This is a genomic window from Edaphovirga cremea, from assembly GCF_003332275.1.
In the GTDB taxonomy this organism is placed as follows: Bacteria; Pseudomonadota; Gammaproteobacteria; order Enterobacterales; family Enterobacteriaceae; genus Edaphovirga; species Edaphovirga cremea.
Genome location: NZ_QOVA01000002.1, coordinates 115343 through 230685, shown reverse-complemented (window position 1 = coordinate 230685; position 115343 = coordinate 115343). Strand labels below are relative to the sequence as shown.

Sequence of the window (115343 nt, the reverse complement as noted above, 5' to 3'; positions counted from 1 at the left end):
AAGAGCGTTATCTGCGCGACCAGATCCGTAAAACCGATCCGGAAAAAGCTGAGAAAGCGCGCCCATTCCGTTTGGCTATCATCCAGTTAGGGACTTACGACGGTACAATTTATAACGCACGTCAGGTTGTCGATAAAATCGGCCACCTGTGCGATTACATTCTGTTTGATTCAGCGTGGGTGGGCTATGAACAGTTTATCCCGATGATGAAAGATTGCTCGCCACTGCTGTTGGAACTGACGGAAAACGATCCCGGAATTATCGTGACCCAGTCCGTGCATAAACAGCAGGCCGGTTTTTCACAAACGTCACAAATCCATAAAAAAGACAAACATATCAAAGGACAATCACGGTATTGCAATCATAAGCGCTTTAACAATGCCTTCATGTTGCACGCCTCGACCAGCCCTTTTTACCCGCTGTTCGCTGCCCTTGATGTGAACGCAAAAATGCACGAAGGCAACAGTGGTCGACGCCTGTGGTTGGAATGCGTCAAGACAGGGATTGAAGCACGTAAAATGTTGCTGAATACCTGCGAAATGATCCGGCCCTTTGTTCCCGCAATGATTGATGGCAAACCCTGGGAAAGCTTCAAGACGCAGGATATGGCCAATGATCTGCGTTTCTTCAACTTTATTCCCGATGATAAATGGCATGGTTTCGAAGGATATGCGCAATCACAATATTTCATTGACCCCTGTAAATTACTACTGACGACGCCGGGGATTGATACCCAAAGCGGCGGATATACCGAGTTCGGTATTCCGGCAACAATATTGGCCAATTACTTACGTGAGAACGGTATTGTCCCAGAAAAATGCGACCTCAATTCTATTTTATTCCTGCTGACGCCAGCGGAAGATATCGCAAAAATGCAGCATCTGGTGGCATTAATCACGCGCTTTGAAAAACATATTTTACAAGATTCATTGTTAAGTGAGGTATTGCCAACGGTGTATAAAAATAATGAATCCCGTTATCGCGGTTATACCATCAGGAAATTATGTCAGGAAATGCACGATCTTTATGTCAGCTATGATGTGAAGCAACTGCAAAAAGATATGTTCCGCGAACGTTATTTCCCACAGGCGGTGATGAATCCACAAGATGCCAATGCTGCCCTTGTCCGTGGAGAAGTTGAATTAGTCTCCCTGAGTAAAGCAGAGGGCCGTATCGCGGCGGAAGGTGCCCTGCCTTATCCTCCTGGCGTATTGTGCGTGGTGCCCGGCGAGCGCTGGGGCGGTGCAGCGCAACGTTATTTCCTGGCTCTGGAAGAGGGTATTAATCTCTTGCCTGGTTTCTCTCCGGAATTACAGGGTGTTTATATCCAACACGATCCGGATGGCTGGAAACGTGCGTACGGTTACGTTATTTCGAATTGATTAATACGTCCTTTCTCACTCAAGGCTACGGATATATTCCGTAGCCGAAAAATAATGATAAAAGAGAGATTCAACATGAGTAAATCAAATAATAAGATGGGAGTCGTCCAACTGACCATCTTGACTGCCGTCAATATGATGGGTTCCGGGATAATTATGCTCCCCACCAAACTGGCTGAAGTGGGAACCATCTCCGTTGTTTCATGGTTGGTCACTGCCTTGGGGTCGATGTCGCTGGCCTATGCTTTCGCCAAATGCGGTATGTTCAGCCGCAAATCCGGCGGAATGGGCGGTTATGCTGAGTACGCGTTCGGAAAATCCGGCAACTTCATGGCCAACTATACCTATGGTGTTTCATTGTTGATCGCCAATATTGCCATTGCCATTTCTGCCGTGGGATATGGAACGGAGCTATTCGGGGCAACAATTTCGCCCGTCGGTATCTGTCTGGCGACGATTGGCGTGCTGTGGCTGGCTACCGCGGCAAACTTTGGTGGTGCGCGCATCACCGGGCAGATCAGTAGCATTACCGTATGGGGCGTGATTATTCCGGTGGTGGGTATTTCACTGTTTGGCTGGTTCTGGTTCAGTGGCGATGCGTATGTTGCCGCGTGGAACCCTCACCATGTCCCGGTGTTTGAGGCTGTAGGTTCTTCCATTTCCATGACGTTATGGGCATTCCTGGGTTTGGAATCTGCCTGTGCCAACACCGATGTGGTGGACAATCCAGAACGTAACGTCCCGATCGCCGTGCTTTGCGGGACGCTGGGAGCAGCGGTGGTTTACATTGTTTCCACCAATGTGATTGCCGGTATCGTGCCGAATATGGATCTGGCGAATTCGACTGCGCCTTTTAGTCTGGCTTTCTCACATATGTTTTCGCCCGGTGTAGGTAAAATTATCATGGCCTTGATGATCATGTCCTGCGTCGGTTCCCTGCTCGGCTGGCAGTTCACCATTGCCCAGGTCTTTAAATCCTCTGCGGATGCGGGCTTCTTCCCTAAAATATTTTCGAAGGTTTCCAAAGCCGGTGCGCCAATAAAAGGCATGCTGACCATCGTTATTCTGCAAACGGCGATGTCTTTCATGACCATCAGCCCTTCGCTGAATAAACAATTCAATGTGCTAGTGAATCTGGCCGTCGTGACCAATATCATTCCATATATTCTTTCGATGGCGGCATTGATAGTGATGCAGAAAACGGCCAACGTCCCCGCCGGAAAAGCGCGAACCGCCAATATCATCGCAGGTATCGGTGCACTGTACAGTTTCTATGCATTATACAGCTCAGGCGACGAAGCAATGATGTGGGGCGCGATCGCCACGTTCCTCGGCTGGTCGCTTTACGGACTGGTTTCCCCTCGCTTCGAGTTCGTCAATAAACCGCGATAAATACAGATAATTATTTGACTCAGACTGCGCCGTTCTGGCGCAGTTGATCGGATTCGAGTACATGGACACCCGGCGCAGGAGCGGCGAAGGCTGCGCGTAACATCGCCTGCGCGACCATTTTTCCTTCTATTCCTTTCAGCTTGCCCGGCAAGAGTTTGAACAGCGGCGCGCTTATCTCTTCCAGCAGTCGACGTGATGAACGATGCCCCGTCAGCATAGAAGGACGGGCAATGGTTAGTTGCGGCCAATTCTGCTGGTGCAACGCCTGCTCCATCTCCCCTTTGACTTTGTTGTAGAAAAACAGGGAGTGCGCATCTGCACCTACGGCACTGACCACCAGCATATGCTGTGCACCAAGACGTCGCCCAGCAATGCCACTTTCCACCACCAATTGGTAATCTACATGCCGGAACGCCTCTTTGCTGCCGGCTTGCTTACGGGTGGTTCCCAGACAACAAAAGACGATATCGACCGGGCTCTCGAGTGCGGCCAGTTGCGCAGAGAGATTTTCCTGATGCGGATTATCGAGTTTATGCATGGCAGCGAGAGGACGCCGCGTCGGGGCGATGATCGAGGTGACGCGTTCATCACCCTGCAAAAGTTGTAACAGTTCGCCGCCAACCAGTCCACTGGCACCCACTAATAAGACCTTGGTCATAGAATCTCCCTTTATGTTGTTTCAAGTATAGGCCGCTGGCACCTCAGTTTTCCCTTTGCCAGAGTAACTTTTTACCGAACCCCAGTTTATTGTCGGTCATTTTGATTTCCTGGAGTGCCAATTGCCATACGGGGGCGGGTATCGCCTTCGCGACGGGAAACAGTGCGCAATATACTGACCTCGCCACTCTCTCTGCTTCCCCGGCCAATACCTGCGCCTGTGCGCTATATTGAATGCCCTGAATCAGGGCGACCGTTTTAGGCTGATTGGCAATGGTTCCCACGACAAACGGATTAGAGGCCATCAGTGCCCCGTGCCGCGTTTTATGTTCCGTCATGATGTACAGCGACATCGCCGGCTCATTGAAAACGTAGAAGCAGTTTGCCGACCACATGTCGCCATTCGCCATGGCGCATAGCGCCAGCACGTGGTGTTTTTTCAAAAAATGGCAGATGGAGACAAGGTGTTCGGGATTATTCATTGGGGCTCCAGACTCATCATCACGTCATGATTCAGATTCAATCCTTGAAGGACATCATAGTTCATCGAACTCTGGCAAATTTCGCCCGCTTCACCCGCAAAGGAATTGCATATGAAATCTGAAAAGTTCATTCTGCTACTTTATCCCTGTAATGCACTGATTGTACCCTAACCGACTAATATGACTGAATTACCCAAAAGCCCTGAGTGGCATTTATATATTTTGCAGACTGCGGCAGGAATGCTGTATACCGGAATCACCACGGACGTCACACGCCGACTGGATCAGCATCAATCAGGAAAAGGCGCCAAGGCGCTGCGGGGAAAAGGCGATCTTGCTCTGGTCTACCATTGCCTTGCGGGTAACCGTTCATCTGCACTGAAGATGGAATACCGCATCAAGCAATTGACGCATAAACAAAAAGAGAGGCTGATTCTAAACCAGCCCCTCTCTATTGAAAGCTTTCTCAGCGAAAATTAAAACCGGTCAAAAGGTGCTGGAAACTCAACGAGGCCAGAAACCCCATTCAGCGCATCCTCTGCCAAAGGATAAACCTGAAAAGCGCTTTCGGTATCTGACCAGCGGCAATGAAGGTTATGCTCCGCCGCCGCTTTGAAGCCAAAACGGCCGTAGTAAGCTGGATCGCCCAGCACCACAACGGCCGCATAGCCAAATTCATTCAGGGAATCGAGCCCTTCATAAACCAGCTTTTCGGCCAACCCCTGGCGGCGCAGACTTTCATCGACGGCCAGCGGAGCCAAGGCGACCCACTGCCGATCTTCACCCCCAAGTTCAACCGGGCAGAATGCGGCATAACCGACAACCCCACCTTCGTCGTCAGTCGCAACCACACCTAATGTGAGCAGCCCGTCTTCACGCAACTGTTGCACCAGATCGGCTTCATCACCGGTCTTGAATGAACGGCGCAGCAGGCTATCTATTCCCGCCGCATCTACGGGTATTTCGACGCGGATTAACATGATTCGACAACACGGGAGGCGGGTACCGTGTCCTCTTTCAATCCAGCCTCAACAAAATCCGCCAATTGCAGCAGGCCATTTCGCAGCAGCGCAGGCATGGATTCAAGTTCAATCGCATCCATCAGATTCTTCACGTAAAGTCCCAATTCGGTATCACCTTCAATGCGCAGGCGACGCTGGAAAAATAATGTATCCGGATCTTCTTTACGTGCAGCGATCAGGATCAGATCGTTGGCTTCGGCACTGAAACTGACGTCTGCTTCACCGTGCTCACTCACCACCAATTTGTCTTCTTCCACCGTCATGAACCATTGCAGGCCCAGATCGCGGACGTCAATTTTCAGCCAGCGCCCTTCCAGGAAATCAAGTTCCCCTTCTGCCAACGCCTGACGCAGTTGCCAGCTCAGAACCTGTTGCAATACCTGACGCTGCAGAGCAAACGGTGTGAACTTTAACGGTACGCGCAGCAGCGACGGCCCCTGACGCACGATGCGTGCTCGTAGTTTTTCCAACACTGGCATTTACTCCTCTCAGTAAAGAATGTCGCTATTTTGCCACAGCGGTAAAAAGGTTCAGCGGCCTATATCAATAAATTCTGCATCAGAATTGAACGGAATGTAACGAAAAATACGAAAACAACCTTTATCAATACGTTAGAAACTGCCTCAAATCAAAATATGTCGCCGCGAGGTTAACTAAAATTGCAGTCCGTTAAAATTTATCCGTTGTTGATAACAAATATCGGCAATGGATGGAATTACTTATTTTTGCAACGCGTCAGGGCAACTGCCCCACGTTGCCAAGCCAGGAAATCGCTATGGAGTTATTGTGTCCCGCAGGCAATCTGCCTGCGTTGAAGGCTGCCATCGACAACGGCGCAGATGCTGTTTACATCGGCCTGAAAGATGATACCAATGCGCGACACTTTGCCGGGCTAAACTTTACCGAGAAAAAACTTCAAGAGGCGGCCAACTACGTTCACCGCCACCGCCGCAAGCTGCATATCGCCATTAACACCTTTGCCCATCCCGATGGTTTCGAACGTTGGGAACGTGCCGTGGATATGGCGGCGCAACTGGGTGCCGATGCGCTGATCCTGGCCGATCTGGCGATGCTTGATTACGCAGCCCGCCGCTATCCCCATGTAGAACGGCATGTTTCTGTCCAGGCATCCGCGACAAATGAAGAAGCGATCTCTTTCTATCAACGTAATTTTGATGTCGCCCGCGTGGTTCTGCCGCGCGTGCTCTCCATGCATCAGGTAAAACAGTTGTCGCGCTCCAGCAGCGTACCGCTGGAAGTTTTTGCTTTCGGCAGTCTGTGCATTATGGCCGAAGGCCGCTGCTATCTCTCTTCGTATCTGACCGGTGAATCACCGAACACCGTGGGAGCCTGCTCGCCTGCGCGTTTTGTCCGCTGGCAGCAAACACCAAAAGGGATGGAATCGCGCCTGAATGAAGTGCTGATTGACCGTTACGACGAAGGTGAAAACGCCGGATATCCCACACTGTGCAAGGGGCGCTATCTGGTCGATGGCACCCGCTACCATGCGCTTGAAGAACCCACCAGCCTGAACACGTTGGAACTGTTGCCGGAACTGTTCGCCGCCAATATCGCTTCGGTCAAAATTGAGGGGCGTCAACGCAGTCCGGCTTATGTCAGCCAGGTCGCCCGCGTATGGCGTCAGGCAATAGATCGCTACAAGGCAAATCCAGAGGCTTTCAAGGCCGACGCCGCATGGATGGAAACACTCGGATCCATGTCGGAAGGGACGCAAACCACCCTCGGTGCGTATCACCGTAAATGGCAGTAATTGCAGGAATGAATATGAAATATTCTTTAGGTGCCATTCTTTACTATTGGCCGAAAGCAGAGACGGAAGCGTTCTACCAGAGCGCAGTCAACAGTAGTGCAGATATTATCTATCTGGGTGAGACGGTCTGTACCAAACGCCGTGAAATGAAGGTCAACGATTGGCTGGATGTCGCGCGGGAAGTGGCAAAGTCGGGCAAGCAAGTGGTTATTTCCACGCTTGCGCTGTTGCAGGCGCCCTCTGAACTCAATGAGTTGAAGCGCTACGTTGAGAATGGGGAGTTCTTGCTGGAGGCCAACGATCTGGGTGCCGTAAACATGGCAGCAGATCGCAAACTCCCTTTTGTAGCCGGACATGCCCTGAACTGCTATAACGCCTATACGCTGAAGATTTTGCAGCAACAGGGCATGGTGCGTTGGTGTATGCCGGTTGAGCTTTCACGTGACTGGCTGGAAAAGCTACTGAACCAATGCGACGAACTTGGTTTTCGCGACCAATTTGAGGTTGAGGTTCTGAGCTATGGTCATTTGCCCCTCGCCTATTCTGCCCGATGCTTTACCGCCCGCTCGGAAAACCGTGGTAAGGACGAGTGCGAAACCTGCTGTATTAATTACCCGCAGGGCAGAAAAGTCCTGTCGCAGGAAAATCAGCAGGTTTTTGTTCTCAATGGAATTCAGACGCAAAGTGGTTACTGCTATAACCTGGGCAATGAGTTAAAAACGATGGCCGATCTGGTGGATATTGTGCGGCTTTCACCCGAGAGCCTGGATACCCTGTCAGTGCTGGAGCAATTCCGCGCCAATGAGCAAGGCAACACACCGTTGAAACTGGTTGATCGTACGGATTGTAATGGTTACTGGCGGCGCGTTTCAGGGTTGGAACTGCTGCGATAATCCCTTACGACAGGCCGGGCCACCGGTCTGTCTCTTCCGATAACCTGCTTTCCTCCTCTATTGAGCACTTCCATCATCCCCCATCCCCGTTTATTCGCGTCTTTGCGCGTTTATCGGGTAGAAGTCAAACGCTATTTTTTTTCATACCCTGCCGCATATCCAGTTTTTTATGCTTATTAGAAGGAAATATTTATACAAATACAGATTATTCCGCCAACATTAACATCAGGTTAACTCTGTTTAGTGATCCCACTCGCAGAAATATCGTTTTTTCTCTTATCAAACAATATTCAGAAAATTGAAGTGAGTCACACAATTCTATTCTCGCGATATAAATATATTATTGATACTTATCCTAAATTAAAAATACCCATATAAATCAGTTAGATATTTTATTCAATTAAGTCGAAAATGTTACAAAAACCACTAATAATATTAATTATAGAAAATTACACTAGTAAATAATTCTTTATGGAGAAAAATATTCTACATATCCAAATAATCACTGCGTTATTGAGCATTAATTTCTCTTGGGCTGAGCGTATTATTTACATGCATTAACCACACCAGGGATTTTTACTAAAAAGAAATCACGCAAATTATAAAATTATTCGAAAAACAACTTACCTGTTCTGCTACAAAATAAAAAGGTTCATATATGGAACAATTACACGAATCGTTAACAACAAAAAATGCCGTACCCAGCAAAGCGGCCCAACGCGCAGGAATGAGTGAAGCGCAGTGGCGAGAGGCCATTAAGTTTGACAGCAATGATACCGGCTGGGTTATTATGAGTATTGGTATGGCGATTGGCGCCGGAATCGTATTTCTTCCGGTGCAAGTGGGTTTAATGGGGTTATGGGTATTCCTCCTTTCGTCCATAATTGGCTATCCCGCCATGTATTTATTCCAGAAGCTATTCATTAATACATTGGCTGAATCACCGGAATGCCAAGATTATCCCAGCGTTATTTCCGGCTATTTAGGCAAAAACTGGGGAATACTACTCGGCGTACTCTATTTTATTATGCTGGTGATTTGGATGTTCGTTTACTCAACCGCCATCACCAACGACAGCGCTTCTTATTTGCATACTTTTGGCGTTACCGACTCTCTTTTGTCTGAGAATCCCTTCTATGGCCTGGCGCTAATCTGCGTTCTGGTGGCTATCTCATCACAAGGTGAAAAGCTGCTCTTCAAGATCTCGGGAATGATGGTCATCACCAAACTGCTGGTTGTCGCGGCATTAGGTGTCTCCATGGTAGGAATGTGGCATCTGTATAATGTTGGCCTGTTACCTCCTTTCGCTATGCTACTGAAAAATGCCATTATTACGCTGCCATTTACATTGACATCCATTCTCTTCATTCAAACGTTGAGTCCCATGGTGATCTCTTACCGCGCCAGGGAGAAATCGCGTGAAGTAGCCCGTTATAAGGCACTGCGCGCCATGAATATCGCTTTTACCATCCTGTTTTGTACTGTTTTCTTTTACGCGGTCTCTTTCACCCTGGCGATGGGTCATGATGAAGCGGTGAAAGCCCACGATCAGAATATTTCTGCGTTGGCGATTGCAGCACAATTCTTCCCCGGTGGTTGGGCGACGGTAGTCAGCGTCATATTGAATATCTTTGCGGTGATGACGGCGTTCTTTGGTGTGTACCTGGGTTTCAGGGAAGCCTGTCAGGGGATCGTCATGAATGTTTTACAGCGCTATCTTCCGGCCAATCGTATTAATGAAAAATGGGTGCAAAAAGGAATTATGGTTTTTGCCATTCTTCTCGCCTGGAGCGCCATTATTCTTAATGCACCCGTATTGAGTTTCACCTCAATTTGCAGCCCGATCTTTGGTCTGATTGGTTGTCTGATTCCTGCTTATTTAGTTTATAAAGTACCAGCGCTGCACCAATATAAAGGATTGGCCCTGAAAATCATTATTATTACCGGCCTGTTATTGTGTGTCTCGCCATTCCTGGCTTTTATGTAATCTCTATTTACATCTGGGTTATACAGAGTATCACGCTATTCCCTGAATAACCCAGATGCTTAATAAGGCAATATTATGAAGCAAGATGTATTAACTCCACGCTGGAATCAATTTATTCGCGCGGTTAAATGTGAAGTTGTTCCTGCATTGGGTTGCACCGAGCCGATTTCACTGGCTCTTGCGTGCGCCGTTGCCACCTCTTATCTGGGCGGTCAACCCGAAGAAATACATGCACGGGTTTCACCGAATTTAATGAAAAATGGTATGGGTGTGACCGTTCCAGGGACAGGTATGGTCGGTTTACCGATTGCTGCCGCTGCCGGGGCATTGGGTGGCGATCCGACCGCGGGGCTGGAAGTACTGAAAGGCCTGAGTGCGACGCAGGTCAAAGACAGCAAGAAAATGCTCGATGAAGGTCGGGTGCATCTCGGTGTGATTGATTCCGAATACATTCTTTATGCCGAAGCCAAACTGATTCGGGGAAGCGAATGGGTTCAGGTTTGTATTGCCGAGTGCCACACGCAGATCGTTCGGATCGTGAAAAATGGTGAGGTAATTCTTGATAATCCCCCTCTGCAACATCGAAGCGAACCGAATGTCTTCGAGGAGGTCACCACCCGGCATATTTACCGGTTCGCTACGGAAGTCCCTTATCAGGAAATCGCCTTCATATTGCACGCAGCAAAATTGAATAGCGCATTATCACAGGAAGGACAACGTGGCCGTTATGGGTTGCACATCGGTGCGACGCTGCAACGTCAAGTCGACAAAGGATTATTGGGTGCCGACTTACTGACAAAAATCATGATACAGACCACGTCAGCGTCGGATGCCCGAATGGGTGGGGCAACACTGCCAGCCATGAGCAACTCGGGGTCGGGTAATCAGGGGATCACCGCCACTCTCCCGGTTGTTGTGGTTGCTGATTATTTGTCATGCGATCAAGAGACGCTGGCACGTGCGTTGATGCTGTCACATCTGATGGCAATCTTCATTCACTCCAAATTGCCTACGCTCTCGGCACTCTGCGCAGCCACCACCGCCGCGATGGGAGCCGCTGCGGGTATGGCGTGGTTATTCAAAAAGGATTATCAGACCGTCAGCATGGCTATCAGCAGTATGGTTGGCGATATCAGTGGAATGATTTGCGACGGTGCATCAAACAGCTGCGCAATGAAAGTCTCCACCAGCGTTTCATCTGCGTACAAGGCCGTGCTCATGGCAATGGAACAGAGCCACGTTACCGGGAATGAAGGTATCGTGGCGCATGATGCTGATGATTCAATTGATAATCTGTGTTCGCTGGCGTGTCGAGGCTTGAAACGTGTTGATGAACAGATCTTGCAGATCATGCTCGATAAACACGCAGCACAATAATCCTATGAGACAAGGTGTCATGACTGGCGCCTTATGCTTTGCGTTTTGACCGTAACATTCGCCGAATCCGCCCAGTATCCCGCAGTAACCCAACGCCCATTCCCAGCAGGGTATATATCAGACCCAGAATCAGCATATTGACGATATCACTGCCCACCTCATTGAACGGCAGCCCCATCTGATTCACCCCGGCAATGGCTTTGGTCGCCCACGTTGAAGGAAGCATTGAAGAAACCGCCCTCACCCAGCCTGGCATCGCCTGGAGCGGCCAGATCGTGCCTGAAATGTAAAACACCGGCATGGTAATGAAAGAGAGCGTCAGGTAGATCATTTCCACGCTGCGCAGGCATTCCGTCAGCAACTTACCCAGGCCGAGAACCGCAATCAAAAAAGGGAAAGTCAGTAACAGAATTTCCGGAATCGTTGCTGTTTGCCGGTAGCCTAATACCCAAGGCCATAAAACGAACAGCACAATCGACAAAAATAACCAGATCGGAATCAATGCCGAGAGTCCGCCAAGGTAGACCGGCAGTGACGGCTTACCCTGTGGCGAACTTTTCAACGCAATACTTACACGCACGCAGGCGATAAGCAGGGAGTGTTGCAACAGCATCACCAGTAATCCGGGGAATATGATCGCGGCAAAGCTGATGCCGGGATTAAACAGATCCAGCGTTTGACCCAAAATCGGCGTAAGCAACACCTGTGCCTGACGCTCGGTAAATCCACTGCGCAGTAATAAGTCAGTATTATATTGGGTTAACAGCTGTTGATAGGCGGCGACCACATCCTGCTGGATCTGCCCATTGGCCAGGCGGTTGGTCGCATCGCCATACACCGGGATCACAATATCCTGACCAGAGAGAATTTTTTTCTCCAGATCTACCGGCATGATGATTACCGCAAATAATTTCCGCCAGGCCAGATCGCGCTCTGCATCGTGAAGATTGTCGTAACTTTTCATCGCGATTTTTGCCGTAGAATCCAGCTCACGAATCAATAAACGGCTGGCGCTACTGTGGTCCTGATCGATTACCGCCACGGGCAAATCCCAGACTGAGCGGTGTACGTAAACCGTACTCATAACGCAGAGTGATACCAGCAGCATCAGCCACATAGGCCTCTCCAACATGCCGATCAGCACCCGGCTGAAAGTTTGCCAGTAACTTTTAAATGCCTGAGTCCAGGTCACTGGCCGAACTCCTGCTTCTGTAAGCGTTTGAGGAGTCGGTTACGCACCAGGAAAGCCGTAACAACCGGATAGATCAACAGGATCGCACAAACACTCAAAATGGCGCTGACCGGGACCTGACGCAAGAAGATGTCGAACATGGCATAGAGTGCATGAGTCAGCGGTTCGATATTCGAAATGATTTGCGCGGGAAGTGGCATCGATAATTCAGGAACCGCCATTCCAGAAAATGTTAAGGCGATACTGACGAATATCCCCATCAGGGTGTAGGCCGTAATGGTCGTGCTGGTAAAGGTAAAGAGCAGTAGCCCCATGCTTTGTGCCGCAATCACATAGAAAAAACCCACCGCCAACATGAACAACGGATTGCCACTGACTCTTGCGTCAAAAAACCATACCAGTAATGCGATCTCAACCATCAGCAGCGTGGTGTAGCAAAGCGTATAGGGGGCGAGTTTACCCAATAGCGCCAGGCTGAAAGGTTTGTCCGTCAATAATGATTTGCTGCGGGCCAATACATAAATCATGCAGGTCACGACAAACAGTTGGATGAGATGAATGGTTGCGGCAAATTGCTGATAGTAGATATAGCTACCGCTGGCGTTAAACAGGCTACCGTAGGAGAGTTCGACGCTGGCCAGGGAGGGCAAGGTTTTGCCAATTTCCGTCGCCACAATACTGCGATAGCTGGCATTGATTTCCGTCATCAAGCCGGAAAAGTCTTGCGTGGCATACAGTCCCGCGCCATAGAACAATGCATTGTAATAGAGGACGACGCTGGGCTGGCGCCCTGCCAACGCATTGGCTTCAAAATTGGGCGGGATATACAGCAGTGCATAATCTTCCACGCTGCGAAGACGGTGTAGTGCTTCGTCCAAACCGCCGTCATACGCCACAACCTGCGCATGAGAACCTGCATCGAATTTACGGATCAACGTGCGCGATAACGTACTGTGATCGTTATCTACGACCGAAACCGGCAGGTTCAGCAACGTCCCTTCCGAAAAATTACTGCTGATTAAAATAAATAACAGTAGCGGGAAGCACCACCCTAACCAGTGAATGACGGGGGAACGGAAGGCGAACTTGATTTCACGCTCGAATGCCCGGCTGAAACAACGCCAGCCAGTTTTTACTCTTTCCATTGCCATAACGTGCTCATCCCCTGGCGTAATCCCTCGGTCGGTTGCAGTGGATAAAGCCTGACTTCAAATGTTTTTAAATCAAAATCCCCTGTGGCACGGGTTGCGCGTTTGGTCGCATAATCCCCCAGCGGCGCAATATAACGGATCTCGGCATCAACCATTCGGTTACCCAAAGCAGGGATCCGCAGAGAAATTTTGTCTCCCTTACGCACGCCAGCAAGAATATCTTCCCTCAGATTGAAAACAAAGTAGGCATCCGGTTGGCGAACCAGCGTCAACAGCGGGCTAGAGGCACTTTCCAACTCCCCCACTTCAGCAGGTATTGGCCCAACCTCACCCGCAACGGGGGCGCGAACCTGCAGATCGTCAGTCTGTGCTTTAATCTCCAACAGATCTTCTTCAGCCTGACGCAACTGCGCGGCATAAGTATCACGCTGTTCAATACGATCACCATTCACGCCTTCATCCAGATTGGCCTTGGCGGCCAGAACCTGTTGGTAGGCGGTATCACGCGCACGTCTTGAATCATCAAGCGCCGAAGTGGAGATATACCCTTTCTTCGCGACAGGAACGTTACGATTATACTCATCCTGCGCATTGCGGTATTCCGCCTGCGCCTGTGCCAATGTGGCTTTCAGGTTGCGAATACTCTCTTCACGGGTACCGTTGATCGACAAATCATACTGCGCTTTGGCTTGATCGCGTGCAGCCTCGGCCGCACGAAGTTGCGCGATAAGTTCAGGGCTTTCCAGCGTCATCAGCAGTTGCCCTGCCTGAACATCGTCCCCCCGCTCAACGTGACGTTCAATGACACGCCCCTTCGCTTTTGAGGCGACGATCACTTGAGGGGCATCCACTTCACCCTGAAGCAGTAAATCCTGATTATTGGCGCGGAACAATATCGCCATAGAGATAATGACAACGACTAACAGTAGGGTAAATAAGGTCTTTTTCTTCATCGTTGCATTCCCTGTAGCGATGCGCGACCCCTCAGGCAATGGCGGTGATTTGTCTTCACGGCCAGTCTGATTCGGTAATTATCCATCCAAATCTCGCTTCTTTTGTTGCCAAACATATTTGTTACATTATATCTGCGAACGAAGTATCACTTTTGGCATTGAGCAACATATTGATGGGGATTATGAAAAAACAGATCTTATGGATTAGGATTAAAGCATACTTTAAATCCCTACAGTTAAATGGAGTATTAAATAGGCAACAAATGGGTAATACTCCTGTTTATCATTAGCTGGCGAAGCGCTTTGCGTTCAGCGAAACAACACGTGAGTAAACGCTATGACATCACATCAAACTGTTCCCCTTTCCGTTCTTGATCTGGCTCCTGTCCCGCAAGGTGCCAGCCCGAAAGAGGCATTTGCATCGTCACTCGATCTGGCGCAGCACGCTGAGAAATGGGGTTATCAACGTTATTGGCTGGCCGAACACCACAACATGACGGGAATCGCCAGCGCGGCGACATCGGTATTGATTGGGTATATTGCTGGCGGCACCAAGACCATTCGTCTCGGTTCTGGTGGCGTTATGTTGCCCAATCACTCTCCGCTGGTGATCGCTGAGCAGTTTGGTACGTTGGCTACGCTCTATCCTGATCGCATTGATCTTGGCCTTGGCCGCGCACCGGGTACCGATCAGCGCACCATGATTGCGCTGCGCCGCCATCTCTCCAGCGAAGTCGATAACTTCCCGCAGGATGTGCAGGAGTTGCAACACTATTTCGCCGATGTTCAGCCGGGCCAGCCGGTACAAGCCGTTCCAGGACAGGGCCTGCATGTGCCGATCTGGCTGCTTGGCTCCAGCCTGTACAGTGCGCAACTTTCTGCATCTCTTGGCCTGCCATTCGCGTTCGCCTCACATTTCGCTCCTGACATGCTATTCCAGGCATTGGCGGTGTATCGCAACAATTTCAGACCGTCTGAGCAATGGCAAAAGCCGTATGCCATGGTTTGCGTCAATGCCGTTGCTGCCGACAGCGATAGTGATGCGCGTTTTCTATTTTCTTCTATCCAGCAGCAATTCATTAATCTGCGGCGTGGTAAACCGGGTCCGCTGCCTGCACCGATAGAAAACATCGATAGCATCTGCTCTCCTGCTGACCAATTTGGTGTCGATCAGGCGCTGCGTATGTCTGTCGTCGGGGATAAAGAGAAAGTTCGCCGAGGATTGCTGGCGCTGTTGCGGGAAACGCAAGCGGATGAGTTGATGATTAACGGTCAGATATTTGATCATCAGGCGCGTTTGCATTCGTTCGAAATTGTCTCCCAGCTTCAGGGCGACTTGATTAAAGAACAGCGAATTGACTAAACGCTGAGTCAAAATCCAGACGAAAAAAAACCAGCCCGTCACAGGCTGGTTTTTTATTGCATCAACGCAGAGGTTGATTAGGCGTCGTTGAAACGACGTGGTGCACGCTGACCATCGCGGTTAGCGGGCGCACTGCGACGTTCACCGGTGCCAGTGTTGCCGCCTTCACGACGCTCACCACTGAAAGAACGACCACGGCCACCCTGAGGGCGATCGCCGCCAGCGAATGAACGGCCACGACCTGCGCCTGCTGGTGCTGCGCCAGCCGGAGCGCCACCTTCACGACGTTCACGACGTTCGCGCGGTTGTGCATCACCCAGCAGTTGCATATTCAACGGTTTGTTCAGGATACGTGTACGGGTGAAATGAGACAGCATATCGCCCGGCATGCCTTTCGGCAGTTCAATGGTTGAATGGGTAGCAAACAGCTTGATGTTACCAATGTAACGGCTGCTGATATCCCCTTCATTCGCGATAGCGCCCACAATGTGACGTACTTCTACGCCATCATCACGGCCCACTTCGATGCGATACAGTTCCATCTCGCCAACGTCACGGCGTTCACGGCGTGGAGCCGAACGATCGCCTTCACGGGCTTCAGGACGACTGTCGCGACGACGATCGCTGCCACGGTCAGCACCACGATCGTCACGATCGCTGAATTCACGACGCGGACGCGGTTTGTAGACCGGATCCGGTGGCAGAATCAATGGGCGCTCACCCTGTGCCATTTTCAGCAGAGCGGCAGCCAGCGTCTCGATGTCCAGTTCTTCTTCTGGCTGCAACTTGGCCAGCAGAGCACGGTACATATCCAGATCGCTGCTTTCCAGTTGCTGCTGGACTTTAGCGGCAAATTTAGCCAGACGACGTTGACCCAGCAGTTCTGCGTTTGGCAGTTCTACTTCAGGAATGGTCAGTTTCATCGTACGTTCGATGTTACGCAGCAGGCGACGCTCGCGGTTTTCTACAAACAGCAGCGCACGGCCAGCACGTCCTGCACGGCCAGTACGACCAATACGGTGAACGTAGGATTCTGAATCCATAGGGATATCGTAGTTAACAACCAGGCTGATACGCTCAACATCCAGACCACGTGCAGCCACGTCGGTGGCGATCAGAATGTCCAAACGACCATCTTTCAGGCGTTCCAGAGTCTGCTCACGCAGTGCCTGATTCATGTCACCGTTCAGTGCCGCACTGTTGTAACCGCTACGCTCAAGGGCTTCAGCCACTTCCAGCGTTGCATTTTTAGTACGAACAAAAATGATTGCCGCATCAAAATCTTCAGATTCCAGGAAACGAACCAGCGCTTCGTTTTTACGCATGCCGCCAACAGTCCAGTAGCTCTGGCTGATGTCTGGGCGAGTCGTTACGCTGGACTGAATACGCACTTCCTGCGGATCTTTCATGAAACGACGGGTAATACGACGAATCGCTTCTGGCATGGTTGCAGAGAACAGCGCGGTCTGATGTTGCGCCGGGATCTGAGCCATGATGGTTTCAACATCTTCGATAAAGCCCATGCGCAGCATTTCGTCAGCTTCATCCAGAACCAGACCGCTCAGGTTAGAGAGATCCAGCGTACCGCGTTTCAGGTGGTCCAACAGACGACCTGGGGTACCCACAACAACTTGTGGGCCCTGGCGCAAAGCGCGCAATTGCACGTCATAACGCTGGCCGCCATAAAGGGCTACCACGTTGACGCCTTGCATGTGCTTGGAAAAGTCCGTACATGCTTCAGCAACCTGAACAGCCAACTCACGGGTAGGTGCCAGCACCAGTACCTGAGGGGCTTTCAAATCGGATTTAATATTGTGCAACAGCGGTAATGCGAACGCTGCTGTCTTACCACTGCCGGTTTGCGCCATGCCCAGGACATCGCGACCGCTCAGTAAAAGTGGAATACATTCCGCCTGGATCGGAGACGGTTTTTCGTAGCCCAGATCGGTCAGGGCGTTAATAATAGGAGCAGACAGCCCCAAGTCAGCAAAAGAGGTTTCAAACTCAGTCATGTACACGTGCCTCATTAAATATGGCGGCCAGTCTACATAACTCGTCGAGAAAATTTTCAGTCATTTTCATTGAAAAGTGTGAACCGGCTCAAATTAGATTATAAAACGAACAAAAAAGCCCTCACCCGCCAAGGTGATTAACTATGGTAAAAACCATTGTAATTCAGGCTGATAGTTGTCCGTCAGCTATTGCTGGTCCGATTCTGATAGGTCGTCTTGCTCTTGGCCTAAAAGCGCCAATTCCAACAATGCATAGCGGTGCTCAACAAAGTTATGTACGTTGTTAGCTACCGTCAGTTTGAACAGAGCAGAAGCACTGTTCTTGTCCCCCAGACTCAGGTAGTGTTTACCCAAATAGAAGTCAGTTTCACTGAGATGCTCAGCGAGCGAAGTGTTATCCGTTGCATCCGCCTTGAGGCGTTCCATCAGCGTTTTTTCGCTGATATTGCCCAGGTAGAATTCGACAATATTCCATCCCCATTGCCCTCTGTCCGATTTTTCATAACGCTGTTCAAGCATTACTGCAGCTTTCTTGGGATCAATTTCTCGTTCCACCAGATAAAGCCATAACGAACGGAAGGGATCATTTGGGTCGTCTTGATAAAACGCCTGCAGATCATCCTGCGCTAACGGGTATCGACCACCGTAATACAGTGCGATTCCTCGATTCAAACGCGCGTAGTTGTAAGTTGGATCAAGCTCTAATACAGAATCAAACGCTTCATAGGCAGCATCGAAATTGCCTGCCTGCGTTAAGTAAATGCCCAGGTAGTTGAAAACTTCCGGCATATCAGGACGAATCGCCAACGCTTGTGAGAAATCATTTCGCGCCAGTGCCCGTAGCCCTAAGCTATCATACAGCACTCCGCGCTCATATAATAGCTGCGCTCGCTCATCATCTGTCAGTGCACGGCTCGCAAGGATTTGTTCCATGCGTGCCAGAATCACTTCCTGCTGCAGTGTTGGCTGCAACGGGATCGCCAGAACTTCGTCTTTACGCCAATCATGGTTGCTGCATCCTGCCAGCAATAGTGCTGTCGCAACATAACACCAGCGCAAGAAAGGCTTCATTTCCCACTCCCGAAGACAAACGTTGGATGAATATCCTGTCATCCGCTTGCTTAAAACAAGAGCGTCCTGCTCTCGCGATAAGAACAGTTCCCCGCCTGAAAGACAGGGAACTGTAAAACTTCTTGTTACAGAAATTATTCTGCTGAAGGTGCTGCTGTCTCGCCCTGGCCCGGCGTGGTCGCTTCTTTGATGCTCAAGCGAACGCGACCCTGACGATCGACTTCCAGGACTTTGACCGGTACTTCCTGACCCATCTGCAGGTAATCGGTCACTTTCTCAACGCGCTTGTCAGCGATTTGGGAAATGTGTACCAGACCCTCTTTACCGCCACCGATGGCAACGAACGCGCCAAAGTCTACGATACGGGTCACTTTACCTTGATATATACGGCCTACTTCGATTTCAGCAGTGATCTCTTCGATGCGACGGATAGCATATTTCGCTTTCTCTCCGTCGGTCGCAGCGATCTTAACAGTGCCATCATCTTCAATTTCAATTGTAGTACCGGTTTCTTCAGTCAGTGCACGGATAACAGAACCACCTTTACCGATCACGTCCTTGATTTTATCAACGCTGATCTTGATGGTGTGAATACGCGGAGCAAACTGAGAAATATCACCACGTGGGGTGCTGATAGCCTGTTCCATCACGCCCAGAATGTGCAGACGCGCACCCTTGGCCTGGTTCAGGGCAACCTGCATGATTTCGCGGGTGATACCTTCAATTTTAATGTCCATCTGCAGCGCGGTAATGCCTTCACGGCTACCGGCCACTTTAAAGTCCATGTCACCCAGATGATCTTCGTCACCCAGAATATCAGACAGAACGATAAAGCTTTCGCCTTCCTTGACCAGACCCATCGCGATACCCGCAACAGCGGCTTTAATAGGCACACCTGCATCCATCAGGGCCAGGGAAGCGCCACAAACAGAAGCCATAGAAGATGAACCGTTGGATTCAGTAATTTCTGAAACTACACGCACAGTGTACGGGAAGTCTTCTGGTTTAGGCATAACAGCCAGCACACCACGTTTCGCCAGACGACCATGACCAATTTCACGGCGTTTAGGCGAACCCACCATCCCGGTCTCACCAACGGAGTATGGAGGGAAGTTGTAGTGGAACAGGAAACCGTCGGTTTTCTCGCCCATCAGTTCGTCAAGATTCTGCGCGTCACGGGCAGTACCCAGAGTAGCGGTAACCAGCGCCTGAGTTTCACCACGGGTGAACAGTGCAGAGCCGTGAGTACGTGGCAGAACGCCAGTACGAACGTCCAGACCACGGATCATGTCTTTTTCACGGCCATCGATACGCGGCTCGCCACGCAGAACGCGGCTGCGAACGACGTTCTTCTCGATGCTGCCCAGCAGATCGGAGATTTCGCCAGCATCCAGTGTTTCTGCTTCTTTCAGTAAAGCTTCAGTAACTTCAGACTTGATGACGTTAACCTGAGCATAACGCTCCATTTTGTCAGTGATACGGTAAGCATCACCCAGGCGAGCTTCTGCAAGCGCAGCAACGCGGGCATTCAGTTCTGCGTTAACGGCTTCAGGTTGCCAATCCCATTTTGGTTTGCCTGCTTCGGCAACCAGGGAATTGATGTTATCAATAACAATCTGTTGTTGTTCGTGACCGAATACCACGGCGCCCAGCATTTGGTCTTCGCTCAGCAGTTGTGCTTCGGACTCAACCATCAATACTGCACCCTTAGTACCGGCAACAACCAGATCCAGACGGCTTTCTTTCAGCTCATCTGCGGTAGGGTTCAGAACATATTGATCGTTGATGTAACCAACGCGCGCAGAACCAATCGGTCCACTGAATGGAATACCGGACAGGCTCAGTGCAGCAGACGCACCAATCATCGCCACGATGTCTGGGTTCACCTGTGGGTTCAGAGAAACCACGGTGGCGATAACCTGAACTTCATTCAGGAAACCGTCTGGGAACAGAGGACGGATCGGACGGTCGATCAAACGGGAAGTCAGGGTTTCGCCTTCGCTCGGGCGGCCTTCACGACGGAAGAAACTTCCTGGAATACGGCCGGCAGCGTAAGTACGCTCCTGATAGTTTACGGTCAGAGGAAAGAAGCTCTGGCCCGGTTTGGCTTTTTTAGCGCCTACAACAGTAACGAATACAGCGGTGTCGTCCATGCTTACCATAACAGCAGCAGTTGCCTGACGCGCCATCATGCCGGTTTCCAGCGTGACAGTATGTTGGCCGTATTGGAATTTACGAATAGTCGGATTTAGCAAAGTTATATCCCTTTATTGGAGGCGCGCGATCGTTCTGACGATCTGGCACACCAGTTACTTACCAATCTTCACATTACATCCTCGCGACTAATGACAACCCTTACCCCGTTCCACGCCGGTGGTAAAGTCTCTCATTAGCCGCGCGAACCTCTGCAACAGAAGATCAACGTTACAAACAACAATACATTAACCTGATTTATTGTTGCTTCCTAGAATAAAGGGGCCAATTTGGCCCCTTTACACTGAAACTCGCAGACTTAGCGACGCAGACCCAGACGTTCGATCAGGCTGGTGTAACGCGCAACGTCTTTACCTTTCAGGTAGTCCAGCAGCTTACGACGCTGAGAAACCATACGCAGCAGACCACGACGGCTGTGGTGATCTTTTTTGTGTTCTGCGAAGTGACCTTGCAGGTGGTTGATCTGAGCAGTCAGCAGGGCAACCTGAACTTCAGTGGAACCACTGTCGTTGGTACCGCGACCGTAATCAGCAACGATTTGAGCCTTAGCTTCAACACTTAGAGACATTGTAATACTCCAAAAATTATAGATAAATTAACAGGCGCCGATCTCTAATTCAGCAGCCCAATGCATAAGCTGCGCCATTCTACTCTCAGCGCAGTGGGATCGCAAGACGGGCGTCAGGGGATCAGACCGGGTCTTCAACCACCAAACGCTTCGGTGCTACCCGTCCATCGTCATCAATTTCGCCAACGCCGATGAACTTATGTTCTTCACCTTCCGTGATGCGAACCCGACCTGAAGCCGGTGCACCTGCGGCCTGAACCGGTTGACCTTGCTTGACATAACCCGCCACGGCAGGCAGCAAATTCACCTCAGGAAAATCTTGTACCGCGCTATCCATCGGCAGCAATAAAGGATCAAGCAATGAACCCGGTACGATCTCCTCACTTTGCGCCTGCTCAAGCAACGCATTAAGTTGCTCAAGTGTTACCATCCGCTCGTAAGGATACGTCGCAACCTGCAAACGACGCAGGAAAGTCACGTGGGCGCCGCATCCCAACTTTTCACCCAGATCATCAATGATGGTCCGGATGTAGGTGCCTTTGGAACAATGAATTTCCAACTCCAACTCATGCCCTTCCCAGCGTATGAATTGCAGTTCGTAAACAGTTATCGGACGCGCTTCACGCTCAACCTCGATGCCCTGACGCGCGTATTCGTACAATGGTCTTCCCTGATGCTTCAGGGCCGAATACATCGACGGGATCTGCATCGTTTCACCGCGAAAACTCTCCAGGACGCTATCAAGTTGCTCCTGACTGAACGTGATATCGCGTTCTGAAATCAGTTGGCCATCTGCATCGGAGGTATCCGTGCGCTGACCAAGACGGGCAATGACGCGATAGCGTTTATCTGAATCGAGCAGAAACTGGGAAAACTTGGTCGCTTCACCCAGGCAAACAGGCAGCATACCGGTCGCCAATGGATCAAGTGCACCGGTATGTCCCGCTCGGTTCGCGTTGAAAATACGCTTCACTTTCTGCAAAACGTCGTTGGAGGACTGGCCCTGCGGTTTATCGAGTAACAAAATGCCGTGGACATCACGGCCGCGACGGCGTGGGCGGCTCATCAGGACTCCTTGTCATCACCTGCCGCAGAGCGACGTTCTGTATCGTTTTTCACGACATTGGTCACCAGATTCGACATGCGCATCCCTTCTACCAACGAGTTATCGTAGGCAAAGGTCAGTTCAGGAACAACTCGCAGGCGCATGGCTTTGCCAATCAACGTACGGATAAAACCCGATGCATCTTGCAGTGCCTTGATGCCGTTGGTGACACGAGCTGGATCGTGGTTTTCAACCAACACATCCAGAAAAGTGACATATACCTTGGCATAAGCCAGATCGCGGGATACTTCTACGCCGGATACGGTCGCCATGCCAACGCGCGGATCTTTCACTTCGCGCTGCAGAATGATTGCGATCTCTTTTTGCATCTCTTGCGAGACACGCTGAGTACGGCTGAATTCTTTTGCCATAATGGACTCTCCAGACAAATAAGGGGGCGCAAGGCCCCCAAATGGATGTAAGCGAGTACGCTAACGTTAATCGATGGTACGTTTAATTTCGATGATTTCGAATACTTCGATAACATCACCAACGCGCACATCGTTGTAGTTTTTAACGCCGATACCACATTCCATACCGTTACGCACTTCGTTGACGTCATCTTTAAAGCGGCGCAGGGACTCAAGCTCGCCTTCATAGATCACGATATTATCACGCAGAACACGGATTGGATTGTTACGCTTAATCATACCTTCAGTAACCATACAGCCTGCAATAGCGCCAAACTTCGGTGACTTGAATACGTCACGAACTTCAGCCAGACCAATGATTTGCTGTTTGTATTCTGGCGCAAGCATACCGCTCATGGCCTGTTTAACTTCGTCGATCAGATTATAGATGACGGAGTAGTAACGCAGGTCAAGGTTTTCAGATTCAACAACGCGACGGGCTGACGCATCAGCACGAACGTTAAAGCCGAGGATGATTGCGCTGGACGCTGCTGCCAGCGTTGCATCGGTTTCAGTAATACCACCGACACCCATACCAACAATCTTCACTTTCACTTCGTCAGTCGACAAATTCTGCAACGCGTCGGAAATGGCTTCACATGAACCTTGAACGTCAGACTTCAGAACGATATTCAATTCTGAAACTTCACCTTCGGTCATGTTGGCAAAAATGTTTTCCAGTTTCGACTTCTGCTGACGAGCCAGTTTCACTTCGCGGAATTTACCTTGACGGTAAAGCGCAACTTCACGGGCTTTTTTCTCGTCACGTACAACAGTAACTTCATCACCAGCAGCCGGCACGCTTGACAGACCCAGGACTTCGACCGGAATTGACGGACCAGCAGACGTAATATCACGCCCCATTTCGTCACGCATCGCACGCACGCGGCCATATTCGAAGCCACACAGGATGATGTCGCCCTTGTTCAGGGTTCCTTCCTGCACAAGAACAGTAGCCACTGGGCCACGGCCTTTATCCAGGAACGACTCAATCACTACGCCACTTGCCATACCACTGCGAACCGCTTTCAGTTCAAGAACTTCAGCTTGCAGGAGGATAGCATCCAGCAGTTCATCAATGCCCGTACCCACTTTCGCGGAGACGTGAACAAACTGGGATTCACCGCCCCACGCTTCTGGCATAACACCATACTGTGACAGTTCGGTTCTGACCCGATCCGGATCGGCATCTGGCTTATCAACCTTGTTGACGGCAACCACGATAGGAACGCCAGCGGCTTTCGCATGCTGGATGGCTTCCACGGTTTGCGGCATGACGCCGTCGTCAGCAGAAACAACCAGAACCACGATATCCGTTGCCTGAGCACCACGTGCACGCATTGAGGTAAATGCGGCGTGTCCTGGGGTATCCAGGAAGGTGATCATGCCATTTTCGGTTTCGACGTGGTAAGCACCGATATGCTGGGTAATACCACCCGCTTCGCCTGCCGCCACTTTCGTGGAACGGATGTAGTCAAGCAGGGACGTTTTACCGTGGTCAACGTGACCCATGATGGTCACAACCGGAGCACGAGGCTCAGCAGCAGCGGACGTACCGGTATCACGATCGCTCATCAGCGCTTCTTCCAGTTCGTTTTCACGACGCAGGATAACTTTGTGACCCATTTCTTCAGCAACCAGTTGCGCAGTTTCCTGATCGATAACCTGGTTGATGGTGGCCATAGCGCCCAGTTTCATCATGGTTTTGATGACCTGAGAGCCTTTAACTGCCATTTTGTTCGCCAGTTCAGCAACAGTAACCGTTTCACCAATCACGACGTCACGGTTTACCGCAGCAACAGGCTTGTTGAAGCTCTGCTGCAAGGTGCTTGGCTTACGCTTGCCTTTACCATTGCGACCAACAGCACGTGCTTCTTCGCGATCGGCTTTGGATTCAGACAGTTTATTGCCTTTCTTCTGCTTGGTCGCTTTGCCACCACGAGTACGGCTACGACGATCGCCTTCAACCTTGGCATCGTTTTCGTCTTCTGCCTGGCGGGCATGTTGAGAGGTGGTCACGTGATAGTCGGCAGATTCTGTTTCTTCGGTTACTGGAGGGGTTTCAACCCAGACGCCGGTTTCGGCCATCTTGCGGGCTTCTTCAGCAACACGTTTGGCATTCTCTTCGACTTTACGCTGCGCTTCTTCTTCCGCTTTACGTTTAAGTTCTGCGGCTTCAGCTTCACGGCGTGCTTTTTCTGCCTGAGCTGGCTTAATTACTTCATCAGTATGTTGGTTGGTCACTTTTTCTTTTTCCGCTGCGTCACGCTTAGCTTTTTCAGCGGCTTCGCGTTTGGCTTGCTCGTCGGCTGTGCGCTTAGCTTTCTCTTCAGCATCGCGTTTCGCTTGCTCTTCTACTATGCGCTGTGCCTGCTCTTCCGCTTCACGCCGTGCTTGCTCTTCCGCTTCGGCCTGGGCTTGTTCCGCCTCTGACGTATCGCGTTTTACATAAGTGCGTTTCTTGCGAACCTCGATTTGCACCGATTTACTTTTACCGCCGGTGCTCGGAATATTCAATGTACTACGCGTTTTGCGTTGCAATGTAAGTTTGTTTGGCGCACCACCGTTTTCACGGTTCAAGTGTGCCAGCAGTGTCTCTTTTTCCTGCTGGGTAACAGAATCGGCTTCCGACTTGTTGATCCCTGCATCAGCAAATTGCTGTACCAGGCGATCAACCGGAGTCTGAATCTCTGCTGCCAGCGATTTTACGGTTACATCTGTCATGCTGTTCCTTCCTGCTACAGTTTATTACGCATTGTCGCCAAACCAACAGATATTACGTGCGGCCATAATCAGCTCGCCGGCTTGTTCGTCATTCAGCCCTTCAATATCTGCCAGGTCGTCGACACCCTGCTCGGCAAGCTCTTCCAGCGTACAAACCCCTCGCGCAGCCAGTTTAAATGCCATGCTACGTTCAAGACCAGCCAAATTCAGCAGATCGTCCGCGGGTTTGTTATCACCAAGACTTTCTTCTTGCGCAAGGGCCAGCGTGGTCAATGCAGCTTTAGCGCGCTCACGCAGCGCTTCTACCGTATCTTCGTCAAGACCATCGATTTGCAGAAGTTCTTTCATTGGCACGTAGGCCAACTCTTCAAGCGTGGAGAAACCTTCTTCTACCAAGACCGTTGCAAAGTCTTCATCGATATCAAGATATTTGGTGAAGATCTCAATTGCGGCGTATGCCTCGGCCTGATGCTTGGCCTGCAGGTCGTCCGCGGTCATTACGTTCAGTTCCCATTTGTCATCACCGCGATGCTGTTTTAACAGTTGGGACGCCAAACGCACGTTTTGGCCATTACGGCCGATTGCCTGTGCCAGGTTGCTGGCTTCAACGGCAATATCCATGGTGCATTTATCTTCATCAACAACAATAGAAGCGACTTCTGCCGGTGCCATCGCGTTGATAACGAACTGCGCTGGATTGTCATCCCACAGGATGATATCGATACGCTCACCGCCAAGTTCGCTGGACACATTCTGGACCCGGGAGCCACGCATACCTACGCATGCACCTACCGGATCGATTCGCTTGTCGTTTGTTTTCACGGCGATTTTAGCACGGGAACTCGGATCGCGTGCAGCAGCTTTGATTTCAATAAGCTCTTCACCGATTTCTGGTACTTCAATGCGGAACAGTTCGATCAGCATTGCTGCGGATGAACGGCTCACAAACAGTTGGGCACCACGCGCTTCAGGGCGTACATCATACAAAACGCCACGGATACGGTCACCAGGACGATGATTCTCGCGCGGCAGCATGTCTTCACGCAAAATAACGGCTTCAGCATTGTTGCCAAGATCCAGGGCGATACTGTCACGGTTAACTTTCTTCACTACGCCAGTAACAATTTTACCCAATTGCTGGCGGAATTGTTCGACCACCATCGCACGCTCAGCTTCACGTACTTTCTGTACGATAACCTGTTTGGCGGTTTGCGTGGTGATTCGGTCAAACACCACAGAATCGATGGTATCTTCGATATATCCGCCTAATTCGATAGTCGGATCTTCGTATTGAGCAGCCTCAAGCGTGATTTCACGGGTCGGTTGTGTGACTTCGTTGACAGCAACCCAACGGCGGAAGGTCTCGAAGTCGCCGCTTTTGCGGTCAATGCTTACGCGGACTTCGATTTCCTGCTCATATTTCTTTTTTGTTGCTGTTGATAATGCAGTTTCCAGCGCTTCGAAAATCTTCTCGCGCGGGAGGGACTTCTCATTTGAAACTGCTTCCACAACAGCCAGAATCTCTTTATTCATCCTAGTTGCCTCATCCTAACTTTAAAAGTGGGGTACCAGATTCGCTTTCTGGATGTTGCTCAGCGCGAACACTTCATCTTTCCCATCCACAGTAACCGTGATCATCTCGCCATCGACAGACTTGATTACACCCTGCCATTTACGACGGTTCTGCACGGCCATGCGCAAAACCACGCCGACTTCTTCACCGAGAAAGCGCGTGTAGTGCTCTGCGGTGAACATTGGACGATCAAGGCCCGGAGAGGAGACTTCCAGGTTGTAAGCCACTGTTATAGGGTCTTCTACGTCCAGTACAGCACTTACCTGGTGGCTAACATCAGCACAATCATCAACATTGATGCCGTTTTCACTATCGATATAGATGCGTAACGTCGATTGGCGCGCGCGGATGAACTCGATACCTACCAATTCATAACCCAACGCCTCAACCGGTGCTGAGATCATCTCTGTTAACTTTTGTTCTAATGTGGACAAGTCCACCCCCAAGACATAAAAAAAGGGCCTAATAGCCCAGTGATTTTGTTGCCAAATAACAAAAAACCCCGATAAATCGGGGCTTTATGCAACTGGACCCTATTTGCCGCCAGGCGGCATCGGTGCAACTTTCTGACAAGAATTTTTTTCAAATCGCTATCGAAAAGCACTGTACGTCTGTCTAACAGTATATTTGAAAAAAAACACTATAGGAAAGTTGGTTGCGGGGGCCGGATTTGAACCGACGACCTTCGGGTTATGAGCCCGACGAGCTACCAGGCTGCTCCACCCCGCGTCCGAAAACGCTGCGAATACTACGCCGATAACTGCCTGAAAGCAAGTTATCTAAAGGATTGATACTGAGGACGGGATATGATTTTGGCGATCAACTTTTTGAAAGAAAAGAGTTAACTCGTTACAGGCATATTCATACCAACATAAGCATCCGGCCTCAAATTTTCTGACAGGCTAGCGGCATTTTTACAACTACGGCCTCTCAGTAGAAGCGGCAGATTATTCCATAAGTTTACATCCGCAGCAACCCCGATTATTCATCTTCAGGAACACCTTTCCTCGTGCCCCTGGAAACATAAAGAAGAGAACGGGCGGTATGCTCATTTTCGCCGAAAGTTTGCCAAAAATTTCTTCTGTCTTCAGTAATCGAAGTTGCCGCATTTCAGATAACAGCGTCATCTGACATTCATGCCTTTATAATCATCAGGCATATCATCGATCAAGTAACAAATTTAAAATTAAACTATGTACATGGCATTTTACGATGGATAACAGAAATTAAAAAACCTGCGCACAGAACATTTTCATGATTGGTTTCTATATTCAAGTCATTGTAATTAAAGCAAAAAAAAACATTACCTAATCTAGAAAAATTAAACAGATTAAGCATTTAAACACAAATACTCTTAATAAAAATTCTTGCGAAAATAAAGTGCTGTAAAGAATAGTTGGCATTCTGAAGAACGCTTCACATTTAAATTCTTCAACTTATATAATAACCACATTAAAGTATCGGATATCGTTGTGTTTAACACAGTGTGATGTGATAGGTGGGTATCTGCTCCCATCGCTATTTTACTTGGTGATGACGCGTTCATCATTATCGATGTGACTGAGTCATTATCACTTTTGACGAAATAGGTCGCATCAACGCGGACCTCCACCAACAAGAAGTCCATGACAAAATCAGGACGAAAAAAAAGACGCCTAATGACGTCTTTTCTTAATATGGTACCGAGGACGGGACTTGAACCCGTAAGCCCAATCGGGCACTACCACCTCAAGGTAGCGTGTCTACCAATTCCACCACCTCGGCACTGATTCCTGAATGACCGTTCTACTTACGTAGCAACCATCATTTTCAAACTGTGTTCTTAAAACCCTGTTCTTAAAACTTATGGCTTAACGCGGGATATCACTGCTCGGCGTAACAGGTGCTGCCGGAGTGGTAGTCTGCTCAGCATTTACTGGCTGACCCAGATTTTCCCATTCGCTGCCTTTCTGACCCTGATTGCTACTTAAATTCCCCAGGACCAAACTGATGACGAAAAACAGCGTCGCCAAAACAGCCGTCATGCGGGTCATAAAGTTACCGGAACCACTCGAACCGAACAGGGTTGCAGAAGCACCTGCTCCGAATGAGGCTCCCATATCAGCACCTTTACCTTGTTGCAGCATGATCAAAGCCACAAGGCCGATTGCCACGATCAGGAAAATTATCAGAAGAGCTTCGTACATAGTTGTACCTGTATCCTTGCGGTTTCACCGCGTGCTAATCGCTTCTCACCAATTTAGCGGGTAGTTAAATGACCCACTGAAGCGGGTGTGAATACTAACCAAACGTAGGGTCTCGCGCAAGGGCAATTTCACGTTGAAAGTCCGTTTGCGGAAAAAAACGCCAGAAGCGCGATGAAAACCCCACTTCTGCCACAATGCCACTACCTGGCAGCTACATTAAGCCTAAATTTCAAGCACTCTCGCGCAAATCGAGAAATCACGCGAGAGCGTTTGTCTTTACCGTTACCCAGCCGCTTTTACCGCATCAGCGATACGGTTCGCCAACAATTCGACCAACTCCGCATCTTCCCCTTCAACCATCACTCGGATTAACGGTTCGGTACCGGATTTGCGCAGTAATACTCGTCCACGTCCCGCCAATTGTTTTTCCACGTCTGCTGTAACATTACGCACATCCTCACTCTCGAGAGGATCATTGAGACCCGCGAAACGCACGTTGACCAAAATTTGTGGTAACAATTTCATGCCGCTGCAAAGGTCATGCAAGGTCATATGGTTTCTTACCATCGCAGTAAGCACTTGCAAGCCTGCAACAATACCATCACCCGTCGTGGTTTTATCCAGCAGAATCACATGACCGGAGTTTTCTGCACCAATGCGCCAGCCTTTTTCCTGCATTTTCTCAAGCACATAGCGGTCGCCAACTTTCGCGCGAGCAAAAGGTATCCCAAGTTGCTTAAGTGCCAGTTCAAGACCCATATTGCTCATCAGCGTGCCAACCGCACCACCGCGCAATTGTCCCTGACGTAACCCTTCGCGGGCAACAATATAGAGAATCTGGTCACCATCAACTTTGTTGCCTTCGTGATCCACCATCATTACGCGATCGCCATCGCCATCAAAAGCGAGCCCTACATCGGCTTTCTCTTCAAGAACACGTTTCTGGAGAAGACGCACATCGGTTGCACCGCACTGCTCGTTAATGTTCATGCCGTCCGGTTCACAACCGATAGCAATCACTTTGGCGCCCAATTCACGCAATACGCTTGGGGCGATGTGATACGTCGCCCCATTTGCGCAGTCGACCACTATTTTCAGTCCATTCAGGCTCAATTCACTTGGGAAAGTGCCTTTACAGAATTCAATGTAACGACCCGCAGCATCCACAATTCGGCTGGCCTTGCCTAACTCCGCCGACTCCACACACGTCAGCGGTTTTTCCATTTCAGCTTCTATCGCCTCTTCCACTTCATCAGGAAGTTTTGCACCATCGATAGAAAAGAACTTAATGCCATTGTCATAAAATGGGTTGTGAGATGCAGAAATGACGATCCCGGCTTCAGCGCGGAACGTACGGGTCAGATAAGCAACAGCCGGCGTTGGCATCGGCCCGGTAAAGGACGCAGACAGCCCGGCAGCAGCCAAACCGGCTTCGAGAGCGGACTCCAGCATATATCCTGAAATACGGGTATCTTTACCAATAATGATCTTACGTGAACCGTGACGGGCCAAAACTTTACCGGCAGCCCAACCGAGTTTCAATACAAAATCCGGCGTAATCGGGCTTTCGCCGACGCGACCACGAATGCCATCTGTACCAAAGTATTTACGGTTGCTCATATCTTATTTCGATCCCTTCGCTGAAAGTGTTGCTTCGACAATGCGCATGGCATCGACGGTTTCTTTAACATCATGCACTCTGATTATCTGAGCACCTTGCATTGCAGCAATCACGGCACACGCCACGCTACCTGCCATACGTTGTTCTGGGGGAACATTCAGGAGCTGACCCACCATCGATTTGCGCGACATGCCGACCAACAGCGGCAAACCAAAATGATGCAGATCGCCGAGATGCGCCAGAAGCTGGTAATTATGCGCTAAATTCTTACCGAAACCGAAGCCCGGGTCGAGCAGCAATTTACTTCTGTCGATGCCTGCATTCACACAACGTACAATATGTTGTTCAAAGAAATGGTTAACATCGGCCAATAAGTCATCATAATGCGGAGCCTGCTGCATAGTACGCGGTTGCCCCTGCATATGCATCAGACATACGGGTAAACCTGACGCAACTGCGGCCTCTATCGCACCCGGCTCCTGCAACGAGCGAATATCGTTAATCAGGTCCGCTCCCGCGCGCGCAGATTCTGTAATAACGGCAGCTTTTGAGGTATCGACCGATATCCAGACATCAAAACGCCTGACCAGCGCTTCCACTACAGGAACAACGCGGTCCAATTCCTCCTGATCGCTGACCTCGGCCGCGCCAGGGCGCGTTGATTCACCACCGATATCGATAATCGTGGCACCAGCATTAATCATCGCCTGAGCATGCTCCAAGGCCCGATTCAGGCTATTGTGGCGCCCCCCATCAGAAAATGAATCCGGCGTAACGTTCAGGATACCCATCACCTGTGGGTGGGTCAGATCAAGAATTCGATCTCTGGCGCTTAACTGCATCTCTTTTTACCCTCAAAGCAAATTCACCCAGTCGCCCTATTAAAAGACGTTGGGTCAATACCATAAAAAAACCCCAGGCATAAGCCCGGGGTTTATTGTTATTCAGCAGACCATTAAGCAACCTGAGGCTTACTTGTCGCCCAACTGTTCCGACATCGTATTGCCTGGATTAGGCGTACGTGGTTCATCAACAGGCGTTGGCGCTGTAGGTGTGCCGCTATTGTTGGAATTATCGCTTTTCGTTACGTCATCCCAGCCAGCTGGTGGTCGCACATCTTTACGGTTCATCAGATCGTCAATCTGTGGTGCGTCGATGGTTTCATATTTCATCAGTGCATCCTTCATGGAATGCAGGATATCCATATTTTCCATCAGCAGCTTACGGGCACGGATATAGTTCCGCTCAATCAGGGATTTAACTTCCTGATCGATGATACGTGCCGTTTCGTCAGACATGTGTTTGGCTTTCGCCACTGAACGACCAAGGAAGACTTCACCCTCTTCTTCCGCATACAACAGCGGCCCCAGCTTCTCAGAGAAGCCCCATTGGGTCACCATGTTACGCGCAATGGACGTTGCCACTTTGATGTCATTCGACGCGCCAGTAGACACTTTTTCCACACCGTAAATGATCTCTTCAGCCAGACGGCCACCGTACAGCGTCGAGATTTGACTCTCAAGCTTCTGGCGACTTGCACTGATCGCATCACCCACCGGCAGGAAGAACGTCACACCCAATGCACGGCCACGCGGAATAATCGTGACTTTATGTACCGGATCGTGCTCAGGAACCAGGCGGCCGATAATGGCATGGCCTGCTTCATGATACGCAGTGGACTCTTTTTGCGCTTCCGTCATGACCATGGAGCGGCGCTCAGCACCCATCATGATCTTGTCTTTGGCTTTCTCGAATTCCATCATCGATACAACACGTTTACTGCCACGAGCGGCAAACAGCGCAGCTTCGTTGACCAGGTTCGCCAGATCGGCACCGGAGAAACCTGGGGTACCACGGGCAATCACAGATGGTTCAACATCCGGTGCCAGTGGAACACGGCGCATATGCACTTTCAGAATCTGTTCACGTCCACGCACATCTGGCAGACCCACAATGACCTGACGGTCAAAACGGCCCGGACGCAGTAACGCAGGGTCAAGCACGTCAGGGCGGTTGGTTGCCGCAATGACGATGATTCCTTCGTTGCCTTCGAAACCGTCCATCTCAACCAGCAATTGGTTCAGGGTTTGTTCGCGTTCGTCATGACCGCCACCCAGACCCGCGCCACGCTGACGACCTACGGCATCGATTTCATCGATGAAGATGATACAAGGTGCGGCCTTCTTCGCTTGTTCGAACATGTCACGGACACGGGAAGCACCCACACCCACAAACATTTCAACAAAGTCAGAACCCGAAATAGTAAAGAACGGTACTTTGGCTTCACCCGCAATGGCTTTCGCCAGCAAGGTTTTACCTGTACCCGGAGGCCCAACCATCAGAACGCCTTTAGGAATTTTACCGCCCAGTTTCTGGAAACGGCTTGGTTCGCGCAGGTAATCAACCAGCTCGCTCACCTCTTCCTTCGCTTCGTCGCAACCAGCAACGTCCGCGAACGTCGTTTTAATCTGGTCTTCAGTCAGCATTCGGGCTTTGCTTTTGCCAAAGGACATCGCGCCCTTGCCACCGCCGCCCTGCATTTGCCGCATAAAGAAGATCCAGACCCCAATCAACAACAGCATTGGGAACCAGGAAATAAAGATAGAAGCCAGCAAACTCGGTTCTTCCGGCGGTTCACCGACAACTTTCACATTCTTCGTCAACAACGTATCCAGCAACCTGGGATCGCTGACGGGGATATAAGTCGTGTATCGGTTACTATCTTTCTTGGTAACGTTGATCTCACGTCCGTTGATACGTGCTTCACGAATCTGATCTTGGGTCAATTCGGACATGAAAGTAGAATAATCTACTTTACGGCCATTCGACTCGCTGGGCCCGAAGCTCTGGAATACTGACATCAAAACTACTGCGATGACTAACCAGAGAATCAGGTTTTTCGCCATGTCACTCAAGGGATTAACCTCATATTACAACTGTGTTAACAAACAGCGTTAGGGTACTACAGTTTGCGCCCTGTCGCTACGATGTACACTTCCCGTGAACGTGCACGGGAAGCGTCTGGCTTACGAATCTTGACTTTCGTAAACAGGGAGCGAATTTCCCGCAGGTATTCATCAAAACCTTCCCCCTGGAACACCTTCACCAGGAAACTTCCGCCTGGCGCTAATACATCACGACACATATCCAGCGCTAATTCAACCAGATACATCGATTTAGGAATATCGACCGCCGGAGTACCACTCATATTTGGGGCCATATCAGACATGACCACCTGGACTTTATTATCTCCTACCCTCTCCAGCAGGGCTTTCAGAACCATTGGATCACGAAAATCGCCCTGAAGGAAATCGACACCGACTATAGGATCCATAGGTAAAAGATCGCAGGCGATAATGCGGCCATTGCCCCCGATCTGAGTAACAACATACTGAGACCAGCCGCCGGGTGCTGCTCCCAAATCAACGACGGTCATACCCGGTTTGAATAATTTGTCGCCCTGTTGTATTTCATCTAGTTTAAACCAGGCGCGCGAGCGCAGCCCTTTTTTCTGCGCTTCAAGTACATATTTATCGCTAAAGTGTTCTTGTAGCCAGCGACTGGAGCTAGCCGAACGCTTTTTATTAGCCATCTATTTTTCCAACTATCCTGATTTAAAGTCTGTGTAACAGGCTCTTAGAGTCATGGCATCAATTGCTTAGCTCGCGTTGGCCACTTCTCGGCACATGCCGATTTGGTGATACACATGAGATGGCGGTAGAATGACCCGTTTTCAATCCCAACCTAAGCAAAAAAGACAATGAATCTTAATAACAAACAAAAACAGCACCTGAAAGGCCTGGCGCATCCATTAAAACCGGTTGTCATGCTGGGCAATAACGGGCTCACCGAAGGGGTGCTGGCCGAGATCGAGCAGGCGCTGGAACATCACGAACTGATCAAAGTGAAGATCGCCGCTGAAGAGCGCGAAACAAAAACGCTGATCGCTGATGCTATCGTGCGTGAAACCGGCGCGTGCAATGTGCAAATCATCGGTAGTGTGCTGGTTCTTTACCGCCCTGCCAAAGAGCGGAAGATCAGTTTACCGCGTTAATCCTTTCCAGCTTAGCGAAAAGGTGCCACGTGCACTGCTCTGATAAAAGGCCGCATGCGGCCTTTTTCTTTTCTTTACAAAAGTAGCGGTATTACGGATGGAATGGCAAACCCTAGAGGTAGTCTACATCAAGAATTTCAAACTCGACATCGCCACCTGGGGTGCGGATCACGACAACGTCGTCCTTTTCCTTACCAATCAGCCCACGCGCGATAGGTGAATTCACCGAAATAAGGTTCTGTTTAAAATCAGCCTCATCATCGCCAACGATACGGTAAGTCTGTTCATCATCGGTATCGAGATTCTGTACTTTCACCGTTGCACCAAAAATCACCCGGCCATTATTTGGCATTTTTGTGATGTCGATCACCTGGCAATTTGACAGCTTGGCTTCGATTTCCTGAATACGGCCTTCACAAAAACCCTGCTGCTCACGCGCGGCATGATACTCGGCATTCTCTTTCAAATCACCATGTTCACGTGCGTCCGCTATATCGGAAATAATTTTTGGGCGGCGAACAGTCTTAAGAAAATCAAGCTCTTCACGCAGTTTTTCAGCACCACGCAATGTCATCGGAATCTGTTTCATAATATAACTACCTCTAAATCTTTCCTGTTCAAAAATCCGTCGTCCTGACGTATTAGGATGTCAATGCGAACGGCTGCTCGAACCGCTCGCCTCTAAGTGATAAATAAAAGAAACCTGACCCGGAGCATATGCCCCAGCCAAGTTCGGTTTTGCATTTTGATGTGCATTTTAACGTAGAGTTCATTGAGGGTCATCGTTTACTTTGTCCCTCTTTGCACCGTAGTATGACAGCACGTTATCCAGCTGTTGCCCCGAGATTATGCGTTTTTCACGAATTGTCAGTGGATTAGCCTGTGCATTTGTCTTTACTGCCAATGCTGCTCAGGTTGAAGATTATACTCAGTACCTGCCAGATGGAACGAATCTGGCACTGTTGGTACAAAAGGTGGGAGCCAGCTCACCGACTATCGATTATCACGGTCAACAGATGGCGCTGCCAGCCAGTACCCAGAAGGTATTGACTGCCCTTGCTGCATTGTTGCAGTTAGGACCTGATTTTCGCTTTAACACCACGCTGGAAAGCCATGCTCCGATTGCAGATGGCGTATTACGCGGCAGCCTGACTGCCCGGTTTGGCGGTGATCCCACCCTCAGACGCCAGAGTTTGCGCAATATGGTGGCGGTGCTGAAAAAACAGGGCGTACGAGAAATCACTGGCGATGTGATCATTGATACCTCGGTTTTTGCCAGCCATGACAAAGCACCGGGCTGGCCGTGGAACGACATTACCCAATGTTTCAGTGCGCCACCGGCTGCCGCCATTGTGGATCGCAATTGCTTCTCCGTGTCACTCTATAGCGCCCCGAAACCGGGCGATATGGCGTTTATCCGCGTGGCATCGTATTACCCGGTGCACATGTTCAGCCAGGTCCGCACGCTGGCCAAGGGGTCGCCGGATGCCCAATATTGTGAGCTTGACGTCGTACCCGGCGAACTCAATCGTTTCACGCTGACGGGTTGTCTGACTCAGCGCGGCGATCCTCTCCCGCTGGCCTTCGCCATTCAGGACGGTGCGAGTTATGCTGGTGCGATCCTGAAAGATGAGCTTATCCAGGCAGGCATTCAGATCGACGGCAACCTTAAACGTCAAACGACGCCGTCTCCTGCGGGCACCATTCTGGCGCAGACTCAGTCAGCTCCGCTGCATGAACTGCTCAAAATCATGCTGAAAAAATCGGACAATATGATCGCCGATACCGTATTCCGCACCATTGGTCACCAACGTTTTGGCGTTCCCGGCACATGGCGCGCGGGAGCAGATGCTGTGCGGCAGGTTCTGAAGCAGAAGGCCGGAGTCGATCTCGGCAACAGCATTGTGGTGGATGGTTCGGGCCTGTCGCGGCACAACTTGCTGGCACCTGCTACGATGATGCAAGCGCTACAATATATTGCCCAGCACGATCAGGAACTCAATTTTATCACCATGTTACCACTCTCTGGTTACGATGGTACGCTGCGCTATCGCGGTGGCCTGCATGAAGCGGGTGTGGATGGCAAAGTGTCGGCAAAAACCGGAGCCTTGCAAGGCGTATACAATCTGGCGGGCTTTATCACCACGGCCAGTGGGCAACGCATGGCGTTCGTACAATTCCTGTCGGGTTATGCTGTTCCGCCAGAAGATCAACGTACGCGCAGAGCCCCTCTGGTGCGATTTGAAAGCCGGCTGTACAAGGACATCTATCAGAATAACTGACACCTATGAAAATACTGATTGTTGAAGATGATGAACTACTCCAGCAAGGGCTGACAATGGCGTTGGTTGGGGAAGGTTATGCCTGTGACTGTGCATCAACGGCTGCGCAGGCGAGCAGTTACATCATTAGCAGTCAGTACAGCATGGTGATTCTGGATCTCGGTCTGCCGGACCGGGATGGCACATCTTTGTTGCGTCAATGGCGGCGGGAGAGTATTTCGCTGCCCGTGCTGATCCTCACCGCCCGTGACGCCATGGAAGATCGTGTCGATGGATTGGATGCCGGGGCAGATGATTATCTCATCAAGCCTTTTGCCCTGGCCGAATTGCTTGCCCGCGTACGCGCGTTGATTCGGCGTTTTCAGGGGCACAGTGACAACTTACTCATCCTCGATGACTTGCAACTTAACCTCTCTTCGCAGCAGGTCACCATGCAGGGGAAAGAGTTGGAAATCACGCCTAAAGAGTTTGCGATTCTTTCCCGTCTGATAATGCGTGCCGGACAAACGGTAAACCGCGAACTGTTACAACAGGATCTCTACACCTGGCAAGACGATCTTGGTTCAAATACCCTGGAAGTTCATGTACATAACTTGCGTCGCAAGCTGGGCAAAGAGCGAATCCGCACGGTACGGGGTATCGGTTATCGCCTGGAAAAAGAATCATGATCAGTATGCGTCGCCGATTATTGCTAATGCTGGCGCTGATTTTGTTGGTAACGCAACTGATCAGCGTTTTCTGGTTGTGGCATGAGAGTCGGGAGCAAATCAGCCTTCTGGTAGATGATACGTTGTCAGCCAAAGTCCGTAACGAGCATGTTGAAACGGAAATAGCAGAAGCCGTGGCTTCTCTGCTGGCCCCGTCGCTCATCATGATGTCAGTGACCCTGCTGCTCTCCTTTTGGGCAATCAGTTGGATTATCCGCCCGCTGAACCAACTGCAACGACGTCTTGAAACACGTTCTGCCGACAACCTGACGCCGATACCCGTAAATAACGACACGCAGGAAGTCGCCGCTGTGACAACCGCGTTGAATCAACTGCTGGCGCGGCTTGGCAACACCATTCAACAGGAACGGCACTTTACCGCCGATGCGGCACATGAACTGCGCACGCCACTGGCCGGGATTCGGCTGCATCTCGAACTTCTGGAAAAAAAAGGTATTACCGAAAGTCGTTCCCTCATCGCTCGTCTCGATCAACTGATGCACACTGTTGAGCAACTGCTGATGTTATCCCGCGCCGGGCAAAACTTTGCCAGCGGCCAATATCAACAGGTTGATTGGATTACAAACGTGATTGAACCGCTAAAGGAAGAACTGACTGAAATGGCCAATCAGCGGCAGCAGCACCTGAATTGGCAGTTGCCCCTGCATGCGCAGGTACAGGGTGACGCCGTTCTGTTGCGCTTGTTACTCAGAAATCTGGTCGAAAACGCCTATCGTTACAGCCCGGAAAACAGCAGTATTACGATTACGCTCTCACAAGAACGTGACGGGGTGCTACTGACTGTTTTAGACGAAGGCCCGGGTATTGAAGAGAAAATGGCGGGAGAGCTCACCCAGGCGTTTAAACGAATGGATCAACGCTATGGCGGAAGTGGGCTTGGTTTGAATATCGTTATCCGCATCACCCAACTTCATCAGGGCGAGTTGACGTTACAGAATCGCACAGACCGATCTGGCCTTTGCGCGCAATGCTGGTTACCCCGTGTTGCAATGAATGTCACAGGCAACAAAAAAGGGGCTGCTTAAAAGCAACCCCTCTGACTGACTAACACGCCCCGAACCTAAACAGGAAATCAGTGCTGGTAAATGACTTCGACGCCTTCGTCGTCATCTTCATCCCAGTCATCATCCCAATCGTCATCGGCTTCCGCTTCCACTTCAGCCAACTGTTCGCGGTGATAATCGTCCCACATGAATTCCACTTTCTCTGGCGTACTTTCGGCAATCGCCATCGCACGCGGCTGAGTATTGAGGAAATTCATGACGTCCCAGCACAGCGCATTCACACCATCGCGGTTCATCGCGGAGATTTGATAATACTTGTCTTCCCAACCCAGCGCCTCAACGATGGCTTTCGCACGCTCCGCGGCTTCTTCCTCACCGATCAGGTCAACCTTGTTGAACACTAACCAACGCGGTTTCTGCGCCAGATTTTCGCTGTATTTTTGTAATTCATTCACAATAATACGCGCGTTTTCAGTCGGATCCGATTCATCAATAGGTGCCAGGTCGATGAGATGCAGCAGCACGCGGCAACGCTCAAGGTGCTTGAGGAAACGAATCCCCAGACCTGCGCCATCGGAAGCACCTTCAATCAGCCCTGGAATGTCCGCGATCACGAAACTCTGCTCGTTATCCATGCGCACAACACCGAGACTAGGAATCAGCGTAGTGAATGGATAATCCGCCACTTTTGGTTTTGCGGCTGAAACAGAACGGATGAAGGTCGATTTACCGGCATTCGGTAAGCCCAGCATCCCGACGTCGGCCAGCAGCAGCAGTTCCAGATCGATCTCACGTTTCTCACCTTCGGTCCCCATCGTTTTCTGACGCGGCGTACGGTTAACGGAAGATTTGAAACGGGTATTGCCCAGACCGTGGAAACCGCCCTTGGCAACCATCAAACGTTGTTGGGGACGGGTCATGTCACCGAGAATTTCACCGGTACCCTGATCAAGCACACGGGTGCCGACAGGAACTTTAATGGTGATATCTTTACCGCGCTTACCGGTGCAATCGCGGCTATGACCGTTCTCGCCCCGCTCAGCACGGAAAGACTTCTCAAAACGGTAGTCGATCAGGGTATTGAGGTTTTCATCGGCCAGCAAATACACATCACCACCGTCGCCACCGTCGCCGCCATCCGGGCCACCGTGAGGAATATATTTTTCGCGGCGGAAGCTCACACATCCATTACCGCCATCACCTGCCACAACTAAAATTGTGGCTTCATCTACAAACTTCATTTGTTGTCTCCGTAAATCATTCACCAGGCTGCTTTAGCTGAGCAACCAAGCTTTTATCTGCCCGGCGTGGCCACCATCGGTGACCTATCGCGGAAAACATCGCACCAGAAACCACGACAAATGCGCCGATATAACCCACAACATTAAGTGCAGGAACGGCGAAAATGTCAGGCCAGGCCAATGCCAGCAAATTCGAGAATAGCAGTGTAAAAAGCGGGGTAAGTGTCACTAAAGCACTCACCTGCGCTGCTTGCCAGCGCGCCATGGCTTCAGCCAGCGCACCGTATCCAATCAGCGTATTGGCACCACAAAACAGTAAACAGGCTAATTGCCAGCTACTTAGCTGAAAAATCATGGCTGGTTTTGCAAGGGGCAATAACGCTATTGCACATAAAGCGTACAGTAATAATAGTATCTGCTGCGATGCGAGCCGGCGCAACAGCACCTTTTGGGCCACACCATACGAAACCCATACCGTCGCCGCACACACACCCAGCAACACGCCCAGCGTGTAATCCGTCAGCCGGGTGAAAATTTCGATCAGGCTGGTATTAAAAAACAGTAACAAGCCGCAGACCAACATGCAGGCACCAATCACCTGGGTGATTCGCATCCGTTCTTTCAGGATAAATACGCTTGCCACCATCATCCCTACGGGAGAAAGCTGACCTATAACCTGGGAAGTGGTCGGGCTGAGATACTGCAATGAAGAGCTGAAAAAAATGAAATTTCCCAGCAGGCCACAGGTGGCAATCACCAATAACACCAGCCAGCGTCGATGGCGAAAAATTTTTATCGGTGGCAACTGACGGCGCGAAGCCAGCACTATTCCCAATCCGATTGCAGCAATACTGAAGCGATACCACACAACGGTGTATGGCTCCATAACCTCTAAGACTTGTTTCATGGCAATGGGTAGTGATCCCCAGCAGACCGCGGTGGTCATTGCCAGAAAAATACCTGCACCAGCTTGCTGCTTGGTATGCATTTTCAACTCAGAGGGCTTTACTACCTAAAATGTAAAAAGCCCCGCAACGGGTTGCGGGGCTGACATCTGTTGGTAAGACTCGAAAACTTATTCAGCAACGATGCTGATATATTTACGGTTATTCGGGCCTTTAACTTCAAACTTGACTTTACCGTCAGCTTTAGCAAACAGAGTGTGATCTTTGCCGCAACCTACGTTGATGCCAGCGTGGAACTTGGTACCACGTTGACGAACAATGATGCTGCCTGCGAGTACGGTTTCGCCGCCAAAGCGTTTTACGCCAAGACGTTTAGCTTCGGAGTCGCGACCGTTACGAGTCGAGCCACCAGCCTTTTTATGTGCCATTTAATCTGCTCCCCTTAACTTAAGCGCTGATGCCGGTAATTTTCACGTCAGTGAACCACTGACGATGGCCTTGCTGCTTACGGTGGTGTTTACGACGACGAAATTTAACAATCTTGATTTTTTCGCCACGACCATGAGCAACAACTTCAGCTATGATTTTTCCGCCATCGACTAAAGGAAGGCCGATATTGATTTCTTCACCGTTGGCAATCATCAGAACTTGGTCAAACTCAATCGTTTCACCAGTTGCGATGTCCAGCTTTTCCAAGCGAACGGTCTGACCTTCGCTTACTCGGTGTTGTTTACCACCACTTTGGAAAACCGCGTACATATAAAACTCCGCTTTCCGCGCACTCAACTCTATAGTACAGAGCGCGCTATAAATATTCACAATAGGGCGCGAATTCTACGCAATAAAGAGTCAGATGACAAGAGCAGAATAAAGCCAAAAGAAGAAAAAAAGCACAGTTCATTACGCGGCGTTTATCTCTCGCATTTTTCAAGTACAATCAGAGTCACCGTTACCGCGATGAATCGATTTGACCAGCGTTCTCATCCCGGTGGAGAGAAACACAGCTGAAAAAAAACAATGAACCTAGAACAGATCACCGACTTAACCGCACAAGACATGGCGGCCGTGAACGCTACAATTCTCGACCAGTTGAACTCCGATGTCACACTCATCAATCAGCTGGGCTATTACATAATCAGCGGTGGGGGGAAACGCATCCGCCCAATGATCGCTGTGCTTGCTGCGCGTGCCTTGCAATATCAGGGCAACAAGCATGTCACCGTGGCGGCGCTGATCGAGTTTATCCACACCGCGACGCTGTTGCATGACGACGTGGTTGACGAATCTGACATGCGCAGGGGCAAGGCGACGGCCAATGCGGCCTTTGGCAACGCCGCCAGTGTTCTGGTGGGGGATTTCATTTATACCCGGGCATTTCAGATGATGACCAGCCTGGAATCACTGCGCGTGCTGGCATTGATGTCTGAAGCCGTGAATGTGATCGCGGAAGGTGAAGTCCTGCAGCTCATGAACTGTAACGATCCCGATATTACCGAAGAGAGTTACATGCGAGTTATTTATAGCAAAACGGCGCGTTTATTCGAGGCCGCAGCGCAATCATCGGCGATCCTTGCGGGTGCATCCCCCGCGCATGAGCAGGCACTGCAGGATTACGGTCGGTATCTCGGCACCGCTTTCCAGTTAATTGATGATTTGCTGGATTACGACGCAGATGGCGACACGTTAGGTAAAAATACGGGGGACGATCTCAACGAGGGGAAACCAACTATGCCGCTGCTGCACGCAATGAAACATGGCAACGCGCAGCAGTCAGCAATGATCCGTGAAGCGATCGAACAAGGTAATGGTCGCCATTTGCTGGAACCCGTGCTTGAAACCATGCATCAGGCTGGCTCACTGGCCTATACCCGCCTGCGTGCAGAGCAAGAAGCCGATAAAGCTATCGCTGCTCTGCAGGTACTGCCAGCTACACCTTACCGGACTGCACTGGAAGGTCTGGCGCATCTGGCTGTAAAACGAGATTTCTGAGGTGTCTTTTACCAGTCAGTCCACAGTCAAGGGCTGACTGGCCTCCAACTCCCTGGTGTCATGCCGGGCGAACAATCTATGCATCATTCCGGCAACCCCCTCACGCATGATAATGGCGATCACTTTTTGGCGCTCGTCGTCTGTCAATTGGTTATAGCTTTCGATCCAAACTGAAAAAGGATCTTGCCGTTTAATCACGTACTCAGCCGATCGTTCCTGGATCGAAAGAGAGCTTAGTACCGCGGGTGGCAGGCTCTGAATATGATACTCAACCGCTCTTCCCTGCACACCACTACGTTTACGCTTCGCCCATGATTCACGACGAGCCATGCCATTTATTCCTTGAGGCGTGGTGGGTAAACCTCCAACACCGGCCAATTCCTTGGCTGCAAACCACTCTTGTTTCATAGCCATTCTTCTCTGCATTAATGTTTCAGACACAAAAAGGGAATGTTTCTAAAATCCTTGTGAATGGGTTTCGATCATTACATAAACAGAGCTCACCGAAATCCATCAGCTACGCATTAATAATAAACGTAACGACTACACGTCAGTTATACCACTAACGCGCAATACCCTCACTCTAAAAGTGGAGTTATAAAGAGAACCAAATACAAGTTGCAATAAGAATACAAAGACCTATATTGATTTTTTTCTGGAATTTTTAAGAAAGAACATCATTCATCAACCAAATCATATGTTAACAACACGAATTAAACTCAGAATTAATCACTGCTTTATATTGTTATATCCATCAAAATTACACGCCACTCAACGCCAAAGCACAAAATCATTAAAATTATAGAAATAAATTTGAAAATTTTTAGGAAATTTGATGCTATATATTTTCTTTAAAATGATCTCACTTGGCATGATCATGGAACGCACCAGTGAATCGACTGGCAGGCGGGTCGAAGTATATAAAAGGAGTAGGGGTATGCTTACGAAGAAACAGGATTGGCATCCTGCAGATATTATTGCTGCACTACGAAAAAAAGGAACCACCCTGGCGGCGGTCTCACGAGCCGCAGGATTAAGCTCATCAACGCTGGCCAATGCATTATCTCGTCCCTGGCCCCGGGGAGAGTGGCTCATTGCAGATGCGCTTAAACTTCACCCATCAGAACTCTGGCCAAGCCGGTATTACGATGCTGAAACACAAGAATTGAAAGATCGAAAAGGCCTGATCCGTCGAACAAAAGACTGACACAGGTACCATAAAAAACCGCCGGACATGTTGTCGGCGGTTTTGTTATTACGGGTAATTTTACTGCGCGCTTTCAGCAACGAAAGGATCAGTTGTTGACGAATTTCTCGCCCAGATCGATATCTTTGTGCAGTACATCAAGCATGCCATCAAGCGCCTGCTGCTCATAAGCACTGAGCTTACCGATATCACGACGTTCTTCTACGCCGTTCTTACCGAGCAACAGTGGCTGAGCGAAGAAACGGGCATACTTGCCATCACCTTCTACATAGGCACATTCAACGACATTGCTTTCGCCCTGCAGTGCACGTACCAGTGACAAGCCAAAGCGTGCCGCCGCCTGTCCCATAGAAAGGGTCGCCGATCCGCCGCCAGCTTTGGCCTCAACAACTTCGGTGCCTGCATTCTGGATACGCTTGGTCAGGTCAGCAACTTCACTGTCGGTAAAGCTGATACCTGGAACCTGAGACAACAGAGGCAGAATAGTGACGCCAGAATGTCCACCAATCACCGGAACTTCGATATCCTGCGGTTGTTTGCCTTTCAGTTCAGCAACGAAGGTATTTGAACGAATGGTATCCAGCGTTGTAACGCCAAACAGTTTGTTTTTGTCGTAAACACCGGCTTTTTTTAACACTTCTGCGGCAATCGCCACCGTGGTGTTAACCGGATTGGTGATGATACCGATCAGGGCATTCGGTGCGGTAGTGGCGATTTGCTGCACCAGATTACGCACAATACCCGCGTTGACATTGAACAAATCAGAACGATCCATTCCTGGTTTACGGGCGACGCCCGCAGAAATCAGCACAACGTCGGCGCCAACCAAAGCAGGCTTGGCATCTTCACCACTGAAACCTTTGATTTTTACTGCCGTAGGGATATGGCTTAAATCAACTGCGACCCCTGGGGTAACTGGGGCAATATCATACAGAGAGAGTTCTGAACCTGAAGGCAACTGGGTCTTAAGCAGAAGGGCAAGAGCCTGACCGATACCACCAGCCGCACCGAGGACTGCAACTTTCATCCTATTCTCCTTTTTATATTAAACGTATAAAGTGCCGTGAATTCATCCGGTTAGAGACCTTAGATTATTACGCTTTTAAAAACAATCCGTTAACAGTGAGATTGAGATACCACGCATTAATTAAGGCTGCTTGTCGCGTTAATTTTAGATTAATTCGCTTACGCATTAGGGGTATAGCGCACAGTAATCAAAAAAAGTGCGACATGATCCATGACAGGTTAACCGGCGGTTACATTACACCCGTTCGTAACATCAGAACAACATCATTTTAATAACAATTTATTTACGCAAAACCAGAGTGTCAATCTGCCAGGATTGGCATATTCATTGCACTGAATTGGCATAGTCATTGCAATTGAGATTTGCTAAACTACTCACTCACTCCTTGTACAAGTAGTGATGACCTAAACTCCCCGCCTCAATATATTGCATAAAAATTCAATTATATGCATAATCAACACATCGACACACTCAATTCCACGGTGCAAAATGCGTAACCCCGCGAAACAAGAAGATCTGATCAAAGCGTTCAAAGCGTTATTGAAAGAAGAAAAATTCAGTTCTCAAGGTGAAATAGTTTTAGCGCTGCAAGAAGACGGGTTCGAAAATATTAACCAGTCTAAGGTCTCACGCATGCTGACCAAGTTTGGTGCCGTGAGAACCCGCAATGCCAAGATGGAGATGGTTTACTGCCTGCCCGCAGAACTTGGTGTGCCAACCACCACCAGCCCCTTGAAGAATCTGGTGCTCGATGTTGACTACAATGAAGCAGTTGTAGTTATCAGGACCAGCCCCGGCGCTGCGCAGTTGATCGCCCGCCTGTTGGACTCACTCGGTAAATCGGAAGGGATCCTGGGAACCATTGCCGGGGACGACACAATATTTACTACCCCAGCCAACGGTTTTTCTGTCAAACAGCTTTATGAAGCCATTCTAGGATTGTTCGAACAAGAGCTTTGATTCTTCACGACAGCAGAAAAAAGAGAGACGGGTACTTTTGCTTTCCTTCTGACGTTTCTTTTTTTTCTGTTTAATCTTCCCCGATTATCTTCTCCATTTTCTTAAAACCTATCCCAGCCGGACATCTTTATCTGTTTCTTACTCTTATTCCATCAAATGCCGTTGCTTAGTAGGTCAGACAACCTCCCATTTCCTCGGATTTTTCTCACATAAAACCGGATAATCCTCTGAGTCCTACCTATTTCTAGTGATAGCGTCTATGACTGACCGCACTTTTAGTTAAAGTCACTTAGTCATTTGAAATAACACACAATTAGTAGGCAATGCTTAAGTTTTGAGCTTTTTTTATTCCATTTTGATATAAAAACAGTACCTAGCACCCTTAAAGTCACGAAAAAAACTATTAGCAAACTATTAATATTTCTAGATACTAGATGTATACTCATTTTCGTGATGAATATCACAGTTTGTAAAAACACATAATAAAACGAATCGAGGTTATCAATGAACATGAAAACTACCATCGCAACACTGAGCGTTCTGTCTGTTCTTTCATTTGGTGCTTCAGCAGCAAATTTGGTGAATAACGATCAAGCAGCAGACATGCAATCTCAAGGTACTATCAGCGTTAGCGGCATTGCCGGTGCACCTTCCGATATCCGCCAGGCACTGTCAGACAAGGCAGACAGCAAGGGCGCATCCGCTTACCGTGTCATCGAAGCCTATGAAAATGGTAACTGGCACGCAACGGCTGAAATTTATAAATAAGCACCACATGGGTATGCCTATACCAGGGAAGCCCAATAGCGTTAAAACGCTAATACTCAGCAATCTGCCATAACGTATAACGTCAAATATCCAGATTGTTGAGTCATTTACCTGCGCAGGAAAAGATCGTGAAAAGCTGAGTTTCAATCGTCGCTCTAGGGATACTTTCTTTAATCTCCTTCAATACATTAGCTACTGAGTCAAGTAAGGCGCTAGCACCCACTTTCGCATTCTTGTCTACCGACACACAGGCCACTGGCCGCCAGACGATGGGTACTATCAGTATCATCGGTATCAACGGTTCTCCGTCTGATGTCTCTGAGGCACTGGCATCCAGGACTGAAAAGCAAGATGCGGGTCACTTTCGTTTTATTGAAGCACATGTGAGTAATAACTGGCACGCCACTGCCGAGCTGTACCGTTAGAAAACCTCGTCGTTAATCCGACGATCCCTTTGCTCCCGATTTTCGGGGGCTTTTTTTTATCCGGTGTGCCGTAAAACCTCGGCAAGGAGGATGTCAACTCAACGAAAGGGGAATTACTGAACTTTTGCCGCCAGTTGAGCGAACACATGTTCAACCGCGGCCGCACCCGGATCTTTTATTCCCCGCAAAGTATCGCTGCTGAGATACGATGAGCGACCGGCATTGGCCTTTTGCATTTTTGCCGTAGCTTCAGCCCCTTTCTGTGCCGCAACTGCCACGCTCTTCAGATCGCCTTTTTGGGCCAGCGCGTTCAAAGCCGGTTCCAGGGCATCAATCATCGTGCGATCGCCCTCTTCTGCTCCGCCATAATGCTTCATCTGCTGTAAACCAAACAGAAGCGCCTCGGCCAAAGAGTCGCCCTCACTGCTTTTCTGTCCCGCAGCGGTGAAAAATATCGACATCAAAACACCACTGGATCCGCCCATCACGACAGCCAGCCGATCGCCTACCAGCGCGAACAGCTCGGAAAGGGAATTCAACGGTAATTTTCCTGCTTTATTCAGATCAGAAATCATCTTTGCACCAGAAGAAAAAGTCGAGCCGGTGTCACCATCGCCCACTTTGGCATCCAGTTTATCCAGCTCACTTTTGAGAGCGATCAGCGTTTGGGTAATGATTTCAACAATGCTCCCCACCTGCTTATTGGATGAAGGTTTAGCCATAACCTGCCCGCTGATTTTTTTCATCTTATGCCGTGCGACTTCCTCCAGTTTTACCAGGGGCTGCCATCCGGAGACCTCAACGTCTGCGAGTAATGCCTGTTCAATCTCCTCATTCAGCATGATTGCCGAAAGCGAAAAACCTTTCATATCCAATGCGCTGACCAAGGCCGCTGGGCCGATCAAATAGGTAATCCGGCTCTTCAGGGGCGAGTGCGACAGCTCTCGGGTCAGCAAGCTCATCTCCAGCGGGGAAACGCCGCCCAGATTATTCACCAACACCGCCAGTTTCGCGTTACCTTTGAGTTGCCTGTCCAGAGATTGCGTCATGATACCGATGATTTCTTTGCTGTTTTGCGTCTTCAGCACAGAGACACCCGGCTCACCGTGGATACCCAATCCCAGTTCAACATGACCTGATTCAATACGTGCAGGCTCATCCCCATCACCAGGCAGCGTGCACCCACCCATCGCCACACCTATGCTGGCGGTCGCGTCTATCGCGGCTTGGGCGATCGCCTTCACATCATCCAGCGATTTACCTTGTTCTGCGGCATATCCGGCAATTTTATGGATCAACACCGTGCCAGCAATACCGCGCGGCTGCTTATTATCAGGAAGCGAGATATCATCAGACACCATCACCACATCGACCTTGTAACCCATTTTTTTGGCTTTCTCTGCTGCCAAACCAAAATTCAGGCGGTCACCGGTATAATTTTTCACGATCAGCAGGCAACCCGCATCGCCGGTCACGGCAACAATCGCGTTAAGCACGGCATCTACACTCGGTGAGGCAAACACTTCGCCACACACCGCTGCCGTCAGCATACCTTTACCCACAAACCCTACGTGAGCTGGCTCGTGGCCAGAGCCGCCTCCAGAAATCAATGCGACGTTCTTTTTTTCCCAGTCGCTGCGCAAGACCACGCGAATCGCCGGATCAACATCGAGTTTTGCCAGATTGCGGAAGGGTGACGTTAAAATGACGCCTTCAATGGCGTCATTAACCAGATTTTCCCGTTCGTTCATAAAAAATTTAGACATAGTAATCAGTACCTTTTTGCTATGGGGAAAACAGTAACAGTAAGGAAAGCATAAAGCGCATCTCTAGCGTTTAAAACCAAAAGCCGCAACGAATGCGGCTTTTGGTTTGCTCAACAACGTTGGGGATCAGACCACCAGGCTCTCCGAGATCCGTTGCATGTGGATCGCATTGATCAACTGCTCAAGATCCGGGGTTTTCAGCATACTGTAGTGATCGGCATCCAATTCAACCACCGTCGGCGGAAGTGAAGAGAAACCACTGCTGTTTTCGATAAAGGAGTAATCATCGCCCTTCGCTTTGATGATGGTCACCGGCGTACTGAGTTGGCGCTGCTTCAGCTCATTGAAGGTGTAGCTGAATTCAAAAGTCTGCGCAACAATCTGCGAAATACGTTTTACCAGTTCCGCATCCAGCGTTTCATTTTTGCCGACAATGAAGTTAACAAAACTGGTTTCATCGTTCGCCACGCGTAAGCATTCATCGAGCGCCGGATCGGTGATACTGCCCATAAATACGGAGAAAAGAATGGTCAGATAGGCGTGATTATTAAAAGTGGCCACTTTATTGAGCGTAACAACTTTCGCATCCCGCACCTTGGGTGAACCTGGGGCGATGAGAAACAGGTTTTCAACTTTATTCCCCGCCTGCTCCAACTGCCACGCCGCTTCAAAGGCAACTCGCGCGCCGAAGGAGTAGCCCCAGAGCGTATAAGGCCCTTCCGGTTGTTGTTGTTTAATCAGCTTGATATCCGCCGCCGCCATCTCACTGATGGTGGCATAGGGTATTTCATTCGGATTGATCCCCTGCGCCTGAACGCCAAAGAAAGGCTGATCCATCTGCAAGCTGTTAGCCAGCAAACGCAGGTTCATGCAATAGCCGCCCAGACCGGGCCAGCAATAGACCGGCTTGCCTACTCCTTTTGTCTGTAGCGGAACCAGACGTGAAACCTGTTCAGGCCGATCACCGTTCAGTTTCGCGGCCAGTTTCTCGACCGTGGGTGATTCAAATAAAACCTGCAACGGCAACTCACATTGCAAAGACTGGTTAATCTCATTGATCAGGCTGACCGCAATCAGCGAGTTTCCCCCGGCCTCAAAGAAATTATCGTCCACTGATACCGCCGTTTGTTTCAGTTTTTTCTGCCAGATGGCGAGAATGCGGCTTTCCAGCGCATTACGTGGAGCCACGATTTCTTTGCGTTTCAACTCAACGTTAACGCTGCCCAGCGCTTTGAAATCGATTTTCCCGTTCACCGTCAATGGCATCTCGTTAAGGATAATGACTTTGTTAGGCATCATATAGTTAGGCATAAACGTGGCCAGATCATCCCGAATCATTTCGGTTGGCCCTTTCATGTGAACAGAATCTTCCTTCATCCCTTCACTGTATTTCTGTTCATCACTGATTCTGCCACCAACAAAAAAGTAGGAGGAACAGGTCTCATCGCCGAGAATCTGTTTGATATATTTGGCGGAAGGCAAGTCGTGACCGGTTTCGGAACTGTAACCCGACGACATCAAACCGATGTTCAGGTTGTTCATTTGCAAGCGCTGTAGTTTGCGCCCCAGATGAATGTAACCCTGCCAACCAGGGGTGCGGTTAACCAGACAGATACCGAAAGCGGACCGATCGTAGACAGACTGATTGATGGCAATAACCTGTTTTTTGGTAATCACTTCATCAGCCACTTTCACTAGCGTCCCGTGCTGATAGTGATACAGCCCAGCGGCCAGATCGACAATTTTTCCTGCGGTCGTCTGCACATAAATCGCCAATTCCTCATCGTCTGGCGGAGTATGTCCGGCATGGATCTCACAGGATCCCAGAAAGTAATCATCGTCCGTCAGTCCCAGCGGCAAATGCTCCTCAGCAACGGCGTTCCGTATCCCGATCCCCAGACCATAGTCTGGAGAAATCTTCTCCAGAAGCCCGATGATGTGGCCGGTTTCAATTTGCAGCACTTCCTGAATATTGTTTTTATAGATCGGTTCTATCGCGCTCTTTTTACCCACAAAGTGGAAGACCAGACGACTTGTTTCGGTGTCCTGCTTCGTCCTGATCAGCATTAACTGGTGGGTGACCGGATTGTAGTAATAATAACCGGCAGGCAAGCCGACGATGTTATCCAGTTCAATATAGATTTGCGTTGCGTAAAGCGCACCTGGTGAGGCATAGGCATATTTAGGTAACAGCCGCTGCTTACTGGAAAACTGCCCCAGGTAGCGCAGGAATTGCCCCAACTCTGTAAGTGTCAGCGTTGACAAATCGCGCGGTGCTGTCGGACTGAACTGTTCATCAAGAAGCGCCAGAATATCCGCCCGCGTTATCGCCTCACCTTCAAAGAAACGGTAAGTCTTGCGGCTGAACACATCACGCACCTGCTGGCTGTCGGGTTCTTTCCCCAGTAAATCAAGGGTCAATGGCATCGCATTGGCGTCAAATTCCCGGCATCCCTTATTTGCCAGTTGCATCAGCACCTGCGCTTTGCTCGATTTGGACTGATGATGGGTGCCATGATTCCCCTGATCCATCAGTGCCGCTTCTTTCGCATTCAGCTCGATAAAGGAGATCAAATTCTGATAGCCGGTATAAGGATCATTTTTCAGGATGACCGCCGCGTTTTTCACCCAGACATGGGTTTCAATGGCCGATTTGATTTCGTCCAGTTCAATGCGATAACCACGCAACTTCACCTGATTATCTCCCCGCCCGGCATACTGCACCGTACCGTCCTCATTCCACCACGCCATATCGCCCGTTTTATACAGGCGCTGATTTAGGGAAGGTGCAGAAAAAGGATCGGCAATGAAGCGTTCAGCGGTCAATTCCGGACGATCCAAATATCCGCGCGCCAGTCCTTCGCCGCCAATATACAGTTCACCAATCTGTCCAGGTGCCACGGGCGTGAGACAGTTATCGAGAATGTAGTAACGGGTATTGTGGATTGGCGTACCGATTGACACCGTATCAGGTCCCGTTGGCACACTGGCTGGATCAATGCGTAAAGCAGAACTGTTGATCGTGCACTCTGTGGGACCATAAAGGTTGATAATGTCGCAATGCGGTAAAGTCTTCAGGCATTCGAGCGCCAGATGCTTCTGTAAGGCCTCACCACCGCTGAAAATTTGTGTCAACGTTTGGCACTGCTGCATTCTGTCGGTGTCCAGCAGCGCCTGCAGTAATGTCGGAACACACTGCAAAATGGTCACGTTGTAGTCGATGAGCATATCAACCAGCTTACCGGGATTTTTATACACCCCCGGCTCGCCCATAATCACCGTGCAGCCACAGGCAGGAGACAGAATTTCCCACTGCGCCGCATCAAAACTCATTGGCGTTTTCTGTAAAATAACGCTGTCTGCGCCAAGGTGAAATTCACTTTCAAGCCAGTGCATCTGATTGACCACACTGTGATGCTCAATCATTACCCCTTTCGGTTTTCCGGTACTGCCTGAGGTATAAATGACATAAGCCAAATGCCCTGACCGTAAACGATCGTTTGGCACCTGATAATCGACACTGGATTGCTGCCTAATGAATGCAGCGACATCTTGCGGCGTGATGATCCGGGTATCTTCCGAAACCAGTGCCGCCAACCTGCTGCGCATCGTCTCCTGAGTAAAAATGATGCGGGTTTTACTGTCGTCCAGCATGTATTTGATTCGGTCTTCCGGATATTCCGGTGACAGCGGCAGATACGCCCCTCCGGAAAGAAGCACACCCCACGCGCCGACCATCAGCTCCAGCGACGGGTTGAGGAATATCCCGACGATGCAATCTGCGCTTACACCTGAAAATTGCAGGTAGCGCGCCAGATCGGTACTCTGCTCATACAGTTGTTGATAGCTTAATTGTTGATCGCCGAAAATCACCGCGTTGTGATCGGGTTGCAGGGCAACATGCCGCATCAGCATCTGGGGAATCGTGTTGTCAGCCTGCCCCGGACGTTGCGTTCTGTTGAAGTCTTGCGTCACACGCTGCAAATCGCTGGCACTGATTAAGGTAACGCCCCGCAATTTCTTTCCTTTATTTTCTATAAAAACTTCCATAACTTGCAGCAAAACAGCGTATAGCGTATCAATATCCGGCTCGGAAAATTTGTTTCTGTTGAACTGAAAAGTCAGGCAATAACCTTCATGGTGTGATGACACGACCGCCCTCAGCGCATGGATAACATTGCTCTCCTGAGCAGTAGCCCCATTATCAATCTGTCGACAAATTTCCAGATCAAAAATATCATTGATATTACGTTGCTGCGTTAATTTGAGCGGTGAAATAAGGCCATCATGATTATTCACCAATATTTCTTTTATTTTATTTTTGGTGAACATTGAAATGAAATCGGCAATAACAAAATCTCGGTTTAGCTTAATACTTAAAGGAACAACCCCTTCATTTCCCTGCACTAACCATTGCCAATCAATATTATTTGAATGATAACCAATGATAAGTTCTTCGTTTTGAGTCACACGCGATAAAGAAAGACTAAGCGTTGCCAAAAAATAAAGAGTGACGTCCTCATCGTTTTTAAAATGAGATAAGTCACTCCTTACTATAAACGTACGCTCTCCCACAGAGTTATTGTCCACTGCGTTCATTTCACACCTCGTCATAAAAATCCACTATTTTGATGTTGTTGCATGCGTTGAAAGGCCGATATAAATCGGCTGATCATTTTAGTGACTGACACACCTGCAAGACATAATTGTTCGCAGGTGCGTGATTATGCTCTTAAGGGCATTTTAAGGTGTATTCACAGCAGTAACAGGCGCTTTTAATAATATCGAATGAGCGGTATTCACCACCTCATCAAAACTATCAACAATCCAACCGGGTTCAGCCGTTTGCAATTTCTCACGATCATGAATACCCCAGGTAACGCCAATAGCATGTATCCCTGCCTGCTTAGCCATCAATAAGTCATGGGTGGTATCACCGACCACCACCGAGTTTGCAGGCGAATTCCCCAGACGGGACATCACGAGCAATCCCATTTCTGGGTGCGGTTTCGGCTGACTGACCATGTCCGCACCCACCACCAAATCGAAAAATGGCCAGAGGTTTGCAGCGTCCAGCAGTGCCTGCGCACTGGTGAATACTTTGCTTGTCGCCACAGCCAGGCTGTATCCCTGACCTTTCAGCGCCTTCAGGCCATCAACGACACCAGGGAACACCAGCGCCCTTGCCTGCGGCAGGACAATTTCTCTGAACGCAGCCTGGTATTGCCTGACAGCCAGACCAACCTGCACATCATCAACCGGAATCCCAAGAAGCTGACTGAACGCTTTTTCCAACGGCAAACCAATGGTGGCGCGGATTGCCTGAGCATCCGTGAAAGGGATACCCATTGAATCCAGCCCGGCGATAAAGGCTTTCACAATACCGCTGGGTGTATCAACCAGCGTGCCATCAAGGTCAAAAATAACGAGTGGTTTCATCGTCGCATTCACCTTATGCTTTGTCAGCAGACCGTTGTCTATTGAGGTAAGTGGCATGGGCTTTTGCCAGTTTACCGGCCAATTCTGCCGTACTGATCACCACAGACATATTGGCTTTGACGGTACGACCTTCGGTCGCAAGACCTACGGCTTTCATCATATAAGGCGTAGCGCCCGGACCGCGGATACCGTCTTTCTCTGCCTGTAACGCAGCTTGTTTGATGACAATTTCAACCTGCTCACGATCGATGGCGTCTTCTGCGCGGATCGGGCTGGTGATCAACACCGAACTGCTATTGCCCAGCTTCCAGTGCATCTCAATAGCTTTGGCAATCATCTCCTCATCATCCAGGCGATGTGGGCTGCGATGACCGCTGGAAATGCAATAGAAGGCTGGGAAATCATCCGATTTATGCGCAATGATCGGCACACCTTGCGTTTCGAGGTATTCGAGCGTCAGACCTAAATCGAGAATACTTTTCGCTCCGGCACAAACAACGGCAACTTTCGAACGGGTGAATTGAATCAGATCAGCAGAGATATCCATTGAAGTTTCAGCCCCACGGTGAACACCGCCAATTCCCGCCGAGGCAAAGAAGGGAATACCGGCTATTTCTGCTGCCACCAATGAAGACGCAACTGTGGTTGCCCCCATTCCCCCTTGCGCAAGAATAATAGGAATATCGCGGCTGCTAACCTTTGGAATACCGGGTGTAGAAGCAAAACGATCTATATCAGCTTCGGTCATACCGATTATAAACTTACCGTTTTCAATGCCAATGGTTGCGGGAATAGAACCACCAGCCCGGACTGCATTTTCAATTTTAATCGCGGTGGCGACGTTATCTGGATAAGGCAGGCCATGTGCAATAACCGTGGATTCAAGGGCCACAACAGGTTTGCCGGTTTTCAATGCATCCAATACTTCGTCACTGAATTTTAATAAATCATGCTGATATTGATATTGCGACATTAATGTAGCCTCTTGTAAATTTCAAATAAAAGATAGAGTGCATTACTTGGTAAGTTATTTCACAACGCGAAATTAATAACCGGGTTGCTTATGCAATAAATGTTTGCGGTTGATTATTTCTGGAATATAAACTTGCTCATTCCAGGCGTCTTTCTCAATAGGTTCCAAAGCAATGGAAATGGCACTTTCGTTACACTGAACGACCTCCATAACTGCTTTCGTTAGAGCCGCTACCAAGGCAGCATTCTGCTCCTCAGAAAGTGAGGGGAAATGTTTAAGATTAATATGTGGCACGTTCACGTCATCCTTAGAAAATACGTCGCTCATCCAATCACGTTATCGTGATAAAAACAGGTTACTGCCTCAGAGATAGCGGGTAACCAGACCCGTTGCAGTCTGGTTATCCGTTAATAAATCAGAGAGAGTTGTGTAATGGACTCTTGCTTCTGTGCATGAATCTGATTTTCTCCTGCGCACCCAATATTGCACTGAAAATCAGTACAGCACCGACCACTTGCGCCGCCGAAAGTCCCTGCGACAAGAATACAAACCCGAGCAGCAGGGCCACGATTGGGCTGATAAAACCGAGTAATGACATGGCAACAGGCGAGTTGGCCTCCACACCCGCAAACCAGGCAAAATAGGCCAAAAGCGATCCGGGTATTGCCAGATAAAAGTAGCCAGCCAAATTAATCATCGAGATGCTGTGCGGGAATGACTCAAAGATAATTTGTATCGGCAAAATAATAATCCCACCACAGAACAACTGCCATCCAGTGAAAGTAATCAGTTTCATGTCGGAGGGTCGCCCCCATTTCTTGGTCAATACCAGTCCAGACGCCATACTGGTTGTTGCCAGCAACGCTGCAATAACCCCTAGTGTATCCAATGGCTTATCTGGTAAGGAAATAAGTAGCACGACCCCAATTCCCCCCACCACAGCAGCGATCAATTGTTTACGGGTGACAGAACGGGTCAATAGGAAGAAAGAGAGCAGAATTACGATCAGCGGTTGAAATGATCCTACCAACGCAACCAACCCACCGGGTAACCGATAAGCTGCAACAAAAAGCAGGACAAAAAACAGACCGATGTTCAGCGATCCCAAAACAAATAATCGCAGTAGCCAACTTATGCTCGGTAACTTTTGTCCACTGATCAGAATCAGTCCTGCCGGTAATGCTCGAACCACTGCAGCCAATAAAGGGCGATCTGGGGGTAAAAACTCGGTCGTTACAAAATACGTCGTCCCCCATATGCAAGGTGCCAAAAAAGCAAAGTTGTTCAATTTCATTGAAGGGTAGCCTTATTTAAAATTTGTTTCTGCTATTAAGTACACTGATGACTTTATTCCCAGAATTCATGCATGGTCTCGTCTACGCCGACGGTTTACACATCACACGTCACGCAGCAATTCCCACGGCTATTCCTTTCGGCTCAGTGCGCAAATTTTCATCCCAGGGTTTTCAGAAATAGCGCTTTATTTCGGCCACATGGCGTCAGTGAGCACTGAGAAATCCTTGTCAATCAATCAGTCCATTGCAGAGACACTCACAATTTTTATTGTTTAAAAACATAGTGATAGTTTTTTAGTGCGTGTAATTGGGCGCATTGCATGGCATATATATACGATGCCGAATATTACCAAATCGAAACATACGACTAAAGATATTACATGTCAACAACATTCATTTACGAACATTGCGTACTGTAGTATTTCAAGAGTGCACATTTTTTTGTTGAAATTTTCTCAATAAATCGCTTTAATATTAGCCATTTCTGATAAGAATTAGGGTAATCAACGAGATGCCAGAAGTTTTTGGAGTATCAAAAATCGTTCAACAATGGCGCGAACAGCGGCCCGATCTGGATGTGGAACCTATGTTAGTGATTGGAAGTCTTTCCCGAGCAAGCCTGTTGATTGATCGTGAATTGGACAAGGTGTTCTCAAAGCATAATCTGAGTGCGCGTGAGTTTGACATCATGGCGACGCTGAGAAGAAGCGGTGAACCTTTTGCACTGAATCCTTCACAAATCGTCGGTGCACTGATGATCAACAACAGCACCTTGACCAGCCGTTTGGATCGCCTGGAAAAAGCAGGATGGATCCGTCGGGTGCCGATCGAGGGAGATCGCCGTTCGGTGCATATTCAACTCACGCCAGCGGGTCTTGAATTGATCAATAGAGTGGTGGAAGAACATCTGGATAACGAGAGATCGATCCTCAGTGAATTCACCGAAGATGAAAAGACCGTATTACGAAAGTTGCTGGGTCGATTTGAACTGCGCCTGAACACCGCGAAGTAAATGTCTGGGCAAGAACGCATCTTCCCTTCTGTTCCGCCTGATCGGTAGAAGGTGCGAAGGAGTCGTAGCAGATGCGCTCTTGTCCCTGTCCCCCTGACAATATGAGTGAGAGTATATTTGTCTTCTGGGACGACAAACAAAAATGATATTCCTATTAAAATTCATGGGAAAACACCCCTTCTCATTTATGGCCTAACTCGATCCCGGACTGTGTTCACATATCATTTTTGAAAACTGGATATGGTTATAGAGACCCATTTTTTTCACAATATTCCGCTTGTGACCATAGACAGTTTTAGCACTGATTTTGCAGATATCAGAGATCTCAATGGCAGAGTACTCCTTCGCCGTCAGTGACAATACTTGCCACTCCTTTTTTGACAGGCGCCCTCCAATGCGCAAAGGCTTATCACCCAGTTTTGAATGAATTTGATATTTAGAATAAATGATCAGAACATTCTTAAAGATAAGAAGTTACATCACATAGCTTAACATAAATTGACTTAAGAGCTTTCTTGTAGAATGTAAAAATGACAATTGTTGAAATTTGACGCTAATTGCTTAATCCTCTCTATTACCTTGTAATTTCATGTGCTTTTTATTTCACTTACTTTCGCTCATTTTTCACCACTAGGAATTTTCCCAATTAAATATCCAACATAATCTTAGTTGACTGATTTTTGCTAATATTTTCACTTCCGAATCAACCTGATGGACTTAACGAGAAAATTTGAACAAAAATAGTTCACCGCATGGAATCTTTCACAAAAAACAGCCAAATATATAGAATAGCAGGGAGTAATCAAACACTTGTTTTTTTAAGAAATTACTGAGGATAAAATCCAATAATTCCTTATATTTCATGCCTGAATCAAGCCAAGGCATCACCAAGAATCATGCAGTATTTTACCAGGCCAGTACTCTCCTCCCATTCCCTCCTCACTTATACCTCTGGTGAGAAACAGCGATTATTGGTATAAAATTTAAACTTTTATGCATGCATGATCGTAAACAACACTTTCTTTTCACGTCCACTTCAAAAGGACCTTTATGAGCAAACCATTTCGTCGCACCTTGTTGGCCATCACTCTGGCCAGTGCCAGCGCCCTAACCTTTTTTGCACCGCAGGTTAGCGCTGCTAGTGTGCCTGCGCAGCAACAAACGCAGGTTCCCGGCTACTACCGCATGATGTTGGGAAACATGGAGGTCACGGCGCTTTACGACGGCAGTGTAAGCCTGGGTACCGAGCTTTTCCATGGCATCAACGAACCAGATATGCAAAAACTGCTGGCGCGTATGTTTGTCGACAGTACCTCTGGCATTCAAACCGCAGTAAATGCTTTTTTGGTGAATACTGGCACACATCTGATACTGGTCGACGCTGGAACAGCGCAATGCTTTGGCCCAGGGCTGGGAGCGATTCAAAGCAATCTCCGCGCCGCAGGTTATCAGCCTGAACAGGTCGACACGGTATTGCTGACTCACTTACACCCAGATCATGCATGCGGTATCACCGATCAGGGCAAAGCGGCATACCCTAACGCGACCGTGTACGTTTCCAAAGCGGAAGGGGATTTCTGGCTGAATAAAGAGATAGCGCTCAAGGCACCGAAAGATAGCCAACCCATGTTCAAAATGTCGCAGGAGTCCGTTGCCCCCTATGAATCGCAAGGACGGCTGAAGCTTTATGCCCCCGGCGACGCATTGCTGCCCGGCGTAGAAGTGGTATCGACACCGGGCCATACACCAGGGCACACCGCCTATCTGTTCAGTTCTGAAGGTCAAAACCTGCTACTGTGGGGCGACATTGTTCACAGCCACTCTCTCCAGTTTGCGAAACCAGAAGTGTCGCTGGACTTCGATACAGACAGCAAACAGGCCATTGCCACACGCCTGAAAGTTTTTGCTGACGCAGCGCAAAAACAACTTTGGATAGGTGGTGCACATTTGCCATTCCCCGGCTTGGGGCATGTCCGTGCTGAGACCTCAGGGTATGCGTGGGTACCGGTTGAGTTCGCGCCAGTGGCCGCTAAAAAACCATAGCGACGCCAAACGCAAAAGAGTGAAGTCAAGCTAAATACGGGCGAGAAAGAGCAATCCTTACAAAAACTGATTATCAATAAAGCCAATAACATGGAGAACGCTATGGAAAGTAATATCGTCGGCTGGTTTGAGATTTATGTTCGGGATATTGCCAGAGCAAAGAAGTTCTATGAAACGGTCTTTTGCACCACGCTGGAAAAAGTAGAGAACATTGATTTCGATTATTGGATGTTTCCGTGGAAGGAAGGCCGCGAAGGCTCTGGCGGTGCGTTGGTGCAAATGGATGGTGTCTGGCCTGGTCCCGGCGGCACCTTAAATTATTTCATGTGTAACGACTGTGCTGTGGAAGAAGCGCGCGTCGCGATCCATGGTGGTGAAGTCATTCGCACCAAATTCTCTCTCGGCCCCAATGGCTTCGCTGCAATTGTGAAAGATACCGAAGGTAATGTCATCGGCCTCCATTCAATGAAATAGATCATCCTACCTGCGCATGTGCTTTGTTGCATGCGCTCTCCAACCCCCTTCTCTGCCGCCACCTCTTGCCCCGAGCCAACTCGCTCTGTGCGTTTCTGCGCCATTTTTATCCGGATAATATTGACTTAAGTATTTTTATCCGGGTATTATTGCTGTACACGTTTTGAACGAGAACTCACCATGGAAAATAGCATGGATTTTAAGACCCACACCTGCTTCAAAGGTCATAGGCACATTGCATCGGGTTCATTGCCTGAGATTGCCCTGGCCGTAAAACAGGCGCGGGAAAGTGGCACTGACGATCCTGTTGTGATCTTCGACAACAGTACCGGGCGAACCATTGACATTGACACGCGCGGAACCGACAAAGAGATGCAGGATCGATTGGCTGTCTTGTTAGGATCGGATAAATCGTCAGGATCCGAAGAGGATCTCCCTGCCGCGACCGATAAACCGCAAGGACGGGGGCGACCAAAACTTGGCGTCACACCACGGGAAGTGACACTTCTGCCCCGTCATTGGGAATGGCTGGCAACGCAACCGGGAGGCGCGTCAGTGACGTTGCGGAAATTGGTGGAAGAAGCACGTCGGGCTGGCGGCGAAAAAGAGAAAATGCGCAAAGCTCAAGAGCGGGCGTACTGTTTCATGTCGGCAATAGCTGGCGACCTGCCGGGCTATGAAGAGGCGATCCGCGCTCTGTTTGCCAACGATCGGGAGGCGTTAAACCAGTATATCACTGCGTGGCCGATCGACGTTCGCGAGCATACGATCCTCCTGGCCTTCGGCCATGAATCACCGATTGCGGACTGACGTTGTTTCCCTCTAGGTATAAATGAAAACGCCATCAATAACGGTAATTGATGGCGTTTTTACTAAAGCGTATCTATCAGTCAGACAACTCTTTGGCGGAAGAGATAAGGCGTCCAACAATACCGTAGTCCAGCGCTTCATTCGCACTGAGCCAATAATTTCGATCGGTATCTTTTTTCACTTTATCCAGCGGTTGTCCCGTCGCGTCACTGATCATCTGATTAACGCGATCCAGCATACGGATGATCTCACGCGCCTCGATTTCAATATCCGACGCCTGACCGCGAACGCCGCCGATCGGTTGATGGATCATGAATCGCGTATTCGGCAGGGCAAAACGGTTATGCTTTTCAGCCGCCAGAAAGATAGTAATCCCGGCGCTCGCTACCCAGCCGGTACCAATAATCTGCACTTCCGGTTTAATGAAGCGGATCATGTCGTGGATAGTATCGGCCGCTTCGACGTGCCCACCCTGACTGTTGATGAACAATTTGATAGGCGCATCGCTCATCTGCTGCAGGATAAGCAGTTGCGACACCACTTTCTCCGTCAGCGCCTGATCGATTTCACCAGAAATAATAATCGACCGCGCTTCCAGCAATTTACTCACCGCAAGGGAGGGAACTTCCGGCTTTTCATCGTCTTTCTTGTCTGCCTGTAACCACATCGTCATGCTCTCCGTTTCAACACTTCAGACTTCATTCCAGAAAAGAGGTTTATTTTCAGTTAGCTAATCTACTCCCAATGTACTTACCATGGGAAGATGAAAGCCCACATGTCTGTTTTGAAAGTAGCACTCAAGTTGAGGGGCCGCAAATTGTGGGGGCTGAACTCGACGAATCGCAGGGAATCACTACGCCTTACTCAAAAAAATGTGCTGACGATGGTAAGCGAGTTGCTGCGCGTCTGGTGGGTAACTGATCGGTAGGCGCAGTTTCCGGCCCTCGTATTGGGTGAAATTTACGTCGCTTATCGAACTCTTTAACTTCTTGATCTGTGGTGAGAGCACCAATTCAAGATGTTCATTGAAGGTGATTAATCCGCGATCAAAGGCTTTATCGTGGAGACTGGAAAGACAGAGTCCATTGCTCGGGTTAAGTCGATGTTCAGCGGCATGACTCCAAGGTCGAATATGACTGGCAATAAGCAACGCGGGTTCTTCTAACTCAGTCAGGCAGCAGCGATACTCATACGCGCCGAGCACGTTCTTACGAAATAACTGTTGGTCGACCCGTGCCTTGACGATAGTGGTTCTTTCTCTTCCGCTATAATCTGGAGCAGTGATGTCCTGCAATGCGGTGACGGGCTTTTCCAACTGTTCCATCGCCAATTGGCATTGCCGATCAAACTCCTCGGTATTCTGATTCATCTCCGCCCACAGTGCACGATCGGCGTTTGATACACTTTTAAGTCCACGCCGACCTGACTCGGTAATGAAAGGATCGAGACTGGCGAAGTTAACCAGCTTCATGGCTAATGCCGAGGGAGTACGGCCAATGAGTCCGGCATAGTGAATGATATCGGGATTTTTGGAGTGCAGCCTACCAAAGGGGATTTGGCTATAAAGGGTAAAGGCGACCAGCAGTTGTTCACGAGTCCAGTGGTTTACAGTGGCCATGCGTGCGATATCCCTAGTTAATACAACGCGTAATCTGTTCCATTAACTATGCCAGGCACGCTGACTGCTGTGAATCGATATGTTGTGATCTAGAGATCAAACCCATGATTATATTCCGAACAGAGATCTTATTTTTAAGCGCTCAGAAAGTCGGTACATGAAAGAACGGGCCTTTTCTGCGAGGTAATGCGCATCTTGAATCTGGCTACTATTGCGAGCATTATCGCAACAACTTACCTGTTAGCCGGGACGCTTACATGATCACCAGCAAGACGCTGCAAACTGCAATTTCCAACCTTACTGTCTGGCGAAAAGGTGATCAGCGAGCGCCGCATAAACCATTGCTGTTACTGTATGTTTTGTCTGAGTATCAAAAGGGACATGAGCGACTATTTAACTACGGGGAAGAGATCCATCAACCTCTGCTGGAATTACTCAATAATTTTGGTCCGCAGCGACGCGATCATTACCCGTCCATGCCGTTCTGGCGATTACGCGGAGACGGGTTTTGGGAGTTGCAGAACACGGAGCGTTGTACACCACAAAAAGGAAGTAAAGAACCACCGAAGCGTGAACTGATTGAAAACGATGTGGCGGGTGGTTTTGATCAGGAGAGCTATCTGCTTTTACTGAAGAAACCTGACTTAATCAATAAGTTGGCACAACAAATTCTAAGTGAGCACTTCCCTGAAAGCATTCAAGAACTGATCGCTAACCGGTTGGATTTTTCATTACAAGATGTCCGTAAAGCACGCGATCCTCATTTCCGCCAAACCATACTTCGCGCCTATAACTACCAGTGCGCAGTATGCGGCTACAACCTGCGGCACGACAGCACTCCAGTCGGACTCGAAGCGGCTCATATCAAGTGGAAGCAATATGGCGGCCCATGCACCGTGACCAATGGACTCGCGCTGTGCTCATTGCACCATTCTGCCTTCGATATGGGTGCGATTGGCATTGATGACAGCATGAAACTGCTGGTCTCAGAGGGCGTCAATGGCAGCCAAATGGTTGAACGTCTGTTCTGGGATTTCGCTGGCGAACAACTCTTACTGCCAAAACAGAAAGAGCATTACCCGTTGGAGCAATTTATTGAGTGGCATCGGGGGGAGGTTTTTAGGGGAAAGGTTTGTGATATTGATTTCTCGGGGAAAATAAGTTCGAGTTGATAAATGAATACCGATTAATTATAGAGAAGGTGTAAAACTTTAGTCCCCTAGATATCTTTTTCTTGTAACCTACTCCCAAATGCAATGGATGCTGCTGAACCGCATAGTTAAGTATTTCTTGCAGTTTGCTGCGTTGCGCAGGTGTCGATTATTAATCAAGTATATTCATCACATCACCTATTCCACGTGTTCAAGCTTTGAATGCTATGCGTGCAAAACGGGTTCATTGATCAATTTGTCGATAATCTATTGTGCCTTGTCAGATGATAAAGATACTTAAAGCGATCATGGTGGACAACTCAGTGTACAAAGTGATTTATCTTTCAGCTTTACTAGAATCTATAAAGTTAAATATAAAAATACAGAATTTTCGACTGACGAATAAATGTTTTATTATCTAATTCGGCGACCGAATGATCGGTCACCGTTACAAGAGCAGCGATTAGTAAAACAACAAACAAATAGCACCACAATACATCTCTATTAATTAGACTAGCATGCTTCAGCGCTTCAACTCCAACCTTATCTTTTCCGCTTGTGCAAAGTAGAATTTGATGAAGTATATAGTCACATAGACAACAAAGAAAAGTATTGCTATTGATTTTATACTACCATTTCCATGAATAAAAACAGCTGAGAATAGAACTAGAATAATTATAAATAACAGGACATGCCAGTACAAAAACAACATGACCAAAAAGTCGATAATTCTTTTAGCTTTTGGATACTTTTGTGGTAATTCGGTCTGCTTCATAAAGTACAAATCTGCTTTCTTAATCCATTCGAGTATTTGCAAAAATCCTATATATATTGCTATTATTAATTCTTTACTACTCTTAAATGTCAGCATCTTGGCTACAAGTGAAAAAGCAGCTACACTTAATAAAGTTTGTATTATTAAAAGTTGTATATCCGCTGGAAAGTAATGCATTAAATCAATCAACTCATTTAACTCACCCATCATTTATAATCCCTTATAAGATAGTAATTTTATAATTTTGGCATACAATAACTCACTAATATACTAATAATTGGTAATTATGCAATATAATAAACAACCAATTTTTTCTGAATAGCACAATGTGCTTTTAAAAAGATTTAATTAGACTCAAGAGATATCGCCCATGAAGATTTTATCGTAAATATCCTATATGAATTTAGATTGAGATCAGAAGATGATATAACAATTTTTACTTTTCAAATAACTGACCTATTACATAATACCTCATTCATCCCATTAATCCATAAACGACAAAAATAAATCTCGCAACTTTCATGCAATTACACCACTCCTACGCCCTCGATCGCATCTCACGCCGAAATATGATTCATCTCCTTTGCTGTTAAAACAACCTGTTATATAGTCCAGCCACTACGCGAAATTGTAGTCGGAATTAGCGTTCTGAAAACCTTCTTGGTACCTAAATGTTGATATTTTTTTGATACGTTTCGACTTCCTGGAGGCCCAAAATGCCAATTCTCTCTACCATCCCAACGCTCCCTTCTTTAACGACCCTCCCCAACTCCGCCACCAGCAATGCGGAGGTGCGCCATGTATGACAACACGCCGCTGTCACTTGGGGAAATCACCGATCATTGCCGTGCATTGGTTTTTGCCATTCTCGAAGTGGAAGACCACACCGCAAAAGAACTGCTGACGTATGTTCTATGGGAACGAATCGACCTGCTTTATAGAACGCTGGATATGCCCGTTGAGGTGGAGGAAAGTGTTCGCGGCTTGCTTCGCTGAATGACGAATGTTCTGACACCTCATAAACGGGGTGTCTTGATTCTCCTGCTCATCGCGCTCGACTTCCGCATGAAAAACAACCGCAACTTGCTGATAACTCTAACCAATCATTACAAAACCGAAATCTCCAAACAGTTCTCGATAATGATATCAACGCGTTTTTCCCTTCTATCCTTTCATCGACAAATCAGGTAATTACACGCTCGTCAGCAAATAATAACCCATCTCCCCGCACTGGCTCTTACCACCACTCACGCATCTTTCGTGAAAAGTGGCCGTTTCACGAAAGGATCATGAAATCGATCACAATTTCGACATCTGGTGCTCAATCTTCATTCTTCGCATATTGGTATACTAGGTACATAGGTATATAGTCAGCCTAACTCCACTACCGTATCGAGGTTGTTATGTCCGTTAAACTTTCCGGCGTGTTACCCGCCCTGCTTACCCCTTTTGACGATCAGCAACGGCTGGACATCGAGAGCCTGCGCCGTCTGGTGCGTTTCAATATTCAACAGGGAGTCGATGGCCTGTATATCGGCGGCTCTACCGGCGAAGCCTTTATCCAGTCCACCGCCGAGCGTCAGCAGGTGTTGGAAATTGTGGCGGAAGAGGCGGCAGGGAAAGTCGCACTGATCGCCCATGTAGGCAGTATCAGCACCGCCGAGAGCCAAACTCTGGCATCCAGTGCCGCAGATTATGGTTACGACGCCGTCTCCGCTGTCACGCCGTTCTACTATCCGTTCGGCTTCGCTGAGCACTGCGATCACTACCGCGCCATCATTGACGCTGCGCAGGGTAAACCGATGGTGGTCTACAACATTCCGGCGCTGAGCGGCGTGAAGTTGACGCTCGATCAGATCTCCACCCTGCTCAATCTACCCAACGTGGTCGCGCTGAAGCAAACCTCGGATAACCTGTATCAGATGGAACAAATCCGTCGCGCCCATCCCGATAAGCTGATCTATAACGGCTACGATGAAATCTTCCTGTCTGGTCAGATGGCTGGAGCCAACGGCGGTATCGGCAGTACCTACAACATCATGGCCTGGCGTTATCTGCAGATCATGCAAGCGATTGAGCAGCAAGATATTGCGCGTGCTCAGCAGCTACAGAGTGAATGTAATAAAGTCATCGACCTGCTGATTCAGGCCGGAGTATTCCGTGGGCTTAAAATGGTTTTGCACTTTATGGGCATTATCGCTAATCCACTGTGTCGCAAGCCTTTCTCACCCGTCAGCCCGGAATATATCCCGGCACTGCGTGCGCTGGCTGACACTCTCAGCGAGGAAATGACCAACCAGAATAAATCCTAATCGCCATTGCCAGACGGGTGCGCCCGTCTGGCGGACATCACCTCAAGCATCCGGTTAACCATAGAAAATAATTAATTTAATACATCGCGATTATTCGGATGCGTAAAAAAACTGACTTTTATTTCGTTATCTCTATCTACTGACCTATATAAGATAAATACACCACTGCGGTCGCTATTTATCCGGAGATGATACCTTTATGAACAGTATTGATCTGTCCCTACCCTGGTATCGGCAGCTATCGCGTCCACAGTGGAGAGCTTTTCTCGCTGCATGGATCGGCTACCTGCTCGATGGCTTTGATTTTGTTCTGATTGCGCTGGTGCTCACCGAAGTGCAGCAGGAGTTTGGCCTCACGACCATTCAGGCTGCCAGCCTGATCAGTGCCGCCTTTATCTCCCGCTGGTTTGGCGGTCTGGTGCTTGGTGCGATGGGTGACCGCTACGGCAGACGCCTGGCGATGATCACCAGTATCGTGCTGTTCTCTGTCGGTACGCTGGCCTGCGGTCTGGCGCCCGGCTATACCACCATGTTCCTCGCCCGTATCATTATCGGGATGGGAATGGCGGGTGAATATGGTTCCAGCTCCACCTATGTTATCGAAAGCTGGCCGCGCCATATGCGCAACAAAGCCAGCGGCTTCCTGATCTCCGGCTTCTCCATCGGTGCCGTGCTGGCGGCGCAGGTCTATAGTCTGGTCGTTCCGGAATGGGGCTGGCGCTCACTGTTCTACATCGGCATTCTGCCTATCGCTTTTGCACTCTGGTTGCGTAAAAACATTCCAGAAGCAGAAGACTGGGAGAAAAAACACGGTGAGGAAGCCCCAAAACTGACCATGGTCGACATTCTGTATAAAGGCAAACATCGCCTGGTCAATATCGCCTGCACCTGTATCGCCGCCGCGGCACTGTATCTGTGCTTTACCGGTCAGGCTGGTTCAGCGCTGAACGTAACGCTACTGGGATTAACCTGCGCCGCGATCTTTGTCAGTTTTATGGTGCAGAGCAGCGGCAAACGCTGGCCAACAGGCGTCATGCTGATGATCGTCGTGCTGTGCGCCTTTCTTTACTCATGGCCGATTCAGGCGCTGCTGCCTACCTATCTGAAAACAGAGCTGGCGTATACGCCAGACATGGTTGCCAAATTGCTGTTTTTCAGTGGATTTGGTGCAGCGGTGGGTTGCTGCGTAGCGGGGTTCACCGGTGACTGGCTCGGCACGCGTAAGGCTTATGTCTGTAGCCTGTTACTCTCTCAGTTGCTGATTATTCCAGTATTCGCCATTGGCGGCGGCAATATGTGGCTGCTGGGTGGGTTGTTGTTCCTGCAACAGATGTTGGGTCAGGGTATCTCCGGGCTCTTACCAAAACTGATCGGTGGCTATTTCGATACCGACCAGCGTGCGGCAGGACTGGGTTTCACCTATAACGTTGGTGCTCTGGGTGGTGCCCTGGCGCCAATCCTCGGAGCCGCCATTGCCCAACGTCTGGATCTGGGAACCGCGCTGGGATCGCTCTCCTTCAGTCTGACCTTTGTCGTGATCCTGCTGATCGGTCTGGATATGCCTTCACGGGTACAACGCTGGATTCGCCCTGAAGCCCTGCGCATGGTTGATGCTATTGACGGCAAACCGTTCAGCGGCGCAAAAGGTCACCAGCCGCACTCTGAGAACACCACTTCAGCGCACTAATTAGTCTGCATAACAAGGCGGTGCCACGCACCGCCGTACTCTCTACTTTTCACTTCAATCTTTCATTTCAAGGAACATTATGATCGTTGACACTTTGCAGCAGGCTGCCCGCTCGCCTCTATATCATCCGGTGATCCGCGAGACGCTGAGCCATATCTGCACGCTGGATCTGGCGGCATTGCCTGCCGGAGAAACCGCGCTGGATGGGCGTAATATTTACCTCAATCGTATCAGCGCAACTACCCGTGCCTGTAGCGAGCAGTTGGCAGAGCTTCATCGGCGCTATATCGATATTCACTGCTTGATTAGCGGGCACGAGTACATCGGTGCAGCCAGCCATACCGGCAGTCAACAGCCGCTGCAACCCTTTGATGAGGCTAATGATTTCACCCTATTTCAAACGCTGGATGATGAGTCGATGCTATTGCTCAGCCCGGGTACTCTCGCACTATTTTTCCCTGGGGAGCCACACCGACCATTGTGCCATTTGACTCAGGCTGTCGGCGTTGAAAAGGTGGTAGTGAAAATCGATGCCGCACTATTGATCTGATTCAACCCGCACAGGTCACGGATTCCTCAATCAGATCCCGTTGCGATCATGCGGTTGCTTACACAATATGCTATGATCCCGCTACTTTTTTAATGTTTTGATTATGACGCTACAGATCGCAACGCAATGACTACCTCAAATAAATCCGACAAGCTTACCCCCACACAGGCCGTTGCCGTCCTGCGGCGTCCGCTCACGCGGAAAAAGCTCTCTGAGGTCGTCGAAGAAGAGTTGGAATTTATGATCCGCCGCGGTGAATTCGCCGAAGGTGATCAGCTTCCTTCCGAGCGTGAACTGATGGATCTGTTCAACGTCGGCCGTCCGTCGATTCGTGAAGGGTTGGCGGCACTGAAGCGCAAAGGTCTGCTGCAGATCAGTAACGGTGAGCGAGCACGCGTCACCCGCCCTTCAGCCGATACCATTATCAGCGAACTTTCGGGCATGGCGAAAGACTTCCTGCTGCAGCCGAAAGGGATAAATCATTTCGAACAGTTGCGGCAGTTTTTCGAATCCAGCCTGGTCAGATACGCAGCCGAACACGCCAGCGATAAGCAAATCGCCAAACTGGCCAATGCGCTGGAGATCAACAGTAAATCGCTGGAAAATAACGATCTGTTTGTGCGTTCCGACATCGCTTTTCATCGCGTACTTGCCGAGATGCCGGGCAATCCACTGTTTCTCACCATTCATATCGCTTTGCTCGACTGGCTAATTGCCGCACGTGTTAACCGCACCGAGCCGCAGCAAATCCTTGAGCACAACAGCCAAAGCTATCTCCAGCATGTGAAGATCTACGAGGCCATCAAGAGCCGCAACGCTGACTGTGCCGAAGCCGCGCTGAAAGAGCATCTGCGCAGCGTATTTTCCGCCTACTACGTCTGATCGGCAGAATTATCCCGCTAAAAACCTATGGCACAGCAAAATCGCAGTGAGAGAATATAATTCATCACTGTTCCTCTCTATGTAATCTATTTATCTATATGTTTTTATTGTCTTTTATTTCAATCTATAAATTTTAAGCATCACATTGAATAAAAAGTGACTTTTAAAGGTCAATTTTTGTTCTTATAGTGGTTGCACATTAAGTAGCAACTGCACACCAATATAAAAACTCGATTTGTCGAGCGCATAAACTAATGCAATCGGTTGTCATTTTTTACCTTTCATGATTGGCATTATTAGCAACTAGCAGTTTTTTTCTGCTATTTTCACCTGGAATTTATGATGCAGATTTATGTAATGACGGAGAATGTTTTTCTCTTCAAAGGAATAGTAGAGTGTTTTGCCAATAGCAATGAAGTCTCTGTGAGTTTAATCAATTTTGAGCAATTAAAAAATCTGTCAGATAATAATGGCATCTTAAACGATGATGTATTCTTATTATCTCTTATCGAGTTCAGCCATACCCTGGCTTCAATGATGATCCTTAATACTCACAATAGACGAATGCTGTTTATACCTTATGATAAAAAAACCAAGGTGACGGCAAGCTTCTTTCACAAAATAGAGTTAAATTAGCACCTTAGCAAAGAAGAACTGAAAATGGGGATTTCCAATGCAGGCAAAGATAAAAAAGGCAGGAATGCTCTGGGGCGACTGACAAAACAACAGCTAACAATATTAGGCTACCTTTTACAAGGCATCAGTATAAGCGAAATAAGTAAACTACTTAAAATCAGTTACAAAACCGCGTATTTCCATCAGCGGGCAGCATTGGACAAAATCGGCGTGAAGAAAATCGCCCACTTATCTAATGTACCCGTTAATAATATGATCAGATTGAGTGCCAAAGCGTTCCCATAATTTTTTCCTCATGCGACTCGCTTATCTCACTTCACGCGCCATCAATTCAATATAAGCTGCACGAATCTCATTAATAAGCAGTCCGGCTATCGGGGTTAACATTTGCTGCTGGCGGTAGATCAAACTATAACTGCCGTTCGGGATTTTTTCTTTGATGGGGATCTGACGCAAAATATCCTTGAGATGTGGGATCGTCAACATGGCTTGTGGCCCAACAAACAGATAGTCCTCATTTAAAATCAGTTGTTCTGCAACGGTTGTTGAATCACCGAAGAGGACAGAGCATGTAGGATCTTTTCCGTCGGGGAATATCAGTTTTTCCATATCACTGAAGTAACCTGCGCTGGCTCTGGGTAGATACCATTTCGCTCCCCGCAACTGACTGAGTGATGTGCAGTTGATTAATGGATGTTCCTTCCGGGCAATCACGCAAAACCGGGCTACCGCCAGATGTTCTTCAATGAAATCATGCAGCGAAATATCGGGTGAAATAACCCCGACGAAAAAATCCATTCACCCTATACGTAACGACGCTAACAGCTCGGAAAGTTGCCCCTCAACGACGGTAATGCGAGCCGTGGTGTAGCGTTGCTGAAAAGTTTTTATCACAGCAGGAATGACACCAAATGCGGGTAAGTGAGAGCAGCCAAACGTTACTGATCCCTGGGATGCACTTTCAATTTGCTGTAACTCATCGACCGCCCGTTCCAGTTCGTTAAGCACCATATTCATTCTGGGCTCAAATGTTCTGCCCACCTCCGTTAAAACCGCGCCACGCACGCCTCTGATCAGAAGGGACACTCCTAATATTTTCTCTAACTCCTGAATACTCCGCGTCATCGCGGGCTGGGTTTGATGCAACGCCTGCGAGGCTGCTCGTATGCTGCCATATTGTATAATTGCCCGGAGGTTTTTAAGCTGATGAATTTTAGGTAATTCCTTCATAATCCACCTTCTTTTTCTAACTTGTTTTTACTACTAAAAAGTAAAATTTCTTATATAAGAATTGGCTAATTAAGAATGGCGAGCAAAGCGTCATTGCTTGAGAGGATTTTCTTAATTGTAGCAGGTGTTGAATATGGTTTAGGCAAAATCTAAATCAGACGCCGCTGTAAAGAGAGCAGCAAAAACAGAGCGTTATCACACTGTGGGATACGTGCCGCAATGTGGCAGGCCCAACCCCGCCCCGGCCATCACCCTCAAGGGTCGCAGGTTGGAGGAGCTGGGATTTTTAAACCGTCACCCGGTCACGGTAACCGCTGAGTTAAGAGTTTACTCACTTAATACCGTGTCCACTATTGCTGGGTAAGCTCAGGTGGGCAGACTCGTCGAACTTACAGAGAGGAACAGCTAACCTTTTTTCCGGGAGACCACCTGCCCCGTACTGTACTTGCTGGCGATATGGCGGGCTGTGTGAAGCACTCTGAGGATGCGAACCTCTCCGGGTTCATTCACATACACTATGATAAAGGGGAAGCGTGGAACCGTCAGCTTTCTGTTTTTGCGTGATTTTCCTGCTTCTGTTCCCGCTTCAGGGTTGTCTTCCAGCAGTGAAGCCAGCATTTCGAACTTGTCATCTGTCGCGCTGGCAACCAGCAGACCTGCTTCTCTGTACAGATAACGGAAGATACTTTCCCGGTCCACCTGCGCCCGCAGCTCCCACCGGACAACTGTCATAGTTTGCCCTGCGCCGCCTGTGCTTTCAGCGCTTCCATGCGGTGCTTCATTTCATCATTACTGATGAACTCTGACTGCCCCTTATGGTAACGGCTGAACGCCTCGTTAATTTCCTGCTCCAGCCATTCATCGTCTGACTGACACTGTTGCGCCCGTTCTTCTGCGGCCAGTTCTTCTGCACGCTGCCGCATGAGTTCTGTCAGGCTCACCTGCTGCCGCTGTGCGGCCAGCATCGCCAGACGTTTAGTCTCTTCATCGATTCGGAAGTGGATAGTGCTCATGGCTCATTCTCTGTGTTGTCCTTTGTGGTGTCATTATGCAGGACTGAAACCCATTTGTCAGCATGCGGCACTCGTTTCTCCGTTCGCTGCTTCTCCGCCGGATGCGTTTTCTCATGGACTTTTTGCAGATGCCCTATCGCCACCCGCGAAGAGCTGGGATTTTTAACCGGCCACCCGGTCACGGTAACTGTTGAACGCGGACGGCTGGTGATTCAGGCGGAGATTGGGGTGTAGCGGGGAATGGACAGGCCGGAAGGATCGGGGGGATCTTTCCGGCTTGATTTTATTTGATGAGATTTTCTTTCATAAATTCTTTTAACTCTTCCCGAGTTAATTCAAACTCAGGGCCAGCATCAATTCCTCTTAAATAATCAACAACATAAGCTAAACTCTCATCTTCAATTGGATGATCAAGATAAAACTCTAATGCAAATCTGGCAACTTTTGAAGGATCATAATTATCTTGCATAAGATAATTTACTCCATTCAAAAACTCAGTGGTTAACTGGTTCAATTTATTGCCCTTCCTGTTGAAGTTGCTTTACCAGCATCTATATCTGCTTTGGTTGGGGGATAATGTGGAAGATCTAAAATCTCTCCGTTATTCATTTTGGGATGGACACGGTTTACATTACCGGAGTGATCATAAGTCTCCTCCCACGCCCTCACATTGCCAGTTGAAGGATCCCACTCTGTAACGTGCGAACGTCCTCTAGTAGGTCCAACCGTTCGAGCAGGGGACTCCGCATTATAATAGCGAATACGTCCATCCGGTAAAACACGACTTCTTGCCGCTTCATTTTGCGCTTTTTCTAATGCTCTTAGCTTTCGCCTTAATTTTACAGAAGCACCAGGACAACAAGCCAACCCCAACGGGTCGATCCAACCCACCGGATTATGCACATACCCATACGGATTCACGCCCCCCGCAAGCCCTATCGGATCATAGGGTCGATCCCGACACCATCGTACTTTTTAACACGCCACGACCCGCGTCACGCCTGACTTTTTAAAGAACGACTTTCACATATTTAACATCACGTTAGCACGCAGTTCCCGACGCGCACTTTTAACCCGACGCTCAGTATAACGGCGGCGTCAGCCGCCGTTAATCCCTTGTTTTTATTGCACCCCGTTTTGTGACCGCCGTCATTACACCTTCCCTTACTCCGCAACCCGTGGCGTTTCCGCTGCTTGCTGCGGGAACGGCGCGGGTTCGCCGGGCGCGGGCTGGCGAGGCCCGCAAGCGACGGCACGGCGCTCGGCTCCACCGCTGCCAGAACGGGCTTTTGACTTTGCATGACCACGCTGAACCGGGGCGGGTAGCGGAAGCTGACCGGCACGGGAACGAGCAACGCAGTGCGAGCCGTGACAGGCAGACGCAGCCGGGCGGGCATTAGGCCGTTAAGCGGAGGCCGCAGGCCGACCACCCTTTGATGGGTGTGCCGAAGAGAGAGAAGAAGCTGATGTGAGCACGGAGCCGCCAGGGACGGCGGCGACTGCGGCGCTGAGGGGAACTACGAGGCCAGCAGCAGAGCGACGCTGTGCGCAACGCCGCACCAGGATGCCCCGACCGGCGGCAAGCCGCCCACATTTGCTGATGCAGTCGCGCAGCGCCCGGACCACAACGGCGATGCCATAACGTTTGTTACGCGTTGCGGGACGCACCGGCGGCCCGTTTCGCGTAATGCAACGTTATGGTGAATGTCGTTCGGCCAGCAACGGGCTTGCTGAGGACGAAGAGGCTTAACGCTGGCCGGGCGGCATTTACCGCCGGGAACACGGAGGGTGGGGGGCAGTCTGCGGGCACGGACGCCCGCAGTCTGCCTGCTCGGACTCAACCATGCTGAGGTTTTCGAGCTACTTTTTCGTACTCCCCGGCGACTTTTTCCTTTCCGCCGGGTGCGTTTTCTTATGCACCTTCTGAAGATGCCCTATCGCCACACGCGTATACACCTGCGTCGTCTCCAGCTTCTCATGCCCGAGGATCGCCTGGATATGCCGCGTGTCCGCCCCGTTCTCCAGCATCTGCGTCGCCATACTGTGCCGGAAGATATGGCAGGCTCCCGTCTTGTCCAGCCGCGCTTTCCCGCGGATGATGTCCCCGGCAAGCGCCGTTAATGTGCTGCGTTTCAGCCCCGTGCCTTTCTGGCTGATAAACAGGTGGCCACTGTCGAACCGGTACGCCAGCCGTGGCCGCACGTCCTTCAGGTAGCGTTCCAGCCACATCAGCGCCCGCGCGCCGACCGGCACCACCCTGTCCCTGTGGCCTTTCCCCTCCCGGATAACCATCACCCCGCGCCCGGTGTCGAGGTCGCACAGCATCAGGTTCGCCAGTTCCATACGCCGGATACCCGTGCTCCACAGCACTTCGAGGATCGCCCGGTTGCGCAGTCCGCTGACGCTGCGGCTGTCCACCGACTGCAACACGTTCACCGTCTCCGACTCGCTCAGCACCTGCGCAGGAAGCCGCTTCGCTCCCTTCGGCAGCGTAACCTGGTCGCCCGGATTGTAGAGGATCACATGCCGTTTCAGCAGCCAGCGCAGCAACATCCTGATCGCCGACAGCCGCCCGAGCTGTCCGCCCACGACCAGGAGGTTACCGTCTGCCTTGCGGTAGCCGCGCAGATGGCGCTGATAGCTTTCAAGCCACGCCAGACTCACCTGTGTTGCATACATCACGCCGTGCTCCTCGCACCACGTCACGAACGGCATCAGCCGCTCGCGGTAGCCTTTTTCTGTCTGGGCGCTGTAGCCGCTGGCGGTCAGGTGAGCCAGATAAAAGCCGGTATGCTGGCGTAACGTCGTGCCCTGCTGGACGATATAGTGTTCTGTCGACGTAGGCGGATTGGGTTGGGTCATGACGGGGTTCCCTGTGAAGTACGATTAGGATGCGATGTTTGTATGGTCTGCCGCAACAGTGCTTTTTACACTGCCCCGACCGGTTTTTCATGCAAGCCTTGTGTGGCCTGTGCTGTCGGGGTATTCATGCTGTCCGACCGGCCGCCGACCGCACCCCGGCCAGAGGCCGACCGGTTATCCGCAGACCCCTACCGGGCGATATCATAGTGTTCTTCCGGCTCGATTAACCCGCACAGATGCGCACGTTCATCACCGCTTTTCCCGTCGAACAGCAGTTCATACAGGAACGCCAGACCGCGCCGGTGAACCACCAGGTATTCCATTTCGACCAGCCGCGCCAGGTGGATCTTGAGCTGCGTGTCACCCCAGTGCAGCACGTCACGCACCTGCTTGCGGCTGAACAGCATCTCATTACGTGGCTGGCCGCTGTCCGCCACCCATTGCTGTATCAGACCCAGCAGCTTGCGCGTCTGCGGCGGCATCTCGTCCAGCGTCCGCCCGAGGATTTCATGCGCCAGCCGGTTCGCCAGCGCGATATCTTCCCGCGTCACCTCGATGTACTCGACAACCTGCCCGCGGTGCTCTGCCCGCTTCACTTCCCGCTGATACTGGTGCAACAGCGCCACCGACTGGATCAGCGTCAGGTACTTCATGTGGTCGCGCCGGGTGCGGGTTTTGTCGCTCATAAAGGTCAGTTGATGGGCGAACGGATTCACCACGTTCAGCGGACGCAGCAGCCGCTGCGCGTTCTGGTGCAGTTCCGTCAGGTAGCTTTTTTCGTTTGCCATCAGCAGCCCTTCCAGCGTCTGCTTATGCCGCTGGAGCGCGTGGATCGCCTCCGTCTGTTCGCGGGATTCATTCACCGTCAGCACCAGACAGCGGTTCAGCAACTCCTCGTCCACGTCGATCGCCGTGGTGGTCAGCATCAGCATCACCGGGCCTTTCACCGTGTACTGTTTGGTCACCAGATTGCCGGTGGCCTCATCTTTGCCCGTTGACGCGATGGTCAGTTCACCCTCCGACTGCAACAGCTTCAGCGCATACGCCGCCTGCCGCACGCCTTCCTCTTCGGCTATCGCCAGTATCTTGTGCTGGAGATTGGTTTCCCCCAGATAGAACAAGCTCTGCCCGGTCATCGCCGAGTATTGCAGCCGCTCCTCCGGTGGGATCAGGTTCAACACCGCGTCCATCAGCGAGGATTTTCCCGCCGCCGAACTGCTCTGGATAAGCACCGCCAGCGGGCGGTCTAGCTTCCGGCTGACCGCTGCCAGATAACCCGCCACTAAGTTGGTGGACTCGCCCACCACGCCACACGCCGCCAGATCGTCGGTTATGCGGCCAATGAGGTCCGGATCTTTCAGCAGCGCCAGCGCCGCTTCCTGCTGTGATTCATCAAGTTCCGGCACGGCGTTCTCTGGCTCCACAGCCGCCAGTTTCTGCTCCAGCGCCAGCAACACTTTCCCCAGCGAACGGCGCAGATCGCCTTCCGCCTGCGCCAGCCCGCGCACCCACCATTGCTGGCCCGGTGTGCAGATCTGCACATCACCATTTTGCAGCGTTTCAACCACCACGCCGGGTTCGGCAGGAGCTGCTGCTAAAGAAGGGAGGGTTTCCGGCTCCGGCATTTTCTGGTGCTGATGCGCCGCCAGTTCTTCCGGGCTGGCCATTTCCCCCATCGGCACCGCACCGTCGATCAGCAGCCCGAACGCCTGCGCCGGATCGGCCACCTGGCACAGATACCCGTTCGCATCCATTCCAGACGGGAACACCACCCGGAAGCAGGCGACACCGTCAGCGGTCAGGGAAGACGCCAGTTTTACCGCCGCGTCGTTTCCGGTGCTGTCGTTGTCAAAGGCGATTAACACCTGTTTTACGCCATGGCGTTTCAGGCTGTCGCGCATCTCATCCGTGACGCCATTGACGCCATACGCCGCCGTCACCGCGCGGTGACCCGATACCCAGAAGCTCATCGCATCGAGCAGCGACTCACACAGGATCACCGTTTTTGAACTGACCAGTGCCGCCTCGTTCCACACCCCGCCGTGCGGCCCCGGCAGATACAGATGTGCGGGCATCCCGCGCTGGGGCCGGTCGATTTTGCGCCCGTACACCTCGCGGATCTGCCCGTTCAGATCAACAACCGGCACAACCAGCGAGCCGGTAAAATGTTCATGGCCGGACTCGCACATCAGCCCGACTGACTGCAACTGCGCCCCTTCTTTTTTGGATTTGGGCGGCAGCCGGTACGCCAGCGTGCGGTTGGCGAAGCCCAGCCGGAACTGTGCAACCAGTTCAGGGTGGTTGAGATGGCGTTTTTCCAGATAGGCCACCGCTTCCGGCGCATTCAGCAGCGTGTGGTGGTAAAACGCCACCACACGATCCAGCAGCGCCTGACGGCCTGCGTCATCTTCCGCGAACATGTCCGGCTCGTCCTGGATGACCAGCGGCTGAACGGAAGGATTTTCACCCAGCTCACCGCGCAACCGTTCCACCGCCTTGCGCAGACTCAGTTTCTCCGTGTGCATCATCCAGTCGATCACCGAACCGCCCGCGTCACAGCCGAAGCAGTGGTACAGATTTTTATCCGCAGACAGCACGCAGGAGGGGGTTTTCTCGTCATGGAACGGGCACAGCACCACGAAGTCCCTGCCGCGCCTGAACACCTGGTGTCCCTGTTGTTTCACCACCGCGACTAAAGAGACCGCGGCCTTCAGGTGTTGCAGTTCTGCTTCCGGGATGCGCGCCATAAAATGTTCCCTCAAAAACCTGTCAATGGACATATATGTGATATATAACAATCACATTACTTACCCATTACAACACGCAACTAAAAAGGAGGGCATACAATGACAGCCATTGAGTTTCTAATGACAGGTCTTGATATGTCCGCTTTTTCTGAACGTCTGCGTATGCTGCGCGAAGCCCGGGGGCTGACCCAGACACGCCTTGCCGAGATGATTGATGTGCTGCCCAGAGCCTATAACCGTTGGGAGCGTGGTCATATTTCCCCACAGCTGGAGACGCTGGCTAAGCTGGCTGATGTGCTACAGGTTTCACTGGATGAACTGGTTGGCCGGGTAGATACCAGTAAAGAGATAAAGATCCGCAACCCGGAGTTACACGAACTCTGGCAACAGGCCGATACGTTACCGGATGAGGCACAAAGAGCGTTGATTATGGTGATTGACAGCTTTGTGACTAAAGCCAACGTTGAGAAGGCCGTATTCAAGAGCGTTAAACAACGCTGAGATAACGCGGTGACAGTGAGTTACAGCTCACTGTCACCGCTCACCACAGGCAACTAAACAGGAGTTGAACATGGCTAAGGCAGAGTCTAAAGCAGGCACCGCTGTAAAGAAAGCAGCAAAAACAGAGCGTTATTACACCGTGGGATACGTGCCGCAATGTGGCAGACCCAACCCCGCCCCGGCCATCACCCTCAAGGGCCGCTGGCTGGAGGAGCTGGGATTTTTAACCGGCCACCCGGTCACGAGCACCGCTGAACGCGGACGGCTGGTGATTCAGGCGGAGATCGGGGTTTAGTGGATAATTAAAAGTCGGAGTAATCTTGGAGATCGCTCCGGCTTAATTACGGCATTATTTATTTGGCGAAATAAATAGGCTCATCGTAATGCTCAATAATTAAGACATCTTTCACATCACATTCGGGATATATCCATTTAGCCCAATTATCTATAACCCATTGATATTTTATAGACCTGCTATTTGTCGACTCACATTCTTTAGGAAGCCGAACTAATATCAAACCGGCCTTGTGACCAGTAGACACTACTAAACCATGTTCAGAGTCTTCATCCGGCATGCTCACAACAAGCAAATCTACATATTTTTCATAGGGCCATACAGCTGGAAACCTAAAAACACAACCTCTTGAGATTGATTCCAGCTTATAATCAATAAGCTTCATTGTCATTTCACCACCAGGTCATGCCCGCCACTTTTGTCCATGCTGTTAGGTATAGGGTTTTGCCCCATGTCTATTTCCCCCATGTGTTTACCATTCTTTTTGTTTATCTGTTCAAATCGCCCATGTTGGGTATCGACAGAATAGTAACTTTTATCATCCTGATAAATAGTCCTGCCTCTATTTTTGCTCTCTATATTCTTCGCTCGCGTCCAGCCGTTTTTACTAGCTACGCTATCGGCCATTTCTTTAACGACAGGGACTCTTTCGTTTACAGGAAGCTTTACTAAACTTTTTTCAAAATCAGCAACGCTTTGACCATTAGGTAATGTACAACAAGCCAACCCCAACGGATCAATCCAACCCACCGGGTTATGCACATACCCATACGGATTAACCCCTCCCCCCAGCCCTATCGGGTCCGGTGTCAGGTACTGCCCCGTCTCATTATCATAGTAACGAAAACGGTTGTAGTGCAACCCCGATTCGTCATCTGCGTACTGACCCGCAAAACGTAAGTTGCAACTCAGTATATCGTCATTGCTCGCCGCCAGCGGCCACACATCCGCCTGTCCCCAGGTGCTCAGTCGGTTGGCCCAGGCGACTTTTCCCTGCTCGGTCAGCAACTCCCGGGGCGTGCCCAGGGCGTCCGCCACCACATAGTGCAACTGCCCCCGCTCATGCCGCGCCACCGGCGTCATCCCGCCCGGTTCATACAGCCAGTGGATACTCTGGTCATACGCCACCGTGCCGTCGGCGTAGACCGGTACTTCCTCAATCAGTTGATCACCGCTCCACAAATACTCGTACCCTGCCACTTTGGGTCGGGCACCCGGTATCGCTGCGGGGGTTTGTCCCCCGTCCAGCACCTTCAGCTTGCGGATCCGCCGACCAAATGCATCATAACCGTAGCGCCAGCGTACGCCTGACGGCGTTATCAGTTCGCGCAACTGGTTGAGGCCATCCCAGCGGTAACGCCAGATCTGGGGCCGAAAACCATCAGGGTGGGTGCGTTTCTCGCTTAAGCGCCCGGCGGCATCGTAATGGTATTCACACTCCCCCCGCTGCACCACGCGCCCCGCCTGTTGCTGCTGGGCTGTCTGTTCCCACTCCGCCTGACTGCCGCGCGACAACCGCCCCTGAACGGCCAGATTCAGGTTCGCGTCGTAGCTGAACTGTTCCTGCAGCGGCAATATCCCGCCAAAGTCCGCATGCACTATCTGGTCATTGGCATTGTAGTAATAACGCGTCTTGCCCCAGCGGCGATCCTCTATTCCCGTCACGTTGTAGGCCTGATCATAGTGCCACGACCGGTTCACCGCACTGCCCGGCAACGCTTTCTGCCCGGCCATCTGACCCGCCAGCAAACCCACTGGCGTATACTGGCTGGCCTGCACAAACCCGGCGGGACTCGCCCGCTGCGTCTCCCGCCCCAGCACGTCATACTGTAACTGCAAGGGCTGATGCCCGTTCAGTTGCAAACCCGTGAGCCGCCCCTGTACGCCGTAGGTATACGTCAGCCCCAACTCACCTACCGTGCGAGCCTGTGGCGTGCCGCGCAGTTCATCCCAACTGTGGCTGACCTCGCGTCCGTTCAGTCGCTCACTCACCACCTGCCCGGCGTCATCAAATGCAAACTCCACCACCGCATCAGGGTTTTCAGCCCTGATGCGCCGCCCCTCGGGGTCATAGGCATAGTGGGTGGCCACTTCCAGCGTGGACTGCGTCTCCCCGCACTGCCACACCTGCTGGCTGAGCACGTCATCACGCAGGGAATGGTGCCAGCACACAAGACGATTGTCTGGATAACGCGCACGGATACGCCGCCCAGCGGCATCGTATTCATACTGCACCGTGCACCCGGTAAAATCGGTTTCGCTCACCACCTGCCCCGCCAGGTCGCGGGTATAGCGGTACGTCTGCCCCTGTGCATTGGTGACCTGATTCAGGCGGCACAGCGTGTCGTAACCAAAGGTCAGCCGCTCACCATCGGGCCTTGTCATGGCCATCAGCAGGTCAAACGGGCCGTATTCGTAGTGCGTGGTTTTCCCTTCACCGTCAGTGCTGCTGGCCACGCGTTTTTCGCTGTCGTAACTGACTGACTGTCTCCCCCCGTCCGGCAGCCACCGTTCACTGAGGCTGCCTTCCACGTTGGCGTGTGCCGTGCTCTGTACAAAGCGCGTGGTCTGCCCCAGCGCGTCCTGCCAACTGGTCAGGCGGCCAAAGCAATCCTGCGTCAACTGGCTCGTCGCCCCGTCCGGCGCGGTTATCGCATGGAGCTGACGGCGCGAGTCATAGCGGTAGTGCCAGGCTTCGCCATCCGGCAACAGATGACGCACCATTTCACCGTGCTCATCATAGTCATAGACCTGCAAACGCCCCTGCGGGTCGGTCAACCGGTGCAGTTTCCCTTCTGCCGTGTAGGCAAAATACCAGCGCTTGCCGTCAGGCAAAGTCACACGGCTAATCAGCCCCTGTTTGTCATAGACATAGCGAAAAACCTCCCCCGTCGGCGTCGTCAATTGCACCACTTCACCGTAGGGGTTGTAGCGATAGTGGGTGGTGCGCCCCAGCGCGTCGGTCTCGGACAGTTTGTTACTGACGTCCCACTCGGTATGTCGCTCCCGACCCAACGGATCGACTTCCCGCGTCACCAGTCCGTTGTCGTCATACCAGTAACGGGTGACACCGCCCTCGCTGTCCAGATAGGTGGTACAGCGCGCAGCGGTGTCGTAAACAAAGCGGTCAGAGTAAATGACTGGAAAGATCGGTAAGATCTTTCCAGCTTTATGTTCTATATAACACTCAGATAGTTAAAGAATAGTTTCGCTTCATCTTCTGATCTTACCTTAGATAAAACATCTCTATATTTTTCATCTAATTCGTTGCCTGATTTTATTTTTTTGAGCATTAACAATGCCGGATATAATGTATTGTTAATAATCCATTCATCCGATCCTATCATTGAAAACCAAGATATCGACAATTCAACACTTTCAATTAATTGCTTTTCCCAGTTATTTACTTCATTAATATCATTAAAAACACACATCCAGATGGAAAATCGACTTCTAAACTCATCTAACGATTCATTTTCATTTTTAAAACATCGCCAATCAGTTATCATCGAAACACAATAATCATTGATCCTTGTTTTTATTGATACTTCAATATCTTTTTCACTCCAATTGCTAGGGTATCTATAATTGGAATCACGTAATACCTTTTCCAATACAGCATTAACCTCTTTCATTAAATATTTATTCAATAATTTCAGCCGCAAATGCAACGAAAAATGTCCTTTACTCTTTGAAAGATTGATTTCGTATTGGTAGACATTCCCCGAACTATCACTAGATTCAAAGCAATTTTTTTTAAAGGTAAATCCCTTACTCTCGAATGATGGTCTGATCACTGAGACTATATCCGCAAGAATATCTTTTGTTGTTTTATTCATCATGGTAATTTCCATAATGGCACATTAGTTTCACTAACTAACACACCTGAAGTATCTAATCCGGCAAGAGGGTTGCCATTCATATCTTTTGGCGCATTTTTCCCAAAAATACCCCCTCCAGAAGTAATTACCTTATCTTTTGCTATTTGAGTTGAAGATCTGGTAGCACCACCAGATTTAACTTCTACTCCTATTATTTTTCCCATGTTGTTATTCTGAATAAGAATATCAACATATCGTCCTCGACCAACACCAGGTGTTTTAACGTAAACCTGAGTTCCCAATACTGTTACATTAGGATTCCTTGATAACTTATCAAGAAGTAGAGCCTCGGCAGCTTTACCATTTGTCCTATTAACCTGAATTTGACTTGTGGTTGCATTCGCCCCAGGACATATACAAGCCAACCCCAACGGGTCGATATACCCCACCGGGTTATGCACATACCCATACGGATTCACGCTCCCCGCAAGCCCTATCGGGTCCGGTGTCAGATACTGCCCCGTCTCATTATCATAGTAACGAAAACGGTTGTAGTGCAACCCCGATTCGTCATCGGCGTACTGACCCGCAAAACGTAAGTTGCAACTCAGTATATCGTCATTGCTTGCCGCCAGCGGCCACACGTCTGCCTGTCCCCAGGTGCTCAGCCAGTTACTTTTCCCTGCTCATGCCGCTGGCTGGAGGAGCTGGGATTTTTAACTGGCCATCCCGTTGAACGCGGACGACTGGTGATTCAGGCGGAGATTGCGGTGTAGCGGGGAATGGACAGGCCGGAAGGATCACGGGGATCTTTCCGGCATAAAACTCACAATGGATAATCATCAATATTAGATGAATCAGTAAAGTCATCTATTAGTAATTTATTTTCACTAAGATATTTAATTAATTCATCAAGTGTATTTAATTTTATATAACTTCCAACTTTATCATATGATGTGTCAAAATCATTCTCAATATCAGATGCAAAAAACGAGGATTTTCTTAATTTAAAAGCAGCAATATTGTGATCGCAATGATTTGAATATGGAGAGTTGCCTAACATTGCATAACTATCTGTTCTAAATGGATAAGCTGGTTTTAGCTCATCCTGCAACGAAAGTTCAATCCACGTTCTATAATCTGCATCCTCAGGCGCCACCTCAAGAAGAAGAGTTCTACCGCGTAATAAAGAATCGATACTTTCATGTTTCATATGAATATCCAATTTATTTCCATTGGAGAAATATATGTATTAGTCTTTCATCATCTTGATGAATATGATGTAGAAAATCCCCATCTGGGTTGCCGGAGCCATGACCTGATACTCGACCTAGGTTTGATGAAACCATAAACGATAAGCCTAGGTTGATAGAAATAGCCCGAAATTCGGGAGTATATCCAGCTTTTACCTTTATCTTAACGGAATAGGTAAACGGCGAGTTAGTGGACGTAACTTCTCTCTGTCATCCCATAAATCAGGGAAAATTTCAAACTAAGATCATCCCGATTAATTCCAGTGTTAAAGTAGCGACATAATCGATCACTTAGATCTTCATGTCCCCACATATTGGTCAGTTCATATTCCTCAATCAACTTACGATCTTCTGTTACTGTAAGATCCTCTTGTATAACTGTGGCTTGGGTTGTACTAATATCTCCATCAGGACCAAGATCTATGATTTTTCCTCCCAAAAAAGGAAAGCTAAATCTATCTCCTTTATAATGTTCACTATCCATCGTAAGTGTATAAGGCTTTATCCAGTATGGATAATAAGGTTTATTACTAGGTATAATAGATGTTATCTTGATCTTTTCCTTAACTAAAAATTGATTAACGATATTCCCCACAAAAACTCTAAATAAAACCTTTTCCGCGTTCAAATCAATATCACTCCAGATACCATCATGGTTAGATATATCATAAAAGCGCATCGCAGGACTGGTTAATATTTGGCCAGTTGTATATAAATCGTCTCGCAATTTAATATTAACCAAGTCTCCTGACTTCCAGATAACTTTACTAGCCACATTTACCTCCACCTTTATTTAAGTGTCCATCAGCGATATCCAGATTTTCAGCATAACAGTCAAATGATATCCTTTAATAAGGATTTAATATGATAGTCAGAGTGTGGACTCAACCGAGGAAGTAATTCTGCCTCATGTTCTGATATAGATATCTCATTATCAAAGACATCTACTTTTTTACATGAACTACCTAACCCATAAGTAAAATAAACACCCTCAACATTTTCTGGAGAAAAATTATTCTGGTGGCCAATTATTCTCCATTCACTATCAGGATACCCCTTTTTATCAAATAATCCATAAGTATCAATTACAACAGGTGAGACTGCTCGTTTTGACTTTTTGATAATACTTTCTGTTATATTTGGACCAGATGAGCTAAAATCAAAAAACTCTGCGACATGTCCTGTCATTATCTTTGAAATAATACGCCCAAAACCATATTTCTCATCATCAAATTGAAAGCAAAATATATCACCAGGTTTCACAAAACGAAGCATTGTTCTAGGTTTCTTATCCCAACCCCAAAATTTGAAATCACTCATCCACATTTCCCTTTATATTTTTTCAGCACACTCTTTTTATTATAGGCATCTTTAAACGCATTCGCTCGCGCATCAGTTCTACTACGATCAAACGAGTTATACTTATTTCCTCGATTAGTCGAGGAAATATCCTTACCTATAATCCCGGTTTTAGTTTTATACTCCTCAATATAATATTGTTCATAGCCCCTGGCCTGACCGTATGTAACATTTCTATCCAGAGGCTGCATACTTGCACCCGGTGTTAACCTGCCAGTTCCAGCATGTTCAATCGCTCGTCTATCAAGATCGTTGGTAATACCAACATAATAAGGCTCTTTTACTCCAGGATCGAATAAACCATAAACATTATATCCAGGTGCATCAACAGCAACTAACCCCAACGGGTCGATATACCCCACCGGATTATGCACATACCCATACGGATTCACGCCCCCCGCCAGCCCTATCGGGTCCGGTGTCAGGTACTGCCCCGTCTCATTATCATAGTAACGAAAACGGTTGTAGTGCAACCCCGATTCGTCATCTGCGTACTGACCCGCAAAACGTAAGTTGCAACTCAGTATATCGTCATTGCTCGCCGCCAGCGGCCACACATCCGCCTGTCCCCAGGTGCTCAGTCGGTTGGCCCAGGCGACTTTTCCCTGCTCGGTCAGCAACTCCCGGGGCGTGCCCAGGGCGTCCGCCACCACATAGTGCAACTGCCCCCGCTCATGCCGCGCCACCGGCGTCATCCCGCCCGGTTCATACAGCCAGTGGATACTCTGGTCATACGCCACCGTGCCGTCGGCGTAGACCGGTACTTCCTCAATCAGTTGATCACCGCTCCACAAATACTCGTACCCTGCCACTTTGGGTCGGGCACCCGGTATCGCTGCGGGGGTTTGTCCCCCGTCCAGCACCTTCAGCTTGCGGATCCGCCGACCAAATGCATCATAACCGTAGCGCCAGCGTACGCCTGACGGCGTTATCAGTTCGCGCAACTGGTTGAGGCCATCCCAGCGGTAACGCCAGATCTGGGGCCGAAAACCATCAGGGTGGGTGCGTTTCTCGCTTAAGCGCCCGGCGGCATCGTAATGGTATTCACACTCCCCCCGCTGCACCACGCGCCCCGCCTGTTGCTGCTGGGCTGTCTGTTCCCACTCCGCCTGACTGCCGCGCGACAACCGCCCCTGAACGGCCAGATTCAGGTTCGCGTCGTAGCTGAACTGTTCCTGCAGCGGCAATATCCCGCCAAAGTCCGCATGCACTATCTGGTCATTGGCATTGTAGTAATAACGCGTCTTGCCCCAGCGGCGATCCTCTATTCCCGTCACGTTGTAGGCCTGATCATAGTGCCACGACCGGTTCACCGCACTGCCCGGCAACGCTTTCTGCCCGGCCATCTGACCCGCCAGCAAACCCACTGGCGTATACTGGCTGGCCTGCACAAACCCGGCGGGACTCGCCCGCTGCGTCTCCCGCCCCAGCACGTCATACTGTAACTGCAAGGGCTGATGCCCGTTCAGTTGCAAACCCGTGAGCCGCCCCTGTACGCCGTAGGTATACGTCAGCCCCAACTCACCTACCGTGCGAGCCTGTGGCGTGCCGCGCAGTTCATCCCAACTGTGGCTGACCTCGCGTCCGTTCAGTCGCTCACTCACCACCTGCCCGGCGTCATCAAATGCAAACTCCACCACCGCATCAGGGTTTTCAGCCCTGATGCGCCGCCCCTCGGGGTCATAGGCATAGTGGGTGGCCACTTCCAGCGTGGACTGCGTCTCCCCGCACTGCCACACCTGCTGGCTGAGCACGTCATCACGCAGGGAATGGTGCCAGCACACAAGACGATTGTCTGGATAACGCGCACGGATACGCCGCCCAGCGGCATCGTATTCATACTGCACCGTGCACCCGGTAAAATCGGTTTCGCTCACCACCTGCCCCGCCAGGTCGCGGGTATAGCGGTACGTCTGCCCCTGTGCATTGGTGACCTGATTCAGGCGGCACAGCGTGTCGTAACCAAAGGTCAGCCGCTCACCATCGGGCCTTGTCATGGCCATCAGCAGGTCAAACGGGCCGTATTCGTAGTGCGTGGTTTTCCCTTCACCGTCAGTGCTGCTGGCCACGCGTTTTTCGCTGTCGTAACTGACTGACTGTCTCCCCCCGTCCGGCAGCCACCGTTCACTGAGGCTGCCTTCCACGTTGGCGTGTGCCGTGCTCTGTACAAAGCGCGTGGTCTGCCCCAGCGCGTCCTGCCAACTGGTCAGGCGGCCAAAGCAATCCTGCGTCAACTGGCTCGTCGCCCCGTCCGGCGCGGTTATCGCATGGAGCTGACGGCGCGAGTCATAGCGGTAGTGCCAGGCTTCGCCATCCGGCAACAGGTGGCGCACCATTTCGCCATGCTCATCATAGTCATAGACCTGCAAACGCCCCTGCGGGTCGGTCAACTGGTGCAGTTTCCCTTCTGCCGTGTAGGCAAAATACCAGCGCTTGCCGTCAGGCAAAGTCACACGGCTAATCAGCCCCTGTTCGTCATAGACATAGCGAAAAACCTCCCCCGTCGGCGTCGTCAATTGCACCACTTCACCGTAGGGGTTGTAGCGATAGCGGGTGGTGCGCCCCAGCGCGTCGGTCTCGGACAGTTTGTTACTGACGTCCCACTCGGTATGCCGCTCCCGACCCAACGGATCGACTTCCCGCGTCACCAGTCCGTTGTCGTCATACCAGTAACGGGTGGCACCGCCCTCGCTGTCCAGATAGGTGGTACAGCGCGCGGCGGTGTCGTAAATAAAGCGGTCAGAGTAGTAACCACTGGCTTCGCGCAACGCAATGACCCGACCCTCATCATCATACTGGTAATGCACATCCGTCTGGTCGGTGTCATACCAACGGGTCATGTAACCTTCGGCCGTGTACTCATGCCACAAATGGGTAAACTGGAAAGTATCGCACTCAATCAACCGGCCTGCCTCGCTGTAGCGGCAGGTCACCAGACGCTGGCATTGACCGTCTGTGATCAGATCGATAGTGCTTACCCGTTGCTGTTGCCAGCTCAGCGCCAGGTGATAGCCGTCGCTGTGTTCAACGGTCGATAGCTGGTCATGGTGATAATGGAAGGTGACGCGGTTGCCACTACGATCGGTAATCGCGGATAAACAACGCCGCTGGCCCCTTTGCTGGGCAAAATGCAGGGTTTGCTGGGTCTTGCGGTTAAAAATAGTTAATACGCCACTGCGTGATCCCTGTAGGTGATATTCACCCCGCTGGATGTTCAGGCCATAGACATTATCCCGTATGGCCGGGGCGGAGTAGATCAGCGTCATCCCTTCTGCGTTGATAAAGCGAATCTGGTCTTTGTCCAGTTCGAGACACTGTGACCACTCATCCATCCATTTGTCGCCGAACATCCCGCCCACGGTTGAACGAGATCGGTAATCGCGGGACAAATTCAGCGGCAATGTGCCGGGAAGCGCTATCATCGGCAGATTTTGCAGATAATTACCGCTGGCTACATCAACCGGTTCACTGGCCGATGTGGACACTGAATCATCCACACCGTCTTTTTTTTGGTCTGCGTCAGTGTGCTTCTTCTTTTCCACGCCCGTTTCTTTGGTCTTGTTCGGTGTAATCTTGCCCCCGTCGGAGGTCGTCACCTTGCCCGACGTACTGTCGAGTTTAGCGACGGCTTCAACCTCACTGGCCTCCTTGCGCATCACTTTAGCGGCCCCGCCACCAAGACCTTTCACCGTTGCCCGACCACCTAACTTAATTACCCCACCCACACCCGTGGCAAAGCCAGCAATAGTGGCAATCAAATCGCCCCCTTCCTGCGCCTTATTCGACATTTCCAACCGGTATTCGTCAAAATTTATGTTACTGGCATTGTCACGTACCGCCTGCCCCATGGTCTGCTGAGCCTTGGCCTGCTCATCCATGCCAAACAGGGAGAGGATCGCGGCATTTTGCTCCATCTCACCGGCCATCTGATATGCGCTGCCCTGGGCCATCATCGTGGCCATGTCGGGTACCATGTTCCACATGCCTTTGGCTGCGCCTTTGCCTCCTTCCACCGGATGGTTTGCTGCGGCCTCCACCTTGTCGCCCGCACCAGTCATCCAGTTTTTAATTGAATCCCATATTCCCTCTTCTTCCTCTGTCTGGGTCTTCACTACCGGAGCGGCTTCGTGTGCGCTGCCTCCGCTGGCAGTCGTTATGGCTGTCACTTTCCCAGAGGTATTACCGCTGCCGCTGCTGCCAGAAGAGGAGGCCGATGCCGTGCTCCGTGGGCCATCCGGCAGTTCAGGTAAATTCAGCTTGGGGTTCTTTTTCTTTAACCCTTCATATTCCTGCTGCGTAAACAGATCCTGATCGGGCGGATTACCATTGTTGTAGTGCATATCGACCGAGACCCAATCGTCCGCTTTTGTCCCCTGCACCTTTATCGAGTCAATGGTTTTATAAAAGGCATCCTGATCGGCAGAGGTAGGCGCCGAGTGTGAAACATCCATGCGGTCATCCATCGTTACGCCCCATTCATCCAGAACTCATCATCATGACGCAGGATGGGTTTCTTCCCTGCCCGTACCGTACTGCTGTGGGTTTTGGGGTAGCACTTTCCGCCCACAGTGCCGCTTTGTATCCCCTTCGCAACGCCCGGTTCATCGCCCACGGTCGTGGGAATCGAACTCTGGTTAAACACCACCAGCGGATTGCCATTGGCTTTCACTGATGGCACAACCTGTACGGCATTGCCCAGATAGGCGACCACCGGATAAGGAATCGGTGGCGTGGAAGAACCGCATGGCGTTTTGCAGACGTCGGGCAGCATACTGATCACCAGCCACTCCCCGTCTTTACGGGCGACAACGTTATCGGCCATTATTCACTCTCCTTGGCGTGGGACTGATCAACCTGTAACGGGTAGATTTTTTCCAACCACTGTTCGGGATGGACTTCATAACGGGCTTCCATCACCCGTAATGGCGCATCGGCCGCCAGTACATAACGCCACGTCACTATCACCCGCTGCTGTTCGGCATCGATATACAGCGTATCCAGCCACATTTTTTGCGGCACCATGGCACCGTTTTTCAGGCGCAACAGGATAAAGGCCAGATGATCCGGCAGAGTGAAATGTAACGAACCCCCAGGGGTCAGGTTATGCAGCGTTATCTTCAGGTTTAAGGGGGGGAAGGTGATTTGCTGATCGGCAGGTGCGCCGTTCCAGTAATTAAAATCAAAATCTGCGGGCAGATAGGGATGACGGTTTTCCAACCACGTCTCGTCATAGGTACCGGCCTTGGCAAGTCGTGGCTGCCAGGCGCGTCCGATCAGGCCAAAACCGGCAGGTTGATATGCCGGTGCGTTCAGATCTGCCGTCCCTGCAATAAGTGCCATCGCCTGCTCTTGCGTATACGGATGACGTGGGTCGGTAATTCGCGGTAGGGGCAATGACGTCACTTTTTTGGCGCGGGCATACCAGGGTTCGATATATCCCATACCGATCGGATTGGCAGTGAAAACGGTATGTGCCAACGGACTGGCCGGTGCCTGTGGATGCGTGTTCTGTTGCTCGGGCGTCAGTTGATGTTCTGCTGGCACTTCCGCCGCAGCTTCATCGTCGCGTTCTATCCGGCACTCGCCACCAAAAGCCACTTCATAATTGATCGGCAACGCGACAAAAGGTGCTGGTTCACTCAGTTCCCACTGGCGCGGCCATCCTTGTTGTTCGATATGCTGTGCTCCGGCCACGGTGAGGGTTTTATTCAGCAAGACCTCACCATCAGCGCGGGTCAGCGTGACGCTAACCGGGAATGCGGCACAGGGTTTTCCCTCTGGCGCATGCGCCGTGGCAGTGATAATCACATCGCAAAGCGGTTTGAACGGGGCAAGATCGCTTTCCTGTAGCTCGGATGACTGGTTCACTTCACCAGCAAACACATCCTGAAAACTCAACGCCACCGGATCGCTGTCCATCACCACGGCCTGAACATCGCCATGCGCATCACGGTTCAGTTGATAACCCGCCTTCATCACCACGACATGATGCTCTTTGTCGTTCTTATCCAACATCTTGTAATTCTGGACGGCAAAGGGCGTCAGATTGCGGAACTCCATTTCCCTGCTCCTCAGTTTATATCGACGTCTTTGCCGTTGATTTGCACCGGCCCGTTGGCTTCAAACAGGAACTCGGTGCCGCTGATTGTCACCCGGCCTGATTTATCCATCCTGAAGGTGCTTTTGCCGCAGGTCAGTTCGATGACATCCCCCGCAGTGAAACTGAGTGAATTACCGACGTTGACCGTTTTGTGGATACCTACTTGCTCGGACTGGCTCAGCCCTACGGCGGTATTCATCGCTCCGCCCACCGTGAGCGCATACGCGGTCCCAATGGTCACGGTACTGCTCAACCCCACCACTTCGGTATTGGTCAGCACCACGGTCTCCACCCGGTTCTGGTTCACCGTGGTGGTCTGGTTCTTCTCTATGGTGGATTGCTGATTGGCAAATACGTGGATGGTCTGGTTGGCCTTAACCGTTTCGCTATGGTTGTTACCCACGGTCGTTGCGCGGTCATTCAACACCTCGGTACGCATATCCTTCTGACCATGGATATAAACTTCCTCTTTGCCCGCAGAATCCTCGAAACTCAGCTCATTAAAGCCCTGTCCTTTATGCGTTTTGGAACGAATGGACATCTTGGTTTTCGAGGTTGGCAGCTTGTTGGGAACGGTATTATTGGCGTGGTACGTCCGCCCGGTGATGATCGGTTGATCGGGATCGCCATGCAGAAAATCGACGATCACTTCCTGACCTATACGCGGTATTGCAATGTTGCCCCAGCCTTGCCCCGCCCATGCCTGACTGACACGGATCCAGCAAGAGCTGGTGTCGTCGCCTTTGGCGTAGCGATCCCAGAGGAATTTCACCCGCACGCGGCCAAAATCATCGCAGTAGATCTCTTCCCCAGGCGGCCCCACCACAATGGCAATTTGCGGGCCATCCACGCAGGGTTTCGGCAACGGTGCTGGCCGCCAGGTTTGTTTCGCCGGAATAACGCTGAAATGGTTATACAACACCGTGCCTTGCTCACCCGACTCTTGCTCCAGCGCCGCTGGCTGGCTCCCGGTATGGGTGATGCTGACAATTTGCCATGCCGTGTTTAGGTCGGGCCGAGGGTGGGCGTACAGGGTGAATAGCAGCCCCGGATAGAGCTGGAAGGCGTTGCTTTGCCCTTGCGCGATGTCTGCGTCATTACGCAGGCCGTCCAGTTGGTAAAGAGTAAAATCCTTGCCGTGCTGTTCGTCTTTGAACCGCCCAGGGAAGTCGTAATACTCATAATCTGGTCGCTGGTTATGCAGCTCCCGCGCATGCTGGTCAAACTTCGCAGGCCAGTTCGGGTTTTTGAAGGTGTAGTCTTTGAGTTGGGCGCTGGCCGGACGAACCTGCGCCCTGCGCCGGAAGCTGTCCACGCACAGTTCTTTGCTTTGTGCGGCCTTGTTGATGTTCCAGGGCAACAGCGGACCGGTGGGTAACGTACCGGCATCGTCGGCAAAAATCAGCGTCTCTCCGCTGCTTTTTGCCTCATTACTGTTTTTTGCCTCGTTACTGCTTTTTAACTGTTGGCTATTTTTTGTTGCGCCATCGTTTTTTACAGCGCCGCCATTTTTCACCGCATAATAGTAATACATCCCCTCTTCTGCACTCAGACGCTGAATGAACGCGAAATCCGACTCCTGATACTGCACGCAAAACTCGCGGGCTGGATGGGCATGACGCAGAGAAAATGCCGCATCGACAATACCGTTCTCCCGCAGCAAGGTAGTGATAATTTCTTCCGGCGTCTGCTGCTGGAATATCCGCGAATTGCGGCGCAGCGACGTGCGCCACAGCGGTGGACGAATCACCATACTGTATCGGGTCTGGTGGAAACCGGTATCACCCTGTTCGAAGCTGGCGACGATACCATTCACACAGCGTTGCAATACGCCATCGCGCCAGACGTTCAGCGTGACGCTGTTATCCAGCACTGCGGCAAAATCTATGGCCGGATCGGCGCTGGCCAATCCTACTTGCAGCAGATATGGCGATGAGAAAGTCTCGGTCAGGCTAAAGTCCACCACCACAAACTGTTGGGCAGGCAACCCCATCACGCTCAGGGTAAATTGCAATCCGGTAGGGGTACTCAAAGAATCGGTCAGAGCCCCCAGCCCCCCGCTGGCAGAACCCGTCAGGTTCTTCATCAACGATCCACCTTTGGGCAGCACACCGCTGGGTGAATCGGAGGCAACAAAATTTTGGGGCTTGATGGTCCCGGATGTCTGTTTTTTATCCTCAGAAAACATATTCCCTCCTGGGTATTCTTCTGCTGGGGCTAGCGTTGAGTGAACTGGTGATAGCGGCTGGACAGCGTGTTCCAACGGTCATCTATCTGTTTAAGCAATACCGCTGAGGCGGGTTTACCCTGTTCTACCGAGACAGAAAGCTGGCGCAGCAACTCCTCCAGCGGCACGTCTGCCTGCAATGCGCTTTGCATCTGATAAATCGCGGTTTTCAGATACGAGATGGTCAGGCTGCCTTTGAGCCGCTCCTGCTCCAACAACTGGTTACTGAGCGTCTGCAAGTGCTGCTGCACGTAGAAATAGCTTTGTCCCAGACCGGCATCACCGGTTCTGGCCTGTTGAATTTGCTGCCATCGCAGGGTTTCCTGTTGCTGCTGCGGCTCTTGCGGCCAGTTCTGTTTCGCCAGCGCAACGGAACGTTCAGCCCTTGCCAAAGGCAGTAACGGTGACTGTGAGGCCAAACTGTCCAGTTGCTTGCCGTAGGTCGCCAATACCGGCTGTTCCAGCCAAAGCAGCGTGGCAACATCTGGCTGCTCACCGAGAGCTTCCAGCCGCTGATACAACGGATTGATGTAAAGAAAAAACCCGAGCGCTGCGATCAGCGAACAGCACAGTGCGCCCGTGAAGAAACTGCCCAGATGCAGTTTGCGACGCGCTTTGGCGGGTGAGTTAAGTTGTACGGCGGTCGGGCTTGCCATTTCCGCTGCCGGTTTCGGTGGAACAGGCGGGGACTCAAAGACCTGCTCAACAGATTGAGTGGGCATTTCAGCCTCTTCATCTCTCGGCATCCAGACCAGCGTCACGGCCTCTTGGGTGGTTTGTACCAAAGCCCGGTTTTTCACCATCCCTTCCTGCTCAATCTGTTTGATGCTGTTTTGTATGAAATACAGCAGGTTCTCGATTCGCGGGAGTCGCCGCAGCGGCAACTGCTGCAAGGTGTCGCTGATAATCTGCAATGCCCGTTCGGCACGAAACAACAATGGCAGCATTTTCTCGCTTAAAATCTGCGCACGCAGCACATTGCCAATTCGTGAGTTAAACCATTCCAGAATCTCAATCCGTGCCGTTTCGTTGTCCGGCCAGCACACCGCCCACTCACTGCTGATGACGCCAGCCAATAACTCACAACCCTCGGTAAATCCGGCCATGCCCGCCAGACGGGTACGCGCCAGGGTGTAATAGGTCGCCGTCTGTAAATCGACACCGTTGCGGCGAAACAGCGTCAGCGCCAGCGACTCCACCAGTTTCCAGTTCACTTCCGGCTGGGACGGATGGCTGGATTTATTAATTTCCTGCCGGATCGCCTCAAACTCCGTCAAATTGCGCGGGTCGCCACCGGTGTGGATCACAATGCTAGAGGTACGTTCATTCACCATCATTCATCCTGAATAGACCCGGCGGGGCATCCTCCGCCGGGTTACGGTCAATACAGGGTCTCGGGCAAGCTGAACTTGCTGAACAGACCACCGGCAAACGGATTGTCCGACGCGTCAACGGAAACGCGGTAAATCATGTAGCCGCCATCCACGTTGAAACGCACGTTAAATGACCCGTCATCAACATCCGTCAATTGCCCCGAATTAATCAGCCGCAACTGCGCCCACGGGCCAGTGAAACTGATACTGCGTGGCGCTTTGTCATTGGCATCCGGCACCAGGGTCAGTTTGCTTTCCACCCCGGCACGCATGGAGTTCGGCCACACCAGATGTACGGTACGGGAGCGTCCATGGGTGTAATCCAGCAACTGCCCATCCAGATTCAGTACGCTGCGACGTTTGCCCGCCGACAACTCCACGGGCTCTACCGCAAACTGCGTGCCCAACCCGTTCTGTTGGCTAAAGAAGGTGTCACGGATTTTCTGCGCGGCTTCCAACTGCTCGCGGATGTCATCGCGGATCAACACCTCCCCGTCACTGCCCCAGGTCAGTTGATTTTCAATGAACGGCTTGAGGTTTTGCTGATAGAAAGCGTCAAGCGCGCCACCCGGTTTGAAGAAGCGTTCAAACTCACTGAGCGACACATCTTCACGGGCGTTGGGATCAAACGGAAAGCGGCCAGCCAAATGGGTCTGATAAGGTTTGAAGACCGAACTTTGCCATTCCACTTCCATATATTGGATAGCTTCGAGCATCACCACACGCCATGCCTGATCGGCCAGTTTCCCAACCCAACGGTTGAGCGGATTCGGCAGGTTTTTCGCCATTTGCTGGGCAGCAAAGATCGGATCACTGCTGTTCTGCTCCAGACGCATTTGCACTGCCTTGAGGGCCGATTTACCCGGCGTCGGCGAGTTCTGGATAGCCAACAGATAGCGATGCAAATCGGTCAATTTCTGGTAGACGCCTTGCAGCGTACCCGTTCCCTCTTTTTGCTCCGCCAGGACATTGTTTTCCAACGCGAAGTCGCGGGTGATACGCGCCATCAGGCGATAATCCGCAGACTCGAGGAAATCCTGACGCTGCGAATCGGACAGTCCCTCAGGCACGATGGCAACCCGGGTGTTATCGTGCAGCGCCTGCAAGGCCCGCCTGAATACCTGATCGCCACCGATCACCTGTTCCAGCGCGGTGATCACCTGCGAGGTTTCATCAAACTGCTGGATCTCCAGATTGTTCATGGCGGAACGCCAGGTCACGGTGTAATCACTGAAGTATTGATCGGTGAGGTGGCGCTGGATCTCTTTGCGATCGGCCTCGCTGTACTGGACATTTTGCGTCAGGTTCAGTACCCAACTGTCCATGGCGGTCAGCTCAACCAGCCCATCCCGTTGCTTGATGAAATAGTTGTTCAAGCCATAGCGGGTGAGGAATTGCGGCACATTCAGCAGGTGTTCATCGTTGGCAACGAAAATGTTGTCAAAACTTGCCCCGATTTGATCACGCATATTCAAATCCGAAGGCAGCACCTGCTGGGCCTTTGCCCTGAGGCTCTGATAAACCCGCTGATAGAGAGAGAGTTTGCTCAATTCGGTTTGTGCCGCACGGATGGGCTTGGCATACGGCGTAAAGCGCGCAATGGCATCCTGATTTCCCGCTTCACGCAGTGCCCGCCAGTCAGTGTGATCCAGGGCATAATCGAGGTGGGCCATCAATTGCGCCTGAAGCAGGTTCTGTCCATTGAATCGCTGACTCCAACGATCGGCCATGTACTTCGCCACCACGGCTTTATTGCGTCCGCTTTTGTCTTCCAGCATGCGCATTACCCGCAGGATGTTCAGCTTCTCTTCACTTCCGGCAGGTGCCGCATTCAGCGCGTTGAGCAAGCCATTCATCAGTGCCGGCAGGTAACGCTGTTGCAATAATTTCAGATAGGTATCTTCGACATACGGGCCGATCTGATCCCCCTGATACAGCCCCATATCCGCGATCAGGGCGTTGCGATGGTGATAATCACCATAGGCCAACGTCGCTTCACGAATGGGGTTAAGCAAAGGAAGCTGCAAATTGCCGTAATCATCGTCGTCACTGGGGGTGGGAATACTGAGGAACGATTTCGCCTGCTCCAGAACCTCTACCCCCGCGCGATAATTGACGCGGTAATAGTGGTTCCAGCCATACAGCAGCCCGAGGCCGACAATACTTCCTGCGACAGAAAAGATAACCATTCTGTGGCGCGTATTCTTCAGCCAGGCGCGGTTCTCACCGGCCAGATTCGGCTCCGTAAACAGCACATTGCCAAACAGGGTGCGGGTAAAATAGGGTCTGCTATCCGCCACCGGCCAGGATGGAAATGCCTGGGTACCCAAGTGATAACGCGCCGCGGCACTTTGCACGAACATATCGTCCATCTGCCCCTGTTGCAGGGCCGATGTCAGATACACCCCGCGCAACAACTGGTGCTGATCATCATTGAAGAGCATGCCTTCGAGCAGTTGGCTGACGTACTCCTGCAAGCCATGCATCTGGCGCACAAAGCTGAAAAGCGGGCCACGCTGGCTGCTATCCACCTCATTAATCATCATATCTGGCAAGGCGCTGTTCATCTGCCGGATCCAACGCTGCCAGAAGTCGCCCAGCTCCTGACGCCAGTTATCGTCTTTAAGCGTAAACGTCACGCCCAGAACCGACTCGCGCTGGTTTTTATCCAGCGTCTGGAACATCGCGTCAAAACCATAGAACAGATCCATCCGTGTCAGCACCACATAGACCGGCAACTGGCTATGTAATTGCAGGCGTAAATCCTGCAGGCGCTGGCGCATCATCGCCAGATAAGCCTCACGCTGTGCTTTGTTAAAGGTCATAAACTGGCTGATGTCGACCGTCACCACTACGCCGTTCAATGGCTGGCGCGCCCGGTTTTGCGCCAACCAATGCAGCAGATCGTCCCACAGGCGTGAGAAGAGCTGCGGTTTATCGCCATCAGGGGAAGCGGGTTGCTCAATCAGTTCACTGTCGACATCCAGTAGAACAGCCTGCTCCCCCGCCCAACAATGCACATGCAATCCCACTGTCTGATCGCTCTTCATTTTCTCCGGCTGGTAAAGCGGGGCCAATTTCTGCCCTTCCTGCAACAGCGTGCTTTTGCCACTGTTTTTGCCGCCAATAACCAGATACCACGGCAACTGATACAGATATCTGCGGCTATTGAGATGACGTTCCAGATGAAGTAGCCAGTGCGACAGATAACGTTGTTGGAAATTAACGTCGGCATTGACCGGATCTTTCACCTCCTGGCGGGATTGTCGCTGTAATTGTTCCAACTGCTGCAAGCGGCGCATGATGCGCACGGTGATCCAGCTCAACGCCATCAGCACCAGTATGGCGGTGACCAGCCAGCGACTCAGCGAAGTTGCCAGCGGCTTTTGTTTACCAATTACCCATTCAGGTCCCCACCACCAAACCCAAATCAATGCCGCGCACCATGCCATCACCAATAAAAACAGTGCAGAGGCTTTAAACCTTGGAAGGGCCGGTTTCAGCACACGAAAAAATCCCGGTACTCTCATTAATGGGTACTCCTGTTCCGTTCCATGGTTATCCTTTAGGCGATTGTTTTTCTTTCAGTTGTGCAATCAAACTGGGTTCCCAGTCCGGCAACGTGATCGTTCGCGCCGTTTGTGCCAACTGCGAATAGCTTTGTTGTGCCAGCGAGGTCAATCCCGCCTCATCCAGCAGGTTGGCGCTCAGTAACTGGCTGTAAAATTGCCCACGCGGATCCTGACGCTGTTGCTGCCTGTCAATTTCCACCAGCGCAGCTTCCAGCCCCTGCTGCTGCCAGCGTTGCCAAATAGCCTCTTTATCGCTATTGGCCTGCGCGGCGCGGCTGTTTTCTTGCCTGACAGGCTCCGCCCATTCGCGGGTTTTGCCCGTCAGGAATGGCGTGCGATCGGTGAAACTCAGGGTTTTCAGCGCAGGTAAACGTTGCAGGAAATAGCCGAGTTCTTCATGAATGGCCTCCGCCACGCGCGGAAAACCCAACTGCATGGCAACGCTTGCGGAGAGCCAGTGCCCCTCAAACCAATAAGGCGCCAATGACAGGCTCTGTTCGATACGCCGCCACAACGAGAGATCCGGGTTGTTCAATCCCACCAGATACTCCGCCATTCGGTCTGCCGAGAACGCGGCCAATGGCGTGCGGCCATCTTCCTGCGACTGAGGCAATGTGGTGATGCCGCTCCAAATGGCGTTGCGCCGTAACCGATAGCCCAGCGGATTTTCCGGCTGACGTTCACAGAGCACTTCCGCCACTTTAAGCTGCGTATGTCGCCAGGATTTTTCATCCGAACTCTCGACATCCACGGTAGGAATGGGCGCGGCTACGGGCGCAACCGGCTCGCCAGACGCTGTGGCATAAACGCCAGGCTGCGGCGTTTCTTCCACCTTTTTTTCCGGCTGACGACGATACTTCGCGCACAGCGCATCCACTTCCCGCGCCAAATCCGCTTCGGGCTGCTGCCATAAATGCGCCAGATGAGCCAGCTCACCCAGCATCTCCTGCACCTGGCCGTGATCGGCTTTTTCAATAAAACTGTCCGCCGCACTGGCAAAACGTTTCAGAATTTGCTGCGCCAGCCGCCGTTTAATCACGGCACTTTCCGGCCATGCGGATGACCAATACGCCTTCACCCACGCACAAAGTAATTGTGCGGAAAGAATCAATTCGAGCGGCCGTCCGGCATGTTGCAAGGTTCGCAACAAATGTCCGATCAGGCGGAAATCTTTACTCTCCGAGGCAAGCAGCAACAAAATACGCTGTTGTACCTGATTGATATCCAGCGAGTTATGCCCCAGCGCCCCCAGCTTGACCATCTCGCCGTCGACATATTCCCAATCAGCATTACTGTCACTGACCCTGGCGGCGATCTTTTCCTCTGGCAGAGCGGTTAACAGCGAGGCAATCCATGTATGTGGGGTTCCCATCAGACAGCTCCTTACCAATGGCACGCATTTTTCAGCGGTTCTATCGCCTGCGCCAAATCAGAAATATTGAACACCAGACGCATTGACGAACCTTGCAGAGTGAGCGTGAGCGTTTGTGCACCAAACAGCTTCTGGATCTCATCGATCCCCGCCAGTCCCCGGCTTGCTTCCAGCAGGTAACCCTGTTCACGAACGAACCATCCCAACGAGAAACGCGTGCGTTCCGTCGTCAGCAACGCCGCGCCATCCCCTTCTTTCAACGGGGCAGTCAGTGCGATTTGCAGGCGCGTAATGTTGTCCACGCAACTGAAGACCAGCACGGGTCGCGGTGGCGGCATACCAATCGCCGGGGTAGTCAGCACCACCTGAGGGTTATCCCCCTCGGTATTGCTCACCATAAAAGCGGTAGAATGGTCATCACGTTTTTGCTCTTGCATCATCGCCCGCTGCCAGGCGACGCCAAGCTGAGTGGGCAACGGCGACAGGGTTTGCTTATCCGCCGACAACGCGCGGTCATAGCAATCCAGCCGCAGCAACGGTGCCGATTCCTGACGGCAGGCAAGTGCGGCGCTCAAGGTGTCCGCCTCAGCAGAACTGGACAACGCACCAAACAATGTGCCAGACAACGCGATACAGACGAGGAGCCACAGCCTCATAGCTCATACCCGTATTTGGAGAGTTTGTAAGTGAAGGTCCGTGGCGAGATATTTAAACTCATGGCAGTTCGCTTTCTGTCTGAACGGTACTGGCGCAAGCGCTGAACCATAACGTCATACTCGAACGCCTCCACCGCTGCCGTCAGATCATTGATTTCGCTATAATCCTGAGCAATCCCCGGCGGGTGTTTCGGCACCCCGGAACTGAGCCCAACCAGCAGTTCATCCAGTTGTTTCTGCCGTTGCTGCTGGCTTTTGAAAACTTCACGGATCTGCCGTAATTGCTGACGCAACAGCTCCATTTCCTGGATTTTTTTCAACTGATGCTGGAATAACTCACTGCTCAAACTGAAGATGTTGCCCGATTTGGTGCATTGCTCCGGTTGCGCGGTAAAGGCGGCAATCACCCCACTGGCATGACCGTAATAATCAAAAACGGGCCGGGCATACAGTCCGCACTCGCTGGACAGCTCATAGACAAAATTTCGGAAACGGGCGTCTTCGATACGCACGCCCCGGTGCAGCGTTTGCCATTGGGATTCTTCACCACTGCGCAAGACCTGGATCAGCGGATCGTTCAGATCCTGAATGCTGAGGTCGTGACGCTGAATATCCATCTCCTGCCTGCCGGAAATGGCATAACACTCCATTTGCTCCGTGCTGGTGTTAAGCAAACCCACCAGAAGAGCGTCAAAACGCAAGGGGCGCTGATTAATGGCTAAAAAGTGATAGATCAATTGTTCCTGAGTACTGTTTTCCAGTAATTCCAGAACGTTTTTTAGTTTTTGCCTCATGTTGTCGTTTCCACTTCGGCTTTAAACTCATGCTCAAGGGCATGTACACGGATATGACGGATAGCTTTACCTGCCGCCATGCTTTGCAGTAGCAGTAACGACAGAGGCGGTAACACGGCCCCATCGATCACCGACTCCAACATGCGCGCCCCGTTTTCTGCCCTCGTTACCCGGCGCATAATCTCTTCTGTCACCTCACTTTCGATGACCACCTGGGCGCTAAAGCGCTGACGCAGCAGATTTTCCAGACGCAACAATTTGCTGGTGATAATTTCCTTCAGCGTGTCTTTATCCAGCGGCAGATACGGGATCACTTCCATGCGCGCCAGCAATGCCGGTTTGAAAAAATCAGCCAGTACCGGATACAGCACCTCATGCAACTGTTCCGGCTGTTGCGCATATTCAACGATGGTTTGGTAACCCAGATTGGAGGTCAGGAAAAACACCACGTTTTTGCAGTCGATGATCCGCCCTTCACCGTCGGCCAGCTCACCTTTATCGAAAGCCTGATAAAACAGGTTCAATACATCCGGATGGGCTTTCTCGACCTCGTCCAGCAGCACAACGGAATACGGCTTCTGGCGGATGGCTTCGGTAAGAACGCCGCCCTCGCCATAACCCACGTAGCCCGGCGGGGAGCCAATCAGGCGCGAAACGGTATGCTTCTCCTGGAATTCAGACATATTGATGGTCGTTAAATACTGGCGACCACCAAACAGCGATTCGGCAATCTGCAATACGCTTTCTGTTTTCCCTACGCCGCTCGGCCCCACCAGCAGGAAGGCGCCCAAAGGACGTCCTGGACGGCGTAAATCGGCCCGGGCGGTGAGCAGGTGTTTATGCAAATGGGCGATGGCCAGATCCTGACCGCGTATGGAACTCCCCAGCCAGGCGGGCAACTCGGTGATGGCGGCCATCTCACTTTGCGACAACCGGTTCAAGGGCACCCCGGTCCATTCGGCAATCACGGCAGCTATCTGGTGCTTACCGACATGCGGCGAGACCAGAGCGTGATCTTTTTGCAAGACATTCAGCGCGTCCGTCAGCGCAGTGAGTTGGGCAACCGTCGCAGAGTCGTTGGCCTGTTCGTTATCCAGCGCCAGCAATGTGCTGCGTAATGCGACAATCTGCTGCACCAGCGCCCGTTGCTCCTGCCAACTGGCCTCCAGTTGGGTCAGTTGATCATCGGTATCCGCATAGTTTTGCCGTAGCTGTTCGAGGTGCTTTTCATCTCCCGGCAGACCGATGCGTTGCTCACGCTCAAGCAGTTCGATCTCCTGAAGAAATTGGTGGCGCTGCGTAGTCAGGGCAGAGAGTTGACGCGGCGGGGCCGTCATATTAATCGCCACCCGGGCGCACGCCGTATCCAGCACATCAATCGCTTTATCGGGCAGTTGCCGCCCGGATAAATAGCGTTCGCTCAGGTTCGCCGAGGCCTGTAACGCTTCATCGTCAATCAGTACACCGTGGGATTTTTCATAGACGGCGCGCAGGCCACGCATGATGACGGTAGCCTCTGCCGCCGTCGGCTCAGTAACTTTGACTACCTGAAAACGGCGGGAAAGTGCCGCATCTTTCTCAAAATATTTCTTGTACTCACTCCAGGTGGTGGCGGCGATGGTCTTGAGTTCCCCCCGCGCCAATGCGGGTTTGAGCAGGTTGGAAATATCCAATCCGCCCTGTTGGTTGCCCGCACCAATCACCGTATGTGCTTCATCGATAAACAGAATGACCGGCTGAGGTGACTGAATCACCTCGGCCATGATGCTTTTGAAGCGTTTTTCAAACTCCCCTTTTACTGCCGCCCCGGCCTGCAATGCGCCCAAGTCCAGCGTCATTAAACGCGTATCATGCAGCTTTTCCGGTACGAGCCCGGCCACAATTCGCAGCGCCAACCCTTCGATCAGTGCGCTTTTTCCCACACCGGCGTCACCGACCACGATGGGGTTATTTTTGCGTCGACGGCAGAGAATATCGATCATCAGGTCGATTTCCGCGTCCCGGCACAGCACCGGGTCCAGCTTGCCCTCACGCGCCGCTTGCGTCATATCCGACGCAAAACGCGCCAGCAAACTCTCTTCACCGCTCCTGCTCCCTTTTGCCGTGCCCGGCTTTTCCGACAGGGCGCTCTCGGCTGATTCTGCGGTCCAGGCGGCAAACTCATCGAGCAACAGCGCCCGGTTTACTTTCAGCAAAAGTTGTACTGCCGCCGCCGGTAAGTAACGATGGGGCGAATGCAGTATTGCCAGCAGCATAGCGCCGCTGCGCAGTTGATCGTGCCGCAGCTCGGTGGAAGCCAGTAACCAGCCGTCTTTCAGCCACTCAACCAGCAACGGCGAAAAAGAGGGATACGCCTGGGTAAAACTACGCCCGGAAGACTGGCTATTATCGAGCAGCTCACGTAGTGCTTCGCTATCCACCTCAGCACGCGAGAGGATCAGGCGGACATCGCACAGCGGCGTATTCACCATCTGCCATAACACCTGCGGCACCGTGATTTCGGCTTCCTGCTGGCTGACACATTGCGCCGCCGCCGCTTCCAATGCGTGGCGGGCAATGGGATGGAGGCGATTAACCAGGGTAGATAAATCGATCGGGATCATCCTTTTTTACCTCCGCTTAATAGGCCGTTTAGCTGATGCAAAATATCCCCGGTCTGCACATTGAGGCGCATCTGGTAGAAGAAGTAGATCACCAGCAGAATGGCAACGCCACCCACCAGCAGATGCCGTATTGCCAGGCGTTTGGTCAGGTGATACCGCCCACCTTCCTTCGTGGCGTTGTGGTGTAAAACCAGAGACTCAGGTTCTCCGCGTACCTGGCGGATTACGGTGTATAAACGGCGGAAAATACGATCAAACTCTTCCGGGCTTTGCGCGATAATTTTGTAGCGTCCACGGTAGCCGAGGCAGAAACAGAGATAGATAAACTCCAACAGATCTTTGTAGCGCTGGGGTTCGCTCATCAGGCGATCCAACAGGATAAAAACCTTTTCCCCACCCCAGGTTTCATTGTGGAATTGCACCAGCAATGACTGTTTCAGCCAGCCGTTTTCGCTATTCCAGCCGTGTCCCAATGCCACTTCATCAATAAAAGTACAGAGCACATAGCGGAAAGAGACGATCGCGCCGGGCTCATAGCCCTGTGTCTGTAAAAGCTGTTCAATCGACTGAATATCGGCCACAACCTGTAAATAAAGTTGCTCCGGCAGCGGCTGGCTGCCCATCGATTTCAGCCGCAGCACCATCCCCAGCAGGGGCGTTGCCGCATCAATCATCGGATTGAGGCTTTCACCGCGCAGTAACAGGTGATATTGGCGCAGATTTAACCCGTCGCTCTCGGCCACAGTAAACTCAGGGGTCATAGAGATATCGCTCATGGTTAACTGCTCCTGATTGCCCAAAACTGCATATCCAGTTCAGGGAATTCGCCAGAAACATGGAAGGCAATGGCATTGCTTTGCAGCACGTCCTTCCATCCCGGACTCTGTTTATCCAGCATGAAATAGGTGTAACCCGAGTGATACGGCAACTGCCGTGGTGCGGCAGATAACGCCAGCAGCGACACGCCGGGCAGTTGCAAACTGACCAGATCGCGGATGCGCTCAACGGAGGTGATTTTGGTTTGCTGCACAAACTGCCGACGCAATTTTTCCTGCGGAATCTGCGCCCGAATGGCAAGAACGAAGTCGGCACTGGTGAGCAGTTCGCGCTCGTTAATCGTGGCAACGTGGATACCGTGCGCCTGCACACGTAGCTGAATAGAAATGGCCCGCGGTGTCAGTACGGTACTCAACGCCTGACGAATCATCAGCATCAATGGCTGAAATGTCTCGGTCAGTTTGTCGTGGTTATAGATCGGAAACGTACCCGCCAGCCGCGACTCATCGGTAAAACTCATCAACTCGCCGCAGATTTGGATCAGGTGCGTATACAAGGTTTCCGGATGGAGCACGCTTTGATAGGACAGGTGCGTGAACAGCGGTTGCGCGCGGTTGAACAGTTGCAGCATCATAAACTCTGCCACATCCGCGATGCCCTGCTGGCCGGGAGAACCAATGCGTTGCGCCAGCAATCTGGCACGCTCGGCCAATGTTCCCTGGACTTCATCCATAAACAGGCGCAAAGGGTCTGACACATTGATACTCAGGCTGGCGGGAATAAAATCACTGTCCAGTATCAGAACACCATCGGGACGCCGCTCCCTGATTCGGCACAGCGGCAACACTGCCCAGGAACTGAGATCTTCGTTGCCCTGCATCAGGCGTGGAGCGAGTTGCGCCAACATCAATGCGCTGACATCCCCTTCGTCTGAATGCAGATCGCGCACGCTGGAAAGCACTTCTTTATAGCGCAGCAGCCCGGTGGACGCCGAAGACGTTGAATCAATCTCCTTAATGGCGTCGTTTATCATCGGCAGCGCCAGATAGATGTCACGGCTCCCTGGCTCATGAATAGGGCCGATATCCAGAGGCGGAGGCGACAGATCCTGGTGGGGAATGTCGAATACGCTACCGTCCGGCATAACACCTTGAGCGGAGGTCAAACCTATGCGCCCCAGCTTGAGAACCTCATGATTGAGGGTCAATGAATGGAAGCCGTAGCCATAGTTCTTCAGCGTTGAAAGACGGATATCCAGTAGATAATCGTTATGCCGTTGTTGTTGCTGAAAATGTTGAGGTTTAATGAACAACCCCTCGCGCCAGATCACCCGGTTTCTGGTTGGCATATCAGTCCACCTCTCTTTGCAGCTCTATTTCCTTGTCGCGCACATGTACCAACAGATGGTAGACATGACCAACACCATGAATTTTAACTATTTTCTTCCATTCCGTGACGTTCTCGTCAGCGTAATAGGCGATCACACCGATATAGTGGTTCTTCTCATCCAGCGTGATAGGTGGCAGCGGTTTAAACTGCCCGGGCAGGACGGTGTAATCCTGATGGTCGATGTAGTTTTTCCCCAATATTTTGGAAAGTTCGATGTCATCGTCATTGAGCTGATCAAAATCAGCGGCCAGCAATTTGGAGTCCTCGCTCAGATACACCACCTGCAATGCGATCGGCGTAGGTTCCCCGCTTTCATTTTTATTAATGTCAGGCTCGGCGAGCAGCGTTATGTTAACGATCGAGGGCAGATCTGCCGTCGACCCCACCTGAATGTCAGGGTCCGCCAACACTTTGCCGACCTTTTTACTGACGGTGCATCCGTTCATAAACAGTATGGGAAGCAGGATGTACAACATCACCCTGAATGAACTCATTCCTGCATCTCCCGCTGCCCTTGACGCAAAGCGCGGTCATACGCTTGCTCATAAACTTCATTGAACAGCTTTTCAAACCCCTGCTGACGGCTGGAGGCCAACTCCTGGTAGTAATTGCAATACATGTCCCAAGCCCAGGCCGGATCCATTTCATTACGCTCTGAGCTACGGCGGTACTGTGCGAATCGCGCCATTAACCGCTGAGGGGAAAACGCTTCAAGCATCACGACCAACGCTTCAGTAATCGCGGACTGATTGGCCTGATGGTGCAACCGCAGGTTACGCAGGCTTTCCCCCACGGCCTCCGGCGCTGAAAGATGAACCAGACTTTTTCCTTCGGCAAACAACACGTTCAGCGTGGTGTCATAATCCAGCCCCAGACGCAGCGGATTATCCTCAAGAGGGCGCAGATGTTTGTCTGACAGCCCATCCTGTTGCTGCTGCAAGGCCAGTAATCCTTTGAGGGTGGCTTGCAAGGTTTTGCCGACCTCTTCAATAAAATCATTGGCTTGCTGGCTGTCATGCATCGCCAGAGGCGCATTGAGTCCACGCATTAACGGCGTTAATGCCACATGCCGTTGCGATATGTCGGCAGGACTTGGCTCATCATCATTTTGTTGAGTGATGAATTGGCTGATTTGTGGCAGCTCGATAAAATCCTGATCCATGGCACTGTCCTTAGCATTGTCAGAAAGTGGTGAAGTGGGGAGTGCATTGCGATAGAGGTTGTGCTGCAACGCGTGATTCACTGTCGTTACATCGCCGGTTTCACTTCCTGGCAGCGTCAGGCTCTCGCTTTGCAGTACATTCAACGGATCGTTGGACCAGGCGTTCGCCACCGTAGGCTCCAGAACTGCGGCACTGCTCTCCCGCTGCATGTCTGGCGTGGTGCCTTCCAGCATGGCCTCAAGCGGATTGCTGTAGTGGGTGACGAGCGACTCTGGCGACACTTGCAAAGGATCGTGAATTTCGCCACCCGTCAGGCTGATCAAGGTTTTCAACGTCAGCGAACCCAGCGTCAGCTCATCGCCATGTTGCAAGCGGATATAGCCCAGTTGCCCATCCACCGCCGCACGATTAAGCTTTAACGGTTGGGAGGCTCCGCGCAGGCAAAATGCGCCATCGCGCCAGGTGATAAAAAAGTGTTCATCAGCCACACTGTGACCAACGTCCTGGATCTTCCAGGAACAATATTCGCCGCAACCCACGCGGCCCCCTTCCTGCGTAAAGCGATGACTGACTTCACACCCGCTTTCCAGTTGATTACTGTTACTGACCCGCAATACGAGCGAAGGACTCTGTTGTATTAATCCATTCATTTCCCGGTTTCCCCTTCGTTCACTCTCTGACACAAATCGTCACTTCCGGCTCACTGACCGGTTCACCAAGAAAACAGGTCCAGCCCAGTAGGGCGTTCTCGACCCCCAGCATCATTCCGTCTACCTGCTGGTCGGCAATGCCGAGTTTGAGATCCCACGCAAATTGGTCGCGCAGGATAAAAGACACAAACATCACCAGAGGCAGATAATTCTCCCCGTTAGGAAGAAAACTCAGGAAACGCTTGCGGGATAATCCATTGATACAAAGCAAAAATTTCCCACTGCGATCAAATACCCGTTCCCCCAGCGAAAAGTTTTCCCCGAGCACGGATTTTTGCATGACCCGGTTCCCGCTAAGCCGCTGCCGCGATCCCAGACGGTTTTGCTGGTCTGGCGCAATCTTCATCTGGCGCAATTGCCAGCTTTCAAGGGTGACGTCATCAAGCTCAAAACAGTGGGCAATCAGGCCGCAGATCACATCGGGAGAACGCCCCGGACTGGCCAGCAGTCCGGCATAAGCCAGCATTTTGCTGTGATTGATCTGCAACTTGTTGCGCAGGGCCGGACTCCCCAGGCCAACCAGCGAGAACATTCGCTGCGAGAAGGAATCGACGCCCTCATCCTCAAAACAGACGTAATAGCGATACTTCCGCCATATGTGGTGTAACAGCGTCAGCGAACGATGGTTAAACAGGTTGAAAAAGTCGGTCAGTTTGTTGTCGCCCTGAGCCTCTTCCCACGCCAGGGCATCCAGGTAATATCCCGGCAAGGGCGACTGACTGCCGTGCAGCCCCATGAATGACGTGGTCAGTTGCCAACGGTTGTTGGCGTTTTTCTCCAAAGAAACAACATCCCTGGAAGGAAAGGCAATGCTAGCTGAAGAGAGGAAATGCACCGTCTCATCCTCCACTGACGTGGGGAATGTCGCAGGTCTGGACTCCTGCTTATGCAACAGTTCAACCAATTGATAGAAGTTATACCGCCCGGCATCCGTAATGCGTCCTGCGTCACTCAAATCAGCGCATGTTGACCCGATTGTATCGGCCATTCATAACACTCCTTGTTATTGATATTGATGACTTTGAGGACATGGAACGCATTCACGCTGGCGTACAGCGAGAAGAAACGCGCCAGAATGGCACCAAAAAGATAGAGCTCCCCTTCACAAGAAAAAGCGCTTTGCTCCATCCATAGCGTCGATTCCAGCCCGCGGATGGGCACGCCACGGAACAGACGATCGATCGGACGGGTTTCAAGGCGAGAGATGCCATCCAGTTTTTTCTGGGAAATACGGGCAGATTGGCGGTCGTGCTTACTCGGAAAATCATAGGTTTGCAGAATTTGCCGCAGAGAATCCTTATCCAGCAACGAGAGATAATTGAGTGACATATTGGATATCAGCGACCAATGCAGGCTGCCATCCAACACCGGATAAAGCGGCGCTGTAGGACGAGTGACATTGCGAAAATGGGCAAACGACGGATTGCCCACGCCAGGCGTATCAATATCCCCCACCCGCAGCAGACAAGGCAGATCGCGGTTGGTACAGGTCAATGTGACCGAAATGATTTCATCGCTTTTGACACAGGCAGATTCATCACCGCGAACGAATGAAATACCGTGTTCCATACCTGGCCGGAATAATGACGGCTTGATACGAATGCGGTAATAGAGTTTCTCCCTGCCCCCTGCGTACTCAATCTGATGCTGAAAACTTTCAAACGGCACATAGCTGCGCCGTGATCCCTGCGCACGGCCACGGTCATCATTCTGGTCTTGCAGCCAGCTCTCCACTTTATCCACGGAGAATATGTCGTAGCAGTCCGGGTCGTGAAAGCTGGCGCACAGTGGGTATTCCGACTGCGTGCCGTCAAGCTTGATGGACTCACTGTAGTAGCTGAAAAGGTTCACTGCGGGTGTGCAATGCAGGCGCAGTGAATCACGGCGGATTCTGGCCTCCGGCGGCAATGGCCGGGAAAAATAGAAACGCAGGCTGAATTTCCTGGCGCGTAACGTTTCTGGAAAATGGGGAATGCCCCGCACATCAAAAAACAGGAATCCTTCAGGAAAACAGAAATACTCCTGCAAAATCCGGTATCCCATTCCGGCATTTTTCGGATAAGGCAACAGCGCATCATCACGTTCAAAACCAAGGGGGACAAAATCAAAATCCGGCATGGCGATAATTTCATCATCCATCACCAACTCGGCTTTTTCAAAATAATGGCTCAACCAAAAATAGAGCTGATAACTGCTATATCCGCTTTCCCCCAACCAAAAACGCAGCTTATCCAACCCCAGATTATTCATTGTCATTTCTCCGGTCGTGGAGAAATCAACGTTGATTATTCCCAGCTCATTACTGTTATTTACGCTGATATCATCAAGCTCAAGGGGTAATAACCACAGGTCGCGGCACTGCGTAAAAGTACATTGCGGTTCACCGCGGCTCTTTCTATCGGCCACCAGCTCATTATCATCCACGATGCTGATCGGGCGGCTCAGCAATGTGGTTCCACGCTTCACCAGCGTGGCCTCAGTGATGGTATTTTCCCCTGAGGTGTATTCGATAATGGTCATGCTGGGCGTGGGGCGCAGATAATTGGGCCACAGCATATTCAATAAGCTATGGGTTAATTCGGGAAACTGATCGTCAATTTTCTCGCGCAGGTTTCCAGCAAGAAATGCAAAGCCCTCGAGCAGGCGCTCAACGTCCGGGTCAGCGCCTTTTTCTGACAGGAACGAGGCTAGATGCGGTTTTTCATGAGCAACGGCGCGGCCCATCTGATGCAAATAATCTAATTCGTCTCTGAAGTATTTCTCAAATGACATATTTTTCTCAGCTCAGATGATATCGCTGATGATTGTCCAGATAGATGTTGAACTCGATAACATCATTGACATCGTCAAAGTTGACGTGCGCCAGAATATTGAAGGTCAACGTCAAAGGATCAGTGTTATCAGTAAGCCCGGCATGTACCTGGACATGAGCAATACGGGGCTCGTAGTCTTCAATGCAGCGCGAAATCGCATGTTCAACAGCCAGCCGAAAATCAGAAGTAGATGCGGTGGCATCGTTCATATCCACCACACCCAGTGCGGGCGCACTCTGACTGTTGCCAGGATGAGTATTCAGTACCTGATTCAGGTTATTCTTGATTGAGACCAGCAAATCATGATTGCGGGCATGACGGGAAAAACCCACATCATTCCCCTGAATACGCTCAAACAAGCTGGCCGAACGATCGCGTCTCCAACTCAATAGTCCAGCCATCATCACTATTCCTTATCCAGACGACCAACCAGCGACAACTCAAAGCTGGCACCCATATATTTGAAATGCGGGCGTACAGACATGGAAACCTGATACCAGCCCGGATCGCCTTCAACATCCAGCACCTTGATTTGTGCAGAACGCAGCGGACGGCGGCTACGCACATCAGTTGGCGGGTTTTCCTGATCGGCGATATATTTCTTGAGCCACGTATTCAGCTCACGCTCCAGATCCTGACGTTCTTTCCACGCACCAATCTGCTCGCGCTGCAACACTTTGATGTAGTGCGCCAGTCGGTTGATAATGAACATATAGGGAAGCTGAGTGCCGAGTTTGTAATTGGTTTCAGCTATCTGGCCTTCACGGGTGTTCAGGAATTTTTTCGGTTTTTGCACCGAATTCGCCGAGAAGAAGGCCGCATTATCACTGCCCTTACGCATGGTCAGCGTGATAAAACCCTCTTCCGCCAGTTCAAATTCACGCCGATCGGTAATCAGGGTTTCGGTTGGGATTTTGGACTGGATATGGCCCATCGCTTCATACTGATGCACCGGCAAATCTTTCACTGCACCGCCGCTTTGCGGGCCGATGATATTCGGACACCAGCGGTATTTGGCAAAACTCTCCGTCAGGCAGCTCGCCAGCAGGAATGCCGTATTGCCCCACAAAAAATCCTCATGGCTGGCATGAACATTTTCATCATAACCAAAGGTTCTGACGGGATTATCCACTTGTGAATAAGGCAGGCGCAGCAAGAAACGTGGCGCTGTCAGGCCGATATAGCGGGCATCTTCAGATTCGCGCAGCACGCGCCATTTGGTATGTGAAGGACCTTCAAAGACTGACTTGAGATCTTTGATTGCCGGCAATTCGGTAAAGCTGGAGATACCGAAAAATTCAGGGGCAACGGAGGACAGGAACGGTGCATGGGCCATCGCGCCGACAGCGCCGACATATTGCAGCAGCTTCAAATCCGTCGAGGTATTCTTGAATGCGTAGTTACCAACGATGGCGCCGATTGGCTCACCACCAAACTGACCATAACCGGAAGAGTAAATATGCTTGTAGAAGCCGGACTGGACAATTTCTGGCGCAAACTCAAAATCATCCAGCAGCTCTTCTTTCGTGGCATGCAGGATATTAATTTTAATGTTTTCACGGAAATCGGTGCGATCTACCAGTAATTTAAGTGAACGCCATGATGATTCCAGCTCGCGGAAAGGTGCCGCATGTAAAATTTCATCCACCTGGGCGCTAAGCGTTTTATCCAGTTCAACAATCATGCGGTCTACCAGCATTTTGTTGATAGGCACTTCGCTTGAACCTGAGTCAAGAATATTGGTAATAAACGCCGCAACTCCCTGACGGGCAATATCATAACCATCATTCTCGGGCTGCATATGGGCCTGAGCCATAATCTCATCCAGCAGTGAAACCTGCGCAACCGGATGCTCAGGCGCTAATAACACCTGTTCTTCTTGTAATGACATAGTGAAAAATCCCTCTTAAATATCCCGATTATTTCTGGTTCAGAATGTCCAGCTCTTTCAGTAGCTGCTCACGCGCATCATCGTTATTCAGAAGTTCCTGAAGTCGGGTCCTGAATGCAGGAATATTCCCCAATGGCCCTTTCAGCGCCACCAGTGCTTCTCGTAACTCAAGCAACTTATTTAACTCAGGAACTTTGCGCGCAATATTATCAGGGGAGAAATCAGCCAAAGACTGGACATCAAGACTGACAGGCAGGACACCCTCGGTATTTCCACTCTTTGACTCAAGGCGGTTAGGGACTCCAAACGTAAGATTAATCCCAGCCTCACTCATTACTGAATTAAAATTACTCTTATTGATAGCGATTACCGGACGCTCTTCCAGAGGCGTGTCTTCACGCGTTCCCTTTATGTCACCAACCACAAACAGATTAAGGGGAAGCTCAACTTCAGTCGCTTGATCTCCCGTATTAGGGACATATTTGATGTTTATTCGCTCTTTGGGAGCCACGCTACTGCTTGAATTATCCTTACTCATGGTAGACATCCTCTTCTACAGTTCTACAGACAACGCAGATTGAATTAGTTAAAAGCTTCACCTTTGCGAAAATTCTTAATATCACCTGAGAAAAATCGCAAAAAAAACATAAGACATGGTACGCATCAAGGCATAAACCATACCCATACTTGTTACATGATTTTATCAATTTTAGTGATGACACAAAGGATTTACTTACTGAATTTTCCATCCAAAATGATTTAGAGAAAGCGATATTAGCACATACTCTAATGTATGAAATCCATCATCATAATGCGCTAGCCAACAAGGCAACGATTCACGTTGATTAGTTTTTGCCTTAAATTCAATTACATAAAGCATTTATGCTTTTGAAAAAAATGATTTAATACCAAGCATTCGATGTATTTCAGCAAAAAATTCTACATTGGCAATATTTATAACATCATATTTCAATTTTATTATTACCGATGCTAATCAATTTTAGCGAAACCCTGGATCTTTCGAACTAAAGACTTATAGTACCCCGGCTCATGGTTAGTGAAATAAGGCTAATGGTTTGCTGTCTGTTTTTTAGACAATTCGCATCCATGATGGGAACATGCTCACGCAGAGTGAGCCAAGCTGGCCGTTATTAATTACGTCCCTCTTACAAGGAAATAAGTTATGCCAACTCCATGTTATATTTCGATCACAGGAAAGACGCAGGGCAACATCACCGCGGGTGCATTTACGTCTGAATCCGTAGGTAATATCTTTGTGCAAGGTCATGAAGATGAAATGCTGGTGCAGGAATTTGAACATATTGTTACTGTTCCAACGGATCCGCAATCAGGACAACCCTCAGGTCAGCGTGCTCACAAACCTTTCCGTTTCACAGTCGCGCTGAATAAAGCAGTTCCGTTGTTATATAACGCATTAGCGTCTGGTGAAATGCTGCCTAAAACTGAGTTGCATTGGTATCGTACTTCTGTTGAAGGTAAACAAGAGCACTTCTTTACCACCAAATTGGAAGATGCCACCATTATCGATATTGATTGCAAAATGCCTCATTGCCAGGATTCAACCAAGGCCGAGTTCACTCAGTTAGTTCGCGTATCATTGGCATACCGTAAAATTACCTGGGAACATACCACCGCAGGAACCTCAGGTTCCGACGACTGGCGTGCGCCGATCGAAGCCTGAT

The 115343-nt window shown here is 50.5% G+C and carries 102 protein-coding genes, 2 tRNA genes and 6 pseudogenes (1 of these 110 cut by a window edge); 34 read left to right on the top strand and 76 right to left on the bottom strand.

The features are described 5' to 3' along the window. Positions 1-1382, top strand: partial view of an ornithine decarboxylase SpeF gene (gene speF / locus DRI82_RS04025; RefSeq protein WP_114192207.1) — the 3' portion only. It extends 781 nt beyond the left edge of the window; only the last 1382 of its 2163 coding nucleotides appear in the window; the start codon falls outside the window, past its left edge; it ends in the stop codon at positions 1380-1382. Between the two features lie 75 nt (positions 1383-1457). Beyond that, entirely contained in the window at positions 1458-2774 is a 1317-nt protein-coding gene (gene potE, locus DRI82_RS04020; protein WP_114192206.1) for a putrescine-ornithine antiporter, read from the top strand. Between the two features lie 19 nt (positions 2775-2793). Here the strand turns inward: potE and DRI82_RS04015 are convergent, their stop codons facing one another. Together DRI82_RS04015 and DRI82_RS04010 are read right to left on the bottom strand one after the other, a co-directional pair. Then, entirely contained in the window at positions 2794-3432 is a 639-nt protein-coding gene (locus DRI82_RS04015) for a Rossmann-fold NAD(P)-binding domain-containing protein (RefSeq protein WP_114192205.1), read from the bottom strand. A gap of 43 nt (positions 3433-3475) precedes the next feature. After that, complete coding sequence (locus DRI82_RS04010) at positions 3476-3913, bottom strand: YhbP family protein (protein WP_114192204.1); 438 nt, start codon at positions 3911-3913, stop codon at positions 3476-3478. Between the two features lie 180 nt (positions 3914-4093). Here DRI82_RS04010 and DRI82_RS04005 point away from each other — a divergent pair, with 180 nt between their 5' ends. Next, positions 4094-4393, top strand: coding sequence for a GIY-YIG nuclease family protein (locus tag DRI82_RS04005; protein WP_114192203.1), 300 nt, complete (start codon positions 4094-4096; stop codon positions 4391-4393). Here DRI82_RS04005 and DRI82_RS04000 read toward each other — a convergent pair. Further along, positions 4390-4893 (bottom strand): GNAT family N-acetyltransferase, encoded by a 504-nt coding sequence (locus tag DRI82_RS04000; RefSeq protein ID WP_114192202.1) that lies wholly within the window; start codon positions 4891-4893, stop codon positions 4390-4392. The genes DRI82_RS04005 and DRI82_RS04000 overlap by 4 nt on opposite strands. Then, the gene (ubiT, locus tag DRI82_RS03995; protein ID WP_114192417.1) at positions 4887-5408 is read right to left on the bottom strand and encodes a ubiquinone anaerobic biosynthesis accessory factor UbiT; all 522 of its coding nucleotides are present in this window, start codon (positions 5406-5408) and stop codon (positions 4887-4889) included. The genes DRI82_RS04000 and ubiT overlap by 7 nt, the downstream gene beginning before the upstream one ends. Positions 5409-5710: 302 nt before the next feature. Here ubiT and ubiU point away from each other — a divergent pair, with 302 nt between their 5' ends. The 4 genes from ubiU (at position 5711) to DRI82_RS03975 (ending at position 10963) form a co-directional block, all read left to right on the top strand. Further along, positions 5711-6706 carry a ubiquinone anaerobic biosynthesis protein UbiU gene (gene ubiU / locus DRI82_RS03990; RefSeq protein ID WP_114192201.1) on the top strand — a complete coding sequence of 332 codons (996 nt, stop codon included), beginning with the start codon at positions 5711-5713 and terminating at the stop codon, positions 6704-6706. Between the two features lie 14 nt (positions 6707-6720). Further along, positions 6721-7599: a U32 family peptidase gene (locus DRI82_RS03985; protein WP_114192200.1), complete on the top strand. Its 879-nt coding sequence runs from the start codon at positions 6721-6723 to the stop codon at positions 7597-7599. A 658-nt stretch (positions 7600-8257) separates the two neighbouring features. Further along, complete coding sequence (locus DRI82_RS03980) at positions 8258-9586, top strand: SLC5/6 family protein (RefSeq protein WP_114192199.1); 1329 nt, start codon at positions 8258-8260, stop codon at positions 9584-9586. A gap of 75 nt (positions 9587-9661) precedes the next feature. Continuing rightward, a complete protein-coding gene (locus tag DRI82_RS03975; protein WP_114192198.1) occupies positions 9662-10963 on the top strand; it encodes an L-cysteine desulfidase family protein in 1302 nt (433 codons plus the stop codon). Between the two features lie 31 nt (positions 10964-10994). On the opposite strand, the gene DRI82_RS03970 is transcribed toward DRI82_RS03975, so the two are convergent. Genes DRI82_RS03970 through DRI82_RS03960 form a run of 3 tightly spaced genes read right to left on the bottom strand, consistent with a single transcriptional unit; the run spans position 10995 to position 14259 of the window. Then, positions 10995-12095, bottom strand: a complete 1101-nt coding sequence (locus DRI82_RS03970) for an ABC transporter permease (RefSeq protein WP_114192416.1) — start codon at positions 12093-12095, stop codon at positions 10995-10997. Between the two features lie 56 nt (positions 12096-12151). Next, entirely contained in the window at positions 12152-13306 is a 1155-nt protein-coding gene (locus DRI82_RS03965; protein WP_114192197.1) for an ABC transporter permease, read from the bottom strand. After that, a complete protein-coding gene (locus tag DRI82_RS03960; protein WP_114192196.1) occupies positions 13288-14259 on the bottom strand; it encodes an HlyD family secretion protein in 972 nt (323 codons plus the stop codon). Before DRI82_RS03960 ends, DRI82_RS03965 begins: the two co-directional genes overlap by 19 nt. Positions 14260-14596: 337 nt before the next feature. Here DRI82_RS03960 and DRI82_RS03955 point away from each other — a divergent pair, with 337 nt between their 5' ends. Continuing rightward, the gene (locus DRI82_RS03955; RefSeq protein WP_114192195.1) at positions 14597-15622 is read left to right on the top strand and encodes a luciferase-like monooxygenase; all 1026 of its coding nucleotides are present in this window, start codon (positions 14597-14599) and stop codon (positions 15620-15622) included. A gap of 77 nt (positions 15623-15699) precedes the next feature. On the opposite strand, the gene DRI82_RS03950 is transcribed toward DRI82_RS03955, so the two are convergent. The 17 genes from DRI82_RS03950 to rlmE all read right to left on the bottom strand — a co-directional run bounded on the left by DRI82_RS03950 (position 15700) and on the right by rlmE (position 34698). Next, positions 15700-17634: a DEAD/DEAH family ATP-dependent RNA helicase gene (locus DRI82_RS03950; protein WP_114192194.1), complete on the bottom strand. Its 1935-nt coding sequence runs from the start codon at positions 17632-17634 to the stop codon at positions 15700-15702. Continuing rightward, positions 17627-17698 carry a protein YrbN gene (gene yrbN / locus DRI82_RS24665; protein WP_425452620.1) on the bottom strand — a complete coding sequence of 24 codons (72 nt, stop codon included), beginning with the start codon at positions 17696-17698 and terminating at the stop codon, positions 17627-17629. The genes DRI82_RS03950 and yrbN overlap by 8 nt, the downstream gene beginning before the upstream one ends. Before the next feature lie 122 nt (positions 17699-17820). Then, a complete protein-coding gene (gene nlpI / locus DRI82_RS03940; RefSeq protein ID WP_114192193.1) occupies positions 17821-18705 on the bottom strand; it encodes a lipoprotein NlpI in 885 nt (294 codons plus the stop codon). A gap of 134 nt (positions 18706-18839) precedes the next feature. Beyond that, positions 18840-20960 (bottom strand): polyribonucleotide nucleotidyltransferase, encoded by a 2121-nt coding sequence (gene pnp / locus DRI82_RS03935; RefSeq protein ID WP_114192192.1) that lies wholly within the window; start codon positions 20958-20960, stop codon positions 18840-18842. A 257-nt stretch (positions 20961-21217) separates the two neighbouring features. Beyond that, on the bottom strand, positions 21218-21487 hold the full coding sequence (gene rpsO / locus DRI82_RS03930; RefSeq protein WP_114192191.1) for a 30S ribosomal protein S15: 270 nt from the start codon (positions 21485-21487) through the stop codon (positions 21218-21220). Positions 21488-21608: 121 nt separating this feature from the next. Further along, entirely contained in the window at positions 21609-22553 is a 945-nt protein-coding gene (gene truB, locus DRI82_RS03925; RefSeq protein WP_114192190.1) for a tRNA pseudouridine(55) synthase TruB, read from the bottom strand. After that, positions 22553-22963 (bottom strand): 30S ribosome-binding factor RbfA, encoded by a 411-nt coding sequence (rbfA, locus tag DRI82_RS03920; RefSeq protein ID WP_114192189.1) that lies wholly within the window; start codon positions 22961-22963, stop codon positions 22553-22555. The genes truB and rbfA overlap by 1 nt, the downstream gene beginning before the upstream one ends. Before the next feature lie 66 nt (positions 22964-23029). Continuing rightward, entirely contained in the window at positions 23030-25726 is a 2697-nt protein-coding gene (gene infB / locus DRI82_RS03915; RefSeq protein WP_114192188.1) for a translation initiation factor IF-2, read from the bottom strand. A 24-nt stretch (positions 25727-25750) separates the two neighbouring features. Next, positions 25751-27259, bottom strand: a complete 1509-nt coding sequence (gene nusA, locus DRI82_RS03910) for a transcription termination factor NusA (protein WP_114192187.1) — start codon at positions 27257-27259, stop codon at positions 25751-25753. Positions 27260-27280: 21 nt separating this feature from the next. Beyond that, positions 27281-27733: a ribosome maturation factor RimP gene (rimP, locus tag DRI82_RS03905; protein ID WP_157968006.1), complete on the bottom strand. Its 453-nt coding sequence runs from the start codon at positions 27731-27733 to the stop codon at positions 27281-27283. Between the two features lie 218 nt (positions 27734-27951). Then, a tRNA-Met gene (locus tag DRI82_RS03900) sits at positions 27952-28028 on the bottom strand. Between the two features lie 948 nt (positions 28029-28976). After that, positions 28977-29063: transfer RNA gene (locus DRI82_RS03890), tRNA-Leu, on the bottom strand. An 86-nt stretch (positions 29064-29149) separates the two neighbouring features. Beyond that, the gene (secG, locus tag DRI82_RS03885) at positions 29150-29485 is read right to left on the bottom strand and encodes a preprotein translocase subunit SecG (RefSeq protein WP_114192185.1); all 336 of its coding nucleotides are present in this window, start codon (positions 29483-29485) and stop codon (positions 29150-29152) included. A 282-nt stretch (positions 29486-29767) separates the two neighbouring features. Further along, positions 29768-31105 (bottom strand): phosphoglucosamine mutase, encoded by a 1338-nt coding sequence (glmM, locus tag DRI82_RS03880; protein WP_114192184.1) that lies wholly within the window; start codon positions 31103-31105, stop codon positions 29768-29770. Positions 31106-31108: 3 nt separating this feature from the next. Then, the gene (gene folP, locus DRI82_RS03875; RefSeq protein WP_114192183.1) at positions 31109-31948 is read right to left on the bottom strand and encodes a dihydropteroate synthase; all 840 of its coding nucleotides are present in this window, start codon (positions 31946-31948) and stop codon (positions 31109-31111) included. Positions 31949-32077: 129 nt separating this feature from the next. After that, positions 32078-34012: an ATP-dependent zinc metalloprotease FtsH gene (gene ftsH, locus DRI82_RS03870; RefSeq protein WP_114192182.1), complete on the bottom strand. Its 1935-nt coding sequence runs from the start codon at positions 34010-34012 to the stop codon at positions 32078-32080. Between the two features lie 56 nt (positions 34013-34068). Further along, positions 34069-34698 (bottom strand): 23S rRNA (uridine(2552)-2'-O)-methyltransferase RlmE, encoded by a 630-nt coding sequence (gene rlmE / locus DRI82_RS03865; RefSeq protein WP_114192181.1) that lies wholly within the window; start codon positions 34696-34698, stop codon positions 34069-34071. Between the two features lie 168 nt (positions 34699-34866). On the opposite strand from rlmE, the gene yhbY reads away from it, so the two are divergent. Then, positions 34867-35160 carry a ribosome assembly RNA-binding protein YhbY gene (gene yhbY, locus DRI82_RS03860; RefSeq protein WP_114192413.1) on the top strand — a complete coding sequence of 98 codons (294 nt, stop codon included), beginning with the start codon at positions 34867-34869 and terminating at the stop codon, positions 35158-35160. A gap of 112 nt (positions 35161-35272) precedes the next feature. Here yhbY and greA read toward each other — a convergent pair whose 3' ends face one another. Next, positions 35273-35749: a transcription elongation factor GreA gene (greA, locus tag DRI82_RS03855; protein ID WP_114192180.1), complete on the bottom strand. Its 477-nt coding sequence runs from the start codon at positions 35747-35749 to the stop codon at positions 35273-35275. A gap of 259 nt (positions 35750-36008) precedes the next feature. Between greA and dacB the strand changes: the two genes are divergently transcribed. From dacB to pmrB, 3 genes are read left to right on the top strand one after another with little or no spacing between them, the layout of a single operon-like run. After that, complete coding sequence (dacB, locus tag DRI82_RS03850) at positions 36009-37442, top strand: serine-type D-Ala-D-Ala carboxypeptidase (RefSeq protein WP_114192179.1); 1434 nt, start codon at positions 36009-36011, stop codon at positions 37440-37442. 5 nt (positions 37443-37447) lie between these two features. Beyond that, on the top strand, positions 37448-38110 hold the full coding sequence (gene pmrA / locus DRI82_RS03845) for a two-component system response regulator PmrA (protein ID WP_114192178.1): 663 nt from the start codon (positions 37448-37450) through the stop codon (positions 38108-38110). Then, entirely contained in the window at positions 38107-39195 is a 1089-nt protein-coding gene (pmrB, locus tag DRI82_RS03840) for a two-component system sensor histidine kinase PmrB (protein ID WP_114192177.1), read from the top strand. Before pmrA ends, pmrB begins: the two co-directional genes overlap by 4 nt. A gap of 47 nt (positions 39196-39242) precedes the next feature. On the opposite strand, the gene cgtA is transcribed toward pmrB, so the two are convergent. The 4 genes from cgtA to rplU all read right to left on the bottom strand — a co-directional run bounded on the left by cgtA (position 39243) and on the right by rplU (position 42079). After that, entirely contained in the window at positions 39243-40415 is a 1173-nt protein-coding gene (gene cgtA / locus DRI82_RS03835) for an Obg family GTPase CgtA (protein WP_114192176.1), read from the bottom strand. A 16-nt stretch (positions 40416-40431) separates the two neighbouring features. Next, positions 40432-41403 carry a DMT family transporter gene (locus tag DRI82_RS03830; protein ID WP_114192175.1) on the bottom strand — a complete coding sequence of 324 codons (972 nt, stop codon included), beginning with the start codon at positions 41401-41403 and terminating at the stop codon, positions 40432-40434. A gap of 87 nt (positions 41404-41490) precedes the next feature. Next, a complete protein-coding gene (rpmA, locus tag DRI82_RS03825) occupies positions 41491-41748 on the bottom strand; it encodes a 50S ribosomal protein L27 (protein ID WP_114192174.1) in 258 nt (85 codons plus the stop codon). A 19-nt stretch (positions 41749-41767) separates the two neighbouring features. Next, positions 41768-42079: a 50S ribosomal protein L21 gene (gene rplU / locus DRI82_RS03820; protein WP_114192173.1), complete on the bottom strand. Its 312-nt coding sequence runs from the start codon at positions 42077-42079 to the stop codon at positions 41768-41770. Between the two features lie 258 nt (positions 42080-42337). On the opposite strand from rplU, the gene ispB reads away from it, so the two are divergent. Next, complete coding sequence (gene ispB / locus DRI82_RS03815) at positions 42338-43309, top strand: octaprenyl diphosphate synthase (RefSeq protein WP_114192172.1); 972 nt, start codon at positions 42338-42340, stop codon at positions 43307-43309. 15 nt (positions 43310-43324) lie between these two features. Here ispB and DRI82_RS03810 read toward each other — a convergent pair whose 3' ends face one another. Then, the gene (locus DRI82_RS03810) at positions 43325-43717 is read right to left on the bottom strand and encodes a DNA-binding protein (RefSeq protein ID WP_114192412.1); all 393 of its coding nucleotides are present in this window, start codon (positions 43715-43717) and stop codon (positions 43325-43327) included. A gap of 529 nt (positions 43718-44246) precedes the next feature. On the opposite strand from DRI82_RS03810, the gene DRI82_RS03805 reads away from it, so the two are divergent. Next, positions 44247-44516, top strand: a complete 270-nt coding sequence (locus DRI82_RS03805) for a helix-turn-helix domain-containing protein (protein WP_114192171.1) — start codon at positions 44247-44249, stop codon at positions 44514-44516. A gap of 88 nt (positions 44517-44604) precedes the next feature. Here DRI82_RS03805 and mdh read toward each other — a convergent pair whose 3' ends face one another. Further along, complete coding sequence (gene mdh / locus DRI82_RS03800; RefSeq protein ID WP_114192170.1) at positions 44605-45543, bottom strand: malate dehydrogenase; 939 nt, start codon at positions 45541-45543, stop codon at positions 44605-44607. A 489-nt stretch (positions 45544-46032) separates the two neighbouring features. Here mdh and argR point away from each other — a divergent pair, with 489 nt between their 5' ends. The 3 genes from argR (at position 46033) to DRI82_RS03785 (ending at position 47696) form a co-directional block, all read left to right on the top strand. Continuing rightward, on the top strand, positions 46033-46503 hold the full coding sequence (gene argR / locus DRI82_RS03795; RefSeq protein ID WP_114192169.1) for a transcriptional regulator ArgR: 471 nt from the start codon (positions 46033-46035) through the stop codon (positions 46501-46503). 504 nt (positions 46504-47007) lie between these two features. After that, positions 47008-47271 (top strand): peroxide/acid stress response protein YhcN, encoded by a 264-nt coding sequence (gene yhcN, locus DRI82_RS03790; protein WP_114192168.1) that lies wholly within the window; start codon positions 47008-47010, stop codon positions 47269-47271. Between the two features lie 269 nt (positions 47272-47540). Then, complete coding sequence (locus tag DRI82_RS03785; RefSeq protein ID WP_157968005.1) at positions 47541-47696, top strand: YdgH/BhsA/McbA-like domain containing protein; 156 nt, start codon at positions 47541-47543, stop codon at positions 47694-47696. Between the two features lie 113 nt (positions 47697-47809). Here the strand turns inward: DRI82_RS03785 and DRI82_RS03780 are convergent, their stop codons facing one another. The 6 genes from DRI82_RS03780 to DRI82_RS03755 form a co-directional block, all read right to left on the bottom strand. Then, positions 47810-49462, bottom strand: coding sequence for a dihydroxyacetone kinase subunit DhaK (locus DRI82_RS03780; RefSeq protein ID WP_114192166.1), 1653 nt, complete (start codon positions 49460-49462; stop codon positions 47810-47812). A 126-nt stretch (positions 49463-49588) separates the two neighbouring features. Beyond that, positions 49589-53761, bottom strand: coding sequence for an amino acid adenylation domain-containing protein (locus tag DRI82_RS03775; RefSeq protein ID WP_245956768.1), 4173 nt, complete (start codon positions 53759-53761; stop codon positions 49589-49591). Positions 53762-54205: 444 nt separating this feature from the next. Beyond that, the gene (locus DRI82_RS03770; RefSeq protein ID WP_114192164.1) at positions 54206-54901 is read right to left on the bottom strand and encodes an HAD family hydrolase; all 696 of its coding nucleotides are present in this window, start codon (positions 54899-54901) and stop codon (positions 54206-54208) included. Between the two features lie 13 nt (positions 54902-54914). Then, positions 54915-55874 (bottom strand): pseudouridine-5'-phosphate glycosidase, encoded by a 960-nt coding sequence (locus DRI82_RS03765; protein ID WP_114192163.1) that lies wholly within the window; start codon positions 55872-55874, stop codon positions 54915-54917. A gap of 72 nt (positions 55875-55946) precedes the next feature. Beyond that, positions 55947-56201 (bottom strand): tautomerase family protein, encoded by a 255-nt coding sequence (locus tag DRI82_RS03760; protein ID WP_245956767.1) that lies wholly within the window; start codon positions 56199-56201, stop codon positions 55947-55949. 88 nt (positions 56202-56289) lie between these two features. Then, entirely contained in the window at positions 56290-57168 is an 879-nt protein-coding gene (locus DRI82_RS03755; RefSeq protein WP_114192162.1) for a DMT family transporter, read from the bottom strand. A gap of 512 nt (positions 57169-57680) precedes the next feature. On the opposite strand from DRI82_RS03755, the gene DRI82_RS03750 reads away from it, so the two are divergent. Beyond that, positions 57681-58181, top strand: coding sequence for a MarR family winged helix-turn-helix transcriptional regulator (locus DRI82_RS03750; protein ID WP_114192161.1), 501 nt, complete (start codon positions 57681-57683; stop codon positions 58179-58181). A 192-nt stretch (positions 58182-58373) separates the two neighbouring features. Here DRI82_RS03750 and DRI82_RS24660 read toward each other — a convergent pair whose 3' ends face one another. Next, positions 58374-58583, bottom strand: a complete 210-nt coding sequence (locus DRI82_RS24660; RefSeq protein ID WP_411705614.1) for a helix-turn-helix domain-containing protein — start codon at positions 58581-58583, stop codon at positions 58374-58376. Positions 58584-59231: 648 nt separating this feature from the next. Between DRI82_RS24660 and DRI82_RS03740 the strand changes: the two genes are divergently transcribed. The 3 genes from DRI82_RS03740 to DRI82_RS03730 all read left to right on the top strand — a co-directional run bounded on the left by DRI82_RS03740 (position 59232) and on the right by DRI82_RS03730 (position 61508). Next, entirely contained in the window at positions 59232-60224 is a 993-nt protein-coding gene (locus DRI82_RS03740; protein WP_114192159.1) for an MBL fold metallo-hydrolase, read from the top strand. Between the two features lie 102 nt (positions 60225-60326). After that, a complete protein-coding gene (locus DRI82_RS03735; protein WP_114192158.1) occupies positions 60327-60698 on the top strand; it encodes a VOC family protein in 372 nt (123 codons plus the stop codon). Between the two features lie 192 nt (positions 60699-60890). Continuing rightward, complete coding sequence (locus DRI82_RS03730; protein WP_211317628.1) at positions 60891-61508, top strand: DUF2239 family protein; 618 nt, start codon at positions 60891-60893, stop codon at positions 61506-61508. A gap of 76 nt (positions 61509-61584) precedes the next feature. On the opposite strand, the gene DRI82_RS03725 is transcribed toward DRI82_RS03730, so the two are convergent. Together DRI82_RS03725 and DRI82_RS03720 are read right to left on the bottom strand one after the other, a co-directional pair. Further along, a complete protein-coding gene (locus DRI82_RS03725) occupies positions 61585-62175 on the bottom strand; it encodes an ATP-dependent Clp protease proteolytic subunit (RefSeq protein ID WP_114192156.1) in 591 nt (196 codons plus the stop codon). A gap of 186 nt (positions 62176-62361) precedes the next feature. After that, positions 62362-63126, bottom strand: a complete 765-nt coding sequence (locus DRI82_RS03720) for an HNH endonuclease (RefSeq protein WP_114192155.1) — start codon at positions 63124-63126, stop codon at positions 62362-62364. Positions 63127-63383: 257 nt separating this feature from the next. On the opposite strand from DRI82_RS03720, the gene DRI82_RS03715 reads away from it, so the two are divergent. After that, a complete protein-coding gene (locus DRI82_RS03715) occupies positions 63384-64298 on the top strand; it encodes a phosphorothioated DNA-binding restriction endonuclease (RefSeq protein WP_114192154.1) in 915 nt (304 codons plus the stop codon). Between the two features lie 502 nt (positions 64299-64800). Here DRI82_RS03715 and DRI82_RS03710 read toward each other — a convergent pair. Next, positions 64801-65262 (bottom strand): hypothetical protein, encoded by a 462-nt coding sequence (locus tag DRI82_RS03710; RefSeq protein ID WP_114192153.1) that lies wholly within the window; start codon positions 65260-65262, stop codon positions 64801-64803. A 588-nt stretch (positions 65263-65850) separates the two neighbouring features. Between DRI82_RS03710 and DRI82_RS03705 the strand changes: the two genes are divergently transcribed. The 7 genes from DRI82_RS03705 (at position 65851) to DRI82_RS03670 (ending at position 71404) form a co-directional block, all read left to right on the top strand. Continuing rightward, positions 65851-66048, top strand: coding sequence for a hypothetical protein (locus DRI82_RS03705; RefSeq protein ID WP_114192152.1), 198 nt, complete (start codon positions 65851-65853; stop codon positions 66046-66048). A 407-nt stretch (positions 66049-66455) separates the two neighbouring features. Next, a complete protein-coding gene (nanA, locus tag DRI82_RS03695; protein WP_114192150.1) occupies positions 66456-67364 on the top strand; it encodes an N-acetylneuraminate lyase in 909 nt (302 codons plus the stop codon). 199 nt (positions 67365-67563) lie between these two features. Continuing rightward, complete coding sequence (locus DRI82_RS03690) at positions 67564-69051, top strand: MFS transporter (RefSeq protein WP_114192149.1); 1488 nt, start codon at positions 67564-67566, stop codon at positions 69049-69051. Positions 69052-69130: 79 nt separating this feature from the next. Next, a complete protein-coding gene (locus DRI82_RS03685; protein ID WP_114192148.1) occupies positions 69131-69601 on the top strand; it encodes a NanQ anomerase/TabA/YiaL family protein in 471 nt (156 codons plus the stop codon). 126 nt (positions 69602-69727) lie between these two features. After that, a complete protein-coding gene (locus DRI82_RS03680; protein ID WP_114192147.1) occupies positions 69728-70483 on the top strand; it encodes a transcriptional regulator NanR in 756 nt (251 codons plus the stop codon). Between the two features lie 339 nt (positions 70484-70822). Continuing rightward, complete coding sequence (locus tag DRI82_RS03675) at positions 70823-71119, top strand: hypothetical protein (protein ID WP_157968003.1); 297 nt, start codon at positions 70823-70825, stop codon at positions 71117-71119. 24 nt (positions 71120-71143) lie between these two features. Next, positions 71144-71404, top strand: coding sequence for a helix-turn-helix transcriptional regulator (locus tag DRI82_RS03670; protein WP_114192145.1), 261 nt, complete (start codon positions 71144-71146; stop codon positions 71402-71404). Positions 71405-71425: 21 nt separating this feature from the next. Here the strand turns inward: DRI82_RS03670 and DRI82_RS24240 are convergent, their stop codons facing one another. Both DRI82_RS24240 and DRI82_RS24235 read right to left on the bottom strand, forming a co-directional pair. Further along, entirely contained in the window at positions 71426-71917 is a 492-nt protein-coding gene (locus tag DRI82_RS24240) for a LysR substrate-binding domain-containing protein (RefSeq protein ID WP_245956766.1), read from the bottom strand. Further along, the gene (locus DRI82_RS24235) at positions 71918-72349 is read right to left on the bottom strand and encodes a LysR family transcriptional regulator (protein WP_245956765.1); all 432 of its coding nucleotides are present in this window, start codon (positions 72347-72349) and stop codon (positions 71918-71920) included. It abuts the gene before it with no gap. 199 nt (positions 72350-72548) lie between these two features. On the opposite strand from DRI82_RS24235, the pseudogene DRI82_RS03660 reads away from it, so the two are divergent. Beyond that, a pseudogene (locus DRI82_RS03660) lies at positions 72549-72713 on the top strand (SymE family type I addiction module toxin); the annotation flags it as partial. A gap of 41 nt (positions 72714-72754) precedes the next feature. Here the strand turns inward: DRI82_RS03660 and DRI82_RS03655 are convergent. Further along, positions 72755-73081, bottom strand: coding sequence for a type II toxin-antitoxin system RelE/ParE family toxin (locus DRI82_RS03655; protein ID WP_114192143.1), 327 nt, complete (start codon positions 73079-73081; stop codon positions 72755-72757). Further along, positions 73078-73314, bottom strand: a complete 237-nt coding sequence (locus DRI82_RS03650; RefSeq protein WP_425452619.1) for a damage-inducible protein J — start codon at positions 73312-73314, stop codon at positions 73078-73080. Before DRI82_RS03650 ends, DRI82_RS03655 begins: the two co-directional genes overlap by 4 nt. Between DRI82_RS03650 and DRI82_RS24655 the strand changes: the two are divergent. After that, positions 73271-73399, top strand: a pseudogene (locus DRI82_RS24655) (hypothetical protein); the annotation flags it as partial. The gene DRI82_RS03650 and the pseudogene DRI82_RS24655 sit on opposite strands and share 44 nt — an antisense overlap. 246 nt (positions 73400-73645) lie before the next feature. Here the strand turns inward: DRI82_RS24655 and DRI82_RS03635 are convergent. From DRI82_RS03635 to DRI82_RS03620, 5 genes and pseudogenes are all read right to left on the bottom strand, one after another. Then, positions 73646-73876: a hypothetical protein gene (locus DRI82_RS03635; RefSeq protein WP_114192140.1), complete on the bottom strand. Its 231-nt coding sequence runs from the start codon at positions 73874-73876 to the stop codon at positions 73646-73648. Between the two features lie 338 nt (positions 73877-74214). Continuing rightward, positions 74215-74307, bottom strand: a pseudogene (locus DRI82_RS24590) (RHS repeat-associated core domain-containing protein); the annotation flags it as partial. Positions 74308-74766: 459 nt separating this feature from the next. Then, the gene (locus DRI82_RS23745; protein WP_157968001.1) at positions 74767-75030 is read right to left on the bottom strand and encodes a hypothetical protein; all 264 of its coding nucleotides are present in this window, start codon (positions 75028-75030) and stop codon (positions 74767-74769) included. 192 nt (positions 75031-75222) lie between these two features. Continuing rightward, the gene (xerC, locus tag DRI82_RS03625; RefSeq protein ID WP_114192139.1) at positions 75223-76224 is read right to left on the bottom strand and encodes a site-specific tyrosine recombinase XerC; all 1002 of its coding nucleotides are present in this window, start codon (positions 76222-76224) and stop codon (positions 75223-75225) included. Between the two features lie 191 nt (positions 76225-76415). Next, positions 76416-78971 (bottom strand): annotated as a pseudogene (locus tag DRI82_RS03620) (CHC2 zinc finger domain-containing protein); the annotation flags it as partial. Positions 78972-79070: 99 nt separating this feature from the next. On the opposite strand from DRI82_RS03620, the gene DRI82_RS03615 reads away from it, so the two are divergent. Continuing rightward, the gene (locus DRI82_RS03615; RefSeq protein WP_114192137.1) at positions 79071-79472 is read left to right on the top strand and encodes a helix-turn-helix domain-containing protein; all 402 of its coding nucleotides are present in this window, start codon (positions 79071-79073) and stop codon (positions 79470-79472) included. A 70-nt stretch (positions 79473-79542) separates the two neighbouring features. Beyond that, complete coding sequence (locus DRI82_RS03610) at positions 79543-79767, top strand: SymE family type I addiction module toxin (protein WP_114192136.1); 225 nt, start codon at positions 79543-79545, stop codon at positions 79765-79767. A 58-nt stretch (positions 79768-79825) separates the two neighbouring features. Here DRI82_RS03610 and imm45 read toward each other — a convergent pair whose 3' ends face one another. The 26 genes and pseudogenes from imm45 to tssB all read right to left on the bottom strand — a co-directional run bounded on the left by imm45 (position 79826) and on the right by tssB (position 114178). After that, a complete protein-coding gene (gene imm45 / locus DRI82_RS03605; protein ID WP_114192409.1) occupies positions 79826-80152 on the bottom strand; it encodes an Imm45 family immunity protein in 327 nt (108 codons plus the stop codon). Between the two features lie 323 nt (positions 80153-80475). Next, positions 80476-82902: pseudogene (locus tag DRI82_RS03600) on the bottom strand (RHS repeat-associated core domain-containing protein); the annotation flags it as partial. A gap of 41 nt (positions 82903-82943) precedes the next feature. Further along, positions 82944-83609 (bottom strand): hypothetical protein, encoded by a 666-nt coding sequence (locus tag DRI82_RS03595; RefSeq protein ID WP_114192134.1) that lies wholly within the window; start codon positions 83607-83609, stop codon positions 82944-82946. A 398-nt stretch (positions 83610-84007) separates the two neighbouring features. Beyond that, positions 84008-84256: pseudogene (locus tag DRI82_RS24650) on the bottom strand (RHS repeat-associated core domain-containing protein); the annotation flags it as partial. Between the two features lie 158 nt (positions 84257-84414). After that, positions 84415-84801, bottom strand: a complete 387-nt coding sequence (locus DRI82_RS03580; RefSeq protein WP_245956763.1) for a hypothetical protein — start codon at positions 84799-84801, stop codon at positions 84415-84417. A 227-nt stretch (positions 84802-85028) separates the two neighbouring features. Next, positions 85029-85616, bottom strand: coding sequence for a hypothetical protein (locus tag DRI82_RS03575; protein WP_170138666.1), 588 nt, complete (start codon positions 85614-85616; stop codon positions 85029-85031). Between the two features lie 59 nt (positions 85617-85675). Then, a complete protein-coding gene (locus DRI82_RS03570; RefSeq protein WP_114192132.1) occupies positions 85676-86161 on the bottom strand; it encodes an immunity 26/phosphotriesterase HocA family protein in 486 nt (161 codons plus the stop codon). After that, entirely contained in the window at positions 86158-90663 is a 4506-nt protein-coding gene (locus DRI82_RS03565; RefSeq protein WP_114192131.1) for an RHS repeat-associated core domain-containing protein, read from the bottom strand. Before DRI82_RS03565 ends, DRI82_RS03570 begins: the two co-directional genes overlap by 4 nt. 2 nt (positions 90664-90665) lie before the next feature. After that, positions 90666-91022 (bottom strand): DUF4150 domain-containing protein, encoded by a 357-nt coding sequence (locus DRI82_RS03560; protein WP_114192130.1) that lies wholly within the window; start codon positions 91020-91022, stop codon positions 90666-90668. After that, positions 91022-92260: a DUF2169 family type VI secretion system accessory protein gene (locus tag DRI82_RS03555; RefSeq protein WP_114192129.1), complete on the bottom strand. Its 1239-nt coding sequence runs from the start codon at positions 92258-92260 to the stop codon at positions 91022-91024. The genes DRI82_RS03560 and DRI82_RS03555 overlap by 1 nt, the downstream gene beginning before the upstream one ends. Positions 92261-92271: 11 nt before the next feature. Then, the gene (locus tag DRI82_RS03550) at positions 92272-94386 is read right to left on the bottom strand and encodes a type VI secretion system Vgr family protein (RefSeq protein WP_114192407.1); all 2115 of its coding nucleotides are present in this window, start codon (positions 94384-94386) and stop codon (positions 92272-92274) included. A 131-nt stretch (positions 94387-94517) separates the two neighbouring features. Further along, complete coding sequence (locus DRI82_RS03545) at positions 94518-95864, bottom strand: VasL domain-containing protein (RefSeq protein ID WP_245956762.1); 1347 nt, start codon at positions 95862-95864, stop codon at positions 94518-94520. A 44-nt stretch (positions 95865-95908) separates the two neighbouring features. Continuing rightward, positions 95909-99430: a type VI secretion system membrane subunit TssM gene (gene tssM / locus DRI82_RS03540; RefSeq protein WP_114192127.1), complete on the bottom strand. Its 3522-nt coding sequence runs from the start codon at positions 99428-99430 to the stop codon at positions 95909-95911. A gap of 28 nt (positions 99431-99458) precedes the next feature. Beyond that, entirely contained in the window at positions 99459-100844 is a 1386-nt protein-coding gene (tssA, locus tag DRI82_RS03535; protein WP_114192126.1) for a type VI secretion system protein TssA, read from the bottom strand. Between the two features lie 11 nt (positions 100845-100855). After that, on the bottom strand, positions 100856-101500 hold the full coding sequence (gene vasI, locus DRI82_RS03530; RefSeq protein WP_114192125.1) for a type VI secretion system-associated protein VasI: 645 nt from the start codon (positions 101498-101500) through the stop codon (positions 100856-100858). Next, complete coding sequence (locus tag DRI82_RS03525; protein ID WP_114192124.1) at positions 101497-102294, bottom strand: helix-turn-helix domain-containing protein; 798 nt, start codon at positions 102292-102294, stop codon at positions 101497-101499. The genes vasI and DRI82_RS03525 overlap by 4 nt, the downstream gene beginning before the upstream one ends. After that, positions 102291-104897: a type VI secretion system ATPase TssH gene (gene tssH / locus DRI82_RS03520; RefSeq protein ID WP_114192123.1), complete on the bottom strand. Its 2607-nt coding sequence runs from the start codon at positions 104895-104897 to the stop codon at positions 102291-102293. Before tssH ends, DRI82_RS03525 begins: the two co-directional genes overlap by 4 nt. Beyond that, positions 104894-105673, bottom strand: coding sequence for a type IVB secretion system protein IcmH/DotU (gene icmH, locus DRI82_RS03515; RefSeq protein ID WP_114192122.1), 780 nt, complete (start codon positions 105671-105673; stop codon positions 104894-104896). The genes tssH and icmH overlap by 4 nt, the downstream gene beginning before the upstream one ends. Positions 105674-105675: 2 nt before the next feature. Beyond that, positions 105676-107022 carry a type VI secretion system baseplate subunit TssK gene (gene tssK, locus DRI82_RS03510; RefSeq protein ID WP_114192121.1) on the bottom strand — a complete coding sequence of 449 codons (1347 nt, stop codon included), beginning with the start codon at positions 107020-107022 and terminating at the stop codon, positions 105676-105678. A gap of 1 nt (position 107023) precedes the next feature. Beyond that, positions 107024-107557, bottom strand: coding sequence for a type VI secretion system lipoprotein TssJ (tssJ, locus tag DRI82_RS03505; RefSeq protein ID WP_114192120.1), 534 nt, complete (start codon positions 107555-107557; stop codon positions 107024-107026). Further along, positions 107554-108876, bottom strand: a complete 1323-nt coding sequence (tagH, locus tag DRI82_RS03500; protein ID WP_114192119.1) for a type VI secretion system-associated FHA domain protein TagH — start codon at positions 108874-108876, stop codon at positions 107554-107556. Before tagH ends, tssJ begins: the two co-directional genes overlap by 4 nt. A gap of 19 nt (positions 108877-108895) precedes the next feature. Further along, entirely contained in the window at positions 108896-109924 is a 1029-nt protein-coding gene (gene tssG, locus DRI82_RS03495) for a type VI secretion system baseplate subunit TssG (protein ID WP_114192406.1), read from the bottom strand. Then, on the bottom strand, positions 109888-111708 hold the full coding sequence (gene tssF / locus DRI82_RS03490) for a type VI secretion system baseplate subunit TssF (RefSeq protein ID WP_114192118.1): 1821 nt from the start codon (positions 111706-111708) through the stop codon (positions 109888-109890). Before tssF ends, tssG begins: the two co-directional genes overlap by 37 nt. 7 nt (positions 111709-111715) lie before the next feature. Then, positions 111716-112150, bottom strand: coding sequence for a type VI secretion system baseplate subunit TssE (tssE, locus tag DRI82_RS03485; RefSeq protein WP_114192405.1), 435 nt, complete (start codon positions 112148-112150; stop codon positions 111716-111718). Between the two features lie 5 nt (positions 112151-112155). Continuing rightward, a complete protein-coding gene (tssC, locus tag DRI82_RS03480) occupies positions 112156-113640 on the bottom strand; it encodes a type VI secretion system contractile sheath large subunit (protein WP_114192117.1) in 1485 nt (494 codons plus the stop codon). Positions 113641-113668: 28 nt separating this feature from the next. Further along, entirely contained in the window at positions 113669-114178 is a 510-nt protein-coding gene (gene tssB, locus DRI82_RS03475) for a type VI secretion system contractile sheath small subunit (protein ID WP_114192116.1), read from the bottom strand. Between the two features lie 645 nt (positions 114179-114823). On the opposite strand from tssB, the gene DRI82_RS03470 reads away from it, so the two are divergent. Next, the gene (locus DRI82_RS03470) at positions 114824-115342 is read left to right on the top strand and encodes an Hcp family type VI secretion system effector (protein WP_114192115.1); all 519 of its coding nucleotides are present in this window, start codon (positions 114824-114826) and stop codon (positions 115340-115342) included. Position 115343: the final 1 nt, after the last annotated feature.

Excerpts from the sequence above, each read along its gene's own strand:
- potE (WP_114192206.1), top strand. The coding sequence starts at position 1,458 with ATGAGTAAATCAAATAATAAGATGGGAGTCGTCCAACTGACCATCTTG.
- DRI82_RS04015 (WP_114192205.1), bottom strand. The coding sequence starts at position 3,432 with ATGACCAAGGTCTTATTAGTGGGTGCCAGTGGACTGGTTGGCGGCGAA.
- DRI82_RS04010 (WP_114192204.1), bottom strand. The coding sequence starts at position 3,913 with ATGAATAATCCCGAACACCTTGTCTCCATCTGCCATTTTTTGAAAAAA.
- DRI82_RS04005 (WP_114192203.1), top strand. The coding sequence starts at position 4,094 with ATGACTGAATTACCCAAAAGCCCTGAGTGGCATTTATATATTTTGCAG.
- DRI82_RS04000 (WP_114192202.1), bottom strand. The coding sequence starts at position 4,893 with ATGTTAATCCGCGTCGAAATACCCGTAGATGCGGCGGGAATAGATAGC.
- ubiU (WP_114192201.1), top strand. The coding sequence starts at position 5,711 with ATGGAGTTATTGTGTCCCGCAGGCAATCTGCCTGCGTTGAAGGCTGCC.
- DRI82_RS03985 (WP_114192200.1), top strand. The coding sequence starts at position 6,721 with ATGAAATATTCTTTAGGTGCCATTCTTTACTATTGGCCGAAAGCAGAG.
- DRI82_RS03980 (WP_114192199.1), top strand. The coding sequence starts at position 8,258 with ATGGAACAATTACACGAATCGTTAACAACAAAAAATGCCGTACCCAGC.
- DRI82_RS03975 (WP_114192198.1), top strand. The coding sequence starts at position 9,662 with ATGAAGCAAGATGTATTAACTCCACGCTGGAATCAATTTATTCGCGCG.
- DRI82_RS03970 (WP_114192416.1), bottom strand. The coding sequence starts at position 12,095 with ATGTTGGAGAGGCCTATGTGGCTGATGCTGCTGGTATCACTCTGCGTT.
- DRI82_RS03965 (WP_114192197.1), bottom strand. The coding sequence starts at position 13,306 with ATGGCAATGGAAAGAGTAAAAACTGGCTGGCGTTGTTTCAGCCGGGCA.
- DRI82_RS03960 (WP_114192196.1), bottom strand. The coding sequence starts at position 14,259 with ATGAAGAAAAAGACCTTATTTACCCTACTGTTAGTCGTTGTCATTATC.
- DRI82_RS03955 (WP_114192195.1), top strand. The coding sequence starts at position 14,597 with ATGACATCACATCAAACTGTTCCCCTTTCCGTTCTTGATCTGGCTCCT.
- DRI82_RS03950 (WP_114192194.1), bottom strand. The coding sequence starts at position 17,634 with ATGACTGAGTTTGAAACCTCTTTTGCTGACTTGGGGCTGTCTGCTCCT.
- nlpI (WP_114192193.1), bottom strand. The coding sequence starts at position 18,705 with ATGAAGCCTTTCTTGCGCTGGTGTTATGTTGCGACAGCACTATTGCTG.
- rpsO (WP_114192191.1), bottom strand. The coding sequence starts at position 21,487 with ATGTCTCTAAGTGTTGAAGCTAAGGCTCAAATCGTTGCTGATTACGGT.
- truB (WP_114192190.1), bottom strand. The coding sequence starts at position 22,553 with ATGAGCCGCCCACGCCGTCGCGGCCGTGATGTCCACGGCATTTTGTTA.
- rbfA (WP_114192189.1), bottom strand. The coding sequence starts at position 22,963 with ATGGCAAAAGAATTCAGCCGTACTCAGCGTGTCTCGCAAGAGATGCAA.
- infB (WP_114192188.1), bottom strand. The coding sequence starts at position 25,726 with ATGACAGATGTAACCGTAAAATCGCTGGCAGCAGAGATTCAGACTCCG.
- nusA (WP_114192187.1), bottom strand. The coding sequence starts at position 27,259 with ATGAATAAAGAGATTCTGGCTGTTGTGGAAGCAGTTTCAAATGAGAAG.
- secG (WP_114192185.1), bottom strand. The coding sequence starts at position 29,485 with ATGTACGAAGCTCTTCTGATAATTTTCCTGATCGTGGCAATCGGCCTT.
- glmM (WP_114192184.1), bottom strand. The coding sequence starts at position 31,105 with ATGAGCAACCGTAAATACTTTGGTACAGATGGCATTCGTGGTCGCGTC.
- folP (WP_114192183.1), bottom strand. The coding sequence starts at position 31,948 with ATGCAGTTAAGCGCCAGAGATCGAATTCTTGATCTGACCCACCCACAG.
- ftsH (WP_114192182.1), bottom strand. The coding sequence starts at position 34,012 with ATGGCGAAAAACCTGATTCTCTGGTTAGTCATCGCAGTAGTTTTGATG.
- rlmE (WP_114192181.1), bottom strand. The coding sequence starts at position 34,698 with ATGGCTAATAAAAAGCGTTCGGCTAGCTCCAGTCGCTGGCTACAAGAA.
- yhbY (WP_114192413.1), top strand. The coding sequence starts at position 34,867 with ATGAATCTTAATAACAAACAAAAACAGCACCTGAAAGGCCTGGCGCAT.
- greA (WP_114192180.1), bottom strand. The coding sequence starts at position 35,749 with ATGAAACAGATTCCGATGACATTGCGTGGTGCTGAAAAACTGCGTGAA.
- dacB (WP_114192179.1), top strand. The coding sequence starts at position 36,009 with ATGCGTTTTTCACGAATTGTCAGTGGATTAGCCTGTGCATTTGTCTTT.
- pmrA (WP_114192178.1), top strand. The coding sequence starts at position 37,448 with ATGAAAATACTGATTGTTGAAGATGATGAACTACTCCAGCAAGGGCTG.
- pmrB (WP_114192177.1), top strand. The coding sequence starts at position 38,107 with ATGATCAGTATGCGTCGCCGATTATTGCTAATGCTGGCGCTGATTTTG.
- cgtA (WP_114192176.1), bottom strand. The coding sequence starts at position 40,415 with ATGAAGTTTGTAGATGAAGCCACAATTTTAGTTGTGGCAGGTGATGGC.
- DRI82_RS03830 (WP_114192175.1), bottom strand. The coding sequence starts at position 41,403 with ATGCATACCAAGCAGCAAGCTGGTGCAGGTATTTTTCTGGCAATGACC.
- rpmA (WP_114192174.1), bottom strand. The coding sequence starts at position 41,748 with ATGGCACATAAAAAGGCTGGTGGCTCGACTCGTAACGGTCGCGACTCC.
- rplU (WP_114192173.1), bottom strand. The coding sequence starts at position 42,079 with ATGTACGCGGTTTTCCAAAGTGGTGGTAAACAACACCGAGTAAGCGAA.
- ispB (WP_114192172.1), top strand. The coding sequence starts at position 42,338 with ATGAACCTAGAACAGATCACCGACTTAACCGCACAAGACATGGCGGCC.
- DRI82_RS03810 (WP_114192412.1), bottom strand. The coding sequence starts at position 43,717 with ATGAAACAAGAGTGGTTTGCAGCCAAGGAATTGGCCGGTGTTGGAGGT.
- DRI82_RS03805 (WP_114192171.1), top strand. The coding sequence starts at position 44,247 with ATGCTTACGAAGAAACAGGATTGGCATCCTGCAGATATTATTGCTGCA.
- mdh (WP_114192170.1), bottom strand. The coding sequence starts at position 45,543 with ATGAAAGTTGCAGTCCTCGGTGCGGCTGGTGGTATCGGTCAGGCTCTT.
- argR (WP_114192169.1), top strand. The coding sequence starts at position 46,033 with ATGCGTAACCCCGCGAAACAAGAAGATCTGATCAAAGCGTTCAAAGCG.
- yhcN (WP_114192168.1), top strand. The coding sequence starts at position 47,008 with ATGAACATGAAAACTACCATCGCAACACTGAGCGTTCTGTCTGTTCTT.
- DRI82_RS03785 (WP_157968005.1), top strand. The coding sequence starts at position 47,541 with ATGGGTACTATCAGTATCATCGGTATCAACGGTTCTCCGTCTGATGTC.
- DRI82_RS03780 (WP_114192166.1), bottom strand. The coding sequence starts at position 49,462 with ATGTCTAAATTTTTTATGAACGAACGGGAAAATCTGGTTAATGACGCC.
- DRI82_RS03770 (WP_114192164.1), bottom strand. The coding sequence starts at position 54,901 with ATGAAACCACTCGTTATTTTTGACCTTGATGGCACGCTGGTTGATACA.
- DRI82_RS03765 (WP_114192163.1), bottom strand. The coding sequence starts at position 55,874 with ATGTCGCAATATCAATATCAGCATGATTTATTAAAATTCAGTGACGAA.
- DRI82_RS03760 (WP_245956767.1), bottom strand. The coding sequence starts at position 56,201 with ATGAGCGACGTATTTTCTAAGGATGACGTGAACGTGCCACATATTAAT.
- DRI82_RS03755 (WP_114192162.1), bottom strand. The coding sequence starts at position 57,168 with ATGAAATTGAACAACTTTGCTTTTTTGGCACCTTGCATATGGGGGACG.
- DRI82_RS03750 (WP_114192161.1), top strand. The coding sequence starts at position 57,681 with ATGCCAGAAGTTTTTGGAGTATCAAAAATCGTTCAACAATGGCGCGAA.
- DRI82_RS03740 (WP_114192159.1), top strand. The coding sequence starts at position 59,232 with ATGAGCAAACCATTTCGTCGCACCTTGTTGGCCATCACTCTGGCCAGT.
- DRI82_RS03735 (WP_114192158.1), top strand. The coding sequence starts at position 60,327 with ATGGAAAGTAATATCGTCGGCTGGTTTGAGATTTATGTTCGGGATATT.
- DRI82_RS03730 (WP_211317628.1), top strand. The coding sequence starts at position 60,891 with ATGGATTTTAAGACCCACACCTGCTTCAAAGGTCATAGGCACATTGCA.
- DRI82_RS03725 (WP_114192156.1), bottom strand. The coding sequence starts at position 62,175 with ATGTGGTTACAGGCAGACAAGAAAGACGATGAAAAGCCGGAAGTTCCC.
- DRI82_RS03720 (WP_114192155.1), bottom strand. The coding sequence starts at position 63,126 with ATGGCCACTGTAAACCACTGGACTCGTGAACAACTGCTGGTCGCCTTT.
- DRI82_RS03715 (WP_114192154.1), top strand. The coding sequence starts at position 63,384 with ATGATCACCAGCAAGACGCTGCAAACTGCAATTTCCAACCTTACTGTC.
- DRI82_RS03710 (WP_114192153.1), bottom strand. The coding sequence starts at position 65,262 with ATGATGGGTGAGTTAAATGAGTTGATTGATTTAATGCATTACTTTCCA.
- DRI82_RS03705 (WP_114192152.1), top strand. The coding sequence starts at position 65,851 with ATGTATGACAACACGCCGCTGTCACTTGGGGAAATCACCGATCATTGC.
- nanA (WP_114192150.1), top strand. The coding sequence starts at position 66,456 with ATGTCCGTTAAACTTTCCGGCGTGTTACCCGCCCTGCTTACCCCTTTT.
- DRI82_RS03690 (WP_114192149.1), top strand. The coding sequence starts at position 67,564 with ATGAACAGTATTGATCTGTCCCTACCCTGGTATCGGCAGCTATCGCGT.
- DRI82_RS03685 (WP_114192148.1), top strand. The coding sequence starts at position 69,131 with ATGATCGTTGACACTTTGCAGCAGGCTGCCCGCTCGCCTCTATATCAT.
- DRI82_RS03680 (WP_114192147.1), top strand. The coding sequence starts at position 69,728 with ATGACTACCTCAAATAAATCCGACAAGCTTACCCCCACACAGGCCGTT.
- DRI82_RS03675 (WP_157968003.1), top strand. The coding sequence starts at position 70,823 with ATGATGCAGATTTATGTAATGACGGAGAATGTTTTTCTCTTCAAAGGA.
- DRI82_RS03670 (WP_114192145.1), top strand. The coding sequence starts at position 71,144 with ATGGGGATTTCCAATGCAGGCAAAGATAAAAAAGGCAGGAATGCTCTG.
- DRI82_RS24240 (WP_245956766.1), bottom strand. The coding sequence starts at position 71,917 with ATGGATTTTTTCGTCGGGGTTATTTCACCCGATATTTCGCTGCATGAT.
- DRI82_RS24235 (WP_245956765.1), bottom strand. The coding sequence starts at position 72,349 with ATGAAGGAATTACCTAAAATTCATCAGCTTAAAAACCTCCGGGCAATT.
- DRI82_RS03655 (WP_114192143.1), bottom strand. The coding sequence starts at position 73,081 with ATGACAGTTGTCCGGTGGGAGCTGCGGGCGCAGGTGGACCGGGAAAGT.
- DRI82_RS03650 (WP_425452619.1), bottom strand. The coding sequence starts at position 73,314 with ATGCTGGCCGCACAGCGGCAGCAGGTGAGCCTGACAGAACTCATGCGG.
- xerC (WP_114192139.1), bottom strand. The coding sequence starts at position 76,224 with ATGACCCAACCCAATCCGCCTACGTCGACAGAACACTATATCGTCCAG.
- DRI82_RS03615 (WP_114192137.1), top strand. The coding sequence starts at position 79,071 with ATGACAGCCATTGAGTTTCTAATGACAGGTCTTGATATGTCCGCTTTT.
- DRI82_RS03610 (WP_114192136.1), top strand. The coding sequence starts at position 79,543 with ATGGCTAAGGCAGAGTCTAAAGCAGGCACCGCTGTAAAGAAAGCAGCA.
- imm45 (WP_114192409.1), bottom strand. The coding sequence starts at position 80,152 with ATGAAGCTTATTGATTATAAGCTGGAATCAATCTCAAGAGGTTGTGTT.
- DRI82_RS03595 (WP_114192134.1), bottom strand. The coding sequence starts at position 83,609 with ATGATGAATAAAACAACAAAAGATATTCTTGCGGATATAGTCTCAGTG.
- DRI82_RS03580 (WP_245956763.1), bottom strand. The coding sequence starts at position 84,801 with ATGAAACATGAAAGTATCGATTCTTTATTACGCGGTAGAACTCTTCTT.
- DRI82_RS03570 (WP_114192132.1), bottom strand. The coding sequence starts at position 86,161 with ATGAGTGATTTCAAATTTTGGGGTTGGGATAAGAAACCTAGAACAATG.
- DRI82_RS03565 (WP_114192131.1), bottom strand. The coding sequence starts at position 90,663 with ATGGATGACCGCATGGATGTTTCACACTCGGCGCCTACCTCTGCCGAT.
- DRI82_RS03560 (WP_114192130.1), bottom strand. The coding sequence starts at position 91,022 with ATGGCCGATAACGTTGTCGCCCGTAAAGACGGGGAGTGGCTGGTGATC.
- DRI82_RS03555 (WP_114192129.1), bottom strand. The coding sequence starts at position 92,260 with ATGGAGTTCCGCAATCTGACGCCCTTTGCCGTCCAGAATTACAAGATG.
- DRI82_RS03550 (WP_114192407.1), bottom strand. The coding sequence starts at position 94,386 with ATGAAGAACCTGACGGGTTCTGCCAGCGGGGGGCTGGGGGCTCTGACC.
- DRI82_RS03545 (WP_245956762.1), bottom strand. The coding sequence starts at position 95,864 with ATGATGGTGAATGAACGTACCTCTAGCATTGTGATCCACACCGGTGGC.
- tssM (WP_114192127.1), bottom strand. The coding sequence starts at position 99,430 with ATGAGAGTACCGGGATTTTTTCGTGTGCTGAAACCGGCCCTTCCAAGG.
- tssA (WP_114192126.1), bottom strand. The coding sequence starts at position 100,844 with ATGGGAACCCCACATACATGGATTGCCTCGCTGTTAACCGCTCTGCCA.
- vasI (WP_114192125.1), bottom strand. The coding sequence starts at position 101,500 with ATGAGGCTGTGGCTCCTCGTCTGTATCGCGTTGTCTGGCACATTGTTT.
- DRI82_RS03525 (WP_114192124.1), bottom strand. The coding sequence starts at position 102,294 with ATGAGGCAAAAACTAAAAAACGTTCTGGAATTACTGGAAAACAGTACT.
- tssH (WP_114192123.1), bottom strand. The coding sequence starts at position 104,897 with ATGATCCCGATCGATTTATCTACCCTGGTTAATCGCCTCCATCCCATT.
- icmH (WP_114192122.1), bottom strand. The coding sequence starts at position 105,673 with ATGAGCGATATCTCTATGACCCCTGAGTTTACTGTGGCCGAGAGCGAC.
- tssK (WP_114192121.1), bottom strand. The coding sequence starts at position 107,022 with ATGCCAACCAGAAACCGGGTGATCTGGCGCGAGGGGTTGTTCATTAAA.
- tssJ (WP_114192120.1), bottom strand. The coding sequence starts at position 107,557 with ATGAGTTCATTCAGGGTGATGTTGTACATCCTGCTTCCCATACTGTTT.
- tagH (WP_114192119.1), bottom strand. The coding sequence starts at position 108,876 with ATGAATGGATTAATACAACAGAGTCCTTCGCTCGTATTGCGGGTCAGT.
- tssG (WP_114192406.1), bottom strand. The coding sequence starts at position 109,924 with ATGGCCGATACAATCGGGTCAACATGCGCTGATTTGAGTGACGCAGGA.
- tssF (WP_114192118.1), bottom strand. The coding sequence starts at position 111,708 with ATGTCATTTGAGAAATACTTCAGAGACGAATTAGATTATTTGCATCAG.
- tssE (WP_114192405.1), bottom strand. The coding sequence starts at position 112,150 with ATGGCTGGACTATTGAGTTGGAGACGCGATCGTTCGGCCAGCTTGTTT.
- tssC (WP_114192117.1), bottom strand. The coding sequence starts at position 113,640 with ATGTCATTACAAGAAGAACAGGTGTTATTAGCGCCTGAGCATCCGGTT.
- tssB (WP_114192116.1), bottom strand. The coding sequence starts at position 114,178 with ATGAGTAAGGATAATTCAAGCAGTAGCGTGGCTCCCAAAGAGCGAATA.
- DRI82_RS03470 (WP_114192115.1), top strand. The coding sequence starts at position 114,824 with ATGCCAACTCCATGTTATATTTCGATCACAGGAAAGACGCAGGGCAAC.